This is a genomic window from Kribbella sp. CA-293567 (assembly GCF_027627575.1).
In the GTDB taxonomy this organism is placed as follows: Bacteria; Actinomycetota; Actinomycetes; order Propionibacteriales; family Kribbellaceae; genus Kribbella.
This window is the reverse complement of the sequence record NZ_CP114065.1, coordinates 3,650,886-3,766,228: the sequence shown is the minus strand read 5'-3', so window position 1 is coordinate 3,766,228 and position 115,343 is coordinate 3,650,886. Positions and strand designations below refer to the sequence as shown.

Below are 115,343 nucleotides of genomic sequence, written 5' to 3'. Positions count from 1 at the left end.
CGGAGATGCGGGCCCAGTCGTCCGGGTTGGTGGTGTTCGGCAGGTCCTCGTTCTCCTTGAACTCGTCCACGCAGGCCTGCAGCAGGTGCTGGACCCGCAGACCCTTCTGGCCGTCGTCGAGGAACGCCTTGATCGCCATCTTCTTGGCCCGGTCGACGATGTTCTGGATCATCGCGCCCGAGTTGAAGTCCTTGAAGTACAGGACCTCCTTGTCACCGTTGGCATAGGTGACCTCGAGGAAGCGGTTCTCGTCGGCCTCGGTGTACATCCGCTCGACCGTGCGCTGGATCATCCCGTTCACGCACTCCCGGCGGTCACCACCGAACTCGCTCACGTCGTCGGGGTGCAACGGCAGCGTCGTGGTCAGGTACTTCGAGAAGATGTCGCGGGCGGACTCGGCGTCCGGCCGCTCGATCTTGATCTTCACGTCCAGCCGGCCCGGCCGCAGGATCGCCGGGTCGATCATGTCCTCACGGTTCGAGGCACCGATGACGATCACGTTCTCCAGGCCCTCGACGCCGTCGATCTCGCTCAGCAACTGCGGGACGATGGTGTTCTCGACGTCGGAGGAGACCCCGGAGCCGCGGGTGCGGAACAGCGAGTCCATCTCGTCGAAGAACACGATCACCGGCATGCCCTCGGAAGCCTTCTCCCGGGCGCGCTGGAAGACCAGGCGGATGTGCCGCTCGGTCTCACCCACGTACTTGTTGAGCAGCTCCGGACCCTTGATGTTGAGGAAGAACGACTTCTGCCCCTCCACCCCGGTCCGCTCGGCGACCTTCTTGGCCAGCGAGTTCGCGACCGCCTTGGCGATCAGGGTCTTGCCACAGCCCGGCGGGCCGTAGAGCAGGACGCCCTTCGGCGGCTTCAGCTCGTGCTCGAGGAACAGGTCCTTGTGCAGGTACGGCATCTCGACCGCGTCCCGGATCTGCTCGATCTGGCCGGCCAGACCACCGATCTGGGTGTAGTCGATGTCCGGGACCTCTTCGAGCACCAGCTCCTCGACCTCGGACTTCGGGATCTTCTCGTAGACATAGCCGGAGCGCGGCTCCAGCAGCAGGGAGTCGCCGGCCCGCAGTGGCTGGTCGAGCAACGGTGAGGCGAGCCGGACGATACGTTCCTCGTCGGCCTGCGCGATCACCAGGGCCCGTTCGCCGTCGGCCAGCAGCTCCTTCAACATCACCACGTCGCCGACGACCTCGAAGTCGCAGGCCTCGACCACGTTCAGCGCCTCGTTCAGCATCAGCTCCTGGCCGAGCCGGAGCTCGTCCAGGTCGACTGACGGGCTCGCCGCGACCCGGAGCTTGCGGCCCCCGGTGAACACGTCCAGCGTGTCATCGTCGTTGCGGCCCAGGAAGGTACCGAAACCGGAGGGCGGTTGCGCCAGCCGGTCGACTTCCTCCTTCAGGGCGATGATCTTCTCTCGGGCCTCGCGCAGTGTGTCCGCCAGCCGTTCGTTCTGGGCGGTCACACTCGACAAGGACGCCTGGGTTTCGGACAGTCTGCTCTCGAGCGACCGGCTGTCCGCCGGGTGCTCCAACAACCTCCGCCGCAACGCTGCGACCTCGGCCTCCAGGTAACGGACCTGGTTACGCAGCTCTGCCGCGGTAGGACTCTCGTCTCCAGCCACGATCATCACCTCACCATGTGGGGCTCGACCCTATGGACCTTACCCAGAAAACCTCACCTAGCAAGCCGAATCCCATCACGTGTCGGTTGCGGATGGCTCCGTTGCCGGCGGCGTGTCCGCGGGTGGGTCGGACTTGCGAGGTCCGGAATAGTCGTCGCCGTACGCTCCAGGGGCCGGCCGGCGCTTCTTTCGGGGGGCCTGTACCCCGTGGGCCATCCGCCTAGCGGTCACCAGGAACGCGGTGTGACCCTGCATCCGGTGCCCCGGCCGGACGGCCAGTCCTTCGACGTGCCAGTCCCGCACCAGCGACTCCCAGGCCCGGGGCTCGGTGAACTCGCCGTGCGCGCGCAACGTCTCCACCACGCGGCTCAGCTGGGTCGTGGTGGCGACGTAGGCGCAGAACACGCCACCGGGCACCAGGGCACCCGCGGCGGCGTCGATGCACTCCCAGGGAGCCAGCATGTCGAGGATGATGCGGTCGACTTCCTCTTCGGCCAGCGACTCGACCAGGTCACCGACGTGCAGGGTCCAGGCCGGGTGCTCGGCACCGAAGAAGCCGGTCACGTTCTTGCGGGCCACCTCGGCGAAGTCCTCGCGGCGCTCGAACGAGATCACCTGGCCGTGGATCCCGACCGCCCGCAGCAACGCGGTGGTCAGCGCGCCCGAACCGGCGCCCGCCTCGACCACCTTCGCGCCCGGGAAGACGTCGGCCATCGTCACGATCTGGGCGGTGTCCTTCGGGTAGATCACCGCGGCACCGCGCGGCATCGACACCGAGTAGTCCGCCATCAGCGGCCGCAGCGCGAGGTATTCCACCCCGCCCTTGGACCGGACCACCACCGCGTCGGGCCCGTCGATCAGCTCGTCGTGCTCGATCCCGCCCTTGGTGGTGTGGAAGACCTTCCCGCGCTCCAGGAACACCGAGTGCCGGCGCCCCTTCGAGTCGGACAGGGTGACCCACTCACCGGCCTGCAGCGGCCCGTGGTGGACCCCGGAGAACGAGGCATCAGGAAAATCGCGAAGATCAGACATAAGGCGCTCACCCTACTTCCCCGCTCCGACAAATCCGGAACGGCGGGCGCAGCGTCAGCGGGAGCGGAAGGCCTGCTCGAGGTCGGCGGTCGCGAGCACGCCGTACACCCCACCGTCGGCGTCCAGCACCAGGTACTCCGACGACGGGTGCTTGCGGAGGGTGTCGAGGATCTCCTCGCCGGTGTCGTTGACGCCGATGATGTGGCCGGCGCTGATCCGGGTGGCCACCTCGCCGACCGTGGTCCAGGGCCGCTGGTTGGGCGCGACCGCGGTGACGGCCGACTCCGACACGAGGGCGTGCGGCTTGTCCTGGCCGTCGGTGACCACCACGGCGCCGGCCTGGGCGCCGGTCGCCAGCCGGATCGCTTCGGAGATCGGCGTACTGGCGTGGACGGCGATCGCGCGGCGGGCCAGCGTGCGCACGTGCAGGGCAGGCAGCTTGCGCCGCAGCCGGGCCTGCATGAGGGACGCGGTGGAGCCCATCCAGAGGAAGAAACCGACGGCCAGCGCGATGACGAAGTCGATGATGGTCGGCTGCCGGTCGAAGAGCTCCTGCAGGATCACCGGCGCTGCCAGGACGGCGATCGCGATCACCCGGCCGGCCCACGCGGCCGCGATGGTGCCGGTGTGCGGGTTGCCGGTCGCCTTCCACACCGCTGCCCGCAGCACCCAGCCACCGTCGAGCGGCAGGCCGGGCAGCAGGTTGGTGACGCCGACGATCAGGTTGGCCATCGCGAGGTTGAACAGCGCGACGTACGCGACGCCGTCGTCGGCCGCCCGCGACCCCAGGTAGGCCAGTCCGCCGACCAGCAGCGACGCCAGCGGGCCGACCACCGACACGGCGAACTCCTCGAAGGGCCGCTTCCGCTCCCCCTCGATGTGGGTGCCGGCCGCGAAGAACCCGAGGTTGATCTCGGTCACCGGGATCTTGAACCGCAACGCCACCAGCGCGTGCGCCAGCTCGTGCAGCAGGATCGACGCGGTGAACGCGACCACGAAGACGAACGACGCGACGTAGCGCCAGCTGCCCAGCTCCGGGAACTGCGCTCCGATGATGCTGGAGAACCCGAACGCCAGCAGCATCGCCACCGGCAGCCAGGTGAACCGCATCGTCAGCTTGATCCCGCGGACAGAACCGAGCACCCAGGTGCCGGGCGTCGGGCCGGCAGGCTGGGCAGGGCTGTGGGGATCACGCGAGTCGGACATCGGGGCAACGCTATCGGTCCGGTGGTGAGAGTGCGTCACACACCCACGGTGAGCCGAGCGGTGTAGCCGTCCTGGACCTCACCGCTGATGGCGGCCAGCTGGTGTACGGCGCCGTCGTCGCCGAACACGTTGTCCTTCTCCAGCGACGTGTTCGCCAGATTGCGGGTGCTCCCGTCGTACCCCGAAGTCGCGTAGACCGCGGCGCACGCCTCGGCCGGCAGAGCCAGTTGCGAGGTCGCGCTGATCTTCCCGGCCGCGGTGGCTTCGGACAACGAGGCGTAGACCTCGAAGTGGAGGTGCGGCCACCTCCCCTGGTACGCCGCGGGGAAGATCGTGGTGAAGGTGACCTTCCCGGTCGAGTCGGCAGCCTGTACGCCGCGGCAGTAGTTCTCGCCGCTGATCTCGCCGTCGTAGAGCGAGTAGCGCCCCTGCGCATCGCAGTGCCACAGGTAGACGGCGGCACCGGGCAGGGCGGTGTCCTTGGCCGCATCCAGTACGACGAGTTCGACCGTCAGCGGGACACCTTCCGCAACGCCTGTCGCCGACCCGAAGCTCTTGGTCAGATCCCTGCGCACGATGCCCGACTCGGTCAGCACGTTCGGCCCGTTGGACCCGTCGCCGGGGAACGGCCCGGCCGTCTCCTCGGGGATCTCGTCGACGCCGCCGCTCGACGGGGCCGGGGTGCTGCCCGTCGTACCGGCGGCACTCGGGGATGAGCTCGGGGTCGAGCCGCTGGACGTGTCCGGGTCGGCCGCACAGCCGGCCACTACGGCCAGCCCGGCGCCGGCGAACAGCCGCAGGACGTTGCGCCGGCGCAGTACGCCGAGGTCGTACTCGAGTCCTCTGTCGTGGTCGTGCATCTGGATCTCCTCGTCTCGCCGATGGGTCCAGAGTGCCGAGCCGGCCCGATGGTTCGCCGAAAGTCCGCTGGGAGTTGGCTGGGAAGGTCTACTGCTGGTTCGCTGCGTCAGCGGGTTCGCTGCCGGGCTGCCAGGCGAGCGGCGATCCAGAGCGGGAGCGCGGCGGCGATGCCGGTGAGCACCAGCAGGGTCACCGACAAGGTGCTCGCGTAGCCGAGTTCGCCGTACTCGAAGGCGCGGCGGTAGATGAGCAGCGGCGCGGTCAGGGTCGCGTTCACCGGACCACCGCCGGTCACGAGCAGAGCCGGGACGAAGGCGTTCTGTACGACGACCACCACGTCCCGCACGGCCAGCACGATCACGATCGGCGCCATCAGCGGCAGCGTCACCCGCGTCATCGCGAACCAGCCTGATCCGCCCTCCAGTTCGATCGCCTCGTGCAGCCGCGCGGGGATCGCGATGCGAGCGGCGAGGGCGACCGTGAACGCCTCGCCGACCTGGAAGGTCATCACCAGGACCAAGGCGAGGCGGGCGCCCCAGGGCGTGGTCAGGAACCCGGGATCGGGAACGCCGAGGGCGCCGAGCAGCGCGGGCAGCGGCCCGTACAGCGGGTTGAGGATCCACAACCAGAGCAGGGCCCACGCCGCGTCAGGGATGACCGACGGCAGGTAGACCGACGCCCGGCCGGCCGTCATCATGGCGCCGCGGCGCCGGGCCAGCAGGAGGGCGGCCCCGACCGCGAGCAGCAAGCGAAACGGTACGACGACCGCGGCGACGACCGCGCTGATTCCGACCGAGTCCCAGAACGCGCGGTCGTCCACCAGCCGGCTCACGTTGCCGAGCCCGGTGAACTCGGGCGCCCGGAAACCGAAGTAGTCGGTGAAAGCCAGTACGACGGCCAGCCCGAGGGGCGCGAGTACGAGAAGCAGCGACCCCACCAGGTACGGAACCGCGAGCGGTTGCCGCCACACGGCCGTCCCGGCCCGCCTCATCGCCGCAGACCGGTCACGGCGTCGAAGTGGTGCACGTCCTCAGGACGCCAGGCCACGGATACCTTCTCCCCGACCTTGGGAGCGTCATCCCAGGGCAAGCGGGCGAGCAACTCGCCAGTCGTCTGGATCCGGACCAGACAGTCCTCGCCGGCCGGCTCGACGGCGAGGACCGTGCCAACGCGCCCACTTTCGGTACTCCGGCAGACCCGGACCCGCTCGGGCCGGACGCCCACGATCACCCCGTCTTCAGCCGGCAGCAGGTTCATCGGCAGCGCGCCCAGGATGCGCGCCACCGCCGTCGTGGCCGGCCGCGCGTACAGCTCAGCGGGGCTGTCGCACTGGAGGACGCGGCCGCCGTCCATCACCGCGATCCGGTCTCCCATCGCCATCGCCTCGAGCTGATCGTGGGTGACGTGGACCATCGGCAACCCCAGCGACTGCTGCACCGCCCGGATCTCCCCTCGCATGCGCAGCCGCAGTTCGGCGTCGACGGAGGCCAGCGGCTCGTCGAGCAGACAGACGGCGGGCACGCGGATCATCACCCGTGCCAGCGCCACCCGTTGCCGCTCCCCTCCGCTGAGTTCGCCCGGCATCCGCTGCAACAGTTGATCGACATCCAGGCTCCGGGCCACCTCGGCCACCCGAGCCTCGACCTCGCGACGCTTGGCTCCCCGGGCCCGCTCCCCGATGCCGATGTTCGCCGCGACGCTGAGATGCGGGAACAGTGCGGCTTCCTGGAAGACCATCGCCACGTCCCGCCGCCCGGCCGGTACGCCGGTGATGTCCCGGCCACCGATGACGATGTGCCCCGAGTCCAGCGTCTCCAGGCCCGCGATCGCGCGCAGCAGTGTCGACTTCCCCGACCCCGACGGCCCGACGACGACCAGCAGCTCGCCGTCCGCCACCTCCAGGTCGACGCCGTCGAGAGCCACCACCCGTGCCCCACCGTGCGCCCGGTACTCCTTCCGCGCGGCCTCGACCCGCAGACTCATCGGCCCTTGAGCAGTGGGTCCGCCTGCTTCCGGATCTCGGTCAGCACCTGATCGAGCGGTACGCCGTCCTCGAACGCCCGCTGCAACTGGTTGCCGATGACATCCTCGACCTCGGGCCACGACGGGGTCACCGGCGTGTGCCTCAGGTGCGGGATGGCGTCGAGGAAGACCTGGGACGACGCCGGTGCGCGCGACGGGCTGAGGAACGCGGGCGAGCTCGCGACCGCCCGCAGTGACGGCACGGTCCGTCCACCGAGAGCCGTGATGGTCTGGCCCTGCTGACCGGTCGCGTAGGCGATGAACCTGGCGGCGGCCTCCTGGTGCTTCGAGCTGCTCGCGACGCAGTACGCGTCGCTGTGCAGCACCGAAGCGGGCTTACCCAGCACGGGCAGGCCCGCGACGTCGAAGTCGAGCCCGCGTTGCTCTCGCAGCGCCGGGACCTCGACCCGCGAGCTCAGGAACATCGCCACCTTGCCGGTCATGAACTGCTCGTCCAGATCCTGCGCGGCGAGCTGGGCCTTGTTCGGGGTCGCGCCGGTACCGATCAGGTCGACGACGGACTGGAGCGCGGCGCGGGCGGCGGGCTCGTGCAGCGTCGTCCGGGTCGGCTTCTCGTCGTCGTCGACGATCGCGCCGCCGTTGCTCCAGATGAACGGCGCCATCCGGGTGATCGACGGGTCGATGCCGACGCCCTTGGTCTTGGCGGTGGTCAGGGCGCGGGCGGTCGCCACGAAGTCCGCCCAGCTCCAGTCGGCCTTCGGCGGCGCGACACCGGCCTGCCGGAACAGCGCGCGGTTCCAGTACACGACCAGGGAAGAGATGTTCTGCGGCATGCACTGCAGCTCACCCCGGTAGCTGAAGGCGCTCAGGGGTTCCTCGTAGTACCCACCCCGATCGACCTTCTGCTGGTCGAGCAGGGCGCCCACCGAAGCGACCGCTCCGCGCTGCACGAAGGGCGCGTACTCGCGGTAGTTGATCAGGAACACGTCCGGGGCGTCACCCGACGCGAACGCGGTGGACAGCCGGGTCAGATGGTCCGAGCGGCCGACCGCGACCAGTTCGACCTTCCCGCCACTCGCCTGCTCGTACGCCGTAACGAGGCTGCGGTAGACCGCCGCCTCCTCCGGTTCGGCCCGGACCTGCAAGGTGATCGGCGCCGGCGTGGTGTTCGCCGGGGCGGCGTCGTCCTTGGCCGGGTCCCCGGCGCAAGCGCTCACCGCGAGCAGCGCCGGTACCACGAGGACGGCGATCGCTCTGCTGACTCTCATGTGCGCTCCACAGCTGAGAAGAAGGACCGTTGACCGATGCAGAAGGCAACCAGCGCGGGCGCGGTCACGATCACCGCCGCGGCGAGGTAGATCGGGTACAGGGCAGCCTCCATCTCGCTGAGGCTCCGCAGGCCCAGCGCCACCGGCCAGTTGGCCGGCGACGACACCAGGGTCAGCGGATCCATGAACGTGGACCAGTAGAACAGGCCGGACAGGGCCGCGACCGCCACCACCGCCGGGCGCGCGAGCGGAATCGCGATCTGCCGCCAGACGGCGTACGGGCTCAGTCCTTCCAGCGTGGCGGCTTCCAGCAGCGACCCGGGGATCCGCGAGTAGGCCAGCGCGAAGAGCAGCACATAGAAAGGGCTCGTGCCGGCGAGGGAGAGCAGTGCGACGGTGAGCGGTGTGTCGGCCAGTCCGACGCCCCGGAGCAGGACGACCCGCGGCACCCACAGCGCTGCGGCGGGCACCAGCAGCATGAACACGGAAAGGCCGATGAGCCCACGGCGTACCCGGCCACGAGCGGTGACGATCGCGAGGCCTGCCATGGACGTGACGATCACGGTGACCGGTACCGCGACCACCACCAGCAGCAGGGAGTTCAGCAGCAACCTCGCCAGCGGCATGAATCGCGACACGGCCGAGTAGTTCGTCCACTCGGCCGGGTCGGGCCAGAGGTCGAGTCCGTCGGGCGGCGGTTGGAGCGGGCGCTGGAGAGAACCCAGCACCATCACCACCAGCGGCGCGAGGAAGACCACGGACACCGCGACCACCCCGAGAGTCCGCCAGGTGGCGGGCCGTCGGGGTGGTCGGCGTGCGGTTCGCAGGGTCAGGCCTTCAGCGGCTCAGGAGGCGTCGGCGAGCGAGGTCGTCCAGATGCTCCGGCCGTACGTCGCGGCGTAGAGCGTCTGGCTGCCGGCCGGCAGGTCGATGTCGTTGATCGGGACCAGCGGCAGGTTCGCGCCGACCTTGACCCACGTCTTGCCCAGGTTGGTCGTCCGGAAGACGCCGACGTCGGTGGCGATGAACAGCCAGTTCTTCTTGGACGGATGCCGGATGACGTCGTTGATCGGCGCCTGCGGGATCTTCTTGCCGGTGATGTCGGCCCAGCTCCGGCCGCCGTTGGTGGTCATCACCAGGTGCGGGTAGTCGTCGCCGGAGCGCCAGCCCGAGAAGCTGGCCCAGGCGACGGCCGGGTTCTGCGGGTCGACGGTGATGCGGGTGACCCAGCGGCCGGGGAAGACCGGGCTCTGCAGCTTCGTCCAGGTCACCTGGTCGGGAGCGGCCATCGCGTTGCGGCTGACCCACATCAGACCGCTGTCGGTGCCGGCGTAGACCAGGTTCGGGTCGGCGTTCGTGGTACCGAGTGCCGTGATGGTGCCGAAGCCGGGAGCGCGGGGCTCGGTCCCCTCGGTGAGGTCCGGGCTGATCCGCTGCCAGGTCCGCTGGCCGGCGTCGGTGTTGATGCGGCTGACGTACTCGCTGCCGCCGAACAGGTGACGCGGGTCGGCGGCGAACTCCAGCGGCGCCACCCAGTTCTTGCGGGCGCCGGGAATCGTCATGCTGAAGCCCACGCCGTCGACGAAGCCCCGGCAGCCGCCGTTCTGCGAGCAGCCGTAGTACTTGCGGTCGTTCGTCGGGTCGATCCGGTTCATCATCCCGTCGCCGCCGACGAAGCCGAACCAGTCGCCGTTGACGGTGTTGTCGGCCGCCCAGGACTTCAGCGAGCCGTTGTCCTGGGAGCCGGCGTTGAGCCTGGTGGCGTCCTGGTGCGAGACGTCCATCGCGTAGAACTGCGTCACCGGCAGGTGCGGGGTCTTGGCCCACAGCCCGCGGGCGGCGCCGTTCTCGGTCGACCAGTAGAAGCCGCCGTCGTTGCCGAGGAACACCTTGCCGGCGGTGAAGGGATCCCACTCGACGCCGTGCTGGTCGGCGTGCGGCGTCTGGGAGGTGGTCCAGGTCAGGCCGCCGTCGCGGCTCTCGGCGAGGCTCACCCCGGCGACGAAGATGTGCAGCGGATCGACCGGATCGACGTACACGCGGCCGAACCACCAGGCGAACCCGCCGCTGATGGACTGCAGGGTGCCGCCGCTGGTCGGACCGACCGGCGTCCAGGTCGCGCCGGCGTCGGCGCTGGTGAAGAACCCGTTGAAGTTGCCACCGGCCGTGCTGGAGATCAGGTACGCGCGGTTCGGGTCGGAGTCACTGAAGTCGACGCCCATCCGGCCGACGTACGTCGCGGTGACCGGCTGCCCCTCGATGTCGGTGCTCTGCGGCAGCGGCGCCTGGTGGATGTTCGTCCAGGTGCGGCCGGCGTCCGTCGAGCGGTAGAGGTAGGAGTTCTTGCCGTAGATCCGCGACTTCTCGTCCCGGATCTTGTCCCAGGTGGTGGCGAGCATGATGTCGGGGTTCGCCTTGTTGATGCTGACGTCGATCGCGCCGGTGGCGGCGCTGCCGGGCACGATCACGCGCTCCCAGCTGAAGCCGCCGTCCTCGGTCATGAACAGGCCGCGGGTCGGCTCGGTGTCGTGCAGCGCGCCCATCACCGCGACGAAGACCCGGTCGTCGTCGCGCGGGTCGATGACGATCTGGCCGATCGTGTCACCGGTCCGCAGACCGACGTTGCTCCAGGTGCGTCCGTCGTCGCCCGACTTGTAGACGCCCTTGCCGTAGTACGCCGAACCGCCACCGTGGTCGGGTTCACCCGTACCGGCCCAGACGACACCACGGGAGTCGACCGCGACGGCGCCCATCGACTGCGGCAACTGGTCGTTCCAGGCGGTGGCGAAGGTCGCGCCGCCGTCCTTGGACCGCCACAGACCACCGGTGCCGGTGGCGATGTAGACAGCGTCCTTGGTCGTCGGGTCGGCCGCGATGTCGCGGATGCGGCCGCCGATGTTGCTCGGGCCGAGGCCCTTCCACACCTGGTCGGTGCCCGGCGACTTCATCGCCGTGGCGCTCATCTGCCGCGACTGGGTCAGCGCCGCGTCGACCGCGGCGTCCGGGATCGAGCCGTCGGGGTTGGCGCGCTGGGAGTACATCCACTCCTCGGCGCCCACCGGATTGGCCGTCGCGAGGGACTCCGCGGCGGGGGTCGGGCTGCGGCGGTCAGGGCCGGCGGCAGAGACGGCGCCCGCCCCCACCAAGGCGGTGACGGCCACCGCGGCAATCAGCGGAACGAAGGATTTCCTGCGCATGGCCACGCGTGCCTCCAGGATCACGAGGGCGCCTCACGCGCCACGATGCGCGGTCACCGTAACACCGGAAAATCCAAACTTCACTGGCTTGTGACACCTCAATACCGCGGCCGCCTTCTACAGTGGCGTCATGGTCGTCCGGGCGCTGATCGCATCGACGGCAGCCGCGTTGCTCGTCACGCTGACCGGGTGTTCGGACGGGGACCCGCAGAGCAACTGCGCGACCCCGCCTTCCGCTCCGGCGACCGAGGTCTCGCTGCTGCCGGCCAGACTGTCCTTCGCCGGGTTCGCCACCGTCACCCACGTCCAGAAAACCCAGGGCCACCTCACCGTCAGGGCCGTCACCGCGCTGCCGATCGACGAGGTGACCGTCCTGATCCAGGACGCGGTGACCGCCGCCGGCTACCGACCGGCCGGAATGGACAACGAGGGCTTCGAGGCAGAGGTCTTCTTCACCGCCGGCAAGTACGCCGCGGGGCAGGCCCTGGTCCGGCGAGCTGCCTGCGAGGGCCAATGGGACATCGACCTGGTTCTCATCGACCCCGGCTCTGTCCCTACGCCGAACTCGCCACCGGCTTCGGCCGGACGCTGAACTGTCGGCGCTCTCGCCTAGCCTTGACGTCATGAGTACCGCAGCCATGGCGCAGACGTCCGGGCACCCGATCGGAGCGCTGTCTCCGTCCCGGGCCGCGGACTTCATGAGCTGCCCGCTCAGGTACCGGTTCCGCGTGATCGACAAGCTGCCCGAGAAGCCCTCTTCCGCGGCGGTGCGCGGCACTGTCGTGCACGCGGTGCTGGAGCGTCTGTTCGACCTTCCGCGCGGTCAGCGGACGCTCGAGCACGCCACCGAGTTGCTGGAGCCGCAATGGCTGAAGCTGCTCGAGGCCGAGCCGGAAGTGGCGGAATTGTTCGCCGAGGACGCGGACGGCGCCGAGCTGGCCAAGTGGCTGCAGGAGGCTCACCAGCTGCTCGGCAAGTACTTCACCCTGGAGGACCCCAACCTGCTGGAGCCGGCCGAACGCGAGCTGTACGTCGAGACCGAGCTCGAGTCGGGCCTCACGCTGCGCGGTTACGTCGACCGCCTCGACGTCGCACCGACCGGGGAGATCCGGGTGGTCGACTACAAGACCGGCCGGTCGCCGTCGGAGTTCTTCGAGGCCAAGGCGCTGTTCCAGATGAAGTTCTACGCGCTCGTGCTGTGGCGGGTGCGCGGCGTCGTACCGGCGATGCTGCAGCTGGTCTATCTCGGCAACGGCGAGATCGTCCGCTACGTCCCCGACGAGGCCGACCTGCGCGCTTGTGAACGCAAAATCGGGGCGATCTGGCAGGCGATCAGCTACGCGCTGGAGTCCGGCGACTGGCGGCCGAGCAAGAGCCCGCTGTGCAACTGGTGCGACCACAAGGCCCTCTGCCCCTCCTGGGGCGGCACCCCACCGCCGCTGCCGGCCCGATCGGCCGAGGAAGTGACAGCCGGTTCGGCCGACGTCGATCTGGTCGGGGTGGACGGCTGAAACAGCCGCGCCGGCACCCCGGCGCGCCCCGTTAGCACCCGCCTGAGTTCGGGCTCACACCCGGTCGATGCCAGGAACAACCACCACTCTCGGATACGGTCCGCAGTATGAGTCATCCGCATCCCGACCTCGGCCAACCGCCCCGCCTGCCCCAGGACGCGCTCCGCGTGGTCGCTCTGGGCGGTCTCGGCGAGATCGGCCGCAACATGACCGTGTTCGAGCATCGCGGCCGGTTGCTGATCGTGGACTGCGGCGTGCTGTTCCCCGAGGAGCACCAGCCCGGCGTCGACGTGATCCTGCCCGACTTCGGCTGGATCCGCGACCGGCTGGACAAGATCGACGCGATCGTCCTCACCCACGGCCACGAAGACCACATCGGCGGCGTCCCCTACCTGCTGAAGGAGCGCGCCGACATTCCGGTGATCGGCTCCAAGCTGACCTTGGCGTTCATCACGTCCAAGCTGAAGGAACACCGGATCACCCCCAAGACGATCGAGGTCAAGGAGGGCGACCGGCGCAAGGTCGGCCCGTTCGAGACCGAGTTCTTCGCCGTCAACCACTCGATCCCCGACGGCCTGGCGGTGGCGATCCGGACCAAGGCCGGCATCGTCCTGCACACCGGCGACTTCAAGATGGACCAGTTCCCGCTGGACCGCCGGCTGACCGACCTGCGCGGCTTCGCGAAGCTCAGCGAAGAAGGCGTCGACCTGTTCATGACGGACTCGACCAACGCCGAGGTGCCGGGGTTCACCACCTCGGAGAAGGATCTCGGCCCGGCGATCGACACCGTCTTCCGGACCGCGCCCGGCCGGATCATCGTGTCCAGCTTCGCCAGCCACGTGCACCGGATCCAGCAGGTGCTGGACGCCGCGAAGCTCGGTGGCCGCAAGGTCGCCTTCGTCGGCCGCTCGATGGTGCGCAACATGGGCATCGCCGGCGACCTGGGCTACCTGAAGATCCCGAAGGGCCTGATCGTCGACCTGAAGGAGCTGGAGAAGCTCCCCGACCGCAAGGTCACCCTGATCTGTACCGGCTCGCAGGGTGAGCCGATGGCCGCGCTGGCGCGGATGGCGAACCGCGATCACATGATCCGGATCGGCGAGGGCGACACGGTGCTGATGGCCAGCTCGCTGATCCCGGGCAACGAGAACGCGATCTACGGCCTGATCAACGGCCTGATCCGCTGGGGCGCCAACGTCGTCCACAAGGGCAACGCCAAGGTGCACGTCTCCGGGCACGCGAGTGCCGGCGAGCTCGTCTACTGCTACAACCTGATCAAGCCCCGCAACGTGATGCCGGTGCACGGCGAGTACCGGCACCTGAAGGCGAACGCGGCGCTCGCGATCGCCACCGGCGTACCGGCCGACCGGGTGATCATCGCCGAGGACGGCGTGGTGGTCGACCTGGACAAGGGCCGCGCCAAGATCGTCGGCAAGGTCGAGGCCGGCTACGTGTACGTCGACGCGATGACGGTCGGCGGGGTGACCGAGGCCAATCTCAAGGACCGCCGCACGCTGGCCGAGGAGGGCGTCGTCACCGTCGTACTCCTCGTCGATGCGAACACCGGCCAACTCGCCGAGCCGCCGGACTTCCTGGCCCGCGGCTTCGTCCACGACGACACTACGTTCAAGGACGTCATCCCCGTCATCGAAGACACCCTCGCGAAGGCGGCCTCCGAGAGCATCGGCGACGCCCACGCGCTGGAGGAGCTGGTCGGCCGGGCCGTCGGCAACTGGACCTGGCGCCACTGGCGCCGCCGTCCGGTCGTCATCCCGGTCGTCATCGACGCCTGATCCCCCAACCTCCCCCAACCCAACCCAACCGCCCGCCTGGCCCGCCCGCTCCATCGCCCCGCTCACCCGATGGTGGGAGTATCCCCGGGTTTTGGGTGGTTTCCCCCGGTTAGAGCCGGGGGTAACCATCCGTGCGCGGGGGTATCCCTGGCGGCCGGGCGGCCCTGGGGGCGGATAGCGTTCTGGGTGTGACGGTGAGAGTTGTCGAGCAGAGTGTGGCCATCCGGACTGTCGGACTCGGCAAGAGCTACGGCGCCGGGGACACCCGGGTGGACGCGCTGGCCGAGGTGGACCTCGAGTTCGGCAAGGGCCGGTTCACCGCGATCATGGGGCCTTCCGGTTCCGGCAAGTCGACCCTGCTGCACTGTCTGGCCGGCCTCGACCGGCCGACGACAGGCCAGGTGATCCTGGGCGACGTCGAGCTGACCAAGCTCGACGAGAAGCGGCTCACCCACCTGCGGCGGGACCGGATCGGTTTCGTCTTCCAGGCGTTCAACCTGGTACCGACGCTCAGCGCCCTGGAGAACATCACCCTCCCCCTCGACCTGGCCAACCGCAAACCCGACGCCGAGTGGCTCGACAAGGTGATCGACGCCATCGGCCTGCGCGACCGGCTCAGCCACCGGCCCGCCGAACTGTCCGGCGGTCAGCAGCAGCGCGTCGCCTGTGCCCGTGCGCTCGTCTCCCGGCCGGAGGTGGTCTTCGCCGACGAGCCGACCGGCAACCTCGACTCGCGCTCGTCCGCCGACGTGCTCGGCTTCCTGCACCGCTCGGTCCGCGACTTCGGCCAGACCGTCGTGATGGTGACCCACGACCCGACCGCGGCGTCGTACGCCGACCGCGTGGTCTTCCTCGCCGACGGGAGGCTCAGGTCCGAGCTGCTCGACCCGACCGCCGAGTCGGTGCTCGACCGGATGAAGCAGCTCGACACCCCAGAGGCCGGCTGATGCTCAAGCTCGGCCTCCGGTCGGTGCTCGCGCACCGGCTCCGGTTCGTGCTGTGCACGGTCGCCGTGCTGCTCGGAGTCGCGTTCGTCGGCGGCGCGCTGATCTTCACCGACACCCTCTCGGCCGCCCTCAAGAAGAACTACGCCGGTGCCCCGGCCGACATCTCCGTCACCCCGGCCACCGCTCTGAAGAACGACCCGGGTGTCTCCAACGCCCGGCCGCTCACCCTGACGTCGGACCTCGCCAACCAAATCGCCAACCTGCCCGGCGTGGCCAGCTCCGAACCGCTGGTGCTTGTCCCCGGCGCCCAAATCCTCGGCTCCGACGGCCGGCCGACCGACGCGCTGGGTTTGCCCACCTACGCGGCCAGCTGGCCACGCGACCGGCGTACGGCGACGTTTCAGTTGATCGACGGCAAACCGCCTTGGGGCAAGGAGCAGCTCACCCTCGACCAGGCGACGGCCAAACGGGAGGGCTACCAGATCGGCGACCAGGTCAAGGTCGTCACCCCCGTCAGAGCAGTGACGGCGGTCCTCACCGGCGTCACCACGCCAAGCCTTTCGGGCGCGTCAGCAGGCGCTCCGCTGATCACGTTCGACTCGGCCTCCGCGCAGCTGCTCGTTCTCGGCCGGCCCGGCTGGACGTCGATCACCGTCGCGGTCGAGCCCGGTCAGGACGTTCAGGCCGTCACCCAGGCCATCGCCAAGATCGCCGGCAAGGACGTCAGTGTGCGGACCGCGGCCCAGGTCGCGGCCGACGGCGAGAACGCCATCGACAACAGCTTCGGCGGCTTCAGCGCGATCCTGATGCTGTTCGCCGGAATCGCCTTGTTCGTCGGCACGTTCCTGATCGTCAATACGTTCGCGATGCTGGTCGCCCAGCGCTCGCGCGAGCTGGCCATGCTGCGGGCGATCGGCGCGTCGCGCGGCCAGGTGACCAGCACGGTCCTGATCGAGGCACTTGTCATCGGCATCGCCGGCTCCACACTCGGCCTGCTCCTGGGCGCGGCGGTCGCCGGTGCCCTGCAGGCCTTCTACAAATCGCTCGACCTCGCCATCCCGACTTCCAGCCTGCAGATCAGCGTCCCGACGGTGGTCGCCTGCTACCTCGTCGGCGTCGGCGTCACCCTGTGCGCTGCCTATCCGGCCGCCCGGCGGGCCGGCAAGCTGCCGCCCGTCGCCGCGATGCGTGACGACGTCAGCATCCCTGAGCGCTCGCTGGTACTCCGCCTCGTTCTCGGCGCCTTCACGCTGCTCATGACCGGCCTGCTGGTCGCCATCGCGTTCACCCTGCAAGGCTTGCCGGCCGCGATCCTCGTCGGCCTGGCCGCCGCCATCGGCACGCTCGGCGTAGTGATGACCAGCCCCCTCATCACCCGGTACGCCGTCCGCGCGCTGATGTCGCCGTTCGGCCGCAAGGCGCCCGTCACCCTCGGCCGGCGCAACGCCGAGCGCAACCCCCGCCGTACCTCGGCCACCGCCTCCGCCCTGATGATCTCACTGGCCCTGGTCAGCGGGCTGGTCGTCATCGCCGCGTCCGCGAAGGCCTCGGTCGACCAGGCACTGGCCGACGCGATCGGTACCGCCGAACTCCTGGTCAGCGCCGACCAGCCGTTCAGCAGCCAGGTCGGTGACCAGGTCGCCAAGGTGCCGGGAGTGGCTGCCGTCCACCGGGTCCGGCAACTGCCCGGCGACATCGGCACCCGCCGAGTCACCGTGGCCGGAGTCGACGACGGCACGATCGCCGGACCGATCACCACCCGGTTCCTCTCCGGCTCGGCGGACGGCCTCCGGAACGGCGAAGCGGTCATCCCCCGCAACCTGGCCCAGCAGCTCGACCTGGTGACCGGGCAGCAGTTCGAGCTGACCACCAGCACCGGGAAGCAGCCGCTGCGGGTGAGCGGCATCATCGCGCCGAACCGTCAGCTCAACGCCGTGATCGTGTCGCAGCAGACCTTCACCCAGGTCGGCGGCGCCACCACCGACCGCACTCTGTACGTCGAAGTTGCCGACGGCACCGATTTCCGCACGGTCGGGCAGGCCGTCGCCGCTCAGCTGACCGACTACCCCGCCGTCCAGGTCCGGGACCAGCAGGCCTACGCGCAGAGCCAGCGGCAGCCGATCGACACCGTGCTCGCCGTGATCGCGATGCTGCTCACGCTGGCCGTGCTGATCGCCGTACTCGGCATCGTGAACACGCTGGCGCTCGGCGTGATCGAGCGCACCCGCGAGATCGGGCTGCTCCGCGCGATCGGGATGGACGGACCGCAGTTGCGCCGGATGCTGCAGGTCGAGGCGATCGCGATCGCCTTGCTGGGCGCGCTGCTGGGGCTGCTGATCGGGGTGCTGTTCGGCGCGGCGGTGCAGCGGGTGATGCGGGAGGACGGGCTCGGCGTACTCGACCTCCCGGTGCTTCAGTTGACGGTCGCCGTCGTGGTCGCCGCGGCGGTCGGCGTACTGGCTGCGGTTTGGCCGTCACGCCGTGCAGCGAAGCTCGACGTGCTGCGGGCGATCGGCAGTCAGTGACGACGTGCACGGCAGTGCGACGAAGGGCAGCCACGGCGGGCAATCGCAGGTAGCCTGCCGGTGTGCCGGGCAGCGTGCAGTCGATCGAGCGTGCCGCGGCCGTGCTGCGACTACTCGCAGCGGCACCGAACGGGCTCGGCGTCGCCGATCTCGGCAACGCGCTCGGCCTGGCCAAGACGACCGTGCACGGCATTCTGAAGACCCTGCACCAGGTCGGTTTCGTCGAGCAGGACCGCAGCGGAGCGCAGTACCGGCTCAGCGACGCGTTCGGCCGGCTCGGGGAAACCTATCTCGATCCCAACGAGCTGCGCAGCCGGGCGATCAACTGGGCCGACTCACTCGCGTCCCGCAGCGGCGAGGTGGTTCGCGTCGGACGCCTGGTGGAGGGCAAGGTGGTGGTCGTGCACCACGTCTTCCGTCCCGACGACTCCGACCAGAACCTCGACGTCGGTACGACGCTGCCGCCGCACGCGTGCGCGCTCGGCAAGGCCGTGCTGGCCTTCGACGCGTCCGGCGCGGCCCGGCCTCGCAAGCTCGATGCCTACACGACCAGGACCATTACGGAGCCCGCGAGGCTGGCGGAGGAGCTCGCCGCGGTCCGCGCGAAGGGCTGGGCCGGCGAGTTCGAGGAGCACACCGTCGAGCTCGCCGGGATCGCTGCCCCCATCCGCGGACTCGGCGGCCTGGTGGTCGGCGCGGTCGGCCTGACCGGCCGGATCGAACGGATCTGTGACAGCCGGTTGAGGCATCGCGCCGATCTGGTCACCATGGTCCGGGCGACCGCCGAAGCCATCGGCCGCGACCTCCGCGAGGATCGATGACGGGGCGGCTCTCCCTCCCGCGAAAGAGGGGCAGCTGATGGCAGAGCAGTACGTGGCCGCCGTCGACCAGGGCACCAACTCGACCCGGTGCATCCTGTTCGACCGGCGAGGGCGGCTGGTGTCGGTGGCCCAGCGCGAGCACAAGCAGTACTTCCCGCGGCCGGGCTGGGTCGAGCACGACGCGGCGGAGATCTGGCGCAACGTCACGCGGGTGGTGCCGGCCGCGGTCCGGCAGATCGGCGCGGCGCCGTCACAGATCGTTGCCATCGGCATCACCAACCAGCGGGAGACCAGCCTGCTGTGGGATCGCCGGACCGGCGAGCCGATCGGCCACGCCGTGGTCTGGCAGGACACCCGGACGGACCGCCTGATCACCGAACTCGCCGGGGACGAGGGGCCCGACCGGTTCGCGGACCTGTGCGGTCTGCCGCTGACGACCTACTTCTCCGCGCCGCGCCTGCGCTGGATGCTCGATCACACGCCGGGGCTGCGGGAGCGGGCGAACCGCGGCGAGGTGCTGTTCGGGACGATGGAGAGCTGGCTGATCTGGAAGTTCACCGGCGGTCCGGACGGTGGTCTGCACGTCACCGACGTCACCAATGCGAGCCGGACGATGCTGATGAACATCGAAACGCTCGAGTGGGATGACCAGTTGCTGGCCGCGTTCGACGTACCGCGCCGGGTGCTGCCGGAGATCCGCCCGTCGTCGGGGGTCTTCGGGACCGCGACCGAGGTGCTCCCCGGCGTACGGATCGGGGCCGCGCTGGGCGACCAGCAGGCCGCGCTGTTCGGGCAGACGTGCTTCAGCGCCGGTGAGGCCAAGTGCACCTACGGGACCGGATCGTTCCTGCTGCTGCACACCGGCAAGGAGATCGTCCGGTCGACGCACGGCATGCTGACCACGGTCGCGTACCAGATCGGCTCGGAGCCGGCGGCGTACGCGCTGGAAGGGTCGATGGCGGTCACCGGCTCGCTGGTGCAGTGGTTTCGCGACGGGCTCGGGCTGATCCACACCGCCGCCGAGATCGAGACACTCGCCCGGACCGTCGAGGACAACGGCGGTGCCTACATCGTGCCCGCGTTCTCCGGGCTGTTCGCGCCGCACTGGCGCAGCGAGGCGCGCGGCGTGATCGCGGGGCTGACGTCGTACATCACCAAGGGACATCTGGCCCGGGCCGTGCTGGAGGCGACCGGCTTCCAGACCCTCGAGGTGGTGGACGCGATGAACGCGGACTCCGGGATCGCGCTGAAGGCGCTCAAGGTCGACGGCGGAATGACGGCCAACAACCTGCTGATGCAGTTCCTCGCCGACCTGCTCGACGTGCCGGTGGTCCGGCCGATGGTGACCGAGACGGTCTCCCTCGGCGCCGCGTACGCCGCGGGCCTGGCGGTCGGCTACTGGCCCGACCTGGAGGGCTTGCGCAGCAACTGGCACCGCGCCGGCCAGTGGCTCCCCGACATGGACCCGGACCGCCGCGCCACGGAGTACGCGAACTGGCAAGCAGCCGTCCAACGGACCTTTGGCTGGATCCGTCCGGACCAGTAAGCAAGGGCCCGAAGACCTGGGATCGGGTCTTCGGGCCCTCGCGCGTGCGGAGTGTCAGGCCGGGGAGACGATGTCCGGGGCCTCGAGGCGCACCTTGTCGGCGGACTCGTCGTCGGGCTGGTCCTGGGAGTCGCGTTCGGACTGGACCCGGCGGGTGTAGAAGGAGACCTCGCGCTCGATCGTCTCCTCGTTCCAGCCGAGGATCGGTGCCATCAGCCGGGCGGCTGCCTCGGCTGCCTCGACGCCGCGGTCCCAGGCCTCGATCGAGATCCGGGTCCGCCGGGCCAGTACGTCGTCGAGGTGGCGGGCGCCCTCGCTGCGGGCGGCGTACACCACCTCGGCCTTCAGGTAGTCCTGCGTGCCCGGTAGTTGCTCACCCAGCGACGGGTCCTCCTCGACCAGCGCGAGCACCTCGTCGATCAGGGCGCCGTACCGGTTGAGCAGGTGCTCGATCCGGGCCACGTGCAGGCCGGAGCGCCGGGCGATCAGCTGCCGCTGGTTCCACATCGCGTGGTAGCCGTCGGCACCGACCAGCGGGGTGTTCTTGGTGACCGACTTCGGCACCCGGCCGTCGAGGGCGTTCGCGGCCGCGTCGATGGCGTCCTTGGCCATCACCCGGTACGTCGTGTACTTGCCGCCGGCAACGACTACCAGGCCCGGGGCGGAGTGCGCGACGACGTGCTCCCGGGAGAGCTTCGAAGTACTCTCCGACTCCCCCGCCAGCAGCGGCCGCAGACCGGCGTACACGCCCTCGACGTCCTCGCGGGTCAACGGCGTGACCAGCACGGAGTTGACGTGGTCGAGCAGGTACTCGATGTCCTTGCTGGTCGCGGCCGGGTGGGCCTTGTCCAGGTTCCAGTCGGTGTCGGTGGTGCCGATCAGCCAGTGCCGGCCCCACGGGATGACGAACAGCACGGACTTCTCGGTCCGCAGGATCATTCCGGTGCTGGACTGGATCCGGTCCTTGGGCACCACCAGGTGGATGCCCTTCGACGCGCGCACGTGGTACTGCCCGCGCTCACCGATCAGCGCCTGGGTGTCGTCGGTCCAGACACCGGTCGCGTTGACGACCTGCTTGGCCCGTACCTCGAACTCTCGCCCGCTCTCCAGATCCTTCGCCTGGACACCGGTCACCCGCTCGCCCTGGCGGAGGAAGCCGATCACCTTGACCCGGTTGGCGACGTGCGCGCCGTACGACGCCGCCGTCCGCGCCAGCTCCATCGTGTGCCGGGCGTCGTCCACCTGGGCGTCGTAGTACTGGAGTGCGCCGACCAGAGCCGACTTCTTGAGACTGGGGGCCAGCCGCATCGCTCCACGCCGGGTCAGGTGCTTGTGGATCGGCAGGCCGGCTCCGTTCCCCGAGCTGAGCGACATCGCGTCGTACAGCGCGACGCCGGCACCGGCGTAGAAGCGCTCCCACCACCGATGCTGCAGGGGGTAGAGGAACGGCACGGGCTTGACCAGGTGGGGTGCCAGGCGTTGCAGGAGCAAGCCGCGCTCCTGCAACGCCTCGTGCACGAGACGGAAGTCCAGCATCTCCAGGTAGCGCAGCCCGCCGTGCACCAACTTGCTCGACCGGCTCGAGGTGCCACTCGCGAAGTCGCGAGCCTCCAGCAGCCCGGTGGTCAGGCCACGGGTCGCGGCGTCGAGCGCCGAACCGGTGCCCACCACCCCGCCACCGATCACCAGGATGTCGAGTTCCCGGCCGTCCGCCATCGCCTCGATCGCGTCGGTCCTTGCCTGCGGTGACAGTGCCACTGCGCCCACTTCGGTTCCTTCCGTCGTTTCCCTCGTACTACTCAACGCCTACCGGGACCGGCTTAGTCCACGTCCACCCAGTCCAGGGTGCGGCTGACCGCCTTCTCCCAGCCCTTGTACCCATCGGCACGCTGCTGGTCGTTCCACTCCGGGTTCCAGCGCTTGTCCTCGTTCCAGTTCTGCACCAGTTCGTCGGTGTTGTTCCAGAACCCGACCGCCAGTCCCGCCGCGTACGCCGCGCCGAGCGCCGTCGTCTCCGCCACCACCGGCTTGCTCACCGGGACGCCGAGGATGTCGGCCTGCATCTGCATGCAGAGCTCGTTCGCGGTGACGCCACCGTCGACCTTGAGGACCTCGAGCTTCACCCCGGAGTCCTTCTCCATCGCGTCGGCGACGTCCTTGCTCTGGTAGCAGATCGCCTCCAGCGTCGCCCGGGCCAGGTGGGCGTTGGTGTTGAACCGCGACAGGCCGACGATCGCGCCCCGCGCGTCCGAGCGCCAGTACGGCGCGAACAGGCCGGAGAACGCCGGCACGAAGTACACACCGCCGTTGTCCGGGACCTGCCGGGCCAGGGTCTCGGTCTCGCTCGCGCCGGAGATGATGCCGAGCTGGTCGCGCAGCCACTGGACGGCCGATCCGGTGACGGCGATCGATCCCTCCAGCGCGTAGACGGGAGCCTCGTCGCCGAACTTGTAGGCCATCGTGCTGAGCAGTCCGGCCTTGGAGCGGACGAGTTCGGTGCCGGTGTTCAGCAACATGAAGTTGCCGGTGCCGTAGGTGTTCTTGGCCTCGCCCGGGTTGAAGCAGACCTGGCCGACGGTGGCCGCCTGCTGGTCACCGAGGTCACCCGTCAGCGGTACCACGCCGCCGAGCGGGCCGTTCGCCAGCGTCTCGCCGTACATGTTGGGGTCCGACGACGGCCGGATCTCCGGCAGCATCTGCCGGGGGATGTCGAAGAACGAGATCAGCTCGTCGTCCCAGTCGAGCGTCTCCAGGTTCATCAGCATCGTGCGGCTGGCGTTCGTCACGTCGGTGATGTGCACACCGCCCTCGGTGCCACCGGTGAGGTTCCACAGCAGCCAGGTGTCGGTGTTGCCGAACACGGCGTCACCGGCCTCGGCGGCCGCGCGGACGCCGTCGACGTTCTCCAGGATCCACTGCACCTTGCCGGCCGAGAAGTACGTCGCCGGCGGCAGTCCGGCCTTCTGCCGGATCACGTCGCCCTTGCCCTCGCGCTCCAGCGCCGACGCGATCCGGTCGGTGCGGGTGTCCTGCCAGACGATCGCGTTGTAGTACGGCCGGCCGGTACGGCGGTTCCAGACCACGGCCGTCTCGCGCTGGTTGGTGATGCCGAGCGCCACCAGGTCGCTGGCCTGGAGGTTGTTCGCGTTCAGCGCGGTCCGGATCACCGAGCTGGTGCGCTCCCAGATCTCCACCGGGTTGTGCTCGACCCAGCCGGCCTTCGGCAGGATCTGCTCGTGCTCCAGCTGGTGCTTGCCCACCTCGTTACCGGAGTGGTCGAAGATCATGAAGCGGGTACTCGTGGTGCCCTGGTCGACGGCACCTACGAAGTCAGCCATGGAATTTCCTCTCCTCACACAGCAGGTTCAGGGGGTGGCTCATGCCTTGGTCTCGGCCTCTGGGCTGGGCACGCGCCCCGGTTCCTCGTCCTCGTCCGCGATCGGCAGATTGCGGCCGATCAGCAGGTCGTACAGGAACGCGCCGACGAGCGCGCCGATGATCGGTCCGACGATCGGCACCCAGAAGTACAAATCCCCGAACTGATCCTTGAACGCTCCGCCGTAGCCGGTGAAGAACGACGCCAGCCGGGGGCCGAAGTCACGTGCCGGGTTGATCGCGTACCCCGCGTTGGTGCCCCAGGCCATGCCGATGCCGACCACCAGCAGGCCGACGATGAACGGCGCCAGGTTCGCCCCCGGCGAGGTGTTGCGCAGGTCGGTGATCGCCAGGATCACCATCATCAGGATCGCGGTACCGATGATCTGGTCCCGGAAGCCGCCCCACATCTCCACCCCGAGCTCGGTGCTGCCGTTGCCCGGCAGGGTGGAGAACACGCCCTGGCTCTTGATCGTCAGCCCGGGATCGAAATTGTTCAGTGCCTCGGTGTAGTTCCAGCGAACCACGAGCGCCGCCAGGAACGCTCCGAGGAACTGGGCCACCGCGTACGGCAGCACCTTCTTCCAGCTGAACCCGCGGAACGCCGCCAACGCGATCGTCACCGCCGGATTGAGATGCGCGCCGGTCATCCGGCCCGCCACGTAGATCCCCAGCGTCACACCGATACCCCACGCCCAGGCGATGGAGTCGTGATCTCCCAGCCCACCCCCGCCTGCGACCACCTGGGCGACGACGCCACAGCCGAACAGGATCAGGATGAACGTACCGGCGAGCTCGGCGGAGCACTCCCCCAGAAGGGTCTTCGCCTTGACCGCTTCCGTTTCAGTAGCTGTCTTAGCCATTCCGAAACTCCCTTCCACCCCGTGACGACCACGGAGAACTGGAATGTAGGAGCGTTAGCGAGGCGGCACAACGCCAGTCGTTCGACATTGTCGAACGAGACCACTCTGCCAGCTGGTTGCAATGCTCGGGGGTAGCGACCCACGCCTCGCCCCACCCGAACTCAAGTCGCAACTTGAGCGGCGCGCCCACCCGAGCCACTGGGGTGGTCAGGCGCGACTCCCATCCATCCCGCATCTCGTCGACCCACCCGTACTCAAGTCGCAGCTTGAGCGGCGCGCCCACCCCCGAAGTACAGACATGCACCCATCTTCTTTCTCACGAACGCTCATATAGCGTCCCTCCTCCCCAACGGCAGGCAGCCGTGAGCCGCTCTCCCAGCCGACCCGCTGCCCTAGACTCCCCACTCAGCCGGTAGCGCACGGAGGAGCCCATGACCGAGGAGTCGTTCGGATCAGTGTTGCGTCGCCTCCGCCTTGCCGCCGCGCTCACCCAAGAGCAACTGGCCGAGAGAGCCGAACTCAGCGTTCAGGCCATCAGCGCGCTGGAGAGAGGCGCCCGACGCAACCCCTATCGAGAGACGGTTCAGAACCTCGCGGATGCGTTGAATCTGACTTCAGAGGACCGAGACGTCTTCTCCGCACTCTCGAGCGCCAGCCGGTCCAAGACCGCCGGCCCCGGCTCAGTGGCGGCTCGCCAACTGCCGCTGTCTGCCCTCCACTTCGCTGGCCGGATTCAGGAGGTAGAAGCAGTCACAGACTTGCTGTCGGCGGAAGAGCCTCGCCAGGCACCTCGCATCATCACCATTCAAGGTATGGCCGGCGTCGGCAAGACCGCTCTGGCGATACGCACCGCCCGGCTGACCGAGGCGCACTACCCGGACGGCCAGTTCTACGTCCAATTGAACGGTTTCGGAGCCGGGCAACCGTTGCCGGTCGCCGATGCACTCGGGCATCTGCTCCGCGCGACAGGCCTGATGCCCAACGCGATTCCCACTTCGGTGGAACGTGCCTCTACCCTCCTACGATCCCGACTGGCGTCCAAACGCGCACTTCTCGTCTTGGACAACGCTTTCGGCCCAGAGCAGGTGATACCGCTCTTGCCGGGTGCAAGCAGCTGCGCGGTGCTGATCACAAGCCGTCAGAATATGACCACCCTTCCAGCGGATCGTCACGTCCGACTGACTCCGCTCGACGAAGCAGAAGCCGCAGACCTGGTGCAGTCCATAGTGGGCACCACCCGCGCGGCGGCGGAACCAGTTGCGATCGCCGAGCTGGTTGAACTCTGCGGTCGACTCCCTCTGGCACTCGCTGTCGCCGCGGCCCGCCTCGCTGCCCGTCCCACCTGGTCGGCTCAGCACTTGGTCGGGCGCTTGCAGGACGAAGCCGGCCGCCTGGACGAGTTGGCCAACGATCACCTGGGAGTACGCACGGCCCTCGCCGTCTCCATCAGCCAGTTGTCCCCCAATGGCTCACGACAGTTGCCTTCGCTGCCCGATGTATTCGCTCTTCTTGGGACTCTCACCGGTTCTGACTTTGGCCTCGACCTAGCCGCGCGGCTCTTGAACACCGCCCCGCATCTGGCCGAATCCGCACTTGAACAACTTGTCGATGTCAATCTCCTCGGGTCCCCGTCTCTGGGTCGCTATCAATTCCACGACCTGATCCACGCCTACGCGCGCGAAAAGGCCGAGGTCGACCTGACGGAACAACAAAGGCAGCAGGCACACGAGCGCATCCTCAGGTTGTACCGGGCCGTGGCGTGGCGAGGGCTGAAATGGCTCGATCCCGGCGCGCCAAGGCTTGCTTGGAATGAGGCTGATTGGCTCATGGACGGACCGGCACTGTCGTCGGCGCAAGAATCATTTCAGTGGCTGGATGCCGAACAGGCCAATCTCGCCGCGCTCCTTCGCCACCTTGCGTCCACGGAGGATCCCGATCAACTCATGGCCGGTCTGGTGCTCGGACTCTACGGCTATGCCACCGTGTACAGCCGGATCGGCGGCTGGGTCCCGATCGTCCGAGCGGCTGTGCGGGTGACCGAAGATCGACGATATCGAGCCGCGCTACTTCACGACTTCGGCATCGCCTGCGCCGACGACGGTCACCTGGACGAGGCCGTCGACGCATTCAGACTCAGTGCCGAGATGTTCCTCGCCGTGAGAGATATTCGCAGCGAGTCTCTCGCTGTCAACAACTATTCACGGTTGCTCGGCCGAATGGGCCGTCATAGTCAGGCGATTGACCTCGCGAACCGCAGCCTTTCGCTTTACCAACAAATATCTGACCAAAGGGGCACCGCACGGGCGCTCCTCAACTTGTCACAACTCCATGATCGCATGGGCGCTTTCACAGAGCACTTGATCTACGCGACCGAGGGGTTGGTCCGGTTCGAGCAGATTCAGTCGGACGCAGGCATTGCCAACGCCAATCACAATGTCGGTTCCGCGCTGGCAAACCTCGGCCGCTACGACTTGGCGATCACTTATCTGAGCGCGGGCATGGAGAGTTTCGACAGGCTCGGGCACCGTACCGGATGGGCAGATGCTGCCCGAGATCTAGCAAAGGCTCTGTCTGCGACTGGCACCGTCAGCGAGGCGCTCGTTCTGTTTCACCAAGCTCTCACCATTGCGATTGATCGGTCGGACGACCGCCGACGTGCATCCGTGCAGCACTCTCTCGGCGCGACCTATCTGAACGCCGGAGACCATGCACTGGCAGAGACGCATTTGAAAGCTGCCCATGACTACTACAAGCGCGACCAGCGGACAGTAGGAGTTGCTGAGGAGATTGAACGACTCCTCAGCAAGCTGAACGATTGACCGGCGAGCGCCAAGCGGTGCAATTCGCCGCCTACCTAGGTTCCCAGGGAATGGCAAGCAGCTTAGTCGCCCGGCTGCAACTGAAGCGGGGGCCGAACGTCTTGCAGATGTACTGGACCTTCCAGAGCCTACTTTGTCCGCACTGAATCCTCCCGTGATCTCTAGCCGGCTCTGTGGTCGTTGAAGGCTCTGATCAAACGCCGAAGCACGGCCGTGTCACCATCCACCGTCGCGTCCCCGGACTTGATGACGTCGTCGAGATCCTGACCCTCGAACACCAGCCTCTGAACCGTGCGTACTTCGGTTGTCAGGACAGCATCGGCGGCTGCTTCACCCCTGACCGCCTCGAGCGTGCCGTCGTTCACAACAAGGTGGAACGCATCGCCGGGCAGGTGAAGCTGGACGGAGCCGCGAAGGTCGCCTGCTGCGGTCGGGTCGAACGTCGTACGCAGTGCGACCACCAGGGCATCCGGGCTGAGTTCCGTGGCCGAGCCGGGCAGCGGCGGTAGGGGGCTGCCCCATTGTCCGAGCGCCAGCAGGACCGGTTCGAGGGCTCGTCCGTGGTCGGTGAGCGCGTAGACCAGACCGGCCCCCGGCGGGAGTGCGCGTCGCCGGGTGACCACGCCGGAGTCCTGCAGTTCACGGAGTCGCTGGGTCAGCACGTTCTGGCTGAGGCCGGGGAGTCCACGGTGCAGGTCGGCGAAGCGCTTGGGGCCGAACAGCAGTTCGCGGACCACCAGCAGCGCCCATCGCTCACCTACGAGGTCGAGAGCGCGAGCGATACCGCAGAGGTCACGATAGCTACGCATGCCGACAGCATACTTCCCTTCAAGGACTCTTTACTCCTAAAGTAGGAGTACCAAACCAAAGGGGATGATCATGCCGCACGTGACCTCAGCTGATGGCACGAAAATCGGATATGACCGCCTGAGTGAGGACGGGCCCGCGCTGGTGCTCGTTGGCGGCGGCCTCGACGACGGCACCGAGAATGTGCCGCTGGGTGAGTGGCTCGCCGACCGGTTCTCCGTGGTCAACTACCGGCGCCGGGGCCGTGGGGACAGTGGCGACACCGCGCCGTACGCGGTGGAACGCGAGATGGAGGATCTCGCGGCTGTCATCGAGGCTGCCGGAGGCCGGGCTCACGTGTTTGCTGCGTCGTCCGGTGGGGCGCTCGCGCTGGAGGCCGCCGCCGCAGGGATCCCTGTCGACAAGATCGCTGTTCACGAGGTGCCGTATCTGCTCGGCGACGACATGGTCGCGGGCTGGCAAGCGTACGTCGACGATCTCGCAGTGGCCTTGGACGCCGATGACCGCGACCAGGCGCTTCGGCTGTTCATGAAGCTGGCCGGTTCCTCGGAGGAAGACATCGCGGGCGCCGAAGCCGCTCCGGTCTGGCCGGCGCTGGTAGCGCTCGCACCGACGCTGCGGTATGACGCCGCCTGCCTCGGCGAAGGCCCACCACCCGCAAGCCGGCTGGCGAAGGTGACTCAGCCTGTGCTGCTGAGCACCGGCGCGACTGTGGATCCACACTCAGCCGGGCTGCCGGTCGACTTCTTCGGGGCCGCTGCCGACGCAGCCGCCGTCTGCTTGCCGGACGCCCAACGACTCACCATCGAGGTCGCCGGACACGTCGCAGATCCGCTGGTTCTGGGCCCACTCCTGGCGCGGTTCTATACGGGCTGAACGAGAGCCCGGGATCCAATGGATCCCGGGCTCTCGATGGAACGACGATCAGCTGGCGGTCGCCTGGCGCGGCGCTTCGCCGCCTTCCTGGTTCTCCGGGAAGTGGCAAGCAGCCTGGTGGCCCGGCGCCAACTGCAGCAGCGGGGGCTCGACCGTCTTGCAGATGTCCTGAGCTTTCCAGCACCGGGTGTGGAAGCGGCAGGCCGGCGGCGGGTTGATCGGGCTCGGGACGTCGCCCTGGAGGCGGATGCGCTCCTGCTTCCCGCGGCGCTTGGTGTCCGGGATCGGTACTGCGGACAGCAGCGCGAGGGTGTACGGGTGCATCGGCTTCTCGTACAGGCTGACCCGGTCGGCGATCTCGACGATCTTGCCCAGGTACATCACCGCCACCCGGTCCGAGACGTGCCGGACGACGGACAGGTCGTGCGCGATCATCACGTAGGTGAGGTCGAACTCCTCCTGCAGGTCCTCCAGCAGGTTGACCACCTGAGCCTGGATCGAGACGTCGAGCGCGGAGACCGGCTCGTCGGCGACGATCAGCTTGGGACGCAGGGCCAGGGTGCGGGCGATGCCGATCCGCTGCCGCTGGCCGCCCGAGAACTCGTGCGGGTAGCGGTTGTAGTGCTCCGGGCTCAGGCCCACCAGTTCGAGCAGTTCCTGGACGGCCTTCTTGGTGCCGCCCTCGGTCTTCACGTTCTGCAGCCGGAACGGCGCGCCGACGATCTTGCCGACCGTGTGCCGCGGGTTCAGCGAGCCGTACGGGTCCTGGAAGATCATCTGGATGTCTTTGCGCAGCGGGCGCATCTTGCCTTCGGACAGGTGACTGATGTCCCGGCCCTCGAAGACGATCTTCCCGTCGGTCGGCTCCAGCAGCCGGGTCAGCAGCCGGCCCGTGGTGGTCTTGCCGCAGCCCGACTCCCCCACCAGCGACAGGGTCTCGCCCTTGTTGACGGTGAAGTCCAGCCCGTCGACGGCCTGGACCGCGCCGGTCTGACGCTGCAGCAGGCCCTGCCGGATCGGGAAGTGCTTGGTCAGCTTCGTCACCGACAGGAGTTCGTCGCCGGTCGCCTGCGGTGGCGTCGCTGGTGCGGTCTCAGTGGTCACAGTTGCTCCGTCTGTCACAGCTTCGGCTCGATCTCGGTCTCCCAGATCTCCTGGCGTTGCGCCGTGGAGAGGTGGCAGGCCACCTTGTGTCCGGCGCCCACGTCCAGCAGCTCCGGCCGCTCGGTCTCACTCGCGCCACCGTTGAGGTGACCGTAGTTGCAGCGCGGGTTGAAGGCACAGCCGGTCGGGACGTTGATGAGGCTCGGCGGGGTGCCCTTGATCGGGATCAGTCGCTCGGTGCGTTCGCGGTCGATCCGCGGCATCGAGCCGAGCAGACCCCAGGTGTAGGGGTGCTGCGGCCGGTCGAAGATGTCCTCCGCGGTGCCGTACTCGATCGCGCGGCCGGCGTACATCACCTGGATGTCGTCGGCCAGCTCGGCGACCACGCCGAGGTCGTGGGTGATGATGATGACCGCGGAGTTGAACTCGCTCTGCAGGTCCCGGATCAGGTCCAGGATCTGCGCCTGCACGGTCACGTCGAGCGCCGTGGTCGGCTCGTCGGCGATCAGCAGGTCGGGGTCGCACGACAGCGCCATCGCGATCATCGCGCGCTGCCGCATCCCGCCGGAGAACTGGTGCGGGTAGGCGTCCACCCGCCGGTCCGGCTGCGGGATGCCGACCCGGTCGAGCATGTCGATCGCGTGCTTGCGGGCGACCTGCTTGGTCACCTGGTTGTGCACCCGGTAGGCCTCGATGATCTGGTGGCCGACCGTGTAGTACGGGTGCATCGCCGACAGCGGGTCCTGGAAGATCATCGCCATCCGCTTGCCGCGGAGCAGCCGGACCTCTTCGCGGGACGCGCTGATCAGATCCTGTCCGTCCAGGACGACCTGGCCGCTGATCTTGGCCGATCCACCCTTGTGCAGGCCCATGATCGACAGGCTGGTCACGCTCTTGCCCGAGCCCGACTCGCCCACGATGCCGAGCGTCTTGCCCCGGTCCAGGTCGAACGACAGGCCGTCGACGGACTTGACCAGCCCGTCGTCGGTCGGGAAGTGCACCCGCAGGTCGCGGACCGAGAGGAATGCGTTGTCGTTGGTCATTTGGCGCGCACCCTCGGGTCGACGACGGCGTACAGGAGGTCGACGATCAGGTTCGCGAGCACGATGAAGACGGCCGCTACCAGCGTCACGCCGAGGATCTTCGGCAGGTCGTTGGCGACGATGCCGTCGACCGCGTACTTGCCGAGCCCCGGCAGGGAGAAGGTCTTCTCGGTCAGTACGGCGCCGCCGAGCAGCAGGCCGACGTCCAGACCGAAAATGGTGAGGATCGGTGTCAGCGCGCCCCGCAGACCGTGCTGTACGACGACCGTCCGCTCCGGCAGGCCCTTGGCCCGGGCCGTCCGGATGAAGTCCTCGTTCATCGTCTCGAGCATCCCGGCCCGGGTGTGCCGGGCGTACTGCGCCGAGAACAGGAACGCGAGCGTGACCCAGGGCAGGATCAGCGCCTGTGCCCAGAGGAACGGATTGTCGGTGAAGGGGACGAAGGTCCCCCCGGGTTTCGTCCACCCGAGTTGGTAGCTGAAGAAGGCGAGCGAGACCAGTCCGGTGAAGAAGATCGGCAACGAGACACCGGCCAGGGCTATCGACATCGCGGCCCGGTCGAAGATCGACCCCCGTTTCAGTGCCGACAGCACCCCGACCGCGACGCCGGACACCAGCCACAGGATGGAGGCACCTGCGGCCAGGGAGAGCGTCACTGGTATCCGGTCGAGCAGCTCGGGCCACACCGGCTGCTTGGTGATGAAAGAGTATCCCAGGCAAGGTGCCGGGCACTTCTCGACTCCGGCGCCGTAGTCGTACTCGGCGCCGACAACAACCCCCTTGGCCCAGTTCCAGTACTGCACTGCGATCGGGTCGTACAACCCCAGCCGCTCTGCGGTCAGCTTGACCGTGTCCTCGGTGGCCGCCCGGCCGACGTAACGGGTCGCCAGCGTCTCGGGCGTCGCTCCGGCCCAGCGTGGCACCAGATAGAAGATCGAGAACGTGACGGCGCTCACGACGATGAGGAGGCCGACAGCCGCCACGACGCGCCTGATGATGTATGTGATCACAGTGCCCGGCACCAGTGCCCGGTCCGGGAGATCCTCCCGGACCGGGCACCTGCAGCCTTCACCTACCTAACTTGTGGACCTGACAGAGGGCAGTGCGGACTGCTTACTTCACACCCATGTTCAGGTAGTCGTACATGTTGAACGCGTCGCTGACGAAGATGTTGGTGAGATTCTTCGGCCGCAGCAGCAGGCTCTTCGCGTACACACCCGGGTAGATCACGGCCTCTTCCATCACCCGCTTGTCGATCGGGGTCCACAGCTTCTCGCGCTTGGCCGTGTCGGTCTCGGCGATCGCGGCGTCGAGCAGTTTGTCGACCTCGGGGATCCGGACGGAGGTGTTCGAGGAGCCGCCGGTCTCGCGGATCACGCGGCTGTCGACGATCTGGGACAGGAAGCCGAAGCCGTCGTTCCAGTCCGCGCCCCAGCCGTTGGTGGCCAGACCGATCTTGTTCGCCACGACGAACGGCGGGTTGCCCGCGTACTGCGAGAAGTAGTCACCCGCCGGGTAGCCCTTCAGCGTCAGATTGATCCCGACCCGCTTGAGAGCCTGCTGGAAGGCCTCTGCGGTCGCCTTCTCGCGCGGACGGTCCGACCGGTAGGCCATGTTCGTGGCGAAGCCGTTCGGCTGACCACACTTGGTCAGAGACTCCTTCGCCTTGTCGAGGTCGCCCTTGCTGTCGGCTCCGGCCGGGTACAGGTCGAACTTCTCGTACCCCGGAACCAGCGGCGGCATGATCGTCGTCGCCAGGTCGCCGCCGGAGAACGCGCCACCGTAGGCGGTCTGGTAGCTGGTCCGGTCCATCGCGTACTGGATGGCCTTACGGCAGTCGATGTTGTTCAGCGGCGGCACCGTCGAGTTGACCGAGGTGTACCAGAGCCGCGCGAGGGTCGGGTTGTCCGCCTGGGCCTTCAGGGCCGGGTCGGTCAGCACCTTGCTCAGCGAGGCCGGCTGCACACCGGTGCCCGCGACGTCGATGTCAAGGTCGCCGGAGATGACCCGGTTGTCGATGTCGTCGGCGTTGACCTTGAGCGCGACCTCGTAACGGTCCGGCAGCGCCTTGCGGTTCTGATCCGTCGCCTGGTCCCACTGCTCGTTGCGGACCAGCGTGTACTGCTTTCCCGGCGCCACGGTCTCGAACTTGTACGGGCCGCTCGAGACGATCTTGTCGCGGTACTTGGCGCCGGTGTCCTTGGCCTCCGGAACCGGCATCGTCTGGGTCAGCTGCGCCAGGTAGTCGAAGCCACCGAAGCCGTTCTTCAGGTGGAAGGCGATGGTGTAGTCGTCGGGCGTGGAGATCGCCGAATCGGTGTTCATCCCCTTCGACCGGTACGGGCCGTCGTAGCCCTTCGGCAGGTTCAGGAACGCCTCGAAGTACGCCGGTCCGTTGGCGAAGGTCTTCTTGTCGGTCGACCGCAGGACGGCGTACTTGACGTCCTTGGCCTTAATCTCGGTGCCGTCCTCGAACTTGACGCCCTTGCGGATCTTGTAGGTCCAGGTCTTGCCACCGTCGGTCGGCACCCCCAGCGCCTCGGCCAGGTCCGGGACCAGGACGTTGCCCTCCTTGCCCGGGGCCGGCTTGAACATCAGCAGCGAGCGACCGTACAGCCGGGCGAAGTTCCAGGCGTATCCGTAGTAGGTCTCCCCCGGGTCCGGGGTGTCCCAATCGTCCGAGTGGGCCAGCTTGACGGTGCCACCCTTCTTGTCAGAAGGGTTCAGCACGCCCGCCACCGCGCCGTTGAACTCGCTCTTGGCACCACCGGTGGCGTTGTCGTTACTCGTGTCGCTACCGCCACAGGCGGACAGCGTCAGAGCAACGACCGCCGACAACGCGGCTACCGTTCTCAGTCGTTTGATGCTCATCGTCGTGGTGCACCCCTTCTTGTCAGAACCACAGGTGGAGAAAGTCGAAGTCATCGCGACCGCGGGTCGAGCGCGTCGCGCAGCCCGTCGCCGAACAGGTTGAAGGCCAGGACGGTGACGAAGATGGCCAGGCCGGGCCACAACATGAAGTGCGGCATCGTGTAGAAGGTCACCGCGTCCGACAACATGCCGCCCCAGGTGGCCGTGGGGGCCCGGACACCGACGCCGAGGAAGGACAACGCCGCCTCGAACAGGATGTTCGTGGGAATCAGCAGCGTGGCGTAAACCAGGACCGGTGCCATCAGGTTCGGCAGCAGTTCGGTGAACAGGATGTACGGCCGGCGGGCGCCCAGGCTGCGGGCCGCGTCGACGAACTCGCGCTCGCGCAGCGAGATCGTCTGACCGCGGACGATCCGGCCGATGTAGGGCCAGTTGAAGAACCCGATGATGAAGATCAGCAGCATGATCCGCAGCGAGTCGCCCTGCAGCCCGAACGCGTCGTCGGGGATGACGCCGGCCAGCGCGATCGCGAAGACCAGCAGCGGGAAGGCCAGGAAGATGTCCATCAACCGGCTGATCAGCGCGTCGACCCAGCCGCCGAAGAAGCCCGCCACGATGCCCATCGTGGTACCGATGGCCACCGACAGCAGGGTGGCGAAGAAGGCGATCAGCAGCGAGATCCGCGATCCGTAGATCACCCGGCTCATGATGTCGCGGCCGTTCACCGGCTCCACCCCGAACGGGTGCTCCCAGCTCATCCCACCGAACTTGCCGATCGGGGCGAGGGTGCCGTTGACCGTGTCGATCTTGTCCTGGTTGAACTCGTTCGGCGGACTGCCGATCAGGCTGATGATCAGGTTCGCGAAGATCGCCATCAGGATCAGCAGCACGATGATCACGAAGCCGGCGATCGCGATCTTGTCCCGCTTGAGCCGCATCCAGGCGATCTGACCGAGTGAGCGTCCCTCGATCTTGCCCATACCTTTGAGGACGGCTTCAGGATCTGCCGTAGTCGCCCCGGGCTCGACCTCGAGTGGTGTCGTCACGCGATATGTTCCCCTGCCTTGATGGAGTGGCTCTTGGCTGCCGACTCAACCTGCCGTCATTACTCGCCGGAGTCAAACGGCGAAAGTGCTGCGTTGCCCGATCGTGATGCGTAGGAAATCGTCCCGTATCGTGGGACAACTCGCAGTACAGCATGCACCTACTCAGGGTCGCTGGCGACGCGCTGTCACTGGCACCGACGGGCCAGTGCGGTGCTGCCCGCGGAACTACTTCCGCAGCGGGGAGAAGTACAGGAACGACAGTGGGCTCAGCGCCTTGTCCACGTCCTCGACGCTCTTGCCGGCGACCACCGTGAACCGGCCCTGCCAGCTCGGAATCACCGGGGCGTCGGCGGCCAGCAGGACCTGCAGCTCGGTCAGTGACGCTTCGCGTTCGATCTGGTTCTGCTCGGCGATCTCCTGATCCATCAGCTTGTTCGCCGCCGAGCTGCGGTACCCGTTCTGGAACATCCCGCCGTCGCGCACGAACGGCTGCAGGTAGTCACCGCTGTCGAGGTAGTCGGGGAACAGCCCGGCCTGGTAGAGGTCGTACGCCCCGGCTCGCGCCTGCTGCAGGTACTTCGGCCAGTCCGCGCTGCGCAGTACCACCTTGAACAGCCCCGACGCCTCCAACTGGCGCTTCAACTCCAGTACTTCGGCCTTCGCGCCCGCGCCGTACTGGAACGGCGTCCAGCCCACGTTCAGCGTCACCGGCGTGGTGAACCCGGCCTCTCGCAGGATCGCCGCCGCGGCCGTCTTGTTCGGCTCCTTGTACTGCGTCCGGAACGCGTCGACCTGCCCCGCGAAGCCGGCCGGCACCACCGAGTAGAGCGGCGTCACGTGATCGCCGTGTGCCTTCTTCACCAGCGCCGGCCGATCGATCAGCTGCGCCACGGCCCGTCGTACGGCGGGATTGCGCGCCACCACCGACCGCATGTGGAAGCTGAAGAACCGGATCTCCGCCGAACCGGCGTCGACCACCTGCACCTCGCCGCCGGCCCGGAGCCGGTCCAGGGTGCCCGGCCCGAAGCCGTGGAAGCCGACATCGGCCTTGCCGCTGGTCAGCGCCTGCGTCAACGACGCCGCGTCGGTCAGGAAGCTGACCTCGATCGAGTCGTTCTGCGCGGCGCGCGAGCCGCGGTACTTCTTGAACTTGCCGAGCACCGCGGCCGAGCCGGGCTGGTACGACTTCAGTTCGTACGGCCCGCTGCCCATGGCCTTGTCGGCCAGCAACTTGGTGGCCGGGTAGAACTCCTCGTCGACGATCGAAGCCGCCGTCGTGGTCAGCAGGTAGGGCAACCGCGCGTCGGGCTTCTTCAGGGTGAAGACGGCGGTCAACTTGTCCGGCGTGGTCACGGAGGCCAGCGAAGCGAACAGTCCGGCCGGTCCACCGGGCGTCTTGAGCTTCAGCATCCGCTCGAAGCTGAACTTCACGTCCGACGAGGTCAGCTCGTGCCCGTTCGGGAAGGTCAGGTCGTCCTTCAGGCTGCAGGTGTACGTCGTGGGCGCGTCGTACTGGCAGTCGGCGGCTTCCGGCACCGGCGTGGGCTTGCCAGGGATGATCGTCAGCAGTGTCTGGTACAGGTTCGACTGCAAGGTGCGCGAGCCGATCTCGTACGGTCCGGCCGGGTCGAGCGAGCCGACGGCGTCGGTGGTCGCGACCTTGATGACCAGGTCCTTCGGCGTCGCTCCGCCCTCGTTCGGACGGTCCGGCCCGGACTTGCCGCAGGCCGCGAACGAACCCGCCAGCAGACCGACCGCCGCGAGCCACGCGGCGCGACGCTTCAGCACAGTCACCATCCCAACCCTCCCCCAGAACACCCCCGCAGGCACCTGAAGAAGGTATCGCCTCAGCGGAGCAGGTCGCGCAGCGCGTCCGGAGTGAGCGACTCCAGTGACTTCAGCACCAGCCTTCGTGGCGCCTCCGGGATCGGCACCCACTGCGGTACGGCGATGACGAACGCGCCCGCCGCCGTACCGGCCTGGGTGCCGCCCGGCGAGTCCTCGATCACCACGCAGTTCGCCGGGTCGACCTGCAGCTCGGCCGCGGCCTTCAGGTACGGCTCGGGGTGCGGTTTGCCGTTGCGCACCTCGTCGCCGGCCACGATCACGTCGAACAGATCCGGCGGCAGATGCGACAGCACCGCGTCGATCATCACCCGGTACGACGCCGAGACCAGCGCGCACGGGATCCCCGCCGCCTTCAGCCCGGTCAGCAACTCCAGCGCGCCAGGGCGCATCACGACGCCCTCCTTCAACGCGCGCACCACTTCGCCGTACATCCGCTCGGCCAGGGCATCGGGCTCGATCGCGCCGTCGGGCAGCCGTGCCATCCACACCTCGACCGCGTGCGACAGGTCGCTGCCGACCAGCGCCATACAGTCCTCGACCGTCCAGGTCCCGCCGAGTTCGGTGAGCAGCTCGATCTGCACCCGGGCCCACTCGGGCTCGGAGTCGACCAACGTGCCGTCCATGTCCCAGAGCACCGCTTGGAGGGTCATAGCAAGATCCTACGTACTCCGGCCGACACCCTTTCCGCCGGCCGTGAAACGACCGCCGCCGACCGGGCGTTGGACGTAGGCTGGGCAGTCCGGCAGTGCTCGTTCAACGGGCTCAACAGACGACTAGGACGGGGGGTGGCGAGTGGTAGATCTCGCGAACCTGAGGGATCCGGTCGTGATCGCCGCGTTCGAAGGCTGGAACGACGCGGCCGAAGCGGCCACCGGAGCGGTCGATCACCTGATCGAGGAGTGGGACGCCGAACTGGTCACCGCGATCGACCCGGAGGACTACTACGACTTCCAGGTGAAACGGCCCGAGGTCGAGTTCGACGACGAGGGGGTCCGGCGGCTGACCTGGCCGACCACCCGGATCTTCCTGGCGCGTCCCGACGACACCGGCCGCGACGTGCTGCTGATCCGCGGCATCGAGCCGAACATGCGCTGGCGCGGGTTCTGCCGCGAACTGCTCGAGGTGGTCGACGAGTCGAACGCGCAACTCGTCGTCGTCCTCGGCGCGCTGCTCGCCGACTCGCCGCACACCCGGCCCATCCCGGTCTCGGCGTCCTCCTCGGATCCGGAACTGACCGCCTCCTGGAGCCTGGAGCCGTCGAGCTACGAAGGCCCGACCGGCATCACCGGCGTCTTCGCCGACCTGTGCGGCGCCCTCGGCGTACCGGCGGTCTCGATCTGGTCGGCCATCCCGCACTACATCGCCGGTACGCCGTGCCCGAAGGCGTCGCTGGCCCTGCTCAGCAAGGTCGAGGCGCTGCTCGACCTGCCGATCCCGGAGGGCGAGCTGCCCGAGCTGGCCCGGGCCTGGCAGCGCGGCGCGGACGAGCTGAGCGAGGAGGACCCGGAGGTCGCGGAGTACGTCGCCTCGCTGGAGGAGCAGCGCGACACCACCGACCTGCCCGAGGCCAGCGGAGACGCGATCGCCGCCGAGTTCGAGCGGTACCTGCGCCGGCGCAACACCGATCGCCCTGAGTGACCGGCTGACCCAAAAAAAGCGTACCCAGGAGTAGCTTCTTCGGTGGAGGCGGCTTATCGTCGTCTCGACCGACGGGGAAACACGGGGAGCTGGTATGCGCAAGGTACGCGCGGACGAGCGCGGTGGCGGATCGATCGGCGCCCTTGCCGTGCTCCTGGTACTGGCCACCGTCGCGGTCGTCGGCTTCCTCGGCAACCGCAAGGACGCGGCGGCCGTGGTCGATCTGACCGTGCTGCCCGGCTCGTCGACGCACACCACGATCGCCGCCGCGCCGCTCGATCCCGAACCGTTCGGCGGAACCGACGGGCTCGTCGTCCATCCCCGCACTCAGACAGCTCTGTACTCCGCGCCCGACGCCGAACCGTTCGCCAAGATCGGGCCGACCCAGTTCGGGCCGACCTGGCTGCCGGTGGTCGGGCGGGCCGACGGCTGGGTGCAGGTGCTGTTGCCCTCGAAGCCGAACCGTTCCACCGGCTGGCTGCGGGACGACGGCCTGGACCGCGCCACCTCGCCGTACCTGATCCGCGTGCACACCGGGTCGCGGACGATCGAGCTGTTCGAGAACGGCAAGAGCCTCGGCAACTGGAAGGCCGGCGTCGGCGCGAAGGCGACACCGACCCCGTCCGGACGCACCTTTCTGCTCGGGTCGATCATCGACAGCAAGCGGTCGGCCTCGCCGATCGTGCTGCCGCTGGGTGCGCACAGTCCCACTCTGGACACGTTCGGTGGCGGTCCTGGTACCGTCGCGATCCATGGCTGGCCCCGCTCGGAGGTCTTCGGCGCGGCAATCAGCGCCGGCTGCGTCCGGGTGCCGAAGGTCGCCCTCGGCAAGCTTCAGAAGGTTCCGCTGGGGACCCTCGTCCTGATCGACGGCAAGTAGCCCATGCACCGCTCCGCAGAAAAGTGAGGACTCCGATGCGACGACAGCTGGTTCCGACCATCACGACGTTCGCGGCCGTGACCGGGGTCGTGGCGTTCACGCTGGTCGCCAGTGCGCCCGTGGGCAACGCGGCGGCCCGCGCCTCCTCGGCGTACGCGGTGAGTGCCGAAGGACAGGTGCCGGTCGCCAAAACGCCGTACACCGAATCGCTGGACGGCAAGCGGCACAGTTCGTCCGCGCTGGAGCTGCCGAAGAACCCGCTGCTGTCCGTGCGGGCCGGAACGGTGACGGCCGGCAATGACGCCGCCTCGGTGGAACTGTTCGACCTCGTCGTCGGGCCGGACATCCTCAACCAGGTGAAGCTGCCGCCGGACCTGAAGAAGAGCTGCGACACCCTGCCTCCGACCGGCGCCGACGACCTGCCGATCCCGAAGCTCCCGCTGCCCGAGCTCGGCATTCCCCTGCCTGACCTGAGCACGGTCGACCTACCGGTCAAGAACCTGCCGGACCTGTGCAAGCTGCTGCTCACCCCGCCGAGCTCGCTGCTCGGCATCGAGTCCGTCACCGTCTGGTGCACGGGAAACACCGGCGGCGTGGACATCGGCGCCCTGACCCTGCTGGGTCAGCGGATCGCAGTACCGACGGTCAAGCAAGGCGCCTCGATCCCAGCCGCTCCCCTGGCGACCATCACCGTCAACAACCAGACCAACCACTCCGACGGCGCCTTCACCATCACCGGCCTGACCATCAACCTGGGCGGCACCCAGGTGATCCGCCTGGCCTCCGCCACCTGCGCCAAGCCCGCCGCGAAGGCGACGCCCAAGCCGACCCAGCCAAGACCCACCTTCCCGGTCCAGGCCCCCAACGAAGCACCCGCCGCCCCGGTCCCCACCCCGGTGAAAACCCACCACCCCGTAACCGGCTAGTACTCCGCTACAGCGCAACCCCCAGCAACGCGTCGACCGCCTGCGCCACCAGCGCCGGCGCCGAGGTGTCGTCACCGTTGGTCTCGGCCCACTGATCGACAGCCGCCAGCGCGGCCACCGTGTCGAGGTCGTTGGTCAGCGCCGCACGCAGAGCGTCCACCGCGGCGGCACCGTCCGGGCCCGAGCCCCGGCCGACCGCGCCCCGCCACACGTCGAGCCGCTCCTGCGCATCGAGGAGATCGGACGCCGTCCAGAACCACTCCGTGCGGTAGTGATGCGCGAGCAGCGCCAGCCGGATCGCCATCGGATCGGTGCCGGCCTGCCGCTCCTTGGAGACCAGCACCAGATTGCCCTTGGACTTCGACATCTTCTCGCCGTCCAGCCCGACCATCGCCTGGTGCACGTAGGCCCGGGCGAACGGGTGCTCCCCGGTCGCGACCTGCGCGCCGCTGGCCGACATCTCGTGGTGCGGGAAGATCAGGTCGGTGCCACCACCCTGGACGTCGAACGTCATGCCGAGGTACTCCAGCGCGATCGCCGAGCACTCGACGTGCCAGCCCGGCCGGCCGCGGCCGAAGGGCGACTCCCAAGCCGGCTCGCCCGGCCGCTCGGCCCGCCACAGCAGGCTGTCCAGCGGGTCGCGCTTGCCCTCGCGATCGGGATCGCCGCCCCGCTCGGCGAACAGCGCCCGCATCGTCTCGCTGTCGTAGTTGGAGACCCCACCGAAGGCCGGGTCGGCCTTCACGGCGAAGTACAGATCGCCGTCCACGTCGTACACCGCGCCGGCCCGCTGCAGATCCCCGACCGCCTTCGCGACCAGATCGATCGACTCGACCACGCCGACGTAGTTCTGCGGCGGCATCACCCGCAACGCGGTCATGTCGTCGCGGAACAGTTGGATCTCCGACAGCGCCAGCTCGGTCCAGTCGACGCCGGTCGCGGCCGCGCGCTCGAGCAGCGGGTCGTCCACGTCGGTGATGTTCTGGGTGTAGTGCACGGCGTGCCCGGCATCGAGCCAGAGCCGGTTGATCAGGTCGAATGTGACATAGGTCGCAGCGTGGCCCATGTGGGTCGCGTCGTACGGCGTGATGCCGCAGACGTAGATCCGGGCCGGCCCGTCGCCTGCCGGGGTCACCTCGACCAGCCCCGCCGACGCTGTGTCGTAGAGGCGAAGACGCCGCGCCGGACCGGCTACCACCGGGATTTCTGGTTTCGTCCACGCCTGCATGAGATGGAGCCTATCCAGTCAGCGAATTCGCGCCACGACCTGGCTCACTCCCCGATCTCCCGCGCGGTTCCGGCCAGGATGCGCTAGTGCGGTGGCCAGACGCGGCCGACGTACTCCGCGAAGGTGGTCGCGGGCCGGCCGAGCAGCTTCTCCACCGTGTCGGTCGGCGTCGTGATGAGCCCCTCCCGCATCATCTCGAACATCCCGCCGAGCGCACCGGCCACCTCGGCCGGAAAGCCCTCGGCGAGCAACTCCGCCTCGTACTCCGCCGGTGTCAGCTCGACGTACTCGATCGGCCGTCCGAGCGCCGCGGAGATCATCCGGACCGCTTCGCCGAAGGTCAGCGACTCCGGCCCGCTCAACTCGTACACCTGGCCGAAGTGCCCGGCTTCGGTCAGCGCCAGCGCCGCGACCTCGGCGACGTCCTGGGTGTCGATGAACGGCTCCCCCGTCGCCCCGATCGGCAGCCCCAGCCGCCCGGCCAGCAACGGTTCGCGCCAGGTGTACTCGTCGAAGTTCTGGTTGAAGTTGTTCGACCGCAACACCGTCCAGCCGACACCTGAGGCGGCCACCGCTCGCTCCGCCGCCAGCATCTCGCCGCCGAACCGCCCCTCGGCCTGCTCGAGCTCACGCCCGGACAGCACGACGAACCGCTCCACCCCGGCCCGGACCGCCTGCGCCACGAACGCCTCGACCGGCTCCGGATCCTCCGGCGCCACCAGGTACACCGCCCGTACGCCGGCCAGCACCGCCGCCCACGTCTCCGGTTCGTTCCAGTCGAACCGCGCCTCCCCGGACCGCGACGCCGCCCGTACTTCGTTGCCATCGGCCCTCAACTGCGGGACCAGTCGGCGGCCCGTCTTCCCTGTCGCTGCCAGCACCAGAATCGTCATACCCATCACCCAACCGTCCTCGGGCCGCCCGGACCATGTGCGAGAACACCACGCACCTGTCCATTGGTCCCACCCCTTAGCTTGGGCCCATGGATCCCCTCGACGAGCTCCTGTACGCCGTCCGCGCGAACGGCGCCGTCCTCGGTACGCCGGCCCTGTCCGCCGGCTCGGCGCTGCGCTTCACCGACGCGCCGGCGCTCACCCTGTGCTCACCCCTGCGCGGCGAAGGCTGGCTGCTCGTCGACGGCGAGTCCGTGCACCTCGTACCTGGTCAGACCGCGGTCGTCCGTGGCCCCGAGCCCTTCGTCTTCACCACCGACCCGGGCCTGGCCATCGACCCGATCGATGTCCGCTGCGACGGGAGCATCGGAGCGGAAACGGCCGGCGGTACCGTGCTGCTGGCCGGTGCCTTCACCGTCCGGCAGGAGATGCCCAGACGCCTCCTGAACGCGCTCCCTCCGGTCCTGGTGATCGCCGAGGAGGAGGACTGCACGCCACTGCTCAACTACCTCGAAGCAAGTCTCGCCACCGGCAAGCTCGGGCGGCAGGTGAGCCTCGACCGGCTGGTCGACTGGCTGATGGTCTGCACCCTGCGCGAATGGTTCGACCGCAACTCACCCCGCTGGTACACGGCCCTCAGCGACAGCGTCGTCGGCCCGGTCCTCCAGGCGATGCACCGCTCCCCCGCCGACCCATGGACGCTCGCCTCCCTCGCTGAGGTCGCCAACGTCTCCCGGACCACCCTCGCCCGTCGCTTCACCGACCTCACCGGCGAAAGCCCCCTCGGCTACCTGACCGACCTGCGAATGACCCTCGCCGCAGACCTCCTGACCGAACCAGGCGCCTCGGTAACAGCCGTCGCCCGCCGCATCGGGTACGCCGACGCGTTCAGCTTCAGCGCCGCCTTCAAACGTGAACGGGGCATCAGCCCCAGCAACCTCAGCCAACCCGCCACCGTCTGACCGGCCCGCCCGTCGGCGCCCCGCGGGACCGCCACCTGGAAATTCGTCCGGCGACCGTCAGAATGCCGGCCACGGAATAGCCGGCCAGTCCTCACTCGGCAGCGGAAACGTGCCTGTCTTCAGCATCGTCGCGCACCGCTCGCGGGTCGCAGTCAACTCCACCGCGGTGATCAGCTCGTTCAGCTCCGCCCCCAGCTGGCCGGCCAGCCCGTCCGCGAGCCTTCGCACGTCCTCCAGCAGCTCCGCCGGCACCGGCGTACCGGCCCATCCCCAGAGCACCGTCCGCAACTTGTCGTCGGCGTTGAACGTCACCCCGTGATCCACCCCGAACACCCGCCCGTCGCCGGGATTCAGCACATGCCCACCCTTGCGATCGGCATTGTTGACCACGGCATCGAACACGGCCATCCGCTGCAGCGCGAGGTTGTCGGCATGGACCAGCGTCACCGGGTTGTGCCGGCCGTCGAGCGCGTCGAGCACCCCGACCCAGCCCTTCGGCACCCGTCCCTGCGGAACGATGTCGACCAGTTCGGTCTCGCCCGCCGGCAGTTCCACCTCGTCGATCCACAACTGCACCATGCCGAGGCCCAGCGGCCCGTCGCGCAGCAGCGTCGGCGGTACGACGTTCCAGCCGAGCGCCTCCGAGACGACGTACGCGCCGTACTCCCGCTGCGCCAAGGTTCCGTCCGGGAAGTCCCACAGCGGGCGCTCGCCCTCGACCGGTTTGTACACGACCGTCGCCGACTCACCGCCGAGGGTGACCGTGCCCTGGAAGGTTCCGTTGGACGCCGCCATCAGCCGGCCTAGCAGATCCAGCTCGCCGCGGGCGAGCAGGTCCGGATCGATCATTCGCGGACGTGCCTGCGGTAGCCGTTGGCCCGCGGGCAGATGTGCCCCTCCGGGTCGATCGGGCGGCCGCAGAACGGGCAGCTCGGCCGGCCGGAGGCGACCAGCGCGACCGCCCGCCGGGCGAACGCGCGAGCCTGCTCCTCGCTGATCCGGACGATGAAGACCTCGGCGTCCTCCGACTCCAGCGCCGCCGCGACCGGATCGGTCTCCTCCAGCTCGGCCTGTTCGGTGGCCACCACCGCGAAGACCTCGATCACCACCTTCTCGGCGTCGGCCTCCCAGGCCAGCGTCATGGTGCCGGCCCGGAACTCCTCCTCGATCGGCTGCTCCAGCGGATCGGTGTCCTCCAGCGTGGTCTGGCCGGCCGGCTCACGGTCGAACCGCCGCGCCACCTCGTCCAGCATCACGTCCAGCCGCTCCGCGAGCGCCATCACCTGTTCCTTCTCACAGGCCACCGAGGTCAGCCGGTTCCCCGTCCTGGCCTGCAGGAAAAAGGTCCGGGCACCGGGTTCACCGACGGTGCCGGCGACGAACCGGTCCGGATCGTCATACGAATGCACTACGCGCGCCATGCCTCGACCCTATTACCGTCCGCCTACTACCGCGTCGGAGGACTGGACCGCGGACTTCCTGGCGCGTCCTTTGGCCTTCGCGGGCGGCGGCAGAACGAGCGAGCTGAGGTCGCTGCCGGAGTCGTTCAGCCGGACCAGGAACGGCCGGGTCCGGGTGTAGGTGATGATGGTGGTGGAGGCGGTGTCGACGACGATCCGCTGGAAGCTGTCCAGGTGCTGGCCGAGCGCGTCCGAGACGATCGCCTTGATCACGTCGCCGTGCGAGACCGCCACCCAGACCGCATTCTCGCCGTGCGAAGCCGCGATCGCCGCGTCGTGCGCCCGGATCGCGTCCACCGCGCGCTGCTGCATGCCGCGCATCGACTCGCCGTTCGGGAACGTCACGCCGGACGGATGCGCCTGGACGACCGCCCAGAGCGGGTCCTTGGCCAGCGTCGCGATCTTCTGGCCGGTCCAGTCGCCGTACCCGCACTCGGTCAGCCGCCGGTCCGTTGCCGGACGCAACGTCGAGTGGTGTTTGGCGATCGCCGCAGCGGTCTGCTTGCAGCGGTCCAGCGGCGAGGTGATGATCGCGGCCAGCGGCAGCCCGGCCAGCCGCTCACCCACCGCTGTCGCCTGCTGTACGCCGGTGTCGTCGAGCTTCACCCCGGGCGTCCGGCCGGCCAGTACGCCGGATGTGTTGGCACTGCTGCGTCCGTGCCGGACCAGAATCACCGTGGGCATGCACCGCACGTTATCCGGTCGGGCAAACCGGCGGTGCCATGATGTCACCGTGATCGTGGATTGCGGGGTCTATTCCGAGGGCGAGCGGCACGACCTGCCCAAGGATCCCGAGACGGTGGCGCGGGCGATCGACGACGACGGCCAGGCGTTCGGCTGGGTCGGGCTGTACGAGCCGACCGAGGCGGAGCTGAGCCGGGTCCAGGAGCTGTTCGGCCTGCACCCGCTCGCGGTCGAGGACGCGCTGTCGCCGCACCAGCGGCCCAAGGTCGAGCGGTACGACGACTCCTTCGTGATGGTCCTCCGCACCCTCTGGTACGTCGACGCCGAGGACGCCGTCGAGACCGGCCAGGTCAGCATCTTCGTCGGCAAGCGGTACGTCGTCACCGTCCGGCACGGCGAAGGCGCCCCGCTGTCCACCGCCCGGCAGGAGCTGGAGGACCGCGCCTCGGTGCTCGGCCACGGTCCGGCCGCGGTGCTCTGGGCGATCTGCGACTCCGTCGTCGACGGCTACGAGGCGGTCGCGAGCTCGGTCGAGGTGGACGTCGACGAGGTGGAGAGCTCGGTCTTCTCGCCCGAACGCACCTCCGACGCGGCCCGGATCTACACCCTCAAGCGCGAGGTGCTGGAGATGCGCCGGGCGATCGGCCCGCTGCGGGAGCCGATCGAGGCGTTCGCGCACGGCGGCGTACCGGGGATCGGTCACGAGTCCGCGCCGTTCTTCCGCGACGTAGCCGACCATGTGATCCGCGTCTCCGACCAGACCGAGGCGCTCGACACCCTGCTCAGCTCGGCCCTGAACGCCCACCTGGCCCGCGTCTCGGTGCAGCAGAACGACGACATGCGCCGGATCTCCGCCTGGGTCGCCATCGCCGTCGCCCCGACGATGATCGCCGGCGTCTACGGGATGAACTTCGACAACATGCCCGAGCTGCACTGGCACTACGGCTACTTCGCCGTCCTCGCCCTGATGTTCGTCACCTGCGGCTCGATGTACGCCGGCTTCCGTAAGGCCGGCTGGCTCTGACCGGTCGAATACTCCGGCGCGCCTGGCCTTTCTCCGCTCCTCACGGAGCCGCGACGCAAGAGGCGCGACGTGGGCTGAGACCGAGCCAGTTGACCTGTAACGCCCCGCATCCTGGTGGACATGGGCCAGGTATGACCACTATCCCAAAACCGGCGCTGCGCGCGGTCCAGGGCGATGACGAGGAAAGGTTCCGCACACTCTTCGAGAGTCACGTGCGCGAACTGCTCGGCTACGCCCTGCGCCGCTGCGGATCGCCGGACGACGCGGCGGACGTCGTCGGCGACACCATGCTGGTCGCCTGGCGCCGGCTCGGCGAGGTCCCGTCCGACGGAACCGCCAAACTCTGGCTGTACGGCGTCGCCCGCCGGGTCCTCGCCAACCAGCGACGTGGCGGAGTACGCCGGGAGCGACTCGGCGAACGGCTGCGCCACGAACTCGTCCAGGTGGTCCCGGATCCCGCCGACGCGACCGAGTCCGGCACCGTACTGCGAGCCGCGATCGCGAAGCTCGGCGACGACGATCGGGAGCTGATCATGCTGACCACCTGGGAGGGGCTGGAGCCGAGCGAGGCGGCCCTGGTCCTCGGCGTACCGGCCCGGACCGTCCGGACCAGGCTGCACCGGGCCCGGGCCAGACTGCGGAAGTTGCTCGGAGACGCTTTCGAGGATCGCGGACATGAACGGGAAGACCAGCAAGCGCAATCAGTTCAGGAGGAGCGATGAACGACCAGGAGCTCGACCGCCTGATCGCGCAGGCGAACCCGTTCGGCGCCGACACCGTCCGGCAACTGCCGGTGGCCGGAGCCGAGTCCGACCTGTTGAAGGACATCATGACCGCATCCACGTCCGTAGCACCCACTGCTCCCACCCCGCTGCCGCAGCGGCCCAAGCGCCGGCGTGGCATCCTCGCCGCCGCGGCCGCTGCCGCGATCGTGGCCGGTATCGGCATCAGCGGGGCCCTCTTCCCCGACGGCAACCCGGCCGCGCCCCCGGCGGCGTACGCGGCCGAAGTGGTGGCGGTCGCCGAGGCCAATCCCCGGCTCCTGCTCGACAAGCCCGGCTGGAAGGTGATCGCGATCGGCCAGTTCACCAAGGAAGCCGGCGAGCTGCAGATCGGCAACGGCAACGAGTCGCTGACCGTGCACTGGCGTCCGGCCAAGGAATACGCCGGGTTCACGACGGGTCACAGCAAGGACACCACCGAGCAACCGATCGAGTTGCTCGGGCAGAGCGGCAAGCTGTTCGTCACCAAGGGCGTCAAGGTCGCCTACTCGAGCTATTCCACCGTCCTGCCGGTGCGGGGAGTGAACTTCCTGGACATCACCGCGGTCGGCGGCTCCGAGCAGGCCTACCGCAGTCTCCTGGCCGCGCTGAAGCCGGTCGACGTGAACACCTGGCTCGACGCCCTGCCCGCCTCGGCGATCCGCGCGACCGACACCGGGCGGGTGGTCGACGAGATGCTGGCCGACATCAAGGTTCCGGCCCGGTTCGACCCGGCACAACTGAAGAGGAGCGGGCTGTCGGACCGCAACGAACTCGGCGCGAAGGTGACCGGCGCGGTCAGCTGCTCCTGGATCAAGGAGTGGGAGAAGGCGAAGTCGGCTGGTGACACCGCCGGCGTACGGGACGCTGTGACCGCGATGCAGAGCAGCAGGTCGTGGAAGGTACTGCTCGAGATGAAGAACAGCCGCTGGCCGGACGACATCTGGGCGACCGCCGACACCATGGCGACCGGCAAGGCCCTGAGCCCCGAGATCCGCGCCGGCTACTGCAAGTAAAGTCCGGTACCGGGCTCGCCTCCACAGGCGAGCCCGGTACTGCGTCGTGCCGCGCTCAGGTCGCGGTGATTGTGCTGGTGGCCAGCAGGATCAGGATGACCACGCCGAGCAGCACGCGGTACAGCGCGAAGATCGAGGTGGAGTGCTTGGCGACGAAGCGGATCAGCCAGGCCACCGAGGCGTAGCCGACGATGAAGCTGACCACCGTGCCGACCAGGACCGGCGCCCAGCCGATGTCGCCGCTGAGGGCGTCCTTCAGCTGGAACACCGCGGCGCCGACCAGGGCCGGGATGCCGAGCAGGAACGCCATCTTGGTGGAGGCGACCCGGTCGAGGCCGCGGAACAGGCCGGCCGTGATGGTCGCGCCGGAGCGGGACACGCCGGGGATCAGCGCGAGGCACTGGATCAGGCCCATCACGATCGCGTCGATGAGGGTGATCCGGGTCAGCGGCCGGGCCTTGCTGCCCAGCTTCTCGGCCGCCACCATGAAGAACGACCAGACGATCAGCGAGCCCGCGACCCACCACATGCTGCGCAGCGGGCCGGAGATGATGTCCCTGGCCAGGAAGCCGACCAGGCAGATCGGCAGCGAGCCGACGATCACGAACCAGCCCATCCGGTGGTCGAACTCACCGCGGTGCTCGGGGTGGCGCAGGCCGCGGAACCAGGCCACGGCGTACCGGCTGATGTCCTTCCACATGTAGAGCACCACGGCCGCGATCGCGCCGAACTGGATCACCGCGGTGAACGCGGTGACCGCCGGGTCGTCGATCTTCTGGCCGAGCAGCTTGGAGGTGATGGTCAGGTGCCCCGTGCTGGACACGGGCAGGAATTCGGTCAGACCCTCGACGATGCCGAGGATGATGGCGTCCCAAATCGTCATCGGGGCTCAGTCACCGATCCCGGCGAGCTCGAGGGCCTCGGCGACCGTGCGCAGGGTCGCGATCCGCGCCTCCACGGTCGGCTCGAACGGGGTCAGGGCGACCGTCGTCGCCCCGGCCTCGGCGTACGCGGTGAGCTTGTCGGCCATCCGCTCCTTGCCGCCGAGCAGCGAGATCGAGTCGATGAAGCCCCGCGGGACGGCGGCCATCGCCTCCCGGTGCTTCTTGGCCAGGTACAGGTCCTGGATCTCCTTGGCCTCCTTCTCGTAGCCCATCCGGACCGCGAGAGCGTTGTAGAAGTTCTTCTCCCGGCTGCCCATCCCGCCGATGTAGAGGGCGGTGTAGCCGCGGATCGGGTCCGCGGCCGCCTCCAGGTCGTCCCCGGTCACGACCGGTACCGACGCCACCACGTCGAAACCGTCCAGGTCCGCCCCGGAGCCGAGCTCGGGCTGACGGGCCGCGCGGCCCGCCTTGATGTGGTTCAACTGCTCTCCCAGATACGAGGGGTCGTTGAGGATGCCGAGCCAGCCGTCGGCGATCTCGCCGGCCAGCTCGAGGTTCTTGGGTCCGACGGCGGCCAGGTAGACCGGCACGTGGTCGCGGACCGGGCGGATCGACAGCTTGAGCGGCTTGCCGGGTCCGTCGGGCAGCGGCAGGGTGAAGTGCTCCCCCTCGAACGCGACGGTCTCCCGGCGCATCGCCGAGTTCACGATGGCAACGTACTCGCGGGTGCGGGCCAGCGGCTTGCCGAAGCGGACGCCGTGCCACCCCTCGGACACCTGCGGGCCCGAGACGCCCAGCCCGAGCCGGAACCGGCCGTTGGAGAGCCGGTCCAGGGTGGCCGCGGTCATCGCGGTCATCGCCGGCGTCCGGGCCGGGATCTGGAACACCGCGGCGCCGACGTCGATGGTCGAGGTCTGCGCCGCGATCCAGGTGAGCAGCGTGGCGGCGTCCGAGCCGTACGCCTCCGCGGCCCAGGTGACCGAGAAACCGAGTGCCTCGGCCTCCTTCACCAGCCTCAGATGATCGAGGTGGTCGTCGCCACCGAAGACGAAGCCGATGTTGAGTCCGAGTCGCATGACAGGCGAGCCTAACGAGCCGTTCCCGCCGACCCGCAATAGGCTCGGTCCATGCAGCAACGCTATCTCGGTCACAGCGGTCTCACGGTGAGCAGACTCGGCCTGGGGACGATGTCCTGGGGCCGCGACACCGACGAGCACGAAGCACGTGAGCAACTCGCCGCTTTCGTGGCCGCCGGTGGCACCCTGGTCGACACCGCCGCGGCGTACGGCGACGGTGACAGTGAGCGGCTGATCGGGTCGCTGCTCGGCGACGTGGTCGACCGCGACGACCTGGTCATCGCCACCAAGGCCGGGTTCAGCGTGCGGCGTGGCGAGCGGATCACCGACACCTCCCGGGGCGCTCTGCTGCGCGACCTGGAGGGGTCGCTGCGCCGGCTCAATGTCGACTACATCGATCTGTGGCAGTTGCACACGTGGTCCGACGACGTACCGCTCGAGGAGACGCTGTCGGCGCTCGACCACGCGGTGAGCTCCGGCAAGGTCCGCTACGTCGGCGTCTCGAACTACGCCGGCTGGAAGTCGGCCCGGGCGGTCACCTGGCAGCAGGCGTGGCCGGGGCGCGCCGTACCGGTGTCGAACCAGGTGGAGTACTCGCTGCTCGCCCGCGACGCCGAGGCGGATGCCATCCGCGCGGCCGGCGGTCTCGGGATCGGCGTACTGGCCTGGTCGCCGCTCGGTCGCGGTGTACTGACCGGGAAGTACCGCACCGGTATCCCGGCGGACTCGCGCGCGGCGTCTCAGCATCTGTCCAGATTCGTCGACCCCTATCTCGACGGGCGAGGTTCGGGCATCGTGGAAGCGGTCGCCCGGGCCGCTGACGGGCTGGGCTGGACCCCGCTCGAGGTGGCGCTCACCTGGGTCAGGGACCGGCCCGGGGTGACCGCGGCGATCGTCGGGGCCCGGACGGCGATGCAACTGAAGTCGGTCCTGGGTGTGGAGGAACTCACTCTCCCGCCGGCCATCGTGGCGGCGCTGGAGGATGTTTCGTGAGGTAGGAATTGTTCCGGAGGATTCGGAGGTGCCGATGGCCGAATACGAGTTGCAGCAGTTCGAGGTGTCCAGAACCGAGACCCGCGGGGCGGTGCGCAGGCTGCTCACCGAGCACGCGGAGTACGGCGGCTGGGAGCTCGCCCGGCTCAGGCGCTACCCCGACGGCACCCGCCGGGTCTGGCTCCGCCGGCGCATCATCAAGGTCATGCGAACGCTCTGATCGAAGCGCCGGGCAGGTGCGCCTTCGGACGACCCCCTCATCCATGCGGCCGAACGACGGCACCATCTTGTCGGACCTGCTCCGCGGTAGCGCGGCGAGCGTTGTCCCGCACAGCCTGATTTCGGCGTACCAGGACGCCCAGCGCAACGACGGTGGTCAGGACTCCAGCGCCGACCAGAGTGTTCTCAGCGCCGGCTGCCGCGATCAGCGGGCCACCGATCAGCATTCCGGCGGAACTGCTCGCGTTGACGACCACCGACTGCCCTGACAGCAGCGCCCGCCGCTCGGGCCCCGCGGACGACCTGGTGATGAGCATGGAGATCGCAGCGATCCCGAGCGCCACTGTGAGACCGGCCAGGCACGCCAGCCCCGCGATGGCGACCGGAGTCGTCCAGAGGCCCATCCCGGTCCAGCAGAGGCCGAGCACGGCCCAGGAGAGCGCTGCGCAGGGCACCGGCGCGATGCGTTTGATCACTGCGAGGGTCAAGAAGGTGCCGACGACCGAGCCCACGCCGTACCCGGACATGCCGGCTGCCAGGTAGACACCGGGTTGTCCTCGCTCGGCACCGACGACCGAGAGACCGAGGGTGAAGGCGAACCAGGTCAGGCAGCCCGTCCCTCGGGCGATCCAGCCGTAGAGGACATCCGGCCGCCCCACCAAGCTGCCCCGGATCGACGGCATCGCCGAGTCCGGGTGCTGGGATCGCTCTCCCACCACGCCGACTGCGAGCAAGCCCGCGCCGAGGACCGTGGCTGCCTCGATCCACAACAGCGTGTTGGTCAGGCCGCCCGCGACCGCGAGTGCCCCGATCGGCGGACCCACGACCATGCCAAGACGCCTGAACCCGTCCTGCCAGGTCAGCAGCACCACAGCCTTGTCAGGTCCCCAGCGGTCACCGGTATCGGCCAAGAGAGCGCTCCTTCCGGCATTCGACAACGCGTCTCCGCACCCCAGCAGAAGGCCGCTGAGGATCAGCAATTCGACGTGCAGCTGCCCGAGCGCGGCCGCTGCTGGAACCATCGCCAACGCCACCGCCTGCACCGCCGCGACCATTGCCAGGCGACTGCCCGTGTCGACCCACTGCCGCGCCCGCCGAGCCCACCACGGCGACAGCAACACCGGTACGCCGGCAGCGCCACCCGCCAGCCCGGTCGCTGCCACTGATCCGGTCTCCTGGAGCACGACCAGAGGGAGCGCGATCTGGGCGATGCGGAATGCGAGATCCGCGAACCCACCGCCTGCCAACAGGAACACCGCATCCCGACGTGCCGTCACCCAACCGATCGTCGGCCATCCACGCCGCGACGGGTAGCCGTTGGCGGCTGGGCAGCAGTCATAGGCTGCCCCTATGGCTTCATCACCTTCGGTCGAGGACCTGCGACTGGTCCGGGCGATCAACCGCACCGGCTCGGTCGGCACGGCCGCGCGGGAACTGCGCGTCTCCCAGCCGTCCGCGTCCCAGCGACTCGCCCGCCTCGAACGGGCCTGCGGCACCCAACTCTTCCTCCGCGACACCCGCGGAGCCCGCGCCACTCCAGCCGGGCAGGAGCTCGCCCGCCGTGCCGAACACATCCTCGGCCACCTCGACGAGGTGTACGACGCCACCCGTGCCGCCGCTGCGGGGCAGCACCTGGCCGTCGGCACCTTCGCCAGCCTCGCACCGATCCTGTTCCCGGTACTGGACGCTGAACTGGCCGACCTCCCGCTGGAGCAGCACGTCGACCACGGCCGGCAACTCGCCACGATGGTTGCCGAGGGCACCATCGACGCCGCCTTCATCGCGATCGCCGACCAGATGGTGCTCCCCCGCGGTACTGTCGCCCGCCCGGTAGGACGCGACGAACTGGTCCTCTTCGTACCGCGTGGCGTGGCCCTACCCGGCACCGGCCGCCAGCCGCTCAGAGAGCGCGATCTCCCCTTCTCCACCTACGATCGCGGCGCCGACGAGATCCGCGCCCGCCTGATCGCCCTGGGCGCCCGGGCCCGCCGCGGCGTAACCCTCGCCACCACCGTCGCAATGGCCCGCCGCCGCTCCCAACTCGCCCTGATCCCCCGCAGCGCTCTCTCCCACGAACTGGCACCGGGCGAGCAGTTGGTACCGGCGCCATTTCGCTACCGCCTCACCTTGAGCATGGTCACTGCCGCCACGCCACCTGGACGACTGGTGGCGCTGCTCCCCCAGCTACGTGATGCCCTCCACCTCAAATCAGTACGACCTGAGAGGATCAGGCAATGATGTGAGACGACTGGTCTACCGTCACGCAGCGCGGATCGGTTGACTGCAACACATGACAACAGCACTGATTACCGGAGCCAGTTCAGGGATCGGCCGGAGCGCAGCAATCGAGCTGGCCCGCCGGGGCAGCGGCGTGATCCTGACCTACGACAAGAACAAGGACGGCGCCGACGAGACGATCGTGCAGATCGAGAAGCTCGGCGGCAAGGCCGTCGCGCTACCACTCTCGGTCGGTGACAGCAGCACTTTCCCCGGCTTCCGCAGTTCCGTGGCCGACGCCCTCCGAGCCAACTGGGAGGCCGAGTCGCTCGACTTCCTGGTCAACAACGCCGGCTTCGGTGGCGGCGCCGCCTTCCAGGACACCACCGAAGAGTTCTTCGACGAACTGATGCGCGTGCTGCTGAAGGGCCCGTACTTTCTCACCCAGACGCTGCTCCCGCTGATCGCCGACGGCGGGGCGATCGTCAACACCACCAGCCATTCCGCCCTCGACGTCGGCGTCGAGGCCGGCTTCTCGGCGTACGCGACGATGAAGGGCGGTGTCCTGGTCCTGACCCGCTACCTCGCCAAGGAGCTCGCACCGCGCGGCATCCGGGTCAACTCGGTCGCGCCCGGTCCGACTCGGACGCGGCTCGGCGGCGACGCCTTCGCGAAGTACCCGGAACTGATCGAACCGCTGGCGTCCCGCACCGCCCTCGGCCGGATCGGCGAGCCCGATGACATCGGCAGGATGATCGCCGTCCTGCTCTCCGGCGACAGCGCCTGGGTGACCGGCCAGAACCTCGAAGTCTCAGGTGGCTTCAAGCTCTGACCGGCCTGGGCGCTCAGGCGTCGGTGAAGAACCGGTCGAGGACCCGGGACCCGAACTCGAGCGACGCGGTCGGCACCCGCTCGTCGATCCCGTGGAACATCCCCATGAAGTCCAGATCCGGCGGCAGCTGCAGCGGCACGAACCCGAAACACCGGACCCCGAGCCGAGACCAGGACTTCGCATCCGTCCCGCCCGACATCAGCAGCGGCGCGGTACGGCTCTGCGGGTCCTCGGCCAGCAGCACCGCCTTCATCGTCTCGACCAGGCGCCCGTCGTAGCTGGTCTCCAGCGCGATGTCCTCGATCACCGTCTCCCGCGTCACCTTGTCGCCGAGCAACTCGTCGATGGTGGCGAAGAACTCCTCCTCGTACCCCGGCAGGAACCGCCCGTCGATGTGCGCCTCGGCGTCCCCCGGGATGACGTTGACCTTGTAGCCGGCGTTCAGCATCGTCGGGTTGGCCGTGTTGCGGATGGTTGCCCCGAACATCCGGCTGAAGCTGCCCAGCTTGGCCAGCGTCTCGGTCATGTCCTCGGGATCCAGTTCCGTACCGAGCACGTCCTCCAGCGTCGCCAGGAACTCCTTGACCGTCGGCGTCAACCGCAGCGGCCACTCGTGGTTCCCGATCCGGTTGACCGCCTCGACCAGATTGGTGACCGCGTTGTCGTGGTTGACCATCGACCCGTGCCCCGCCGTACCGCGAGCCTTCAGGCGCATCCAGTTGATGCCCTTCTCGGCCGTCTCGATCAGGTAGAGCCGCAGATCGTCCTTCATCGTCAGCGAGAACCCACCGACCTCACCGATCCCCTCGGTGCAGTCCGCGATCAGCTCCGGGTGGTTGTTGATCAGCCACTGCGCGCCGTACACGCCGCCGGCTTCCTCATCGGCGGTGAACACCAGCCGCACCGGCCGCCGCGGCTTCGCCCCGGCCCGCTGCCGCGCCCGCACCACCGACAACACCATCGCGTCGAAGTCCTTCATGTCGACCGCGCCACGCCCCCACACGCACCCGTCGAAGATCTCACCCCCGAACGGATCCACCTTCCAGTCCTTCGGATCGGCCGGCACCACATCCAGATGCCCGTGCACCAGCAACGGATCCGCGTCCGGATCCTCCCCCTCCCAGTGCGCCACCAACGACGCCCGCCCCGGCTCCGACTCGTAGATCGTCGACCCGATTCCCACCTCGTCCAGCTTCGCCGCAACGTACTCCGCCGCGTCCCGCTCCCCGTTGCTCTTCCCGTTCCCGTAGTTCGTGGTGTCGAACCGGATCAGCTCACTACACAGCTCCACCACCTCGGCATCAGGGCTGTACGACGACCGGTCATCCGGGCTCGAAAAAGTCATACCCCCACCCTGCCAGGGCCCGATGTGAAATTCACCCGCAGGGTTTGCTAAGGTTCACCAGTCGGCGCCGCACAACGCACCACAGTGCGGCAGACCACTCGTCCGGGTGGCGGAATGGCAGACGCGCTAGCTTGAGGTGCTAGTGTCCTTTACGGGACGTGGGGGTTCAAGTCCCCCCTCGGACACAGACAAAGCCGCAGACCAGAGGTCAGCGGCTTTTTGTTTGCCCCAGTTCCGGCGAGCCCCTCGACACACCGCCTACCCACCTCGTCACGGTTCAGCATCGCTTCCTGACGCAACTGCCCGAAGGCAGCCCCGGTAGAACGCTTCTCACCTCGGCTGCATCGCGCTGCTCTCGCCGGATCCCGTCGAGCATCCAGCGCGCTGGATGCTCGACCATCACCAGATCAGCCGCCACCAACCGATCTCTCAACTGCGCAAGGTGATCTGCGTGCCTGCTGCACCGTCATCGGCCTCAAGAAGTACATCCGTCGTGCCTCGTCGATGCTGCGGATCGAACAACTGCCCAATCCACCGACATGTTGCAGTTGAGACAAGATCCTCACGGAGATAAACCTGCGCCGGCTCCCGCGACCGCCGAACCTCGTGATGTAGCCCGCAGCAACATCTTCCAGATCGAGCAACTCCTCGACCTTCTGCCACCGCCCATGGACCGCGTACCCCATGTACCGCGGATTTTCCGGGGCCACCACCGCCGTATCGGCCTGGCCGGGGAGGGCACCCGGGTTGGGTGCCCTCCTTCGGTCAGGGTTTGGGGTCAGTTCACTGACTGGACTATGACATCTCCCTTTCCGATCAGAATGCTGGAGTCCGTGCGGACCTCGACTGCTCCCAGCAGGACTCGGCCCGCTCCGGGTGCAGTGTTGGCGGTCACGGTGGCTGGGACGGTCCATTGCGCGCCCGCGGCTCGGGAGGCGTTGGCGTCTGCGACGGCAACGGAGCCGTAGGCCGGGCTGCTGATCACGTCACGGTAGTCGTACGCCGTAGATCCCGCCGGTACCGCGAACGAGTCGACGAGCGCGATCCACGTTCCTGCCGCCGGGTTGTTCACCGTGACTGTTTCCTCCGCGCTGCCGCCCGCGCTCTGTGCTGCCAGGACACAGCTTCCGGACGTGCAGTTGTAGACGACCAGGTCGAGGTCCGCGGCCAGGTCGCTCGCATTGCCGATCGTGGCGCGCAGCGACGTCGTACCGGCCGGTACCTGGATCATGAACTGCTGTTGTGCTCCATCCGCGATCGTCGGCCTGGCGATCTTCGCGCTACCCAGCGCGGTTCCCACCGCCCGCCCGACGAACGGCCCGAACGAGTTCGTCGCCGTGTACGAGCGGTTCAGCGGCGTTCCCAGCGTGGCCGACGCGATGACATCCGGGTTCGGGGACACCGACGCGCCGAGCACCGTCGCCGTCAGGACGAAGGGAGTTTGGGTGCGGTCCGACGTACGCCGTGCCTCCACCGCGATCTCCCACACACCCGCCTGGGGGTTGGCCACCGTGCGGCTGGCCGGATCGCCCTGGCAAGTCCCACCCGGTACTGGCGGGTTGTAGCAGTAGAGGCTGTTGACGGTGCCCTCGCTGGCCGTGCCGTACGGGTGGAACCGCAGGAAACGCGCCTGGCCGTCACCGGGCGAGCCGTTCGGACCCGTCAGGTCGACCTTGAAGGCCGGCGCCCCGGCGGGGACGTGGAAGAAGTAGCTCTGGAACTGGTTGCGGTTGATCTTGCCGGTGATCGTCTTGGAGGCCGCTGCCTGCGTCAGGCTGTACGGCACGACGAATGTGTTCAGTGTCTGGAACTCGATACCGGGCGAGCTGGGATCGTCGAAGTTCAGGATCGCCGAGTGTGCTCCGGCGTTCGTGGGCTTGACGACGACCGGCAACGTGACGTCCGTGTTGAGCGGCAGCGTGACGTTGTCCGCCGCCTGGAACATGCTTCCCTGTCCCTTCCAGGACAGCTTGTAGTTGACCGGTCCGGCTGGGCCGGACGTGCGCCGCAAGGTGTACGTGCGGGTGTACTGGACGCCCTGCGTGACGCCCTCACGGTCGTTGATGCCCGTGCCCACACCAGGCGTGGCGAGGAAACTCGACAGCGCCGTGTTGACCGGAACCGAAGCGGTGATGGTGTCGGTTCGCGGACTCTTCCTCAGGTCGTCCCAGGCGGCGCTGACCCTGGCCAGACCGTTGCCCTGCTCGTAGGCGCCGTACTCCGGCATGAACCGTGCCGTCGACAGCAGCGCCTTGCGCAACTGGGCCGGCGTTACGGTGATCCCCCTGGCCTTCGCGGCGCTCAGCAGCAACGCACCGGCGCCCGCCATCTGCGGTGAGGCCATCGAGGTTCCGTTGAACATGCCCAGCCCCGGCGGCAGCACGTACGTTCCGGCCACCGGCTGACCGTTCTGCCAGGTCGGTACGGCCGAGACCGCGGCGCCCGCTGCGACGATCTGGGGCTTGAAGCCGCCGTCCTCGGCCGGACCACGGGAGGAGAACGCGTGCATGTTGTCGTACTGGCCGGTCCGCGACCCGTAGTTCGACATCCAGGTGTCCTTGTTGATGTACGAGCCCACGCTGACGACCTGGGTCGCCACGGACGGGTCGCCGACCGTGTTCATCCCGGGGCCGTTGTTGCCGGCAGAGATGAACATCTGGACGCCGTAGTCGTTGATCAGCCGGTTGTACAACACCGCGCGGGCGTTGTTGCCGTCGTTCAGCGCGGGCAGACCGCCGATCGACATGTTGATCACGTCGACGCGCGCGACGGTGACCGCGTAGATCATTCCTTCGAGCAGCGCGTGGTTGGTGCAGCCGGCGACGAACAGGCAGACCCGGACGGACACCAGCTTCGCGCCCGGCGCGGCGCCGTCGGCGCTCCCGCCGAAGATGTTGTTGCCCGCGGCGATGCCGGCGACGTTCGAACCGTGCGCACCGGAGACGATGCCGATGTTGACCGCATTGTCGGCCGGCTCGGTCTGTACGACGAACGGCACCGACTCGTTGACCGGAGTCGCCGGGTTGTCGGTGCCGAACACGCCCGTGTCGTACTTGACCTTGTAGTCGGTCATCGCCTGGTCGTCGGCGAAGGTGCCGTTCTGGTTCGTGTCCACCCAGACGGTGCTGGTGTCCTTGTTCCACGCGACCGGGAAGAGCCCGGACGACCCGGCCGGGTTGCCGTCGCGGTTGACGTCGTTCCCGAGCTCGCCGCCGAGCCGCGGGTCGCGCTCGTTGAACGTGGCGGTCCGGACGGGCTGGCCGGGCAGACCGACGGTCGCCCCGTCGACCGACTCGGTCATCGACAGCCAGGTCGGGTCGTTGTCGTTGTTGACGCCGCCGGTGAAGGCCGAGTCGGTGTAGGTGACCCAGTCGACGATCTTGCGCTCGCCGGTCGAGGTCGTGTTCAGCGCCGGGTGACTCAAGTCGATGCCACTGTCGAGAATGCCGATCGTGGTACCGCGGCCGTCCCAGGTCGGGTTGGTGTTGACGAACTGTGCCGCGCCCGTGTCCTGCGTCGGCAGGTACGGGTTGGCCCGCTCGGTCGACGCGTTCGGCGCCTGTTGCGGGATGGGATCCTCGCTGCCTTGCGGCCGTGGATCGTCGAGCTGGATCAGATCGTCGACGTCAGCCGTGGTCACGCCCGCGACGTTCGCGACGTCCTGCGCCTTGTCGATGCTGATCTTCACCCGCAGGTAACCCACCGAGTCGGTGCGCGCTTCAACGGTGCCGCCGAGCTTCTTGAGGCTCGCGGCAACCTGGTTGCTCTTCCCCCGGTCCGCCGCGACCAGCAGCGTGACCGTTTTCTGGCCTTTGGTCCGTGCCTTCTGCAACAGCACCTTGTCGCCGTAGCCAAGATCCTTGGGCTCCTTCGCCGCGACCGCGGCGGGCGTTGCCCCCAGCATCGAAGCGATCACCACCCCGGCGGCCAGCATGGCGCCGTACTTCCTAGTTCGAGACAGCATTGTCCGATTCCCCTCCCCTAGGCACATTCCGAAGCACGATCGCACCAGCAGCCGGGTTCCGCCAGGGAGGAAGTAATCTTCCAGTTCTTCTATCGATCCAGTCATTAAGTAACATCAGAACCACAGCAAGGCTGCGGAGGTGCTCGGCCATCGGACCCGCCGCGCGAACGATGGTTGCCTAGTTCGAGGATGCGGCCACGCGCTGACGCCTTCGCGGCAGCGTCGCCGAATGAACATCGCTGCGGAGCCTTGGTGGTACGGGCGGAGTACGGGCAGTGGCACGGCAGGGGCGGTCGCCAGAATCCACATCCCTGCAGGTCTGTCCGACCCCCTGAGGATGTCTTTTGATGCGTAAGTCAATCCTGGCCACCCTGACAGCGCTGGCCGTGGTCACCGTTCCCGGGATCCTGGCCCCGGCGACGGCCTCGGCCGCGCCAACCCCCATCACCGCGGCCAACCGCTTCACAGTGAACTCACCCGTCGTTGCCTTGCCGGGGAAAACTGTCGTGCTGTCCATGTGGTTGGGAAACTTGACAGCCACACCGGCGCCCGCCCGGGCACAGCTTTACGGCTACTGCTACACCAGTGCTCACACGAGAGCCGACTTCCAGGCGGCCGTCCAAGTCGTCACGGTCCCGGGCGACCCGGAGCGCGTCAAAGGCGTGGCCCCGCTGAGGTTGGTCCGCAGCGTCGTGACCATCCCGGCGACCTGCGTCCACGACTCGACCCGCGCCATCGATGGTGAGTTCCTCGGCGATTTCGGGTCGCCTGGTGTCAGCCCGATCGGAACGAAGTTCTCGCATTTCTGGATCGGGCTCCCGTTCACCAACGCGAACAAGATCCACAACCTGACCCTGAAGACCAAAGGCCGGCCGTCGCCCTACCAGGCGCACCACACCATGCCGCAGAAGTTCGAAGCGAAGTTCAAGGCCCGGGGCCTCAACATCCACGACCCCGTCTACCTCCGCTGGTGGTGCTCCAAGGTAGGCGTACCGACCAACCATTCGTCCAACGCCTATAAGTACAACAGGCTGTGGGACACGTTCTTCGCCGGCAAACCGAACGCCACGAAAGCTGAGATCCTCCAGTACCGCACCTCGATACAAGGCATGTTCACCTACAGCTGCTGACAGGACAACGCCATCCCACACGTGCTGCAGGCCAGATCGGCCACACAAGACATCTGGGTCTCGTCCAGATTCCCAGGCGAACCCGAACTGGGTCCATGGTTGATGCCTGACGGAGCCGACGTGTACGACCTCGTCGCCGATGGCGAGGTCGAACGGGTCGGCTTCATCCCCCGCTACGTTCACGGCAACCGCGGCCGGCGGGTGGGTGACCTCCTCTGGACCACCGGCAGCGGCGCCAAGATCGCCTCGCGCCGCTTCATCGACGTCCTCGAATCACTCGGCGCCACCGGCTACCGAATCTTCCCCGTGACGGTCGAGTACCGCGACGGCAGCCCCGTCGGTGACTTCGCAGGCCTCGCCGTCCTCGATTCAAACCCGTCCCACGACCTCTACTTCACCCACGGCGCACAGAACTTCGACTTCGCCGCCAGCGACCGTGTAGTTGCCGCACTCCGTAACGCCGACGTCACCGCCCTGTCGATCACCCCATTCGACCTTTCCTGAGGATGTCTCGATGCGTCAGCGGTCAGCTTCCAACACGGCAAAAGGCGTTATGCCGGCGGCAGAAGCCCTGTCGGATCATCGAGGTGAAGAGGCATTCTGAGACGATGGATCTGGGGTTCGGCGGCGAGGTTTCTGACCTGTATCACCGATACCGCCGCGGCTATCCGTCAGGGTTGATCGGCGGGTGCGTCGACGCGTTCTCGTTGACGGGCGACGATCTGGTGATCGATCTCGGGTGTGGCACGGGGCAACTGGCGACACCGATCGCCTCGCACGTTCGGGCCGTGATCGGGGTCGATCCCGAACCAGACATGCTGTCCCGCGCCCGCTCAGCCGCCCAGGACCAGGGCGTCACGAATGTGGCGTGGATGGTCGGCAGCGACTCCGACCTCCCACTGCTGCGATCGCTGTTGGCTGAACAGTCCATTGGTGCCGTGGCGATCGGGCAAGCACTGCACTGGATGGACCATGAGGCGCTGTTCGCCGCGGTCGGACCCCTCCTGCGTCCTGGCGGTGGTGTGATGGTGGTGTCCAACGGAATCCCGCTGTGGCTGCAGGACTCGGACTGGTCACGAGCGCTACGCGAATGGCTGTCCGACTGGCTGGGCGCGCGTCCAGTCGACAGCTGTGGTACCGACAAAGCAACACAACAGCGCTATAGCCAGAGCCTGACGGCCAATGGCTTCGAGGTCAGCAAGGTCGAGCTGGACTATGCCGACGAGCTGGACTTCGATCACCTACTCGGCGGGGTCTACAGCGCGGTACCGGTCGACCGCCTTCCCCCGCCCAGCGAGCGTCCACAGATCGCAGCGGAGCTCCGCGAAGTGCTCCATCCCTATCGGCCGTACATCGAGCAGGTCCCGGTGCGAGCCCTCCTGGGCACGAAGGCCGCGTGACCAACGAACCGGCCGAGGACGCTCTCCACACGGTCGAAGTACTGCCGCTGGCTTTTAAGGTAAGGGTTACCTAATATGACCCGAAGGCCCCAGCGTCGATGGAGCGCGGCCTGCTCACCGCGGAAGAAGACCGGAAAGGCCCGCTCTCAGCATGCCGAAGACCTTGCGCCGTCTCACGGTGCATCCCCTGACCCTGCCTGAGGTCGAGGTCGAGGTTGTTCGGGTGGTGGACCTGACAGTGAGTATGCGAAGGTCACGCTGGGTGGCGTACGGCTGCGCGAGTACACCTCGGCGAATGGCTTCCCCCCAGTCGGCCTTCGGCTCCCCCGGATTCGATAACGACATCCGTCCGGTGGCCCACTCCGGCACCCCGATGACCTCCAGATCCCCTGAAAGCAGAAGGAAAGAGCACACCATGACCACGACACCCCTGACGCGGCGCAGCGCAGCCCTGACCGCAGCGGTCCTGAGCATCGCGCTCGTCCTGACGGCCTGCGGCAGCGGCGACGACAACCCCGTCGGCGCGACCGGTGACAACGCACCCAAGACCCGCACCGTCACGGCCGGCAACGGGCCCATCGAGGTCCCCGCCGCCCCGCAGCGGGTCGTCACGATCGGCAACACGGATCTGCCGTTCATCGACATGGGTGGCCAGCCGGTGGGCGTCACCGGGGTGGCTGACTCCGAACTCGGCTTGTTGCCGGAGGAACAGCAGGCGAAGTTCAAGAAGGCCACGAGCCTCGGCGAAGAGGTGGACCTCGAGAAGGTCGCCAGTCTCAAGCCGGACCTCATCCTGGTCCAGATTCCCGACACCGAGTTCAAGAAGATCGAGAAGCAACTCGGGACGATCGCCCCGACGGTCTTCTGGGGGCTCGACACCGAGTGGAAGGCACTCGCCGAGGGACTCGCGGAGGCCGGCAACGTGAAGGACGAGCTCAGCCGGCAGAAGTCGGACTTCGAGGGCCACGTCGCCAAGATGAAGCAGACGTACGCGGACGTCATCAAGACCACCAAGTTCGTCAATCTCGACCGCTACGCCAACTCCGATGCCGGGACGTTCGTCGTCGCGGACATCGGGTGCGTCGAGATCGCCCAGGACGACGTCGGCCTGAACTTCCCCAAGGCGCCCGCCGGCGCCGACCCCCTGGCCTACGAGAACCTGCCTTTCGAGCAGCTGTCGAAACTGTCCAAGTACGACGTGATCACCTACCCCGCCAACGACAAGGGCCAGCCGACCGAGGTCTTCGCGCCGGTGGTCGAGACCAACACCTGGAAGGCTCTGCCGACCGTGAGCTCCGGTCACGCGCTCGGCATCTTCTGTCCCGGTAACAACTCCTACGGCTCCGTACTGCGCTACCTGGACTCGCTCGACAAGGCTCTGGCGACCCTCCCCGCCAAGAAGTGACAGCTCTCACTCTGCGACGACCCGCCGATCCGGGCACCGTGACGGTGCCCGGATCGCGGCGTCGTCTGATCGGCCTGGTCGTCGCGCTCACAGTGCTCCTGGCGTTGCTGGTGGCGAGCGTGCTGATCGGGTCGACGGCCATCTCGCCCGCTGTGGTGTGGGATGCCCTGTTCCATCCGGCGAACGACATCGATCAGTTCGCGATCCGGGACTTCCGGCTGCCGCGCACCGTCGTCGCGCTGGTCGTGGGTACGGCGCTGGGGGTCGGCGGGGCGTTGATCCAGGCGCTGACCCGCAATCCGCTGGCCGATCCGGGCATCCTCGGAGTGAACGCGGGCGCCTCCTTCGCGGTGACAGTCGCCGTGGGGCTGCTCGGAGTCCGCGACATCCAGAACTACATGTGGTTCGCGTTCGCCGGAGCGCTGATCGTCACCCTCATGGTGCTCGCCCTCGGGTCGACCCGACGCGGCCAGTCGCCGGTGATGATGGTTCTCGCCGGGGTCTGCGTCGGGGCGGTACTCGGTGGCGCTGGTTCAGCCCTCGAGTTGACCAATCCGGACGCCTTCGACGCGATGCGATCCTGGAACGCCGGCTCGGTCGTGAGCCGCCCGCTCGACCTGGTGTGGCCGATCCTGCCGTTCTTCGCGATCGCGCTCGTCCTGGCCATCGCGGTGTCAGGCCCGCTCAACGCCATGGCTCTCGGTGACGAGCTGGCCGTCGCCCAGGGCGTCCGGCTGGTCCGCACCCGGATCCTCGCGATCATCGCGCTGACCCTGCTCGCCGGTGGCGCCACCGCGATCGCCGGGCCGATCGGCTTCGTCGGGCTGATGGTCCCGCACGTCGCCCGCTGGATCGTCGGTCCGGACCAGCGCTGGATCTTCGCCTACAGCGTGCTGCTGGCTCCAAGTCTGCTGCTGGCCTCCGACATCCTGGGGCGGGTCGTGATGCGGCCCGGCGAGATCCCCGTCGGCATCGTCACCGCCTTCGTCGGCGCGCCCGTGCTGATCGCGCTGGTGCGGCAGAAGAAAGCAAGCGGCCTATGAGCACGCGCACTGCTCGCGATCCGCACACCAGTTCGTCCCGGATCGCCCGGTCCCCAGGGACGCGCCGCGTGGACTTCGGACGGCAGATGCTGGTACTGCGGCGGCGGGGGTTCGCAGTACGGCTCGAGTGGCGGTCGGTCATCATCTGCTCGGTCCTCGCGCTGGCGGTCGCCTGTATGGCGGTGCTCGCGCTGATGACCGGCTCGTTCCAGCTCGGTCCCGGACAGGTGGTCTCCGCGCTGACCGGCGGAACGACCGGGCTCGTCCACGACATCGTGGTCGAATGGCGGCTGCCTCGGGTTGCGGCGGCGCTGGTGTTCGGCGCAGCGCTAGGGGTGAGCGGGGCGGTTTTTCAGTCGACGCTGCGCAACCCGCTCGCCGACCCCGGCATCATCGGGTTCTCCCAGGGCTCCTACACCGGCGCGCTGATCGTGATCCTTCTCGTCAACGGCACCTACTGGCAGTTGGTCGGCGGAGCGCTGATCGGCGGAATCGCCACGGCCGTCGCCGTGTACCTGCTCGCCTACCGGCGCGGCGTCCAGGGGTTCCGCCTGATCATCGTCGGCATCGGCATCTCGGCGATGCTCGGCTCGATCAACACCTGGCTGATCCTCAAAGCCGACCTGGATCAGGCGATGGCCGCGGCCACCTGGGGTGCCGGGTCACTCAACGGCGTCTCCTGGACCCAGGTCGCCATCGGCGGCATCTGCATCGCCGTACTCCTGCTCCTGGCGGCGATGTCGAGCCGGCCGATGCGGCAGCTGGAGCTGGGCGACGATGCGGCCGCCGCCCAGGGAGTGCGGGTCTCGACGGCTCGTCTCGGGCTGATCGTGCTGGGGGTTGCGTTGACGGCGACGGTCACCGCCGCGTCGGGGCCGATCGCGTTCATCTCCCTGGTCGCGCCGCAGATCGGACGCCGGCTCACCCGCAGCGCGGGGATCACCCTCGCGCCCGCCGCCCTGGTCGGCGCGCTGCTCTGTCTGGCGGCGGACTACCTCGCCCAGCACGTCGCCCCAACCCCGTTGCCGGTCGGCATCGTCACCGTCATGCTCGGCGGTGGGTACCTCGGCTGGCTGCTGATCACCGAAGCCAGGAGACGCCTGTGACCACCCACATCAGCACCGACGGTCTGACGACAGCGGAGGATGCACCCAGCTCCGCTCGGCCTCCGAACAGCTCACGCCTCCAGGTGGAGGCGGCGACGATCGGCTACGACAAACGCGTCATCTCCCGAGAGCTGTCTGTGGCGATCCCCGACGAGTCGTTCACCGTGATCGTGGGTCCGAACGCGTGCGGCAAGTCCACCCTGCTCCGCGGCCTGTCCCGGCTGCTGAAACCGTCAGCCGGGCAGGTCGTTCTCGACGGCGCCGACATCAACTCCTTCAAGACCAAGGAGGTGGCCCGGCGGGTCGGACTGCTGCCGCAGACCTCCATCGCCCCCGACGGCATCACCGTGGGCGACCTGGTGGCCCGGGGCCGGTATCCCCATCAAGGATTCGCCCGGCAGTGGACCGAAGCCGACGAGCAGGCCGTACTGCGGGCGATGGACCAGACCGCGGTGACCGAGCTGTCCAGCCGCCTGGTGGACGAGTTGTCAGGTGGTCAGCGTCAGCGGGTGTGGGTGGCCATGGCACTCGCGCAGCACACCGACATCATGCTGCTCGACGAGCCGACCACCTTCCTCGACATCACCCATCAGATCGAGTTGATGGAACTGTTCACCGACCTGCACCACGTCGGCCACACCCTGGTGGCCGTGCTGCACGACCTGAACCAGGCCGCCCGCTACGGCACCCATCTGATCGCCATGAAGGCGGGCCGCGTCGTCGCCGAAGGCCCGCCCGCCGAGATCGTCACCGCCGACCTCGTGCACGAGGTCTTCGGACTGCGCTGCCTCGTCGTGCCCGATCCGGTCGCCGGCACCCCGTCCGTCGTGCCCTTGGGCCGTGAACGCCCAGCGGTGGCGCGCCCAACCGAACCGAAATGACTCGAGAGAAGTGGGTGTGCTTCCGTTGACGGCTTTTGAGCGTGTGGAGTTGACTGCGAGCCAGCGGGGCAACTGGGTAGCACGCAGCCTTGCTCCCGAGTCCTCGGTCTTCAGCGCAGGCCAGCTGATCTGGCTGAACGGCCCGATCGACCCGGCCGCGTTCGCATCCTCGGTGAGTACCGTGTTCACCGAAGCCGACGCGCTACGGGTCCGATTCGGCGACGACGACGGAGTTCCTTTCCAGTACGTCGACTCCGCGACCACACTCCGGACAGAAATCGTGGACGCGGGCGCGGACGACGATCGGATCCGGGCGATGGCCCGCGAACAGCTCACCGGAGCTGCGGCCATCACCGCAGAGCCGACGACGTCCTCGACCCTGGTCCGTCGCAGTGACGACACCTGGGCCTGGATCCTGGTCACCAACATCCTGCTGGTGGACGGCTACAGCATCTCCCTGTTCATCCGCCGCGTCGCGGAGGTCTACTCCGCAGCGCGGAAGAGTGATCCGGTCCCGGACCGCTGGTTCGGCAGCTTGAAGAACGTCACGGCGCATGACGACTCGCACGCCGAAGAAGGTGCCGCCTACTGGAGTGGCGTCCTCGGGATCGAGAGCGCCCGCCACGAGAGCAAAGAAGATCTCTCCGGAGTCTTCGTCTCCTCGAGCCGGCCAGTTGTCGTCCCGATCCCCGACGACACCTACTCGACGGTTCAGCAGTTCGCACGCACCGCACGGGTCTCCTGGACCGACTCCCTGATCGCAGTCTGGGGCGTCTACACCGCTCTGATCGACCGGCGTGACTACGTAGCAGTCCGCGTACCTCTGATGCTGCGCGACGACCGCGAATCACTCAAAACACCCAGCGCGATCTCAAGAGCAATCCCCGTGGTCACCGAGATCAGCCCGTACCAAATCTTCAGCAACATCCTCGAAGCCGTCGCGGACCAACTGAAAACCTCGCGACGCCACACCACCGCCGAAGACCACCAGATCGCCCGATCCTGGCCGGCCGGCCAAGCCTCGTACCTCACACTCCCGACCATCAACATCAGACTCTTCGAATCAACGCCGGACTTCGGCGACTTCATCTCGGTCCCCGAAACGATCAGCACCGGCCCGGTCGGATCACTCGACCTCGCCGTGTACCGCACCCCGGAAACCGGAATCCGGCTGGAGATCTCCGCAGGCTCCGACACCAGCGACCCGCTCCTGCACGCCCAGCAGTTCAGCGACTTCCTCAACGTTGTCCTTGACGGGTCTCCGGCCCGGACCCTGCACGAACTGAGCACCGGACTTACCCCCGCTCCGTCCTGGCCGCAAGGCGAGACGCTCGAGGTTCCCCGGGCGACTGTCGACGAGCTGGTACGCCGCCGGGTGGCGGCGACCCCGGACAGGGTCGCGATCGTCGCCGAGGACGGCATCGAACTGACCTTTGGCCAGTTCGATGCGCGGGTCAACGCTCTCGCCCACCTCCTCGTTGAGCAGGGCGTGCAGGTCGGGGACCGGGTCGCGGTCGCCATGACACGCTCGGTGGACCTGGTGGTGGCGCTGGCCGGAGTGATGCGGGCAGGTGCGGCCTACGTGCCGATCGATCCGAAATACCCCGCGGAACGCATCGAACACATCCTCGACGACGCCGCGCCCGGTGTGGTCCTGACAGATCAGCACACCGCGGAGACATCTGGTCACGTCCTCCGGATCGACGAACCCGAGGTACAGGATCGCCTGGCCACCGGTGGGAGGACGGCCCCGGTCCTGACGCGGCCGTTGAACGACCTCGACGCTGCCGTCGTGATCTTCACGTCCGGAACGACGGGTAACCCCAAGGGCGTCGCGCTCTCGCATCGCGCACTGGTGAATCGCCTTACCTGGGGTCAGCAAGTGCTGAACTACGGACCAGGCGATGGAGCGCTGTCGAAAAGCGGCATCGGCTTCGTCGACGCCATGACCGAACTGTTCGGACCCATGGTCGCCGGCACCCGAACCGTCGTCCTCCCCGCGGAAACCGCCCAGGACCCGGCCGCCCTGCTCGACACGATTGCCCGCCACCGCGTCACCCACCTGCTGACCGTGCCCAGCCTCGCCGACGTCCTCGTGCGGCAAGACGGCGCACCCACGGCGCTGGCCTCGGTCCGGTACTGGATCTCGTCCGGTGAAGCACTCACAGCGGGTACCGCGAACACGATGCGATCCGCTGCGCCACAAGCAGAACTGCACAACTTCTACGGCTCCACCGAAGTCACCGGCGATGCCACAGCGGCCGTCATCATCGATGCCACCCCCATCGGTGCTCCGGTGGCGAACGCGACGGCGCGCGTGCTCGACGCGTGGCTGCGTCCGGTACCGGCTGGAGCGGCGGGAGAGCTCTACCTCGGTGGCGTGCAACTCGCGGACGGTTACGTGAACCGCGCGGCCCTGACCGCCGACCGATTCGTTGCCGACCCGTTCAGCGACAACGGCGCCCGGTTGTACCGCACCGGCGACGTGGTCCGGTGGAACCCGCAAGGCCAGCTCGAATATCTCGGCCGCAGCGACGACCAGGTCAAGATCCGCGGACACAGGATCGAGCCGGCCGAAATCCGCGCGGTCCTCGAACAGCATCCGGCAGTATCAGGTGCAGCGATCGCCGCCCTGGATCACCCGGCCGGCGGAAAGTACCTCGCCGCGTACGTCACCACGACCGGCACCGCGGATCCGGCGCTGTTCGACGCGCTTCGCGAACACCTCGCGCAGGCGCTGCCGGACTACATGATGCCCACGACGTTCATGCGCCTGGAGCGATTCCCCGTCACCCCGAACGGGAAACTCGATCGCCACGCGCTGCCGCAACCAGACCTGGCCGCCAGTGCGGGCGACGGCCGGCTGCCCGAAACCGCCACCGAGAGCACCCTCGCCGCCATCTTCCGCGACGTACTGCGGCTCGACGACACCATCGATCTCGGCGTCGACAGCGACTTCTTCCGCCTCGGCGGACATTCATTGCTGGCAACACGAGTCGTCGCACGAGCCAACGCACGACTCGGTACCGCGCTGACACTGCGCGACGTCTTCGACCACCCCCGCATCAGCCAGCTCGCCCACCTAGCCGAAAACGCCACTGCAACCGCCGGGACACGCGTCGGCGAACTACCCCGCCCCGCCGTGCTCCCCGTCTCCTACGGACAGCAAGCGCTCTGGCTGATCGATCAGCTGGGTGGGCCGGGTGGACGGTACGTGGTGCCGGTGGTGCTGCGCCTGCAGGGCGAGCTGGACCCCGATGTGCTGATCACGGCGGTACGGGACGTGGTTTCTCGCCACGAGGCGCTGCGCACGCTGTTGGTGGAGAAGGACGGCACGCTCCGGCAGGTCGTCGTACCGGCCGAGGAAGCGGCCGACCGGCTCACTCTGCTCGTCGAGGAGGTGGATGAGGCCGGCGTGGAGGAGCGGGTCAGCGCGGTGGTGCAGGCCCGGTTCGGTCTCGCGGTCGATCTCCCGATCCGGGTCGCGCTGCTACGCACGGGCGACGACGACTGGGTGTTCGTTGTCGCGGTACATCACCACGCGGTGGACGAATGGTCGTTTCCGTCGCTGCTGGGCGACCTGTCGACCGCCTATCAGGCGCGGGCCGCGGGGCAGGAGCCGGGATGGCTGCCGTTGCGGGCCCAGTACGCCGACTACGCGATCTGGCAACGCAACGTCCTGGGTACGGCGTCGGATCCGGACTCGCTGCTCTCCAAGCATCTGGACTATTGGCGTGAGGTCCTCGCGGATGCGCCCGAAGAGTCCACGATCACTCCGGACCGGGCCCGGCCGTTGGCGCCGAGCCACCGCGGTGCGGAGCTACGGTTCACCGTCGATCCAGCCGTGGCGACCGGCCTGCGACAGGTTGCGGACGAGCAGGGCGTGTCCATGTACATGACTCTGCAGGCCGCGACCGCGTTGACCGTCTCGGCACTGGGCGCCGGTGCCGACGTGGTGATCGGTTCACCGGTCGGTGGACGCACCGAGGACGGCCTGGAAGACCAGGTCGGCTACTTCGTGAACACCCTGCCGATCCGCCATCGGTTCCAGCCCGGTGACTCGATCGCCGACGTTCTGCAGAACACCAAACGAACGGTACTCGGCGGGTTCGAGCACCAGGCCGCGCCCTTCGAAGAGGTCACCCGTGCGCTGGGCACCGAGCGCTCCGTGGGCCGCAACCCCCTCTTCCAGATCATGCTCACCCACCGCGTCATCGAAGGCCGCCGCGCGGGCGGCCTGCAGCTCGGGGGTGCCAAGACGACAGCGACTCCGGCGGCGGTCGGCGCGGTCAAGACCGACCTCGACCTCGACATCTTCGATTCGCTCAACGAGCTGAGCGGGAAACTCGCTTACGCGACCGACCTGTTCGACGACGCCACTGCTGACCGATTCGTTGCCGTCCTCAAGTCGGTGCTCGAGGCAATCGCTGCCGGTCCAGAGGCGCGGGTCGGTGATCTGAACCTGTTGCCTGCAGCGGAGTTGCAACAGCTCGAAACCTGGTCGCGCGGTGAGACGCCCGCCGTTCCCGGGGCGACTCTTGACGAGTTGCTACGCCGGCAGGTCGCCGCGACTCCGGACTTGGTCGCGCTCATCGCTGATGACGGCACTGAACTCACCTACAGCGCGACTGACGCGCGGGTCAACGCGCTCGCCCACCTTCTCGTTGCGGACGGAGTGAGGGTCGGGGACCGGGTCGCGGTCGCACTTCCGCGCTCGACCGAACTGGTGGTCGCTTTGGCGGCAGTGATCCGTGCCGGGGCGGCGTACGTGCCGATCGACCCCGACTATCCCGCCGAACGCGTCAAGCACATCCTGGCGGACGCCGAGCCACGTGCCGTGATCACCGACCGACAAACCGCCGACGACATTCGGCGTCATGTGCGCAGCGAAGACACCGTGCGCGTTCTTTGCATCGACGACGAATCCGTGCAGCACCACCTCGATGCCGGCGTGATCGACCCACCGCAGTACTCGCGTCCGTTGCTCCCGGCGGACGCCGCGTACGTGATCTTCACTTCCGGCACGACCGGGCGCCCCAAAGGCGTTCAGATCGACCACCAGGCAATAGTCAACCGACTCTGGTGGATGCGTGAGGTCTACCGCATCGGTACGCCGGACCGGGTGCTGTTGAAGACCCCGTTCACGTTCGACGTGTCGGTCTGGGAGTTCTTCCTGCCGCTGGTTACCGGCGCGGCGGTGGTCGTGGCGCAGGACGGCGGACACAAGGATCCCCAATATCTACTCGAAGTGATCGATCGTCGCGCGGTCACGGTCACTCACTTCGTGCCGTCGATGCTGCAGGCTTTCCTCACCTCGACCCCGGACCCGAAGTCGGTGGCTTCGGTACGACGGGTGTTCTGCTCTGGCGAGGCGTTGCCCGTGGTGGCCGCGTCCGGCGCCGTCGCGCTGTTCGAGAACGCGGAGGTGCACAACCTCTACGGGCCGACTGAAGCTGCCGTGGATGTCACCGCTCACCCGGTGGTTCAGGCCGAGCTCGTAGATGCGGCAGGCGTGCCGATCGGTGTTCCGGTGGCAAATACGACGACGCGTGTTCTTGATGCCTGGTTGCGTCCGGTGCCGGTCGGTGTGGCGGGTGAGCTTTATCTAGGTGGGGTGCAGCTCGCGGACGGGTATGTGGCTCGCGCGGGCCTGACCGCCGGACGCTTCGTAGCTGACCCGTTCAGCGAAGACGGCGCACGGCTGTATCGCACCGGCGATGTGGTGCAGTGGAACTCCCAAGGGCAGTTGGAGTACCTCGGCCGCAGCGACGACCAGGTGAAGATCCGCGGTCACCGGATCGAGCCCGCCGAAATCCAGGCCGTCCTCGAACAGCATCCAGAGGTATCGGGTGCGGCGATCGTCGCTGTGGAGCACCCGGCCGGCGGGCAGTACCTCGCCGCCTACGTCACCACAACCAGCACTGAGGACGCGGTGCTGTTCGACGCGCTCCGCGAGCATCTCGCGCAGTCGCTGCCGGACTACATGGTGCCGGCCACGTTCACGCGCCTGGACCGATTCCCCGTGACGGCGAACGGGAAACTGGATCGCCGCGCGTTGCCGCAACCGGACCTGGCAGCAGCCGCGGCCAACGGCCGGGCACCGGAAACCGGCACCGAGATCACCCTCGCCGGCATCTTCCGCGACGTGCTCCACCTCGCCGACGACACCGACCTGGGCGTCGACACCGACTTCTTCCGCATCGGTGGCGACAGCATTTCCGCGGCACGTCTCGTTGCCTACGCTCGTGAGCACCAGTTGCCGTTCAAGCTGTCCGAGGTGTTCGTGGGGCGCACTATCGGCGCCCTCGCCGCGCTGCTCGCACCGTCGATGCCCGACCCCATTTCGGCCGAGCCGGTTCTTGTTCCCACGTCTGCTGCCCTCGAACGCTTGCGCGAGGTGGACACCGCCCCCGATGAGTACGTCTTCACCGAGCTCGTCAGCCTGCCTGCGCAGTCGACGAGCGAATCGGTGGAATCGGCCTTCCGCTCGCTCGTCGCTGACACGGACGCGCTTCGCCTGTCGGTTGACGCGACCAGCCGACGGCTCTGGTTCACCTATCTCCTGCCCGCAGAGTCGGTCCAGCCCCAGATCGTGGAGACGAAAGGGACCGTTGACGCGATCAGGTCGGCCGCCGTTGAGCTCGTCGACCTCTCGGCCGGCCGCCCGGCGGCCTTCGCCTACACACACAACGCCGAACAGACGGTTGCAGTGCTCGCCGTCCACGCGGGAATTGTCGACCGGGCCTCGCTGCACCGGCTGGCGGAGGCACTTCAGCATTCGGTGTCCGGCGGAGCAGAAGTGTCCCGCCCACAAGCGCTCGTCCCTGCACTCGAAGCCATCGAGGCAGCCGGCGATGCGGTCGCAACGGACGGCCTGGATCGATGGAAGGGCCTGCTCGCCGGAGCGCAGACGATCGACGGACTCGCCTTTGCCGCCGGCACCGCCTCGGTCCTCCACTGGGACAGCTCCCCTGCTGACGACGTCGTCCGCAAGGCCATCCGCAACGCGCTCCAGGCAACGGGAATTGCACGACTGATCGGCGGCGTAGTCGACGAAGATGTCCCGCTGATTCCCGAGATCACCACGCTGCCTGCCGGTCCGTTCACCGCGGCCGCCACCGTCGCTCTCGACGAGACCGAGCCGACCAGAACCGCCGAGCTGGCTTTGCTGCGCTACCACAACAAGGCCGGTCGCAGAGCGTTGCGGCGGGTACCCACTCCCGCGGTGCTCCTCACGCGGACCTATGGGCCGGACAGCGGACCACCCACCCCCGAGGGCACCGAGCAGCTGTACCGCGCGGTGATCCGCTATCACCTCGCCCCGGACACGACGACGATCACTTTCCTCGGCTTCCCGGACCAGGCGGTCACTGAGCTGCGAGGAGCTCTGACAGGCGGAGGTCATTAGGTTAGGCAATGCTAAGGTTCTGTGGTTCTGACCCGCCCGATGAGGAGTTGCCGTGCCGCGTCGCGCCCGCCCCACCGTCGTACACACCATCGTCCTGCGGGAGCTGGAGGTGGCGCGGGTTGTCGATGTCACGCCCGGGATGCGCCGGGTGACTCTGACCGGCGATCAGCTGGGATCGTTCACCGGCAGCGACGGTACGACGTTCCCCGAATTCGCCAGCCACGGTTTCGACGACAGCGTCCGGTTGATCTTCCCGTACCCCGGCGAGAGCGAGCCGGTGCTCCCGGTTTACAAGGACGGAAAGTACAGGTGGCCGGCCGACCCGCCGGCGCTGTGGCGGGTCTACACGGTACGCCGCTACGACCCGCAGACCCGCGAGCTCGACATCGATTTCGTGAAACACGGCGTGGGTGTCGCTACGACGTGGGCGTACCGGGCGAAGCCCGGCGATCGCCTGCACGTCGGCGGACCGTCGGTCTCGGACGGGTGGCCTGAAGGTTACGACCGGTTCCTCGTTGCCGGTGACGACACGGCCGTCCCCGCGATCGACCGGCTGCTGAAGGAACTGCCCGGCGAAGCGCAGGCCGAGGTCTACATCGAGGTCGCTGAGGAGTCGCACCGGATCGATCTCCCAGCACGCCCCGGTGTCGAGGTGACCTGGATCGTGCGGCACGGACAGGCAGCGGGCACTGAGCCGTTGCTGCTGCGGGCAGTGCGCGAGGCCGGCCGGCGAGAGGGCTCGATCTTCGCCTGGCTCGCCGGGGAACAGGCCGTGGTCCGTGATCTGCGGCGGTATCTTGTCGAGGAGCGCGGTGTCGACAAGGCCGACATCGACTTCACCGGCTACTGGCGGCGCGCGGAGGTTGTCGCGTCGGACGCCGACCCCGCCATGCCGGACCTCGAGCGCAACGACGAGGCCTTCGAGAAGTTCCATCAGATGTCGGAGTTGCTGCCAACGCTGGCTGTTCGGGCGGCGGCGAACCTCGGGATCGCCGACTGCATCAGCCGCGGAGTGCGCACCGTACCCGCGCTCGCACGGCACACCGGAGCGAACGAACGCTCGCTGGCGAAGTTCCTGCGGTACCTGCAGGCGATCGAACTCCTGGAACTGGACGGCGACGAGTACAAGCTCAGTGAGACCGGCGAGTTCCTGACCGACGAGTCCGTCCTCGATCACCTGGTGTCGGGCGGGGTCGAGTTCCGGATGTCGCAGGCCTTCCACGGCCTCGAAGCGGCGGTCCGCGACGATCGTCCGGTGCTGGGGTCGGTGACCGGAACCGACTGGGACGGCCTCCGCGGCGATCTGACCTTCGAGCACAAGCGTCTGGAGAACAAGTCCCGGTTCGCGCGGGTGCTCGCCGATCCGCTCGCGAAGTCAGCCGTGCTCGACGGCGTCGGCGAGGTGGTCGTGCACGGACCTGGTGCAGGGGTCCACGCCGACTACCTCACGGCGGGCCATCCGGACGCGAGGGTGACCATCGTGGCGCTCCCCACCGCGGCGGACTGGTTCCGCAGGGACATTCCGATCAGCATCGCGGACGCGACCAGACGTGACCGGATCCGGATCGTCGAGCAGTCGGTGTTCGAGCAGACCGAACCGGCGGACGCCGTACTGATCATCGACACGCTCGGGCAGTACCGCGACGCGGAGGCGAGGCTCGTTCTTCAGCGGGCCGCCGCGAGCCTGAGCCCCGGTGGCCGGGTACTGCTGGTGGAGGACACCTTCGATCCCGGCGAGCTGGACGAACACGACGCAGAGCGCGACCTCCTGCAGCTGGCGCTGCACGGCTCCGGATATCGCACCAAGGACGAACTCGAGGCCGTCGTCGCCGATGCCGGACTGACCGTCATCGCGACGTCGCTGGTGGGCTGGGGCAACACGTTGCGAGTGCTGGCACCGTGAACTGAGGCGGTAGGCCCACGGCGCCGAGCACGTCTACCGCACGGTCAGGAAGCCACTTCTTCGCCGGCCTGGAGCTTCTCCAGGACCTCGATCCAGTGCCCCAGGCGCGAGTCCTCGGCCAGGGTGATGAAGTCGATCCCGGCCACTCCCGCGGTGCGCCACCGCTCCACCAGATCCATCAGCCGCACCGAATCCATCCCCTGGTCGCGGAGGCTCAACTCGTAGTCGATCGCCGCGGGCTCGAGGTACAACACGTCGGCGACGTCGGCGATCACTTGCTCAGTGCTCAGTCTCATCAGAACTCCTCGTCCATTGCTTGGCCAGCCTGTCTTCGATGGTTCCCGTCGCTGGGTCACACGGTGGCGATCAGCACTTCCTCGCCGCTGTAGGGCCGCAGGCCGTCGGTCCGGCCCGCGAAGTAGCGATCGGCCAGGCCGGCCGCGGAGACGTGTTCGGCGTCCGCGAAGCCTGCCTGCCGTGCCAGTTCGATCATCCGGCCGGGCGTGTAGAAGCCGATGAAAGGCGTGCCGGACCGCCGGGCACCCTCTCTGGAGGCGCGCCGAATCGGTACGTCCTCGGGCAGCAGATCCTCGAGCGGAAGGAAGAACGTGACGATCAGCGACGAGCCGGCCGGCAGGCTCGCCACCCGCTCGAGGGTCGCCGTCGTGGCCTGTTCGGTCAGGTACATGGTGACGCCCAGCCAGGACACCACCGCGGGACGCGCGGGATCGAATCCCGCTGCCTGCAGTCGATCCCACCAGTCGTCGTTCGCTTCGAAATCGACCGGAACCAGGCGCAACCACTCGGGGATGTCGTAGCCGAGTTCGATCAACCGGCTCCGCTTCCAGCCCTGCGTCTCCGGCTGGTCGATCTCGAAGACGGTCATGGTCGAGCCCGCGGCGGGATGACGCTGGGCGTAGGTGTCCAGGCCCGCACCCAGAATCACGTACTGATCCACGCCGCGGCTCGCGGCCTCCGCCACCAGGTCCTCGGTCAGCCGCGCCCGGCCGACGATCGTGGCTCGCTTTCCCCGCGAGTCACCGGGGACCATGTCTCCGCGCTCGCGCCAGCCGTCGCCGTCCTGCGCCAGCCGGGCACCCAGCACGTCCTCGAGGACATGCGGTGGCTCGTCCACCTGGGTGTGCAAGGCGCGCCACAGCGCGGTCCGTACCGCCGTGTTGTCCGGCGTGCCGACAACGTTTCCCGTCATGACCGAGTCCTTCCTCACTTGTTGTTCATGCTCCGTCCGGCCTCCCACGCGCTCCACAGCCCGCCGTACACGCCACCAGCGGCGACCAGCTCGTCATGTGTTCCGCTCTCGATGATCCGGCCGTGCTCCATGACGACGATCCGGTCACAGGTCGCGGCCTGGGAAAGGCGATGCGCGATCACCAACCCGGTCCGCCCACGCAGGACCGCATCGGCGGCGCGGTCCAGCAGCCCGGCATGGGTGGAGCCGGCCTCGGCGGTCGCCTCGTCCAGGATCGCCAGTTCAGGGTCCGCGAGCAGTAGCCGGACGAGGGCGAGCTGTTGAGCCTGTGCATCGGTGAGCGAATGTCCGCCGGTGCCGATCATCGTGTCGAGAGCGTCCGGCAGCAGGTCGAGCAGACCGGCTGCCCCGGTGGCGTCCAGCGCCGCGTGGATGTCGTCGTCGGTCGCACTGGGGGCGGCGAGCGTGAGATTGTCCCGCAGACTGCCGGCGAACACGTGCGTCTCTTGGGTGATCAACGTCGTACGGACGGGCTGGGTCACCGTCCCCGCGTCGGGTCGATGGATGCCGGCGATGACGGCGGCAAGCGTCGTCTTGCCGGCCCCGGAGGCGCCGACCACAGCGATGCGCTGACCACTGGGGATGTCGAGGGTGAGGTTGTCGAACAGACGAGGGCCGTCGCCGTAGCCGAAGGCGACGTCGTTCAGCCGCACGGCGATGTCCGCGTCCGCTGTCGCGGCCGGCTCGCCCGCTTCCTCCGGGATGGTGGTGACCCCGATCATCCGGCTCAGCGATGCCAGGGCCGACTGGAGGTCGTCGATGACGAACACCAGTTCGTTGAGCGGGCCGAGCAGGCGCAGGACGAGCAGCATCGCGGCGGTGGCGCCACCGACGGTGGACGCGTCCGCCTCGATCAAAACGAAACCGACGACGAGCACGGTGGCCAGGCTCAGACATTCGCCGAAGTTCAGCCGGATGCTGAGCATGACCTGCACGGCGCGCGCGCGGAGCGTCCACACCGCGACTCCCCAGGACGCGGCCATCACGCTGTGGTGCCGCTGCTCGGTCAGCCCGAGCCCGAGCACGGTGGCGTGGCCGCGCTGGGACTCGAGGATCTGCTGCGCCCGGGCGCTCATCGCCGCTCGTTCGGCGCCGTACACCCGCGGACCGATGCGGAGGTACCAGCGCATGACGAGTACGTAGACAGGCAGTACGACGGCGAACGCGGCGGCGTACGGCCACTCCAGCGCCGCGAGCCCGCCCAGCGACACGATGATGGTGAACGCGGTGACGGTGAGCGCGGGGATGACCGCGGGGGCGGCATCGGCGACGGCGGTGACGTCGTCGCTGGTCCGGGAGATCAGATCCCCGGTCCCGGCGCGCTCGACGAGATGCTGCGGGAGCGTCATGGCGCGGCCCACGAGCTGTTCGCGCAACGCGGCGAGGATGGTGTGGTAGACGCGAGTGGCAAGCACGATCGTCACCGCGGTACCGGCCGCGCCGAGAATTGCCGAGAGTGCCATGACCGCCGTGACCGTCAGTACGGTGCCGAGGTCAGCGGTACCTGCCTGCACTCGGTCGACGAGGAACCCGACGATCAGTGGCGGGATCACGTTGACGCCGGTGCTGACGATCCCGAGCGCTCCGACAGTGAGGAGCCGGAGCCTGTGCCCGCGGCTGAGTCGCCAGACCTCCCTGGCCGTCTCTCTGCCACCCGCGACCGGCAGTGCGTGCTCGGTTGCCAAAGATGTCCCGCTCACAGCGTTGTCCCTGCGGGCGCCAGTGCGTCCTCGAGCAGGTCGATGACGCGGTCGCAGCTGCCCAGCAAGGCGGGCGACGAAGTGATCAGCAGGGTGGAGCGGCCTGCGCGAACGTCGCGCAGGCGCTCCGCGATCGTGTGCTCGGTGACCGAGTCGACAGCCGTGGTCGGGTCGTGCAGCACGAGCACCGGCGCGTCGCTCGCCAGGGCGCGGGCGAGCGCAAGTCGCTGAAGCTGGCCGCCGGAGAGGCGGTTGCCGTCCTCGCCGACCGGGAGGTCGAGATCGGCAGCGAAATCGCCGCAGGCCGCGGCTCGCACCGCAGCTGCAACCAGCTCGGGTGTGGCCGCGGTGGCAGTGAGATTGTCGCGGATCGTCCCACTGAACAGCATGACCCGGTGCGGCGTGACTATGACCCGGGAGCGGTAGTCCTGCGCAGTCAGCTCCCCCGCAGCGATTCCGTTCAGCCGCACCGCCACCTCGCCGCCGCGCCCACGCGGATCCAGCACCGCCTCCGCGAGGCGGGCAGCGGTCAGGTCGTCGGCGCGCACACCCACGAGCTCGCCGGGCTCCACCCGGATCGTCGCGCTGGGCGTGGACACCTCCAGCACCGGTAGCTGCGGAATCTCCTGCCTGGTCGCGTCGACAGGCTCGGGCGCCACGCCGGCGTCGATCTTCAGGACATCGAGGACCCGCGCGGACGAGGCGCGGGATCCGGCGAGGTTGGGAATCGAATCGTTCGCGATCGACTGGATCTGCGGCAGCAGTGCCTGAGCGAGGCCGACGGCGGCGATCAGCTCGCCGATGCTCAGCTGCCCATCCACCGCGAACCAGCCCGCGAGCCCCATCACCGCGGCAACGAAGATGCCGGTGACGACGCCGGAGCCCATCAGAAATCTGCCCAGCAGTCCCGCGTTGCGCTTGGCGCCGACGAGCGTCTCCTGGCTGGCCTGCCGGTACCTTCTGGTCGCCTCGGTCTCGGCACGGATGCCCTTGACCACTCGATATCCGGCCACGACATCAGTGGCCAGTCCGACGGTGGAGGCCAGCAGTCCCTGGTACTCCCGGGTGTCCCGGGACACCCTCTCACTGAGCATGCCCATCGACCACACGGCCACCGGTGCTCCCACCAGCACCGCCAGCCCGAGCAGCCAATGCGTCGTCAGCAGTGAGACGGCGATGAATGCGATGGTCACGATTCTCGCGATCGGCATGATCACGAGCTGAACCCCGTTGGCCAGGCGGGCGACGTCGTTGGTCATCACCGAGACGACGCCTCCGTCCGGCGCGTGGGCGCCGCCGACCGGATGCAGTACGCCGATCGAGAGGGTGCTTCGGAGGCGGTGCTGCAGCAGCTGCACCGCATACGCGGTCAGTTGGGTGGCGAACTTCGCCGCCACCGTCAAGCCGACGTACAAGGACACCAGTGCGCCGATCCACAGCACCAACTGCCCCACGTCCCCGGTTGCCAGGGCTCGGTCGATCGCGACGCCCATCACCACCGGGACCGCTGCCTCGCCCACCTGCCAGACGGTCGCCGCCAGTGCCGCAGGAACGGTGATTCTCCGCGCCGACAGGATCACGTGCATCAGGAATCGTCCGGCGGTGGTCCCCGGGGCGGCCTCGAACGGCTGCACCTCGGGCGGCTCGGTGGGCGCCTGCCAGAACACAGGTGACCGACGGGTCGAACGTCCGCGGCCCCACCCGGTCGGGTCGGAGGCTCGGTGGGGTGGTGAGATGGGCGGCGGCACGTTGAAAGGTTAGCCTAACCTTCATTAAAGTTGCTCGACCGGGTCTCAAGAGAAGTGGGTGTACGCGTGGAGTTGACTGCGAGCCAGCGAGGTAACTGGGTGGCACGGAGCCTTGCTCCTGAGTCTTCGGTGTTCTGCGCGGGTCAGCTGATCTGGCTGGACGGCCTGATCGATCCCGCTTCGTTCGCCTCCTCGGTCAGTGCCGCCTTCTCCGAGACCGATGCGCTGCGGGTCCGTTTCGGCGACGAGGACGGCGTTCCCCTCCAGTACGTCGACACCGCGACCACCCTTCCGACCGAGATCCTGGACGCCGGTCACGGCGACGATCAGATCCGGGTCATCGCCCGCGAACGACTCACCGCAGCACCAGAACCGGCCACATCCTCGACCCTGGTCCGTCGCGAGGACGGTAGCTGGGCCTGGATTTTGGTGACCGACATCCTGCTCGTCGACGGCTACAGCATCTCGCTGTTCATCCGCCGCGTCGCCGAGATCCACTCGGCCACACAAGCCGGCGATCCGGTCCCGGACCGCTGGTTCGGCAGCCTGGAAGACGTCACGGCCCACGGCGACTCCGGCACCGAAGAAGATGCCACCTACTGGAGCAGCATCCTCGCGGTCGAAAGCGCCGGGCACGAAAGCGTGGAAGACCTTTCCGAGGTCTTCGTGTCCTCGAGCCGGCCAGTAGCGGTCCCGGTCCCCGACGACACCTATTCCAGGGTTCAGCAGTTCGCTCGCACCGCGCGGGTCTCCTGGACCGACTCCCTGATCGCAGTCTGGGGCGTCTACACCGCTCTGATCGACCGGCGTGACTACGTAGCAGTCCGCGTACCTCTGATGCTGCGCGACGACCGCGAATCACTCAAAACACCCAGCGCAATCTCAAGAGCAATCCCCGTGGTCACCCAGATCAGCCCGTACCAAACCTTCGGCAACATCCTCGAAGCCGTCGCGAACCAACTGAAAACCTCGCGACGCCACACCACCGCCGAAGACCACCAGATCGCCCGATCCTGGCCGGCCGGCCAAGCCTCCTACCTCACACTCCCGACCATCAACATCAGACTCTTCGAATCAGCGCCCCGCCTGGGGGACAGTGAAACGATCAGCACCGGCCCGGTCGGATCACTCGACCTCGCGATCTACCGCGACCCCGACTCCGGCATCCGGCTGGAAGTGTCCGCAGGTTCCGCCACCGGCGATCCGCTCCTCCACGCCGAACAGTTCAGCCGCTTCCTCGACGCCGTCCTCGACGGGTCCGGCGCCCAGACCTTGCACACGTTGAGTACAGGTCTCACATCGGCCGCCGACGGCCCGGATCCGGCGTGGGCACGGGGCACGGTGCTCGATGTCGCACCGGCGACGGTGAATGAGTTGGTACGCCGGCGGGTGGCGGCGAGTCCGGACGTGGTCGCGGTCGTCGCCGCGGACGGCGCCGAACTCACGTACGGCGAGTTCGATGCGCGGGTCAACGCGCTGGCCCATCTCCTGGTCGAGGACGGTGTGCGGGTCGGGGACCGGGTCGCGGTCGCCATGACCCGCTCGATCGACCTGGTGGTAGCACTGACCGCAGTACTGCGGGCCGGAGCAGCCTACGTACCCATCGACCCGGCGTACCCCGCCGAACGCATCGAACACATCCTCGGCGACGCCGCACCCCGTGTGGTGATCACAGACCAGCACCTGACCGAACTGCAGCCACGTCTGGCCACCGCTGAAAAGACGGCCCCGGTTCTGGCCCGGCCGTTGAACGACCTCGACGCTGCCGTCGTGATCTTCACGTCCGGGACGACAGGCACCCCGAAGGGCGTCGCTGTTTCGCATCGTGCACTGGTGAATCGCCTCGTGTGGGGCCAGCGAGTGCTGGACTACCAGCCGGACGATGTGGCGTTGTCGAAGAGCGGCGTCGGATTCGTCGATGCCGTGACCGAGTTGTTCGGGCCGTTGATCGCCGGCGCCCGGATCGTCGTGGTGCCCGCGGAGACCGCACAGGATCCGGCCGCCCTGCTGGCCACGGTCGCCCGGCACCGCGTCACACATCTGCTGACCGTGCCGAGCCTGGCCGACGTTCTGATCCGACACGATGACGCACCCGCGGCGTTGACCTCGGTACGGCACTGGATCTCGTCTGGCGAAGCACTCGGCCAGAGCACCACGGACGCCCTGCGAATCGCCGCACCACAAGCAGAACTCCACAACTTCTACGGCTCCACCGAAGTCACCGGCGACGGCACGACCGCCAAGAACACCTCGATCGGCGTCCCGGTCGCGAACACCACTGCGCATGTTCTTGATGCCTGGTTGCGTCCGGTGCCGGTCGGTGTCGCGGGAGAGCTCTATCTCGGTGGGGTGCAGCTTGCGGATGGGTATGCGGCTCGCGCGGGCCTGACTTCCAGCCGTTTCGTAGCTGACCCGTTCAGTGACGACGGCGCACGGCTCTATCGCACCGGCGACGTAGTGCAGTGGAACTCCCAAGGGCAGTTGGAGTACCTCGGCCGCAGCGACGACCAGGTGAAGATCCGCGGCTACCGGATCGAGCCCGCCGAAGTCCGCGCGGTCCTGGAGCAACACCCAGAGGTCACGGGTGCAGCCATCGCCACCTTCGACCACCCCGCCGGCGGGCAGTACCTCGCCGCCTATGTCACCACGAACAGCATCGAGGATCCGGCGCTGTTCGACACTCTCCGCGGGCACCTCGCACAGTCGCTGCCGGACTACATGGTCCCCGCCACGTTCACACGCCTGGACCGATTCCCGGTCACCCCCAACGGAAAACTGGACCGCCGCGCGTTGCCGCAACCAGATCTGACGTCAGGCGCAGCCGACAGCCGGGCACCGGAGACCGACACCGAGATCGCACTCGCTGCCATCTTCCGCGACGTGCTCCACCTCGCCGACGACACCGACCTCGGCGTCGACAGCGACTTCTTCCGCCTGGGTGGACACTCGCTGCTGGCCGCACGAGTGGTCGCACACGCCAACGCACTGCCTGGCATCGCGCTGACCCTTCGCGACGTCTTCGACCACCCCCGCATCAGTGAACTCGCCCGGATCGCCGACAACTCCACCGCTACCGTCGCAGCACCCGGATCACGAATCGGCGATCTACCACGCCCAGTCGCCGTACCGGTCTCCTACGGGCAACAAGCACTCTGGTTCACCGAGCAGATCGCGGGGCGTTCGATCTACCGGACCGAGATCGTGCTGCAGGCAGGCGCGCAGCTCGAGCTGGATGCTCTGACAACGGCGGTCCGCCGGGTAGTCGCTCGGCACGAGATCCTGCGCACGATCCTCGTGCCGGACGAGGAGACCTCATCACTGCGCCAGGTCGTCTGCGCCGAACCCGACGACGACACCAAGGTCCTTGAGGTCGAACACGTCGGTGCCGAGCCGCTCAACGACAAGATCGCTCAGGTCGCCGCCCTGCCACTCGACTTCACCTCCGAGTTCGGGCTGAAGTTCCATCTGCTGCGGCATGCCGACGGCGATGTGCTCATCGCGTACGGGCATCACCTCGTGACCGATGCGGACTCCTTCGGGGTTCTTGTTCACGAACTGAACAAGTTCTACCTCGAAGCGACTACCGGCAGTTCCACCGAGATCGCACCCCTGCCGCTCCAGTACGCCGACTTCGCGGTCTGGCAGCGCCACGTGCTGGGAGACCGGAAGGACCCGGAGTCCCGCTACCAGTCCGACCTGCGGTACTGGCAGGACACGCTGTCCGACCTCCCGACGGAAACCGTCCTCCCCCTCGACCAGCCACGGGACCGAACCGAAGAACGAACCATCCGGCCGGCAACCACCTCCCTCACCAGCGATGAGACAGCCACCGTCGACGAACTACTGGTCGAGCACAAGGCGACACCGCTACAAGCGTTGATCGCGGCCTTCTCCCTGGCCCTCTGGGACGAAGGGGCAGGCGACACCGTCCCCATCGGCACCCCAGCCAGTCTGCGCGACCAGCCCGAGTTGCAGGACCTGATCGGCTACTTCGTGAACACCGTCGTGGTGCGCGCCGACATCGACGCCGACGCCGGATTCGCGCAGACGCTGCTCCGTTGCCGCGATCGCCTGCTCGAAGCCGCCGACCACAAACTCGTTCCGTTCGAGCACGTCGTCGAGGCGGTGAACCCGCCGCGGCGGTTCGGAGTCAGTCCGCTGTTCCAGGTGATGGCCGCCTACGTGGATCGCGGTGGAAACTCGGGTGCGGTGCCGCCGCTCACCAACTACGCCTCGACCACCGCGGACGGCCCGCTGGCATCTCAGCCCGCGCTGTTCGATCTCGTGTCGAGTATCGAGAGGCTCGACAGCGGCGCCTTCGGGATGAATCTGAACGCGGCCCGCGAACTGTTCTCGGCGGAAACCACTGCACGACTGTTGCGGAACACCGCGCGCTTCCTGGCGCTCGGTTCGCGGCACCCGGAGCTCACGGTCAAGCAACTCGCCCAGATCGTTCATGCCGGCGACGGAGGCCGGCTCACAGCGATCAGCGACGTCCGTGACGTACGCCGCTTCCAGTTGCCGCTCGAGGATTTCGACATCAGCACGGCTCCGCTCTGGCGGGCGGCGATCGACCACGTCGATCACGCCCTTTCGGGAGCAGGTCTCGCGTTGCGATTGGCGGTTCCCGACAGCGGCGCCGGTGAACTGGTCGCCGAGACCGGCAATCCTGAGCTGCTGGACGCGGTCAGCGAGAAGCTCACCGACCTGGTCACCGCCTATCAGGCAAACATTCCGATGGTCGTCGCCGCGGCTCCTCGAGCCGCGGCTGAGTACAGTGACGACGAACTGACGGCTGTCCTCGACGATCCGTTCTGGGAGGACTGGGTCGATCAGCTCGCTGATGCGCCCGCCACCGTGCTGCGGCAGCGAGGCGACGCGGTAGCTTCCGCAGCGTCGAGTGTCACCGCCGGACGGGCAGCCTCCGCCGTGGACGACACTCCCGTGCGGTCCGTTGTGCTGACAGCCGTGACCAAGGCCTTGGCCGAGATCGCTGAAGGTGCTCTGCTGGTGGAGCTCCACGAGTCCGACGGTCCCCTGACGACACGTCGATTCCCCGTGCTGCTCGATGATGGAGACGTCGTCGGACTGAGCCCGGAGCGAGCCGCCGAGTACGCCGCGCTGGCCGGACACCCCCGGTTCAGCCGCTTCTTCGACGAGCTTCCGATTCCGCGGATCCGCGTAGGCGTGTTCCGTAGCCAAGCGAGGTTGGTCACCGAGCCCGCTGCGGGTGCCGGCGTACCGGAGGACGGAGTCGGCATCCACGTCCTCGTCGCGGGTCGTCATCCCGACGATTACGTCGTCCGCGTCTGGGTCGAGTCGGCACCCACTGTCGACGTCGACCCGAAGGCGCTGGCCGCCGCCATCTCCGAAGAGATCGGCGGAGCCGGAATCCCGGTCCCCCACCAGGAGCGCCGAGCTGCGTTCACCCTGCGCCGCGCGGACCGGGTCACCTTGACTCCCGCCGAAGAAGAGTCCCTTCGGGTCCGCTACGGGCACGACGTCCAGATCCTTCCGCTGGGCCCGTTGCAACGCGGATTGTTCTACCACCTCCTGCGGTCCCAGGAATCTGACGACCACAACACCTACGTCTCGCAGATCACCCGGCAGATCGCGGGAGATCTCGATCCGGGGCGGATGACGGCTGCCATCGCCGGCGCGATGGAGAGGTACCCCAACCTCCAGGCGGCGTTCGTCCCGCCCGGGGACGTACAGGTGGTCCCGTCCGGCGTCGAGGTCCCGGTGCGGGTGATCCGATCGGACGAGTGGGAACACCGCGGGATCGACGTGGAGCAGTTCCTGGCGGCCGAGCGAGGGGAGCCGTTCGACTTCGAGGTCCCGCCGCTGATCCGATTCACCTTGCTCGAACACGACCATCAGGCGTGGACGTTGGTGATGAGTTTCGAGCACATCCTGCTGGATGGCTGGTCCATCAACGCGCTCCTCGCCGAGATCCTCAGCATCTACGGTGACGACGGGTACGTCGACCGGGTGCGACCGGCCTCCTTCCGCTCCTACCTGGACTGGGTCGACGAACAGGATCCCGCTGCCGCCTATCGCGCCTGGGACGGCTACCTCGCGGAACTGCCCGGCCCGACGTTGCTGTGCCCGGACTTCGTCGACGTCGGTGACGCGCAGGGCGAGACCGGTGAACTTCACCTCGATCTCAGCCCGGCAGAAGCCATGCTGGTGTTCGACACCGCCCGAGCTGCCAAGGTCACGGTGGGGACCTTGCTGCAGACCGCGTGGGGCATCGCGCTCAGCCGGCTCACCGGCACCAACGACGTGGTCTTCGGCAACACGGTTTCCGGTCGGCCGCCGGCGTTGCCCGACGCCGACCGAATCATCGGCTTGATGTTCAACACCGTTCCGATGCGGGTGAACCTGCCCCCGTTCGAGACGAATCGGCAGCTGCTCGCCCGGGTCCAGTCCGAGCAGTTGCTCGTCATCGACCATCCGCAGGCCACTCTGACGCAGATCCAGACCAACGCGGGCATGCCTGTTCTGTTCGACACGCTGTTCGTGGTGCAGAACGTGCCACTCGGCAAGACTTCCGGGCAGGACACCGCCGGGCTGCAGGTCGTCGGCGCAAAGGTCGATGACGCGACGCACTACCCAGTGACGTTCGCGGTCGACCCGGAGGAACACGACGGAGCAGCCACCGTGCACGTGCGCCTGTCGTACCGCCGGGACGTTTTCGATGCCCCGGCCGCGGAGCTGCTGCTCGAACGCTACGTGCAGGTGCTCGTTTCGCTCACTCGCCGGCTTGATGAGCCCGTTGGTACGTTGTCCGCCCTGCTGGCGGACGAGACCGACCCGCACACGGGGATCGCCGCTGATCTTCACCGCGCTGTCGAACCGGTCACGGTCGGCGAACTGCTGGAACGGCAGGTGCGGCTGTCCGGATCGGAGACCGCGTTGGTCGCCGGAGATCGCGCGTTCACCTTCGCGGAGTTCTTCGCCGAAGTGAATCGCTACGCCCGCCTTCTCCTCGAAGAGGGAGTGGGCCCGGAGCATCGGGTCGCCCTGCTGTTGCCGCGGGACGAGCGCACCGTCATCGCGATGTTCGCGGTGTTCGCCATCGGAGCCGCCTACGTCCCGGTGGACAGTGAACTGCCGGACGAACGAATCGGCTACATGATCGAGATCGCCGAACCGACCGTCACTCTGGTGACCGACCGCGACGTGGATCGGCTCACCGGAGCCATCGGCGCGGTGGTCAACCTGGACTCCGCGCCGACGCTGGATCGCCTCGCGCGGAAGGCCACCGATCCGGTCACGGCAGCGGAACGAGGCGGGCTGATCTCGCTCGACAACCTCGCCTACATCATCTTCACCTCGGGAACCACCGGACGGCCCAAGGGCGTCGCCGTCGGCTACCGCGGTCTGACGAACATGTACTTCAACCACGTCGAGAAGATCTTCGACCGGGTGGTGGACCACCAGCGTGGGCGCCGGATGAAGATCGCGCACACGACGTCCTTCTCCTTCGACGCCTCCTGGGAGCAACTGTTCTGGCTGCTGAACGGGCACGAGGTGCACGTCATCGACGAGGAGATGCGCCGCGACCATCAGCGGCTGCTGGCGCACTACGACGAGGTGTGTATGGACGGGTTCGACGTGACGCCGTCGTACGGGCAGCTGCTGGTCGAAGAAGGGCTACTCGATCGGGACCGGCCGGCCGGCCGGTCCGTGTCCTCCGACGCGGCCGGTGTCGTCTTCGTCTCCCTCGGTGGCGAGGCCGTCCCCGACCGGCTGTGGCAACAGCTGCGCGGCGCACCCGGAGTCGAGTCGTACAACCTCTACGGACCGACCGAGTACACGATCAACGCCCTCGGTGCCGATCTGGCCGACAGCGCCACCTCGAGTGTCGGAACGCCGATCTTCAACACTCGGGCCTACATCCTCGACGAGAACCTGCAACCTGCCCTTCCCGGTGTCGCGGGCGAGCTGTACCTCGCCGGCGACGGCACCGCGCGCGGATACTGGGGCCGGTCCGCGCTGACCGCCGAACGTTTTGTCGCCTGCCCGTGGGAACCGGCGGAACGCATGTATCGCACCGGCGATCTCGCCCGCTGGAACGACGACGGGATGATCGACTACCTCGGTCGCGCCGACGAGCAGATCAAGATTCGCGGTTATCGCATCGAACCGGACGAGATCCGCGACGTGGTGCAGGAGTTCCCCGCGATCACGCGGGCCGAAGTGGTCGCCGTCGAGCACTCGACGGGCCTGCAGCTGGCGGCCTACTACAGCACGAACACGGACGCTGACGTCACTGAGCCGTTGCGGAGCCATCTGGCCAAGTACCTGCCTGACTACATGGTTCCGGCCGCCCTCGTCGTGGTGGATTCCTTCCCGCTCACTCCGACCGGGAAGCTGGATCGCCGAGCGTTGCCGCCCGCCGACGTAGCCGCAGCCGGAGTCGGCACCGGCCGCGCACTCGAGTCGGCTACGGAGCTGGCGTTGGCCGCGATCTTCCGTGAGGTGCTCGACCTCGACGAGGGCCTGGTCCTGGGTGCTGCCAGCGACTTCTTCCGGCTGGGCGGGCACTCGCTCGCGGCGATGCGGCTTGCCTCGAGAATGAACCGCACGTTCCCCGTCAACACAGCGATGCGGGACGTCATCACCGCTTCGACGATCGGGGAACTCGGTACGGTCGTCGACACGAAGCTGCAGCAGGATGCAGGTGCTGCTGCCGGGATCTCCGCGATCGCGAACCGATTCGTGCAGTCCCTCAACGGCCGCAACCTGTTCTGCGCGCACCCGAAGTTCGGCGGCTCCTCCATGTACTCGGAGTTGTCGCGATACCTCCCGCACGGTGTCGGGCTGGTCGGGATCGACGATCCGGCGATCGTCGGCCTGGACCTCGAGTTCGATGATCTGGAAGAGCTCTCATCGGCTTATGCCGATGTCGTGCAGGGGCTGCAGCCGGCCGGACCGTACGAACTGCTGGGTTGGTCGTACGGCGCGCACATCATGTTCGCCGTGGCGCGCCAGCTCCTTTCCCGAGGGGAGCGGGTCGAGACCCTGGTGATCGTGGATGCCATGCCTGCCGGTGCGGAGAACTCGACGGAGCGTCTCGAACGCCCGGGTTCTGCCGAGTCGATGCGGGACGAGATGCGGAAGGCGTTCGGCGAGGAGGCGTTCACCGAGTTGCTTGCCGACAGCAAGCAGTTGCAGGCGGTCGAGACGGCCGGACTTCGTTGTGATGTCATGACGTCTGCTCCGACCCGGGGCAGTCTCGACGTCGAGACGCTGGTGATCGCGTCCTCCGCGACTCATGAGCCCCGCGTGGCGGAGCTGGGTCGTGAGGATGCGCTGGGTTGGGAGGGCTACCTGACCAACTACTCCTTCTTCGTCGCTGAAGACGAAGACCACCAGTCCATCGTCGAGCCCGCTTCCGGTCTCCCGAAATGGGGCCCGCGACTGGCGAAGGTGCTGGTCAGATGATGGCGGCGGCGTCCTGCAGGCTGTCGAACAGGGCGGCGCGGCGCATGTAGGCGCGAGCGGTGTCGAGATTCTCCGCGGTACGGCGCAGTTCGTCGAAGTTGCGACGCCGTACCGCGGGATCGCGCTCCTCCAGCAGCCGCTTGTTGGCGATCGTCTGGGCCTGCACATAGTTGACCGCGGCATGGCGGCGCTGGCGGCTGTACAGGTCGAGCAGGTCGTCGCCGGCCTCCCCGGCGATCACCTTCGCGAGCTTCTCCGTCAGGTTGACGGCGTCATGGATGCCGCCGTTCATCCCCATCCCGCCGATCGGGTTGTTGACGTGCGCGCTGTCGCCGGCGAGCAGGATGCGCCCCTGCCGGAAGGTCGCGGCCACGCGCTGATTGACTCCGTAGACGTTGCGGTACTCGACGTCGTACGGGCCGGCCTTGGGGAAGAACTTCTGGAGCCGCTGCTCGACGCGCGCCGGCGACAGCGCGGTGGCGTCGTCCTCGTCGTGGCCGATCGGCAGGATCACCCGCCAGAGCCCCTCGGGCGCTTCCCCGGGCACCTTGAACACGTTGGCCCACTCGTCGGGGTCGGAGAAGTAGTTGCGTAGCGACAGATCCGGCTTGACGGTCAGGAAGTCGAAGCTGGTCGCGATCTTGATGAACCGCTCCGGATAGGTGAATCCCTCGAACTCGATGCCGGCGAGCTTGCGCACCGTCGATCGGCCACCGTCGCAGCCGACGACATAGGCCGCCGGAAGGCGTTCCGTGCCCGCGGGTGAGGTGTACTCCACCTCGATCCCGCCGGCGGTCTCGGTCAGACCGGTCAGCGTGTGGGAGAACCGCACGTCGAAGTCGGGGTCTCCCCCGTACTCCGCCGCGATGGCAGCCGTCAGCTTGTACTGCTCGTACTGCAGTACGTACGGGAACCGGATCTCGTGCTCCAGCCGGCCGAGATCGAACTCCGCCACGACCTCTCCGGTCGGCCGGTCGTGGAAGCGATAGGTGCTCGAGAGCAGGCTGTGCGCCCGGATCTTCTCGGTCACGCCCAGGTCGTCGAGCATCTCCAGGGTGCTCGGATGGATGGTCGCCGCGCGCTGGTCCCGCACCGGCGCCGGCTCCGTCTCGAAGACGGTCACCGGAACACCCCGCCGATTCAGTGCCAGCGCGCAGATCATTCCGACGGGGCCCGCGCCCGCGATGACGACCCGTGTGGTCTCGGTCGACATGCGCCTAGCTCAGCTCGCGCTGCAGACGCTTGCTGACCTTGCCGACCGCGGTGTACGGGAACTCGTCGACGACTTCCACGACATCGGGCAGTTTGAACGTGGCCAGGCCCTTGTCCCGCAGGAACTGGCGCAGCTTGCCCAAGGTGAGCTCGGCCGCACTCTCCGGCGACCGGGGAATCAGGTAGGCCTTGACCCGTTCGCCGAGCACCTCGTCGTCGACGCCGACGACGGAGACGTTGTGGACGCCGGCATGAGTGAGCAGCGCGTTCTCCAGCTCCTCCGGCGCGATCTTCTCGCCGCCGCGGTTGATCTGATCCTTCGACCGGCCCACGACCCTGATGAATCCGCGCTCGTCTCGCTCGACGATGTCACCGGTGCGATAGAAGCCGTCGCTGGTGAACGCCAGCGCGTTCTGCTCGGGGTTGCGGTAGTAGCCGCGAATCACCGACGGTCCGCGCGTCAGCAAGTGACCAGGCGCACCCGGTGGCACCTCGTTGCCCTCGTCGTCGATGACCTGGATCTCGTCGGCCGCCGAGGCCGGCCGGCCCTGGTACCGCACGCTGGTGGCCCGATCGACGTCGGCAGGATTGCTGACGACGAGGCCCTCCCCCATCCCGAAGCTCTGCGACAGTTGCACGCCGAACTCCGGCTCGACCCGCGCCGCCACCGCTTCGACCAGCTTCGCGCCGCCGCACATCAGCACCTTCAGGCTGGACAGCTGATAGGACTTCCGCAGCGAGGAGTTCAGCCAGGCCAGCAGGATCGGGGGGACCAGCGAGACGCGGGTCACCCCGTGCTTCTCGATCAGCGGGAACGCCGTGTCGGGGCTGCCGTTCGGTGCGATCACGATGGTGGCGCCCACGCTGAACGCACCGAGGAAGCCAGGCGAACGCGTCGACATACTGTGGCAGATCGGGATCACCAGCAGATGCACGGTGCGCTCGGTGATGCCGCGTTCCCCGACGCTTCTCCGCAGGGCGTAGCCGTACGTCTGATGCGTGTGCGGCATCAGCTTCGGAACGCCCGTCGTACCGCCCGACATCTGCAGCAGGGCGACGTCCTGCGGGCTGCACCGGCGAGCGTGCTCGAGCGATCCCTTCGACTGCAACGCCTCGTACTCGGCGCCACCGCCGTCCCGTTCGAGTACGACGGTGTGCTCCAGCTGCGGCCAGCGTTCTTTCAGGTCTGCTGCCATCGCCGAGAGGTCGGTGCCGCTGTCCGAGGCGACCGTGATGTAGGCCCGCGCCTCGGCGATCTCGATGAAGTGCTCGATCTCAGAACGACGGTGCGCGATCGGGGCGACGACCGGGACCGCCCCGATCTCCCACAAGGCGAAGACGAAGGCGATGTACTCGTAAATGTTGGGCAGATGGACCACCACCCGGTCGCCGCGGTTCAGCCCCAGGTCCTGCAGGCCTGCCGCGAGGCGCAGGACCTCGTCCGTAAGCTGCCCATAGCTCAGCTCGGCCTTGCGGTCGATGACGGCGAGCTTGCCGGGAAAGCGCTCCGCGGTGGCGAACAGCAACTCCGGCAGCGTCTGATCGCGCCAGTGCCCCTCGGCGAGGTATCTGGCTGCCGTCTCCGGCGGAAACGGAACGACCCCGTCGAGGGCCAGCGGTTCGATGCTCATGGGTTTCCCTTCGAGGAGCTGCCTACCAGCCCGTAAAGGGTAGGCTACCCTAACATTTCCCACGATCAGTGGGGCCGGATCCGATCCTTCAGGGGGCGCGCGCAGTGTCGGTCGATCACGTCCGAACCGGGATCGCGGCGCTGCTACCGGCAGACGTCGAGGTCGACGAGCGGACCGGCGACGTACCCCTCGACACGCTGATGCCGCAGGAGTACGCGGCGATCGCGCACGCCGTACCGGCGCGACGCGCGGAGTTCGCGACGGTCCGGTACTGCGCACGGCGGGCGTTGTCCCGGCTCGGACATCCGGCCGTGCCGATCCTGGCGGGGAAGAACCGCGAACCCGTCTGGCCCGACGGAGTGGTGGGCAGCCTCACGCATTGCGACGGATATCGCGCCGCGGCGGTCACGAACTCGCCGGACATCGCCTCGGTCGGCATCGACGCCGAGGTCCACCAGCCGCTTCCTGAGGGAGTCGCCAAGGCCGTCACCGTGACCGGCGAGGTGCAGATGCTGACCCGGCTCGCGGTCATGTACCCCGCGGTTCACTGGGGGCGGGTGTTGTTCAGCGCCAAGGAAAGCATCTACAAGACCTGGTTCCCGCTGACACACGCGTGGTTGGACTTCACCGACTGCGAGCTCGTCATCGACCCTGAGCACGGGACCTTCACCGGACATCTGCTGGTCCCCGGACCGCGCATCGGCGGTACGGTCATCGACCGGTTCGACGGACGATGGTCAGCCACGGGCCGCCAGGTGCTGACGGCGGCTTACCAGCCGAGCAGACCGGTCTCCGCACCCTAGGACTGCCCGGCCAGGAAGTCGATGATCACCTGGTTGACCGTCTCCGGCTGCTCGAGGTAGCCGAAGTGGCCTGCGTCGGGGATCTCGACGTACTGCGCACCCGGCACGGCATCGGCGACCTCCCGGCCCAGGAAGGGCGGAATCCTCCGGTCGTCCGCGAAGCCGATGGCGAGCAGTGGCGTCGTGATCGCGCCGTACGCCGCGAGCCGGTTCTCGAGCTGGGCGGACACCTCGCGTTGACCGCGCTCACCGGGACCCATCGGGCCCGCCGAGAAGGCGAGTACGGCGAGCCAGTGGCGTGCATTGGCGGGATCGCGCAACGTCGCCGGAGAGAGGTACAAGATCGCGTCGAGGGCCGCCCTGTACTCAGCCGGTAGCTCCACGGACGAATCGAACAGCTCTCGTTCGCCGGCACTCAGGCGCCGGTTCACCTCGTCGAGGCGTCCGTGCGCCGCCATGGCCACTGCTCGCCGCACCAGCTCTGGACGACTCAGCGCCAACTCCTGTACGACGCGTGCACCCAATGACGTTCCGACCACATGCGCGGGTCCACCGAGATGCTCGATCAGTTGCGCGACGTCGTCGACCAGGTCGTCGATCGTCATCCGGGGAAAGGCGTCGCCGGCCGGCCGCGGCGCCGGACTGATCCCGCGGGCGTCGAAGGTCGCCACCCGGTATCCGGCGCCGACCAGCGCCGGGACCTGGTGCAAGGTCCAGACGTTGCCCTTGGCACCGGTACCCATGACGAGTACGACGAGGTCGCCGTCACCGACCACGTCGTACGTCAGCTCCACGCCGCCGACTGCCAGAACCGGCATCAGCACTCCGTCACGGGCACCGCGTCGTTGCTTCGGCTCAGCCCAGGCTCAGGACGGCATCGAGACCGACCGTCACTCCGGTGAGCTTCGGGACGGCGCGGAGTGCCGTGAGCACTCCGGGCATCAGGGACTCGCGGTTCACAGAGTCGTAGCGCAGCCTCAGGATCTCGCCGTCGACTCCGAACATCACCTCTTGCGACGACATGAACCCACGGACCCGGACCGCGTGGACGTTGACTCCCTCGATCTGCCCGCCACGTACGCCGTGCGGGTCGAGGTAGGTGGCATCGGGCGAGGGGGCGCACCCCGCTTCGGCTCGCGCGCGGCCGATCAGTTCGGCGGTGTGCTGCGCCGTTCCCGAGGGCGCGTCCACCTTGCCGGGGTGATGCATCTCGATGATCTCGACGGACTCGAAGTACGGGGCGGCCTGGGCGGCGAACTTGGCCATCAGCACCGCACTGACCGAGAAGTTCGGAACGACGAACACGCTGACGTCGGCATGGTCGGCCAACGCTGCGCGGATCTGCTCCACGGACTGCTCGTCGAAACCGGAGGTCCCCACCACGACATGGAGCCCCTGCTTGATGCACCACTGGACCTGCTCGTGGGCGACGTCCGGCGGCGAGAACACGAGCACGACCTCGGCGTTGCCGTCGACGATGTCCTGTACGTCGTCGTCGATGTCGACCTCGGCAACCACGGTGAGATCGGAGCTGGCCTCAATCGCGTGGACCGACGCCACACCCATGCGCCCGCGGGCCCCCACAACAGCAATTCGAGTCATCTTGGATAGCCTTCCTAACTTGTTGCCTGGCCACAGCGTCCTGGATCGCAGGCAGCTGTGAGTGCGGCGGAGGTGGACGCCAGGTTCTGCGGAGTTCGATCGCGGTGCCGACGGCTCACACCAGGCGAGCGGAGAGCTGGTCGTCCGCCCCTGGCACCGGCTCGGCGAGGTCGTTGCCCAAGGCAATGATGCGGTTGGAGCCGTCGACGTGGACGACCTTGGGCTGGTAGCCGACGAGTTCGGAGTCCTCGGCCAGCAGGAACGACATGATGATCACCAGGTCGCCGGGGTGGATGAGATGTGCCGCCGCGCCGTTGATGCAGATGTCGCCACCGCCGGCCGGCCCGTTGATGATGTAGGTCTCCAGCCGGGCCCCGTTGGTGATGTCGACGACCTGCACCTTCTCCCCTTCGGTCAGGCCCGCGGCCCGCGCGAGGTCGACATCGAGGGTCAGCGAACCGACGTAGTGCAGGTCGGCCTGGGTGACAGTGGCGCGGTGGATTTTTCCGCCCAGGACTTCGCGAAGCATGTCCGGCTCCTTGTGAGTTGTGCAGCGTGGATGCTGCGGAATCAGTGGGTGACAGGGGTCTCGTGCTGGGAGATGTGGTCGCGCAACGACTTCGGCCGGATGTCGGTCCAGTGCTCGTCGATCCAGTCGAGGACCTCCTGGCGCGTCCTGCCGCCGGGTTCGCCGTACGCGATGCTCCAGCCGGCGGGGACCGGCTTGAACGTCGGCCACAGCGAGTGCTGCTCCTCGCCGTTGATCAGCGCGTAGAAGGAACCGTTGTCGTCGTCGAACGGGTTCTGGGCCATCAGTGCTGCTCCTCGTCGTTCCTGTCGGGGCTCGGTCCGGACCGGCGGCCGGCCCCTGGCGTCACCAGGCGCGGACGAACGGCGATCCCTCGTCGAGCGCTGACGATAACACCAATAACTTAGGTAAGGCTAACTTCAGTTGGCGGCTCAGGCGAGCGCGCCCGCACGTCGCCCGATCACCATGCCCGCGGTGAGACCGGCACCTGTCGGGTAGTTCCCGCTGAAGAGCCCCCCGAGCGTCTCACCGCACGCGAAGAGCCCAGGGATGGGCTGATCCGACCGGTCCAGCACCCGGCCGTCGACGTCACCGCGGAGGCCACCGAAGGTGAAGCTGATCCCGCACGTCACTGGATAGGCGGAGTACGGCGGCACCTCGACCGCCGATGCCCAGTTGCTCTTGACCGGCTGCACCGCCGCGGTCCGGCCGTCCTTGATCGTCGGATCGAGCGGCCGGCTGGTGTCGATCGACGAGTTGAACTCCCGAACCGTCCGCACGAACCCGTCGCCGTCGACATCCATGGCCGCGGCGAGCTCTTCGAGGCTGTCGGCGACCACCGGGACGATTCCGGGCATCTCGTACTCGTACGCCGCGAGCATCGAGCGTGAGGTCGCGTCGAAGACCTGGAACGCCACCGAACCCGGTTGTTCGAGGATCACCTTGCCGTACTTCGCGTACGTGTAGTTGCGGAAGTCCGCGCCTTCGTCGAGGAACCGTTGCCCCCGGCGGTTGACCACGATGCCCAGCGGATAGCCATACCGGCTGAGCCGGTTCGTCAAGGCACGATTGCTCTCGTTCTCGGGGAACGACGCGTCCCACGGAACGCTGTGGCAGGTCGACCAGTCCCCGCCACGATCCGCGCCGATCTCCAGCGCCGCCTGGATCAGGTCACCGGTGTTGTACGGCGTGCCGCGCACCTTCGCGTGCTGCCAGCCGTCGCCCAGATAGAGCTGACGCCATTGCGCGTTCGCCTGGAAACCACCACTGGCGATCACCACCGACTCCGCCGGAATCTCCTGGTCACCGATCCGGACGCCGACGACCGAACCACCGTCGGTCATCAGCCCGGTCACCGCGCTGTCGTAGCGCACCTCGACTCCGAGCCGTGCGGCGATCTGCTCGTGGACCGACATCAGCCCGGGACCGCCGTCGACGTTGCGCACGTGCGATCCACCCCAGAACGCCAACGTCCCGTCGGGGAGCTCGTGGGCCTGCCGCTCGTACATCAACTGGAATCGCAGTCCCAAGCCGTGCAGCCAGCGGACCGCGTCACGCGAGCCTTCGACGACAGCCTCAGCCAGTTCCTTGTCGCCCCGCCCGCCGGTGACCCGCTCCAGATCGGCCAGGAACTCCGTCGCCGAGTACGGCGGGACCTCCGTGCGCGGGTACCGCTCATCCGGCTCGAGGACCTCGAGCAGGTCGCCGAGCCCGTCGTGCACCATCCGGGTCGACCCCAGGGTGTAGTAACTGTTTCCGCCGGCATGTTCTCGCGGCGCCTTCTCCAGCAGCACGACCCGCCGCCCCCGTTCGGCCGCCGCATGAGCCGCGCAGTAGCCGGCGTTCCCTCCGCCCACTACGACAACCTCCGGATCGCGCATGTCCATCTCCCCACCGGCCGGCATCCACTGTAGTCAGGCAGCCCTTAGCTTAGCCTTACCTAAATATCGCATGCTGTGTTCCTGACCACAGCCCTGTCCAGCAGATCTAGAGGTCCCTGGCCCAGAACGGCTTCGGGCTCAGCGGAGGCTGCGGAGCTGCCTGACCGCAGCTGCGCAGCGAGTGGCTGACACGGCGGCGGCACTACGTGGCCGCTGACGTGGGCTGGGATGGGGATTTGACCGTGCCCTAGGGGCACGGTCTGGAGTGGGCTCGTGGACGAACGAGAGAGAGGACCGAAGATGCGTTGTCGACGAGTCGCTCGTGCAGGTCTGGCGTTGGTGGTCACGGCTGGTCTTGGTGGGACGTTGATCATCGCCCGGCCGGCGATCGCTGAAGAGGCCAGGACTCCCCTTGCCGCTGCCAAGCCGGTGGAGTTGGCCTGGGGGAAGTGTCCGACCGGTGTGGCGGCCGGGACTCCGCAGTTGCAGTGCACGAAGGTGCCGGTGCCGCTGGACTACTCCGAGCCCGACGGCCAAAAGATCGAGATCGCGGTCTCCCGCCTGGCCAGCGCGAAACCGGCCGAACGGCGAGGTGTTCTGCTGCTCAACCCGGGCGGCCCGGGCGGAGCAGGTTTGGCACAGCCCGCTGAACTGGTCGCGCTGGGACTACCGACGACCGTCTCCGCGGCGTACGACCTGATCGGCATGGATCCGCGCGGCGTTGGCCACTCGTCACCCGTGAGCTGCGGTTTCCGGTCCGATGACGAGTACGCCGCCAACATCCCGCCGTACGCCGAGAACTCGGCCGCCGTCGCCAGGCAGGCAAAGATCGCCGAGCGGGTGGCTTCTCAATGCGCCGCCAACGACAAGCACAGGTTGCTACCGCATTTGTCGACGGCCAACACGGCCCGCGACATGGACCGGATCCGGATCGCGCTCGGCGAGCAGAAGATCAGCTACTTCGGAGTTTCCTACGGTTCGGCACTGGGCTCGGCCTACGCCTCGATGTTCCGCGACCGGACCGACCGGATCGTGCTGGACAGCAACCCCGGTACCACCTCCCTGGACCGGGCCGCCGTGCGGCGATTCGGGCCGGGCCTGGAACAGCGGTTCCCGGACTTCGCGAAGTTCGCGGCCGAACGCCACGCCGGCTACGGCCTCGGCCGGACCCCGGCCGAGGTGCGAAGGAACTTCTTCGCCCTTGCCGAGCGGCTGAATCGCAAGCCCGTGAACGGAATCGACGGCGCGACCTTCCGGCTCTACCTGTTCGCCGGGTCGTACGGCGATTCGAGGTTCCCGCTGATGGCCCAGATCTGGCAGTCGCTGGCCGGCTCCGACGACGCCGGCGTACGGCGCCTGCGGACGGACAGCTGGATTCCAGATGCACCGGCCCTGCCTGGGTTGAGCGCCGGCCCAGCCACCGAAAGCGCGGCCCCGTCGCCGAACGACAATGCCTTCTCCGCGTTCCTTGCGGTCACCTGCAACGACACGGCGTGGCCCACGGACGTTGCGACGTACCAGCGAGATGTCACCAAGGATCGCCGGCGCTTCCCGATGTTCGGTGCCGCCGGCGCGAACATCAGTCCCTGTGCCTATTGGCCGCGGCCGGCCGAACCGCCCGTGCGGATCACGAAGGACGGACCGGCCAACGTCCTGATCCTGCAGAACCTGCGTGACCCCGCCACCCCGCATCTCGGCGGCGTGCTGCTGCGCAAGGCTTTCGGGCACCGGGCCCGGCTGGTGAGCGTCGACGGGGGCGAACACGGCGTCTACATGTACGACGACAACCCGTGCGCGCTCAACGTCACCACCACCTACCTGGTCGACGGGACCTTGCCGAGGCGGGACACGTTCTGCTCGGCATCGACGCGGTCGGGGCTGAACCTCGATGCGGCAGCCCAACGGACGCGAGCCGCCGTACTCGATCGACTGCTTCGCTGAGCCAGTAGCGTCGAAGGCAACCGACGTACGGGAGGGATGAGCCGTGGCGTGGAGTACGCGTCAGGTGGCGGAGCTGGCCGGGACGACCGTGAAGGCTGTGCGGCACTACCACAAGGTCGGCCTGCTCGATAGGCCCGAGCGCGACACGAACGGGTACAAGCGCTACGGCGTCCCTCACCTGGTACGACTACTGCGGATCCGGCGCCTCTCCGAGCTCGGAGTGTCGCTGGCGCAGATCGCGGCACTGGGCGACGCCGACGAACATCCGGAAGAGGCGTTGCGCGTACTGGATGCGGAACTCGCCGCCGCGGCCGACCGAATCCAGCGCGTCCGGGCCGAACTGGCCCTGATCCTGCGCCAGAGCCTGCCGACCGACCTACCGGCCGATCTGGCAGCGACCGCCGGCAACTTCTCCGAGGCCGATCGTCAGCTGATGGTGGTGTACAGCCGGGTGGCCGGCCCGTCCGGCCTCGCGGCCTATCGACGAATGCTGGCCGAGTACCGATGTGCACCCGCCGATGCCGAATTCGCTCAGTTGCCTGCCGACGCCGACGAGAACACCCGCCGCGACCTCGCGCGGCGGCTGCTCCCCCACGCCATCGACGCACTCGCCAAGCATCCCGACGTACTCAGCACCCAGCAGCAGGCGCCCGGGCAAACCGGGCACCTGGCTCACACCCTCGCCAGCGCCATGACCGAGATCTACAACGCGGCACAGGTGGACGTGCTCGCCCGGATCGGGAAGGAACTTCGCCGGCGAGACAAGGGATAGCCGGTCAGTTCGAGGTTCGCCTGAGACGCCGTCGTCGAGGAATCACACCGAGCACTCCTTGCTTTTACGACAGTTCGTCGTAATGTTTACGACAGGTCGTCGCTTACCGGAGCGCGGCGCAACGAACTGAGGAGCTCTCCCATGACCGCTACCGACCTTGCGGAGATCATTCAGCTGCATGGCATGTACGCCGACATCGCGGATCAGAAGGAGTTCAGCCGGCTGCCCGGCCTGGTCTACACCGACCCGCTCACGCTCGACTTCTCGGCTGTCGCCGGCATTCCCCCGATGGAGACCCCGCTCGGCGCGTACGTCGAGGTCCTCCGGGGAGCGTTCGCGCCGTTCATGGCAACCCACCATGTGATCACGGGCCATGTCATCAAGCTCGATGGCGACCGGGCGACGATTCACGCTCATGTCCGTGCCGAGCACTGGGTTCCGGACGAGACTGCCGACGGCGGGCCCAATCGCTGGCTGGTCGTCGGCTTCTACGACAACGAGGCGGTCCGTACAGCCGACGGCTGGCGTCTCAGCCGCGTGCGGCTCACGCCGACCTATCAGGAGAACGCGCATCTAGCGGGCGCATCGCTGCCTTCCGACGAGGCAAGGTAGCAGCGAACGCCGACGTTGATCGACGTGATCGAGGTGGCGGGCCGCTCGGCGGTCCGGCGGCTCTGAGCACAGGGAAGAACCACACGAGAAGGAGGCGGCCGTGCCGCGGATCCGGGGAACCAGCATCGAGGAGCACCACGAGCTGGTGTGGGCCGAGCTCGCCGAGGCTGTGCAGCAACTGCTGCTCGAACACGACTACGACTCGATCAACATGGGCCAGATCGCGGCCCGGGCCGGGCTTGCGCGCAACACGCTGTACAACTACTCGCGCGACAAGAGTGCCTTGGTTCTGGCGCTGACCCAGCGCGCCTGTCAGCCCTTGGTCGAGCGGGTGGCCGCAATCGCCGCCCGGTCCTCCGACGACGCCGCGGAACGCCTGCGTCAGCTCATCGACGCCGTCCTGGAAGCGTTCACGGACCGGACTCTGCAGCTGGTCTTCCGGCAGACCTCCGGCCCGGTCGCCGAGGTGCCGAAAGGGCCGGACAGCCCTTTCTCCGCGATCGTGGTCGAAGTGGAGAACGTGGTGCGCGATGGCATAGCGCGCGGAGAGTTCCGCGACGTCGAGGACGTGGATCTCGCGGTAGAACTGCTGTCCGGAGTCATGCGGGCCGGCGCCGAACGGATCGGCCGGGATTCGACCACCTTCACAGCCACCGTCCGCGCAGCGCAGGAGATCATCCTCACGTCCCTGACCCGCCGAACGGATCAGGAGCTCGGCTGACTCCCTTAGCGAACGCGCCCACCCAGGGGGCTCCGACTCGGAGCCCCCCGCGAGGTACGAGTCACCGCAGAGCAAGCGCGGACACCGGGCACCCAGGGGTGACCCCCGTGGGTCGACCAGTGTGTTCCACGGGCGCGGACAGCACGAGACGTTGCCATGCTGATTTTCGTCCAGGGAGCTGGGTTCGGTGTCAGGCACCGGATTCCGACTGCGAAAGGCAGCGCGTGCTATGACCACGCTCGAACAGCAAGACAGCCGTGCCATCCGGCCGTTCACCGTGCGTTTCCGTGCCGAGGCGCTCGACGACCTGCGCCGCCGCTTGAGGGCGACGCGCTGGCCGACGCCGGAGCTCGTACGCGATCGCGAGCAGGGGGTGCAGCTGGCCACGATGCGAGCACTGGGCCGGTACTGGGCGAAGGACTACGACGTACGGCGAGTGCAGTCCCGGCTGAACGCGCTGCCTCAGTTCACCACCGAGATCGACGGCGTGGACATCCACTTCGTCCACGTCAGGTCCAAGCACCCGGACGCGCTGCCGCTGGTCATGACACACGGCTGGCCGGGATCGATCATCGAGATGATCGACTCCATCGGCCCGCTGACCGACCCGACCGCGCACGGCGGCACCGCCGCGGACGCCTTCCACCTCGTACTGCCGTCGCTGCCCGGATACGGCTTCTCGGCCGAGCCGACCGAGCTCGGCTGGGACCTTGTCCGCACCGCCCAGGCCTGGGCGGAGCTGATGCGCCGGCTCGGCTACGACCGCTACGTGGCACAGGGCGGTGACGTCGGCGCCGGTGTGACCGACGCGCTCGGACGGCTGGGCCCGCAGGGGCTGGCCGGCATCCACACCAACCTGCTGGTGACGGCCCTCAACGACCCCGCCTCGCTGCCGAACGACACCGAGGAGGAACGCGCCGCGCTCGCCGCGATCAAGGTCTTCCAGACCAGCGGAAACGGTTACTTCGTGGAGATGGCCACCCGGCCGGAGACGATCGGGTACGCGCTGCTGGACTCGCCGTCCGCGCTCGCCGCCTGGATGATCGACCACGACACCGACGCCTATGACAAGATCGCCGGCGCATTCGTCGACGACAAGCCCACGGGCAACCTCACCAGGGACCACATCCTCGACAACGTGACCGCCTACTGGCTGACCGGCACCGGAGCATCCTCGGCGAGGTCGTACTGGGAGGCGTACGGACCGGACGCGTCTGCCGCGGGACGTCCACCGCTTCCGGACCCACGCGTTCCGGTCGGGTTCAGCACCTTCCCCGGCGAGATCTGGCGGACACCGCGCAGCTGGGCCGAGCAGGCCTACCCCACGCTCAACTATTTCGGGGTCGCGGCACGCGGCGGTCACTTCGCTGCCTGGGAAGAGCCGGAACTGTTCGCGGCGCAGGTGCGAGCCGCATTCCGTCCACTGCGATAACCGCACGCGCCGAACCCGGCAGGCGGTCATCCAAGTATTCGAACCTTGAGGTGGAGAACCATGACTTCGTCCGTATCCCAACCCACTCGACGGCATCTGTTGCAGGGCGGCCTCGCCGCCGGCCTCACCGTCGCCACGCACGGTGCTCTCGGCCAGGCGCCGGCGAGCGCGGCAGCGGCCACCGGCCCGAACGCGATTCGCCCGTTCCGGGTCTCGATTCGGCATGGACAGGTAGCCGAGATGCGCCGCCGGATCGCCGCCACCCGCTGGCCGACTCGCGAGCTCGTCACCGACCGCTCGCAAGGCGTCCAACTGGCACCCGCCCGGGCCCTCGCCCGGCACTGGGCCACCAAGTACGACTGGCAGCGATTCGAGGCGAAGCTCAACGCGCTGCCGCAGTACAAGACCGAGATCGACGGCGTCGACGTGCACTTCATCCACGTACGCTCACCGCACCGCAACGCACTGCCGCTGATCATGACTCACGGCTGGCCCGGCTCGATCGTCGAACTGCTCGAGACGGTCGGCCCCCTCACCAATCCGACCGCGTACGGCGGCACTGCGGCGGATGCTTTCCACCTCGTGCTGCCGTCGATCCCCGGCTATGGCTTCTCCGGCAAACCGGACGAACTCGGCTGGGACACCGCCCGGACGGCACGCGCCTGGGCCGAACTCATGCGCCGCCTCGGCTACACCCGCTACGTCGCCCAAGGCGGCGACGTCGGCGCCGCCGTCACCGACAACCTCGGCCGCCTGGCCCCCGCTGGGCTACTCGGCATCCATCTGAACCTGCTGGTCCCGGCGTTGGCCGGCACCAGCAATCTGCCGAAGAACACCGACGAGGAGAAGGCCGCGCTCGCCGCACTGCAGGTCTTCTCGACGAGCGGCAAGGGCTACCTGGTGGAACAGTCGACGCGTCCGCAGACGATCGGCTACGCACTGCTGGACTCCCCCGTCGCCCTGGCGGCCTGGATGCTCGACCACGACACCGACAGCTACCTCAAGATCTCCCGCGCCTTCGCCGGCGGCCCGCCGGCGGGCAACCTCACCCGCGAGCACATCCTCGACAACATCTCGCTCTACTGGCTGACCGGCACCGGCGAGTCGGCCGCCCGCGTGTACTGGGAGCGAACCCAGACCGCCGCCGCGGGAGAGCCTCCTGCCCCGGTGACCGTCCCAGTCGCGTTCAGCGCATTCCCGGGCGAGATCTTCCAGGCACCGCGCAGCTGGGCGCAGGCCAGCTATCCGACCCTCAACTACTACGGCAAACCCGAGCAAGGCGGACACTTCGCCGCCTGGGAGGAGCCCGACCTGTTCACTCAAGAACTCCGTGCCGCCTTCCGATCCTCTCGCTGACCCCGGCGGTTCGTCAGGTGGTCCGTCGGTGCTGCGCGCAGATGGCGGCGATCCAGCTCCAGCCGAGGACGACCGCCACTCCGAAAACAGTGATCGTGACCGGCTTGCCGGCGCCTGCCATCAGTCCGGCGAAAGCGCCGAAGAAGAGCACGCCGGTCACCGTGGAGTAGCGGGCCCAGCCGGTCTGCCCGGTACTGCGGTAGTACGCCGCCATCACCAGGCAAGCGGCGATCAGCCCGGTGAACCCGATGGTTCCGGCGACGAAGTGCCCCATCCCGCGGGCGCTGATCTCGGCGTGGTCACCGGGGGTGCCGACGGGGAATCCGGCGCCCGGGTCGGCCGGAAAGATCGCGGCCAGCAACAGACCGACGCCGTACGCGCCGAGCAGCCGTGGCGCCCACCGGCTCCCGCGGCCGGACATCGATCGGTGCAGCCCCACGGCAGCGGCGACCGTGAGGAGAGCGGCGAGCACGAAGTTGACCGACTGGATCCACCCCGGGCCACCGTTGGCGAGCAGGCTGGCCGGGTGGCGGGTGATGTCGAACCCTTCCCGCGTCGCGGCCTGTCCGAGCCAGACAGCCGTGTAGAGCGGCCCGGCCACCAGGCCGGCAGTGAGCAAGGTACGGGTGGTGGTGCGAGGCGTCGTACGGACAACTGGGGCTTGGGTGGTGGTCATGATCCGGGTCCTTCCGAGACAGGGGTTCTGCTCTTACACCTCTGCGTCGATCAACTCATCCAGAAATCGACACCTCTGCGGCGAGAAAGCTCCGTGACACACAGGGACCAGGTGACGCGGGACGGTTCGCCATGGATTGGTCCGCGGGTACCGAGCGACTGTCCGAAGACCGCAACGCTAGGGAGGAAAAGATGTCCGCGTACGAGCAAGGTTCTCCAGCCCCCGGCATGCCGCAGGGGCAGCCGCCTGTCGGACCCGCCGGTGTCGGCCCGGGTCCTGTCGGCCCGGGCGGTCCAGTCCACCGGAGTGGCGCTTCGGAGACCAAAGCGTCGTTCAAGACCACAGAACTGATCGCCTACGTGGCAGCAGTTCTCGGCGTGCTGATCGCAGCGGCCGTCGTCGGCGACGACAACGACGGCCGCGACGCCTTCGACGCCGAGCGGGCCTGGCTGTACGTCACCCTCCTGACCATCGGCTACCTGGTCAGCCGCGGACTGGCCAAATCGGGCAGCCGCCACTCGGACTACTAGAATTCGCAAGGTTGCTTGTCTTGGGCGCATGCCCGGGATGTAGTGGGGTTACGAAACAGACCGTCAGCGCTCATCGGCGCCGCAGGCCCGGCCGGTCCAGGTTCTCGTAGGTGGCCAGCACGACCTGTAGCCGGTCGAGGCGGAAGCGGCCGGGTTGCTGGTCGTACACCCGCCGGCCCGCGTCGGACCAGAACAGCTCCGGCGGCACGGTATTCGTCCCAGGGGAAAGGAACTTGAGCACCTCCCGAACCGCGGCGACGGCGTACCGCGCTGCCTCGTCGGCGGCGGCCGGATCATCGCTGGGCACTGCCGACATCAGCCGATCAGCCAGGTCCAGCCACTGTCCGGGGTCCAGCAACTGCGAGGGTTCGGGGCCGCCGAAGTTCGGGGTGCCGCCGGCGTGCTCGCGGTCCGGAAGCCCGAACAGGTGCTCTCGGCCTGTCCCGCACTTGCCGCAGGTGCCGTCGTACGCCGTGACCAGTCGCCCACCGACCTGCGCGAGGCCGTGCTGCCACTCGGCCTGTACGGAACCGCATTCGGCACACGGCAGCAGGTCGAGGTACGCCAAGGCTTCGTCCCGGGTCCGGGCGATCGGCAGCACCGTCACCCTAGGCATGCCGGCTTCTCGTCGTCATCGCACTCCTCGTCATCGTCTTCAGGCGCCGTCGCCAGGTTCGCGGTCAACAGCCGGTCCCATGGATCGACCGGAGGGCGCACCGCAGGCACGACCGTTGCAGGCGCCGGATTGCCATCGGCTGCCAGGAGTTGCAGATAGTCGGCTTCGAACATCGTCAAGTACGCCGTACCGCGCGGCGCCTGTTCGAGCCGAAGCACCTCGGTCGGGCGAAGCTCGCCGCTGCGCCGCACGATCTCCCGGATCAGCTTCACGTCGTACTCGACCTCGACCTGAACCGTCACGACCGATCCCTGCTCGAACCGGCTCCGCTCCCGCCGTACGCCCCGGCCGTCCGTGGTCCGGTCGGCGAGCTGGTCGCCCGCGGTCAGTCCACCCCCGAGCCCGCTGTCCGCGTCCGCGGCCGTCGCGCCGCCGTCCACCGGTGCCAGGCGGCCCGAGTTCACGGTGTGCGTCACGGTGTGCTGGCTCCGGTTCACCTCACCGATCTCCACGGCGTCGACCGGTCCGCTGATCAGTCGCGCGCCCACCACGTTCGCGGCGACCCGGACCTTGACCGAGCCCGACGCATACCCCGGCAACGACAGTTCGAGTACGTCGAAGCCGTCGTCGCGCGCCATCCGGCTGAACGACGCGTTCATCGCGGCCGTGGCAAGGATTTCCTGCAGCGCCGACCGGTGTGCCTCGATCCCGGCCCGGCCGAGCAGATCCGGCTCTGCCAGCCGCCGCGCGATCGCCACCGGCAACTCGTTGCCTTCAGCACCTTCCACGAAGAACGCGTCCGGAAGGCCGCGGGGGTCCACTGCGGTGGCCGGTCGTGCCGAGCTGTGCTCCGGCGGTGCGGAAGGTCCGTCCAGCGGGAGTTCCGGAAGCATCCGCGCGGGAATCAGTTGCACGATCTCGCCGGTCAGCCGCACCGGACGCACCGGTACGAGCGGCGACTCCGATCGGGTCATCGCCTGGCCGATCCGCGTCCGCGGTGGTATCGCGGTCGGCTCCGGAGTGACCTCGAGCGTGTACGTGACGCCGCGACGAACCCGGTGCAACCCGTCGAAACTCGCGATCCGTTCGAGCCGGGTGGTCTGCTCCCCGATCGACACCGTGGTGGAGTCGGTCCGGTCGGTGCTCGCACTGCCCGTTCTGCCTTCCTCCAAGCCGCCGCTGAGACCCGCACCGAGTGACTGACCGGTGGTCGAGCTGTTCGAGCGATCGTCGTACAGGTAGCGCTGCACGATGCTGATCACGTTCCTGACCACACCGAGCGAGGTCGCCGGTCCGGTGAACTCCGCCTGGATCGTCAAGGTGACCCGTTGCGCACCGAACTGACCAGGCTTCCCGATCGCGTACGTTCGCTGGAAACCCTTCGGACCACGCATGTCCTCGAACCGGCCCCACCAGCGCTTTCCGGCGAGGTCGGCGAACAACGCCCGAGCCAGCATCGGATCGCTGTCGGGAGCAGCGCCCAACTGCTCGGTCATCACCTCGAGGACCCGGCCGAACATGGTGGTCTCCTGACCGTTCTCCGTCACCATCGCCTGCTCGATCAGACTCGAGCCGAAGTTGTTCCGGTAGTGCTCCGGGAGCTGAATCGTCCGAGTCCGGTCCGACTGCTCGGCCTGTTGCAGCAAAGAGTCCAGCCGCGCCTCCTTCGTTCCCGGCGTCGGCCTGCCCCGCTGCAGCTTCGCCAGCACGGCCCGAGGCGTGTGGAAGACGGACAGCGCCGGCACGGGCTCGTTCGCGGCCCGCGCGCCGGCCAGGGTGGCGCGGTACTGCCGGATCAGCCCCAGCGCGAGCCGGCTGTTCAGCTCCAGGCTGCCGTTCAGATACCGCTCGACGGCATCCGCGACCTGGGTCAGGGGCAGGCTCAGCTCACCGTCGACGTGAAACTGCAGCACGTCTCGCTCCGCGACCTGGAACACCACCGTCGACGGAACCTTCAGCGGCTTCCCGTCAGCGGTCGTGGTCACGGCCAGCTCGGCGGTTCCGGCGAACAGGTAGTGCCGGCCGACCTCGATCGTCAGCCGCTCGACGCCGGTGATGGTCTGCCCGGTGCGCGAGGTGGAACTGCTGTTCCCGTACTCCGCCGACGCCGTCCCGCTCCGGCTTTCCGCGGTGGCCCCGAGGGTGAGCGCGGCCGAGGCGCCGGTGCTCTGCCCGACGGACAGCCCATGGCTGCTCAACGCGAGGTTGATGTCACCCACCACGGCATCGGTCGTTCCCAGCAGCACCACATCGACGATCTTTCCGCTGATCGACAGACCGGATCGGGTCGAGACCGGTCCCGCGCCTCGCACCACCGCGTCGCTCCGGTACGACGTCCGCGCCCACTCCGGATGCGCCAGCAGGTGCCGCGGGTCCAGGAGCGCGGCCAGGTGATGACGAGCCGCCGGCTCCCGAGTGATCGACTCGTCGACCAGCCGGGGAAGTTCATGCGTGTCCAGCGCGACCAGCGTGGTCCGGTCGAGGACCTGGTCGCTGAGCGGACCGGCGGACACCTGGCCGCGGGCCGGATCGGCGGAAGGCAGCAGATCCGTGTCGACCAGGATGCGCGCCGAAGTCCCTGGAGCGCCGTTGTGCAGCACGACGTCCTGGACACCGAGCTCGGTCACCTCGATCCGGTGCGGCACCTCGAACGCCGCGACCGCCGACCTGCTTTCGATCAGCGTCACCTGGTTGACCGTTCCGCCGGTGAACCAGCCCATCGTCCGCCCGAGCGCCTGCCGACCGTACGAGACACCCGACCTGATGATCCCGCCGCCCGAACCGTCCTGGCTGAGCCCGAGTGGTGACGCGTTCCAGGGCAGGGACTTGGACCAGCCGGTCGACCTGCCGACGGAGTCGGAGCCGATGTTCAGCGTCACCATCGCCTCGTCGTCGGTCACCCGCACCGCCGACACCGGTCCCGGCCGGATGCCGATCCGCAGACTGATCGTTTCGGTTCCCAGACCGGTCCTCGGCCTCGTCAGGGTCACCACGATGCCTTGCTGGACGGCGATGTCGTACCCCGCCTCCAGCCGGTTGACCGACAGCTGTGTTCGCAGCTCGGTCAGATTCAGCAACTGCGCGTGCCGCTCCAGCGGGTCGGCTGTCAACTGGCCGAGATTCGGATCCCCTTGCGCATCGAGCGGCGGCAGGAACCCGCGCTCTGCCAACGGGCCGACCAGGTCAGCCAGCGCCTGCTCACCGCCGGTCACCCGCTGAGCCAAGCCAGGGCCCGTGGTCCGGACGCGGCCGGTGACATCAGTCAGCCAACTCGCCAACTCCACTCTCCGGCCCGGAACCTGGACGCCGGCGCGAGGGTCGCCGCGCAGTACCGGCCGGCCGTCTTCCAGCACACGGTTTCCGCCCGGGTCGTGCACGAACGCGCTCTCGGCGACCGGCAGCCCGTGACGGTAGGCATCGTTGGTCTGCAACCGGGCCAGCCCAACCGTCTCGCCGGTCACCGAGCCCTGTGGCACACCGTTCAGAACCACAGTCACTTCGTGGTCGAACACCAGCCGATAGCCCTGCGTCGTACCGGTGTAGCGCTGCACGCCGACATGGATGCCGACTCCCCCGGCGCTCAGCGATTCCGACCGGCTGACCGACCGCCCGCCACTCGCCGACGGGCCGAGGTCGACAGAGCTGTCGCCGAGGTCGGTCAACGCCTGGCCGCCGTACCCGACAGTCGCGTTGAACGAAGTGCTGGCGGAGAAGTTCTGCTGGCCGCCGGCGTTGCTGAAGCCGACGCGGACGCGCTCCTGCCAGTGCGCCGTACTCGGTTGTCCGACCAGTTCGGTCAGTTCGTACCGCGCAACGGTCTTGATCTGAACGTGCCCCACCGGCCGCCCGTTGGCCTGCAGCGGTCGCAGGATCGAACGCTCGGTGCTCTCGGGGAGCCGCGACGGCAGATCGTGATTGATCGCCGAGTGGATCTGCTCGCGCAGCAGCGAAGCTTCGTCACCGAACTTGGCCAGTTGGTCCCGGAATCTGAGAAACGCCTTGTCAGTAAGCCGTTGCAGGCCGTCGAGGGAGGTGAGCGTGTGATTCGGCAACCGCCCCGAAGGAGGTGTGCCATTGGTGAAGGTCTGCGTGGGCGCCGGCACCGTGTAGGCGTGGGAGGCCCATGCGTACAACCTGGAGACGTCCTTCCCTCGGCCGCTGTCGACCTGGAGGTCGGCCAGGAGCTGGTCCGGTTCGCCAGGCTTCCGGGCCTGCAGCTGCCAGCTCGCGTGGGCGGCGTACAGCAGCGACTCACCGCGATTGTCCTCGACCGCGCCGTCCTGACCGTACTGCGCACCGGTCGACGACACCGAACGTCCCCGGCCGGAAACCTGCTCACCCCTGACCGTGAGCAGTTCCCCGACGGCGTTCAGCCACGAACCCTCACCGAACAGCCGGGTCAGGGAGTTCAGCGCGAAGCTGCCGCCGGCGCCGATCCTGCCGTTCTGGGTGATCTCGTGCTTGCGTGACGGCTGAGGCAAGAGGCCGAGCATGGTCTCGGAGGCCCGGATCGACGGGTCCAGTATCTCTACCAGCTCGGACACGGTCAGCCGGAGCCGAAGCTCGATCGGGCGGGCGTGCCCGACCCGCAGGCTCGCACCGTCGGCCGTGATCAGTTGCCCGAACTCCGCATTCAGCCTGTGCTGCAGGGCGCCTGACGTGAAGCGATGATCGACACCGTTGGCCGCGAGCACCGCGTTCACCCGGTTCGTCAGCGCGGACAGATGCGGCAACCAGCCGGTCGGCAGCAGACTGGACAACGCGATCAGGGACGGAGCCACCGCGGCCAGCCTCTGTTCGTACGCCGTCAGCTCCGTCACCAGCCCGGACGCGATCGTCGCGCGTTGGCGCGGCGTGATGGAACGCGCGTCGGTCAGCAGTGCTTCGTAGCCCTGGGCAACTTTTTCGAGCTGACCCAGCGCCGACTGGTAGCCGGCCGCGACCTGCTCGTGCCACACCTGTACCTCGGCCTGCTTGGCGGCATCCTTCATCGCCTGGCGGGCACGGGCGAACCGGCCGGAGTCCGCCATAGCCAGAGCGTCGGCCGCGATCTGCTCGCTTTGCCGCGCGGACTCCGCTGCCTCGATCGCTTTGTTTCGTTTGGAATCGACCCGCTTGCGTAGCTCGTCGGCCTGCCGCCGCAGTTCTCGAAGATGGTCAGCGACGTCGGAGACGAACCCCTCGACGGGATCTTGCAACGGCGATTGGGTGGGTGGAGCGTCCCAGGGCAGGATCGGCGGCTGCTGACCACGTGCCTCGATCGCCGTGGCCAAGAGTTCCAAGTCGTTCGCCAGCGCTTGCGCCGACTGGGCGGCTCCGGTCCGGCCGGCCCGCACTGCGGCGTCCGCGGCTGCCCATTGCCCGGCCAGCAGCCGGAACTCGTTGAACTGTGCGGCGACACAGGCGTCTTCGGTGTGAGTCGACGGCCTGCGCAGCAGTTGCCGTAAGCGACTGCGTGGCGCCGCCAGCTCCTGCAAGGTATGGCTGATCTCGTGCACCCACGCTCGCGTGAACTGATCGCTGGCCAGGCCGGGAGCCAGTCGTACGAGATGCGGATCTTCTACAGTGCCGGCGCGAACCTTCGTCGCAGCCACCCGTCGGGGCGAGACCGGACCGAAGCTGACCTTGAAGTGCTGCGCGCCGTGCCGGTCGGTCTGGACGACGATGATGCCGTCGCTGACCTGGTCGATCTGACCGGTGATCAGACCGCCGAAGTCCGCCTCTACCGCCGCCCGCGCAGCCTGGACCGCCTCCCGCACGGCCTCGTCGGGCGAAGCAGGGTGGGTGCTGGCAACTCGACCGTTGGCAGTGAAGCGGGTGCCAGGGATCTCCGGAGCATGAACTGTCGGGCCGTGCCCGTCAGGTCCCGGTCTCGGCGGTGCAGTGCTCGGACTGGCGGGTGGTGCCGTGTTCGGTCCGGACTGACCGGTTGCTTCGGGAGTCTCCGGTGCAGCGGATGTCGGTCCGTCATCGCTCGCGATTGGCGATTCCGGCGTCTCTGCCAGACGAGCTGCCTGGCGGGCGATCTGCTCCGCAGTACGGCGTACCGCGGCGAGGTTGAGGGGGTTGCCCTCGCCCGGCGCGGCCGAGGCGGCCACCCGGGGACCGACTCCCAGCGCAGCGAGCAGCTCCACCAGCCGTTGCCGCGCGGCAGTCCTGGCGAGCTGCGGATCGTTGCTCTCTACAAGCACCCGGCGAGCCTCAGCCTGAACTTCCGCCATCGCGGCACGGCCGAGTACGACGTCCTGCCCACTGGCCGAAGTTGCTCGGAATCCACCACCCTGCAAGGGAATCGCTCCCGGCAGGACTGAAGCCACGCTGTCGCTGACCGCCTGCTGAACGGCCTCCTCCTCAACGGCAGTTGGCGCCGTACCGGTCTGCGCAAGAGCCGGCGTCACGGTCTGCTCAGCAGCCTCCCGAGCCGAGAGCTGCGAAGGCTCCGCAGCACGATGCCGTCCACCGGGCAAGTCCGCGCGATTTTCGAGACGCGAGCGATCGACTTGGTTCTCAACCCGATGCCGTCCGCCCACTTCGTCCAACTGGTGTCGACCGGTCGACTCTGTGGCGTGGTGCCGGCCGGGAGGACTGTCGAAGCCGAGGCTGGCGACCAACTCGGAGGCGGTACTTGGGCCGTACACCTCAGTGGCGTGCGACCCAGTCAGCTCGGTGTCGGTGACTAGAACAGTGAACCGATACGGTTCGGTCGCCGGACCCGGTCTCGGCACCCGCTCGATCGCGACCTCGACCCGGTACCCCCGCTCGACCAGCGCCGCCAATCCGCGCTCCACCGTACTGAGCCCGACTCGATCGACCGTGGCGTCCGCCGGAAACAGACTCCGCGCACCGTTGACCGCACGATGGTTCCATTCCAGCACTCCCTCACCGAACGACTCCGGTCGGTGATGCCGTCCACCCCCGGCGCCTTTGTCCGGCCCGACCGGCGGAACGGTCAGCACCGGAACAGTGACCTGCCCACCGACCTGGTCGAGACCAGGCAAGACACTCAAGGCCGGAAGCACCAACCCACCACGTACTCCGGCCGCCTGCCACAACCGTGCCGCCTCGTCGAGCACCTGCTCCAATTGACTCTGAACCAGCGCACGAGACTCGTCCGTACCGTGCACAGCGTGATGGTCGACAGCCCTGGCGGCCTGCGCAAGCTGCTCCAGAGCAACCAACCGCTCGACCAGCAGCGGCTTACCGGCAGGCTCGGCCACCAGTCTGCGCAAGGCTTGCTCGACACCGAGGCGAGCTTGGTCCGTCAGTCCGGTAACCCGGCGGCCCACCAGTGGATCAACAGCCCCGAGATCCGGGAACGTCTTTCGTACTCCGTTACTGTCGGCAATCGATTCGTACAGGCCGATCGCGAACCGCAACTTCGCGCGAGCCTCGGTCAACAGCTCACCACGAACCCCCAGAGCCGCCAGCCGGTCGACGTTCGCAGCCAGCCGATCGACCCGCTGCAGCGCCTCGACCCGCTCGGCCCGCGCATCGAGGTTGTAGTCGCTCTCCGGCCGCCCAGGAGGCACGTTGCCCAGTTCCGCCCGCCGGAGGGCAGCTCGAACGTGATCGGTGTACCTCGGATCGGTGGCGACCGGAGCCTCGGCGGACGTTTGCTGCCCGGCCCGATCATCGACCTGCCGTCCCCTGGCCAGCAGTTGCTCGGCCAGATAGCGGACCATTATCTGCTCCTGCAGGAGGACGTCCCGCTTCACGGCCTGCCAGCCCATGAACGGTTCGAGGCCGGCCTGCAGTTCGATCTCCGTACGACGGAACGTGTACCGCGCGATCGGCGTACCGAGCATGGCTCCGGCCGCGCCGGCCACCGTCAGCACGACCCCGAGATCGGGCAGGTCGAACACCAGATCAAGTGCGGCAGCGCTGACCGCGCCGCCGAGCGCGGCGGCTGCCACCTGGATGACGTACGCCTTCCACGGCGCTTGGCCTGAAGGGCGCGGACCGGCCGGCGCCGCTGCTGGTACGGGAAGTCCTCGGTCGGCAGCCCGAGCGGCTAGGTCCGGTTGGGCGCCGGTCAACGCCTCCAACTGAGCTGCCAGCTCCCTGAGCTGCCGTAGTCGAGGCTCGATCGCCTCGGCCAGCGCTGCTGTCTGACGGGCCTCCTGCTCCGTCCGCGCCCATCGTTTGCGGGCGTCGGTGGCTGCTTCGTCCCGGTTGATCAGATACTTGTCACCGATGGCGCCTGCCACCGATCCGAACAGACCGGGCCCAACCGCGTTGAGCAACCCCTCGAGCTGCGCGTTGACGAGCCGAGCCAGCTCTGTCGGGTCCACATCGACTGCCTGCTCACCTCCCACGAACACCCTGCGCGCCGCGGCCGAGACATTGTCGATGAGCTGCACTGCCAGAGTGACCTTGAACGGTGGCGCGCCCGGAACCGTTGGGTTCACCGGAGCCACACCGGTCGGTGGCTGTGCAACTGCCTGGGCGGCGGCCGTCAGCTCGCTGGACCGGACGTCGAGGAGCGCCATGGTCCGCTCGAGGCGCGTCCGCAGCTCGGCGAGTTCGGTGACCAGCTGGTTGGAGAACAACGCCGGATCCGACAGCCGGATCCGCTCGGTGGCGTCCACCCGGCGCAGCCGGAACTCGAG

At 68.1% G+C, this 115,343-nt stretch carries 82 protein-coding genes and 1 tRNA gene (2 of these 83 cut by a window edge); 39 read left to right on the top strand and 44 right to left on the bottom strand.

What is annotated here, in order from left to right; all coding sequences use genetic code 11:
- The 9 genes from arc to OX958_RS17230 all read right to left on the bottom strand — a co-directional run.
- Positions 1-1,636: the 5' portion of a proteasome ATPase gene (gene arc, locus OX958_RS17270; RefSeq protein ID WP_270138902.1), read on the bottom strand. It extends 110 nt beyond the left edge of the window; 1,636 of the gene's 1,746 nt are visible here — the first part of the coding sequence; its start codon is at positions 1,634-1,636; the stop codon falls past the left edge of the window.
- 69 nt (positions 1,637-1,705) lie between these two features.
- Positions 1,706-2,662 carry a tRNA (adenine-N1)-methyltransferase gene (locus OX958_RS17265; RefSeq protein WP_270138900.1) on the bottom strand — a complete coding sequence of 319 codons (957 nt, stop codon included), beginning with the start codon at positions 2,660-2,662 and terminating at the stop codon, positions 1,706-1,708.
- Between the two features lie 54 nt (positions 2,663-2,716).
- On the bottom strand, positions 2,717-3,868 hold the full coding sequence (locus OX958_RS17260) for a site-2 protease family protein (protein ID WP_270138898.1): 1,152 nt from the start codon (positions 3,866-3,868) through the stop codon (positions 2,717-2,719).
- A gap of 35 nt (positions 3,869-3,903) precedes the next feature.
- Positions 3,904-4,728: an intradiol ring-cleavage dioxygenase gene (locus tag OX958_RS17255; protein WP_270138896.1), complete on the bottom strand. Its 825-nt coding sequence runs from the start codon at positions 4,726-4,728 to the stop codon at positions 3,904-3,906.
- 107 nt (positions 4,729-4,835) lie between these two features.
- Positions 4,836-5,720, bottom strand: coding sequence for a carbohydrate ABC transporter permease (locus OX958_RS17250; RefSeq protein WP_270138894.1), 885 nt, complete (start codon positions 5,718-5,720; stop codon positions 4,836-4,838).
- Positions 5,717-6,712, bottom strand: a complete 996-nt coding sequence (locus OX958_RS17245; protein WP_270138892.1) for an ABC transporter ATP-binding protein — start codon at positions 6,710-6,712, stop codon at positions 5,717-5,719. The genes OX958_RS17250 and OX958_RS17245 overlap by 4 nt, the downstream gene beginning before the upstream one ends.
- The gene (locus OX958_RS17240; protein WP_270138890.1) at positions 6,709-7,980 is read right to left on the bottom strand and encodes an ABC transporter substrate-binding protein; all 1,272 of its coding nucleotides are present in this window, start codon (positions 7,978-7,980) and stop codon (positions 6,709-6,711) included. Before OX958_RS17240 ends, OX958_RS17245 begins: the two co-directional genes overlap by 4 nt.
- Positions 7,977-8,744, bottom strand: coding sequence for a carbohydrate ABC transporter permease (locus tag OX958_RS17235; protein ID WP_270138888.1), 768 nt, complete (start codon positions 8,742-8,744; stop codon positions 7,977-7,979). The genes OX958_RS17240 and OX958_RS17235 overlap by 4 nt, the downstream gene beginning before the upstream one ends.
- Before the next feature lie 81 nt (positions 8,745-8,825).
- Positions 8,826-11,177 carry a WD40/YVTN/BNR-like repeat-containing protein gene (locus tag OX958_RS17230; RefSeq protein WP_270138886.1) on the bottom strand — a complete coding sequence of 784 codons (2,352 nt, stop codon included), beginning with the start codon at positions 11,175-11,177 and terminating at the stop codon, positions 8,826-8,828.
- A gap of 130 nt (positions 11,178-11,307) precedes the next feature.
- Here OX958_RS17230 and OX958_RS17225 point away from each other — a divergent pair, with 130 nt between their 5' ends.
- From OX958_RS17225 to glpK (OX958_RS17195), 7 genes are all read left to right on the top strand, one after another.
- Positions 11,308-11,769: a hypothetical protein gene (locus OX958_RS17225; protein ID WP_270138884.1), complete on the top strand. Its 462-nt coding sequence runs from the start codon at positions 11,308-11,310 to the stop codon at positions 11,767-11,769.
- Positions 11,770-11,800: 31 nt separating this feature from the next.
- Positions 11,801-12,688, top strand: coding sequence for a RecB family exonuclease (locus tag OX958_RS17220; protein WP_270138882.1), 888 nt, complete (start codon positions 11,801-11,803; stop codon positions 12,686-12,688).
- A 107-nt stretch (positions 12,689-12,795) separates the two neighbouring features.
- Entirely contained in the window at positions 12,796-14,481 is a 1,686-nt protein-coding gene (locus OX958_RS17215) for a ribonuclease J (protein ID WP_270138881.1), read from the top strand.
- A gap of 188 nt (positions 14,482-14,669) precedes the next feature.
- Complete coding sequence (locus OX958_RS17210) at positions 14,670-15,428, top strand: ABC transporter ATP-binding protein (protein ID WP_270138879.1); 759 nt, start codon at positions 14,670-14,672, stop codon at positions 15,426-15,428.
- Positions 15,428-17,953, top strand: coding sequence for an ABC transporter permease (locus OX958_RS17205; protein WP_270138877.1), 2,526 nt, complete (start codon positions 15,428-15,430; stop codon positions 17,951-17,953). Before OX958_RS17210 ends, OX958_RS17205 begins: the two co-directional genes overlap by 1 nt.
- A gap of 62 nt (positions 17,954-18,015) precedes the next feature.
- Positions 18,016-18,774: an IclR family transcriptional regulator gene (locus OX958_RS17200; protein WP_270138876.1), complete on the top strand. Its 759-nt coding sequence runs from the start codon at positions 18,016-18,018 to the stop codon at positions 18,772-18,774.
- 37 nt (positions 18,775-18,811) lie between these two features.
- Positions 18,812-20,320, top strand: coding sequence for a glycerol kinase GlpK (gene glpK, locus OX958_RS17195; RefSeq protein ID WP_270138874.1), 1,509 nt, complete (start codon positions 18,812-18,814; stop codon positions 20,318-20,320).
- A 54-nt stretch (positions 20,321-20,374) separates the two neighbouring features.
- On the opposite strand, the gene OX958_RS17190 is transcribed toward glpK (OX958_RS17195), so the two are convergent.
- The 3 genes from OX958_RS17190 to OX958_RS17180 are packed head-to-tail and all read right to left on the bottom strand — an operon-like array spanning position 20,375 to position 24,558.
- Positions 20,375-22,087: a glycerol-3-phosphate dehydrogenase/oxidase gene (locus OX958_RS17190; RefSeq protein WP_270138872.1), complete on the bottom strand. Its 1,713-nt coding sequence runs from the start codon at positions 22,085-22,087 to the stop codon at positions 20,375-20,377.
- A gap of 53 nt (positions 22,088-22,140) precedes the next feature.
- A complete protein-coding gene (gene glpK / locus OX958_RS17185) occupies positions 22,141-23,658 on the bottom strand; it encodes a glycerol kinase GlpK (protein WP_270138870.1) in 1,518 nt (505 codons plus the stop codon).
- Positions 23,659-23,697: 39 nt separating this feature from the next.
- Positions 23,698-24,558, bottom strand: a complete 861-nt coding sequence (locus tag OX958_RS17180) for an MIP/aquaporin family protein (RefSeq protein ID WP_270138869.1) — start codon at positions 24,556-24,558, stop codon at positions 23,698-23,700.
- A 431-nt stretch (positions 24,559-24,989) separates the two neighbouring features.
- On the opposite strand from OX958_RS17180, the gene OX958_RS17175 reads away from it, so the two are divergent.
- Positions 24,990-27,377, top strand: a complete 2,388-nt coding sequence (locus OX958_RS17175) for a helix-turn-helix domain-containing protein (RefSeq protein WP_270138868.1) — start codon at positions 24,990-24,992, stop codon at positions 27,375-27,377.
- A gap of 161 nt (positions 27,378-27,538) precedes the next feature.
- Here OX958_RS17175 and OX958_RS17170 read toward each other — a convergent pair whose 3' ends face one another.
- On the bottom strand, positions 27,539-28,186 hold the full coding sequence (locus OX958_RS17170; RefSeq protein ID WP_270138867.1) for a winged helix-turn-helix transcriptional regulator: 648 nt from the start codon (positions 28,184-28,186) through the stop codon (positions 27,539-27,541).
- Positions 28,187-28,256: 70 nt separating this feature from the next.
- On the opposite strand from OX958_RS17170, the gene OX958_RS17165 reads away from it, so the two are divergent.
- Positions 28,257-29,060, top strand: coding sequence for an alpha/beta fold hydrolase (locus OX958_RS17165; protein WP_270138866.1), 804 nt, complete (start codon positions 28,257-28,259; stop codon positions 29,058-29,060).
- 48 nt (positions 29,061-29,108) lie between these two features.
- On the opposite strand, the gene OX958_RS17160 is transcribed toward OX958_RS17165, so the two are convergent.
- From OX958_RS17160 to OX958_RS17130, 7 genes are all read right to left on the bottom strand, one after another.
- Positions 29,109-30,164, bottom strand: a complete 1,056-nt coding sequence (locus OX958_RS17160; RefSeq protein WP_270138865.1) for an ABC transporter ATP-binding protein — start codon at positions 30,162-30,164, stop codon at positions 29,109-29,111.
- A gap of 14 nt (positions 30,165-30,178) precedes the next feature.
- Positions 30,179-31,207 carry an ABC transporter ATP-binding protein gene (locus OX958_RS17155; RefSeq protein WP_270138864.1) on the bottom strand — a complete coding sequence of 343 codons (1,029 nt, stop codon included), beginning with the start codon at positions 31,205-31,207 and terminating at the stop codon, positions 30,179-30,181.
- Positions 31,204-32,217, bottom strand: coding sequence for an ABC transporter permease (locus tag OX958_RS17150; RefSeq protein WP_270138862.1), 1,014 nt, complete (start codon positions 32,215-32,217; stop codon positions 31,204-31,206). Before OX958_RS17150 ends, OX958_RS17155 begins: the two co-directional genes overlap by 4 nt.
- Positions 32,218-32,320: 103 nt before the next feature.
- Positions 32,321-34,078 (bottom strand): ABC transporter substrate-binding protein, encoded by a 1,758-nt coding sequence (locus OX958_RS17145; RefSeq protein ID WP_270138860.1) that lies wholly within the window; start codon positions 34,076-34,078, stop codon positions 32,321-32,323.
- A gap of 50 nt (positions 34,079-34,128) precedes the next feature.
- On the bottom strand, positions 34,129-35,124 hold the full coding sequence (locus OX958_RS17140) for an ABC transporter permease (protein ID WP_270138858.1): 996 nt from the start codon (positions 35,122-35,124) through the stop codon (positions 34,129-34,131).
- Positions 35,125-35,349: 225 nt separating this feature from the next.
- On the bottom strand, positions 35,350-36,921 hold the full coding sequence (locus OX958_RS17135) for an ABC transporter substrate-binding protein (RefSeq protein WP_270138856.1): 1,572 nt from the start codon (positions 36,919-36,921) through the stop codon (positions 35,350-35,352).
- A gap of 50 nt (positions 36,922-36,971) precedes the next feature.
- Complete coding sequence (locus tag OX958_RS17130) at positions 36,972-37,622, bottom strand: HAD family hydrolase (RefSeq protein ID WP_270138855.1); 651 nt, start codon at positions 37,620-37,622, stop codon at positions 36,972-36,974.
- A 142-nt stretch (positions 37,623-37,764) separates the two neighbouring features.
- Between OX958_RS17130 and OX958_RS17125 the strand changes: the two genes are divergently transcribed.
- The 3 genes from OX958_RS17125 (at position 37,765) to OX958_RS17115 (ending at position 40,416) form a co-directional block, all read left to right on the top strand.
- Entirely contained in the window at positions 37,765-38,610 is an 846-nt protein-coding gene (locus OX958_RS17125; RefSeq protein WP_270138854.1) for a PAC2 family protein, read from the top strand.
- Between the two features lie 94 nt (positions 38,611-38,704).
- Positions 38,705-39,490 (top strand): L,D-transpeptidase, encoded by a 786-nt coding sequence (locus OX958_RS17120; protein ID WP_270138852.1) that lies wholly within the window; start codon positions 38,705-38,707, stop codon positions 39,488-39,490.
- Between the two features lie 35 nt (positions 39,491-39,525).
- Positions 39,526-40,416 (top strand): hypothetical protein, encoded by an 891-nt coding sequence (locus OX958_RS17115; protein WP_270138851.1) that lies wholly within the window; start codon positions 39,526-39,528, stop codon positions 40,414-40,416.
- Between the two features lie 7 nt (positions 40,417-40,423).
- On the opposite strand, the gene mshC is transcribed toward OX958_RS17115, so the two are convergent.
- A complete protein-coding gene (gene mshC / locus OX958_RS17110; RefSeq protein ID WP_270138850.1) occupies positions 40,424-41,644 on the bottom strand; it encodes a cysteine--1-D-myo-inosityl 2-amino-2-deoxy-alpha-D-glucopyranoside ligase in 1,221 nt (406 codons plus the stop codon).
- An 83-nt stretch (positions 41,645-41,727) separates the two neighbouring features.
- The gene (locus tag OX958_RS17105; protein WP_270138849.1) at positions 41,728-42,537 is read right to left on the bottom strand and encodes an NmrA family NAD(P)-binding protein; all 810 of its coding nucleotides are present in this window, start codon (positions 42,535-42,537) and stop codon (positions 41,728-41,730) included.
- Between the two features lie 89 nt (positions 42,538-42,626).
- Between OX958_RS17105 and OX958_RS17100 the strand changes: the two genes are divergently transcribed.
- Positions 42,627-43,499, top strand: a complete 873-nt coding sequence (locus OX958_RS17100) for an AraC family transcriptional regulator (protein ID WP_270138848.1) — start codon at positions 42,627-42,629, stop codon at positions 43,497-43,499.
- A gap of 57 nt (positions 43,500-43,556) precedes the next feature.
- On the opposite strand, the gene OX958_RS17095 is transcribed toward OX958_RS17100, so the two are convergent.
- From OX958_RS17095 to OX958_RS17085, 3 genes are read right to left on the bottom strand one after another with little or no spacing between them, the layout of a single operon-like run.
- On the bottom strand, positions 43,557-44,348 hold the full coding sequence (locus OX958_RS17095) for an SCO1664 family protein (RefSeq protein WP_270138847.1): 792 nt from the start codon (positions 44,346-44,348) through the stop codon (positions 43,557-43,559).
- Positions 44,345-44,920, bottom strand: a complete 576-nt coding sequence (locus OX958_RS17090; protein ID WP_270138846.1) for a DUF3090 domain-containing protein — start codon at positions 44,918-44,920, stop codon at positions 44,345-44,347. Before OX958_RS17090 ends, OX958_RS17095 begins: the two co-directional genes overlap by 4 nt.
- Before the next feature lie 12 nt (positions 44,921-44,932).
- Positions 44,933-45,643 (bottom strand): MSMEG_4193 family putative phosphomutase, encoded by a 711-nt coding sequence (locus OX958_RS17085; protein ID WP_270138844.1) that lies wholly within the window; start codon positions 45,641-45,643, stop codon positions 44,933-44,935.
- Positions 45,644-45,692: 49 nt separating this feature from the next.
- Here OX958_RS17085 and corA point away from each other — a divergent pair, with 49 nt between their 5' ends.
- The 3 genes from corA (at position 45,693) to OX958_RS17070 (ending at position 48,444) form a co-directional block, all read left to right on the top strand.
- Positions 45,693-46,667, top strand: a complete 975-nt coding sequence (corA, locus tag OX958_RS17080) for a magnesium/cobalt transporter CorA (protein ID WP_270138842.1) — start codon at positions 45,693-45,695, stop codon at positions 46,665-46,667.
- A 131-nt stretch (positions 46,668-46,798) separates the two neighbouring features.
- Complete coding sequence (locus OX958_RS17075) at positions 46,799-47,389, top strand: RNA polymerase sigma factor (protein ID WP_270138840.1); 591 nt, start codon at positions 46,799-46,801, stop codon at positions 47,387-47,389.
- Entirely contained in the window at positions 47,386-48,444 is a 1,059-nt protein-coding gene (locus tag OX958_RS17070; protein ID WP_270138839.1) for a hypothetical protein, read from the top strand. The genes OX958_RS17075 and OX958_RS17070 overlap by 4 nt, the downstream gene beginning before the upstream one ends.
- 55 nt (positions 48,445-48,499) lie before the next feature.
- Here the strand turns inward: OX958_RS17070 and OX958_RS17065 are convergent, their stop codons facing one another.
- Together OX958_RS17065 and OX958_RS17060 are read right to left on the bottom strand one after the other, a co-directional pair.
- Positions 48,500-49,327, bottom strand: a complete 828-nt coding sequence (locus tag OX958_RS17065) for an undecaprenyl-diphosphate phosphatase (RefSeq protein ID WP_270138837.1) — start codon at positions 49,325-49,327, stop codon at positions 48,500-48,502.
- 6 nt (positions 49,328-49,333) lie between these two features.
- Positions 49,334-50,404 (bottom strand): LLM class F420-dependent oxidoreductase, encoded by a 1,071-nt coding sequence (locus OX958_RS17060; protein WP_270138835.1) that lies wholly within the window; start codon positions 50,402-50,404, stop codon positions 49,334-49,336.
- Between the two features lie 51 nt (positions 50,405-50,455).
- Between OX958_RS17060 and OX958_RS17055 the strand changes: the two genes are divergently transcribed.
- Both OX958_RS17055 and OX958_RS17050 read left to right on the top strand, forming a co-directional pair.
- Positions 50,456-51,397, top strand: coding sequence for an aldo/keto reductase (locus OX958_RS17055; RefSeq protein WP_270138833.1), 942 nt, complete (start codon positions 50,456-50,458; stop codon positions 51,395-51,397).
- A 34-nt stretch (positions 51,398-51,431) separates the two neighbouring features.
- On the top strand, positions 51,432-51,617 hold the full coding sequence (locus tag OX958_RS17050; protein WP_185445878.1) for a DUF5703 family protein: 186 nt from the start codon (positions 51,432-51,434) through the stop codon (positions 51,615-51,617).
- A 37-nt stretch (positions 51,618-51,654) separates the two neighbouring features.
- On the opposite strand, the gene OX958_RS17045 is transcribed toward OX958_RS17050, so the two are convergent.
- Positions 51,655-52,893 carry an MFS transporter gene (locus OX958_RS17045; RefSeq protein ID WP_270138831.1) on the bottom strand — a complete coding sequence of 413 codons (1,239 nt, stop codon included), beginning with the start codon at positions 52,891-52,893 and terminating at the stop codon, positions 51,655-51,657.
- Positions 52,894-52,966: 73 nt separating this feature from the next.
- Here OX958_RS17045 and OX958_RS17040 point away from each other — a divergent pair, with 73 nt between their 5' ends.
- Positions 52,967-53,854 carry a LysR family transcriptional regulator gene (locus OX958_RS17040; protein ID WP_270138829.1) on the top strand — a complete coding sequence of 296 codons (888 nt, stop codon included), beginning with the start codon at positions 52,967-52,969 and terminating at the stop codon, positions 53,852-53,854.
- Between the two features lie 52 nt (positions 53,855-53,906).
- On the top strand, positions 53,907-54,665 hold the full coding sequence (locus tag OX958_RS17035) for an SDR family NAD(P)-dependent oxidoreductase (RefSeq protein WP_270138827.1): 759 nt from the start codon (positions 53,907-53,909) through the stop codon (positions 54,663-54,665).
- 13 nt (positions 54,666-54,678) lie between these two features.
- On the opposite strand, the gene OX958_RS17030 is transcribed toward OX958_RS17035, so the two are convergent.
- A complete protein-coding gene (locus OX958_RS17030; RefSeq protein ID WP_270138825.1) occupies positions 54,679-56,010 on the bottom strand; it encodes a M20/M25/M40 family metallo-hydrolase in 1,332 nt (443 codons plus the stop codon).
- A 100-nt stretch (positions 56,011-56,110) separates the two neighbouring features.
- On the opposite strand from OX958_RS17030, the gene OX958_RS17025 reads away from it, so the two are divergent.
- Positions 56,111-56,195, top strand: a tRNA-Leu gene (locus tag OX958_RS17025).
- A 593-nt stretch (positions 56,196-56,788) separates the two neighbouring features.
- On the opposite strand, the gene OX958_RS17020 is transcribed toward OX958_RS17025, so the two are convergent.
- Entirely contained in the window at positions 56,789-59,974 is a 3,186-nt protein-coding gene (locus OX958_RS17020; RefSeq protein ID WP_270138823.1) for a S8 family serine peptidase, read from the bottom strand.
- 386 nt (positions 59,975-60,360) lie between these two features.
- Here OX958_RS17020 and OX958_RS17015 point away from each other — a divergent pair, with 386 nt between their 5' ends.
- From OX958_RS17015 to OX958_RS16975, 9 genes are all read left to right on the top strand, one after another.
- Entirely contained in the window at positions 60,361-61,104 is a 744-nt protein-coding gene (locus tag OX958_RS17015; protein WP_270138821.1) for a hypothetical protein, read from the top strand.
- A 102-nt stretch (positions 61,105-61,206) separates the two neighbouring features.
- Entirely contained in the window at positions 61,207-61,608 is a 402-nt protein-coding gene (locus OX958_RS17010; RefSeq protein WP_270138819.1) for a hypothetical protein, read from the top strand.
- A gap of 104 nt (positions 61,609-61,712) precedes the next feature.
- Entirely contained in the window at positions 61,713-62,504 is a 792-nt protein-coding gene (locus OX958_RS17005) for a class I SAM-dependent methyltransferase (protein ID WP_270138817.1), read from the top strand.
- 415 nt (positions 62,505-62,919) lie between these two features.
- Positions 62,920-63,909 carry an ABC transporter substrate-binding protein gene (locus OX958_RS17000; protein WP_270138815.1) on the top strand — a complete coding sequence of 330 codons (990 nt, stop codon included), beginning with the start codon at positions 62,920-62,922 and terminating at the stop codon, positions 63,907-63,909.
- Positions 63,906-64,952 carry a FecCD family ABC transporter permease gene (locus OX958_RS16995; protein WP_270138813.1) on the top strand — a complete coding sequence of 349 codons (1,047 nt, stop codon included), beginning with the start codon at positions 63,906-63,908 and terminating at the stop codon, positions 64,950-64,952. Before OX958_RS17000 ends, OX958_RS16995 begins: the two co-directional genes overlap by 4 nt.
- 68 nt (positions 64,953-65,020) lie before the next feature.
- Complete coding sequence (locus OX958_RS16990; protein WP_270138812.1) at positions 65,021-66,058, top strand: FecCD family ABC transporter permease; 1,038 nt, start codon at positions 65,021-65,023, stop codon at positions 66,056-66,058.
- Positions 66,055-66,939 carry an ABC transporter ATP-binding protein gene (locus OX958_RS16985; protein ID WP_442913281.1) on the top strand — a complete coding sequence of 295 codons (885 nt, stop codon included), beginning with the start codon at positions 66,055-66,057 and terminating at the stop codon, positions 66,937-66,939. Before OX958_RS16990 ends, OX958_RS16985 begins: the two co-directional genes overlap by 4 nt.
- A 49-nt stretch (positions 66,940-66,988) precedes the next feature.
- Positions 66,989-74,347 (top strand): non-ribosomal peptide synthetase, encoded by a 7,359-nt coding sequence (locus OX958_RS16980; RefSeq protein WP_270138810.1) that lies wholly within the window; start codon positions 66,989-66,991, stop codon positions 74,345-74,347.
- Between the two features lie 52 nt (positions 74,348-74,399).
- Entirely contained in the window at positions 74,400-76,250 is a 1,851-nt protein-coding gene (locus OX958_RS16975) for a siderophore-interacting protein (RefSeq protein WP_270138808.1), read from the top strand.
- A gap of 44 nt (positions 76,251-76,294) precedes the next feature.
- Here the strand turns inward: OX958_RS16975 and OX958_RS16970 are convergent, their stop codons facing one another.
- The 4 genes from OX958_RS16970 to OX958_RS16955 are packed head-to-tail and all read right to left on the bottom strand — an operon-like array spanning position 76,295 to position 80,968.
- Positions 76,295-76,546 carry a phosphopantetheine-binding protein gene (locus OX958_RS16970; protein ID WP_270138806.1) on the bottom strand — a complete coding sequence of 84 codons (252 nt, stop codon included), beginning with the start codon at positions 76,544-76,546 and terminating at the stop codon, positions 76,295-76,297.
- Between the two features lie 56 nt (positions 76,547-76,602).
- Positions 76,603-77,460, bottom strand: a complete 858-nt coding sequence (locus OX958_RS16965; protein WP_270138804.1) for a class I SAM-dependent methyltransferase — start codon at positions 77,458-77,460, stop codon at positions 76,603-76,605.
- A gap of 14 nt (positions 77,461-77,474) precedes the next feature.
- On the bottom strand, positions 77,475-79,220 hold the full coding sequence (locus OX958_RS16960) for an ABC transporter ATP-binding protein (RefSeq protein ID WP_270138802.1): 1,746 nt from the start codon (positions 79,218-79,220) through the stop codon (positions 77,475-77,477).
- Positions 79,217-80,968 (bottom strand): ABC transporter ATP-binding protein, encoded by a 1,752-nt coding sequence (locus OX958_RS16955; RefSeq protein ID WP_270138800.1) that lies wholly within the window; start codon positions 80,966-80,968, stop codon positions 79,217-79,219. The genes OX958_RS16960 and OX958_RS16955 overlap by 4 nt, the downstream gene beginning before the upstream one ends.
- Before the next feature lie 99 nt (positions 80,969-81,067).
- Between OX958_RS16955 and OX958_RS16950 the strand changes: the two genes are divergently transcribed.
- Positions 81,068-90,421 (top strand): non-ribosomal peptide synthetase, encoded by a 9,354-nt coding sequence (locus OX958_RS16950; protein WP_270138798.1) that lies wholly within the window; start codon positions 81,068-81,070, stop codon positions 90,419-90,421.
- On the opposite strand, the gene OX958_RS16945 is transcribed toward OX958_RS16950, so the two are convergent.
- Both OX958_RS16945 and OX958_RS16940 read right to left on the bottom strand, forming a co-directional pair.
- Complete coding sequence (locus OX958_RS16945; protein WP_270139075.1) at positions 90,414-91,583, bottom strand: FAD-dependent oxidoreductase; 1,170 nt, start codon at positions 91,581-91,583, stop codon at positions 90,414-90,416. The two genes, OX958_RS16950 and OX958_RS16945, sit on opposite strands and share 8 nt — an antisense overlap.
- A gap of 55 nt (positions 91,584-91,638) precedes the next feature.
- The gene (locus OX958_RS16940; RefSeq protein WP_270138796.1) at positions 91,639-93,264 is read right to left on the bottom strand and encodes a (2,3-dihydroxybenzoyl)adenylate synthase; all 1,626 of its coding nucleotides are present in this window, start codon (positions 93,262-93,264) and stop codon (positions 91,639-91,641) included.
- A gap of 104 nt (positions 93,265-93,368) precedes the next feature.
- Between OX958_RS16940 and OX958_RS16935 the strand changes: the two genes are divergently transcribed.
- Positions 93,369-94,067 (top strand): 4'-phosphopantetheinyl transferase family protein, encoded by a 699-nt coding sequence (locus tag OX958_RS16935; RefSeq protein ID WP_270138794.1) that lies wholly within the window; start codon positions 93,369-93,371, stop codon positions 94,065-94,067.
- Here the strand turns inward: OX958_RS16935 and OX958_RS16930 are convergent.
- The 5 genes from OX958_RS16930 to tcuA all read right to left on the bottom strand — a co-directional run bounded on the left by OX958_RS16930 (position 94,064) and on the right by tcuA (position 98,078).
- Positions 94,064-94,885, bottom strand: coding sequence for an alpha/beta fold hydrolase (locus tag OX958_RS16930; protein WP_270138792.1), 822 nt, complete (start codon positions 94,883-94,885; stop codon positions 94,064-94,066). The genes OX958_RS16935 and OX958_RS16930 overlap by 4 nt on opposite strands.
- Positions 94,886-94,922: 37 nt before the next feature.
- Positions 94,923-95,669 carry a 4-hydroxy-tetrahydrodipicolinate reductase gene (gene dapB, locus OX958_RS16925; RefSeq protein WP_270138790.1) on the bottom strand — a complete coding sequence of 249 codons (747 nt, stop codon included), beginning with the start codon at positions 95,667-95,669 and terminating at the stop codon, positions 94,923-94,925.
- 115 nt (positions 95,670-95,784) lie between these two features.
- A complete protein-coding gene (gene panD / locus OX958_RS16920) occupies positions 95,785-96,198 on the bottom strand; it encodes an aspartate 1-decarboxylase (RefSeq protein WP_270138789.1) in 414 nt (137 codons plus the stop codon).
- 41 nt (positions 96,199-96,239) lie between these two features.
- Positions 96,240-96,482, bottom strand: coding sequence for an MbtH family protein (locus OX958_RS16915; protein WP_270138787.1), 243 nt, complete (start codon positions 96,480-96,482; stop codon positions 96,240-96,242).
- 147 nt (positions 96,483-96,629) lie between these two features.
- Positions 96,630-98,078, bottom strand: coding sequence for an FAD-dependent tricarballylate dehydrogenase TcuA (gene tcuA, locus OX958_RS16910; RefSeq protein WP_270138785.1), 1,449 nt, complete (start codon positions 98,076-98,078; stop codon positions 96,630-96,632).
- A 300-nt stretch (positions 98,079-98,378) separates the two neighbouring features.
- Here tcuA and OX958_RS16905 point away from each other — a divergent pair, with 300 nt between their 5' ends.
- From OX958_RS16905 to OX958_RS16880, 6 genes are all read left to right on the top strand, one after another.
- Positions 98,379-100,019, top strand: coding sequence for an alpha/beta hydrolase (locus tag OX958_RS16905; protein ID WP_270138783.1), 1,641 nt, complete (start codon positions 98,379-98,381; stop codon positions 100,017-100,019).
- Between the two features lie 43 nt (positions 100,020-100,062).
- Positions 100,063-100,791: a MerR family transcriptional regulator gene (locus tag OX958_RS16900; RefSeq protein ID WP_270138781.1), complete on the top strand. Its 729-nt coding sequence runs from the start codon at positions 100,063-100,065 to the stop codon at positions 100,789-100,791.
- Positions 100,792-100,932: 141 nt separating this feature from the next.
- Positions 100,933-101,403, top strand: a complete 471-nt coding sequence (locus OX958_RS16895; RefSeq protein ID WP_270138779.1) for a nuclear transport factor 2 family protein — start codon at positions 100,933-100,935, stop codon at positions 101,401-101,403.
- A gap of 100 nt (positions 101,404-101,503) precedes the next feature.
- The gene (locus OX958_RS16890) at positions 101,504-102,124 is read left to right on the top strand and encodes a TetR/AcrR family transcriptional regulator (protein ID WP_270138777.1); all 621 of its coding nucleotides are present in this window, start codon (positions 101,504-101,506) and stop codon (positions 102,122-102,124) included.
- 229 nt (positions 102,125-102,353) lie between these two features.
- Positions 102,354-103,556 carry an epoxide hydrolase family protein gene (locus OX958_RS16885; RefSeq protein WP_270138775.1) on the top strand — a complete coding sequence of 401 codons (1,203 nt, stop codon included), beginning with the start codon at positions 102,354-102,356 and terminating at the stop codon, positions 103,554-103,556.
- Between the two features lie 60 nt (positions 103,557-103,616).
- Entirely contained in the window at positions 103,617-104,912 is a 1,296-nt protein-coding gene (locus OX958_RS16880) for an epoxide hydrolase family protein (protein ID WP_270138774.1), read from the top strand.
- Positions 104,913-104,925: 13 nt separating this feature from the next.
- Here the strand turns inward: OX958_RS16880 and OX958_RS16875 are convergent, their stop codons facing one another.
- Positions 104,926-105,588, bottom strand: coding sequence for a DUF998 domain-containing protein (locus tag OX958_RS16875; protein WP_270138772.1), 663 nt, complete (start codon positions 105,586-105,588; stop codon positions 104,926-104,928).
- 191 nt (positions 105,589-105,779) lie between these two features.
- On the opposite strand from OX958_RS16875, the gene OX958_RS16870 reads away from it, so the two are divergent.
- Positions 105,780-106,118 carry a hypothetical protein gene (locus tag OX958_RS16870; RefSeq protein ID WP_270138770.1) on the top strand — a complete coding sequence of 113 codons (339 nt, stop codon included), beginning with the start codon at positions 105,780-105,782 and terminating at the stop codon, positions 106,116-106,118.
- A gap of 70 nt (positions 106,119-106,188) precedes the next feature.
- Here OX958_RS16870 and OX958_RS16865 read toward each other — a convergent pair whose 3' ends face one another.
- Positions 106,189-106,734, bottom strand: coding sequence for a hypothetical protein (locus tag OX958_RS16865; RefSeq protein WP_270138768.1), 546 nt, complete (start codon positions 106,732-106,734; stop codon positions 106,189-106,191).
- On the bottom strand, positions 106,722-115,343 hold the 3' portion of the coding sequence (locus OX958_RS16860) for a DNA/RNA non-specific endonuclease (RefSeq protein WP_270138766.1). The gene runs 2,061 nt beyond the window's last position; the window shows 8,622 of its 10,683 coding nt (coding positions 2,062-10,683); its start codon lies beyond the right edge, outside the window; it ends in the stop codon at positions 106,722-106,724. Before OX958_RS16860 ends, OX958_RS16865 begins: the two co-directional genes overlap by 13 nt.

Coding starts and splice junctions, on each gene's coding strand:
- OX958_RS17220 (WP_270138882.1), top strand. CDS start 11,801: ATGAGTACCGCAGCCATGGCGCAGACGTCCGGGCACCCGATCGGAGCG.
- OX958_RS16970 (WP_270138806.1), bottom strand. CDS start 76,546: ATGAGACTGAGCACTGAGCAAGTGATCGCCGACGTCGCCGACGTGTTG.
- OX958_RS16875 (WP_270138772.1), bottom strand. CDS start 105,588: ATGACCACCACCCAAGCCCCAGTTGTCCGTACGACGCCTCGCACCACC.
- OX958_RS17095 (WP_270138847.1), bottom strand. CDS start 44,348: ATGATCGATCCGGACCTGCTCGCCCGCGGCGAGCTGGATCTGCTAGGC.
- OX958_RS17040 (WP_270138829.1), top strand. CDS start 52,967: ATGGCTTCATCACCTTCGGTCGAGGACCTGCGACTGGTCCGGGCGATC.
- OX958_RS17175 (WP_270138868.1), top strand. CDS start 24,990: ATGACCGAGGAGTCGTTCGGATCAGTGTTGCGTCGCCTCCGCCTTGCC.
- panD (WP_270138789.1), bottom strand. CDS start 96,198: ATGCTTCGCGAAGTCCTGGGCGGAAAAATCCACCGCGCCACTGTCACC.
- glpK (WP_270138874.1), top strand. CDS start 18,812: ATGGCAGAGCAGTACGTGGCCGCCGTCGACCAGGGCACCAACTCGACC.
- tcuA (WP_270138785.1), bottom strand. CDS start 98,078: ATGCGCGATCCGGAGGTTGTCGTAGTGGGCGGAGGGAACGCCGGCTAC.
- OX958_RS17250 (WP_270138894.1), bottom strand. CDS start 5,720: ATGAGGCGGGCCGGGACGGCCGTGTGGCGGCAACCGCTCGCGGTTCCG.
- OX958_RS17075 (WP_270138840.1), top strand. CDS start 46,799: ATGACCACTATCCCAAAACCGGCGCTGCGCGCGGTCCAGGGCGATGAC.
- mshC (WP_270138850.1), bottom strand. CDS start 41,644: ATGCAGGCGTGGACGAAACCAGAAATCCCGGTGGTAGCCGGTCCGGCG.
- OX958_RS17240 (WP_270138890.1), bottom strand. CDS start 7,980: ATGAGAGTCAGCAGAGCGATCGCCGTCCTCGTGGTACCGGCGCTGCTC.
- OX958_RS17165 (WP_270138866.1), top strand. CDS start 28,257: ATGCCGCACGTGACCTCAGCTGATGGCACGAAAATCGGATATGACCGC.
- OX958_RS17090 (WP_270138846.1), bottom strand. CDS start 44,920: ATGGCGCGCGTAGTGCATTCGTATGACGATCCGGACCGGTTCGTCGCC.
- OX958_RS17060 (WP_270138835.1), bottom strand. CDS start 50,404: ATGCGACTCGGACTCAACATCGGCTTCGTCTTCGGTGGCGACGACCAC.
- OX958_RS16880 (WP_270138774.1), top strand. CDS start 103,617: ATGACTTCGTCCGTATCCCAACCCACTCGACGGCATCTGTTGCAGGGC.
- OX958_RS16895 (WP_270138779.1), top strand. CDS start 100,933: ATGACCGCTACCGACCTTGCGGAGATCATTCAGCTGCATGGCATGTAC.
- OX958_RS17100 (WP_270138848.1), top strand. CDS start 42,627: ATGGATCCCCTCGACGAGCTCCTGTACGCCGTCCGCGCGAACGGCGCC.
- OX958_RS17035 (WP_270138827.1), top strand. CDS start 53,907: ATGACAACAGCACTGATTACCGGAGCCAGTTCAGGGATCGGCCGGAGC.
- OX958_RS17065 (WP_270138837.1), bottom strand. CDS start 49,327: ATGACGATTTGGGACGCCATCATCCTCGGCATCGTCGAGGGTCTGACC.
- OX958_RS17225 (WP_270138884.1), top strand. CDS start 11,308: ATGGTCGTCCGGGCGCTGATCGCATCGACGGCAGCCGCGTTGCTCGTC.
- OX958_RS17260 (WP_270138898.1), bottom strand. CDS start 3,868: ATGTCCGACTCGCGTGATCCCCACAGCCCTGCCCAGCCTGCCGGCCCG.
- OX958_RS17020 (WP_270138823.1), bottom strand. CDS start 59,974: ATGCTGTCTCGAACTAGGAAGTACGGCGCCATGCTGGCCGCCGGGGTG.
- OX958_RS16915 (WP_270138787.1), bottom strand. CDS start 96,482: ATGGCCCAGAACCCGTTCGACGACGACAACGGTTCCTTCTACGCGCTG.
- OX958_RS17230 (WP_270138886.1), bottom strand. CDS start 11,177: ATGCGCAGGAAATCCTTCGTTCCGCTGATTGCCGCGGTGGCCGTCACC.
- OX958_RS17120 (WP_270138852.1), top strand. CDS start 38,705: ATGCGCAAGGTACGCGCGGACGAGCGCGGTGGCGGATCGATCGGCGCC.
- OX958_RS17255 (WP_270138896.1), bottom strand. CDS start 4,728: ATGCACGACCACGACAGAGGACTCGAGTACGACCTCGGCGTACTGCGC.
- OX958_RS16965 (WP_270138804.1), bottom strand. CDS start 77,460: ATGACGGGAAACGTTGTCGGCACGCCGGACAACACGGCGGTACGGACC.
- OX958_RS16865 (WP_270138768.1), bottom strand. CDS start 106,734: ATGCCTAGGGTGACGGTGCTGCCGATCGCCCGGACCCGGGACGAAGCC.
- OX958_RS16940 (WP_270138796.1), bottom strand. CDS start 93,264: ATGAGCATCGAACCGCTGGCCCTCGACGGGGTCGTTCCGTTTCCGCCG.
- OX958_RS16870 (WP_270138770.1), top strand. CDS start 105,780: ATGTCCGCGTACGAGCAAGGTTCTCCAGCCCCCGGCATGCCGCAGGGG.
- glpK (WP_270138870.1), bottom strand. CDS start 23,658: ATGGCTGACTTCGTAGGTGCCGTCGACCAGGGCACCACGAGTACCCGC.
- OX958_RS16885 (WP_270138775.1), top strand. CDS start 102,354: ATGACCACGCTCGAACAGCAAGACAGCCGTGCCATCCGGCCGTTCACC.
- OX958_RS17170 (WP_270138867.1), bottom strand. CDS start 28,186: ATGCGTAGCTATCGTGACCTCTGCGGTATCGCTCGCGCTCTCGACCTC.
- dapB (WP_270138790.1), bottom strand. CDS start 95,669: ATGACTCGAATTGCTGTTGTGGGGGCCCGCGGGCGCATGGGTGTGGCG.
- OX958_RS17005 (WP_270138817.1), top strand. CDS start 61,713: ATGGATCTGGGGTTCGGCGGCGAGGTTTCTGACCTGTATCACCGATAC.
- OX958_RS17000 (WP_270138815.1), top strand. CDS start 62,920: ATGACCACGACACCCCTGACGCGGCGCAGCGCAGCCCTGACCGCAGCG.
- OX958_RS17115 (WP_270138851.1), top strand. CDS start 39,526: ATGCGACGACAGCTGGTTCCGACCATCACGACGTTCGCGGCCGTGACC.
- OX958_RS17135 (WP_270138856.1), bottom strand. CDS start 36,921: ATGGTGACTGTGCTGAAGCGTCGCGCCGCGTGGCTCGCGGCGGTCGGT.
- OX958_RS17070 (WP_270138839.1), top strand. CDS start 47,386: ATGAACGACCAGGAGCTCGACCGCCTGATCGCGCAGGCGAACCCGTTC.
- OX958_RS17130 (WP_270138855.1), bottom strand. CDS start 37,622: ATGACCCTCCAAGCGGTGCTCTGGGACATGGACGGCACGTTGGTCGAC.
- OX958_RS17085 (WP_270138844.1), bottom strand. CDS start 45,643: ATGCCCACGGTGATTCTGGTCCGGCACGGACGCAGCAGTGCCAACACA.
- OX958_RS16930 (WP_270138792.1), bottom strand. CDS start 94,885: ATGCCGGTTCTGGCAGTCGGCGGCGTGGAGCTGACGTACGACGTGGTC.
- OX958_RS17010 (WP_270138819.1), top strand. CDS start 61,207: ATGCCTGACGGAGCCGACGTGTACGACCTCGTCGCCGATGGCGAGGTC.
- OX958_RS17180 (WP_270138869.1), bottom strand. CDS start 24,558: ATGGCTAAGACAGCTACTGAAACGGAAGCGGTCAAGGCGAAGACCCTT.
- OX958_RS17215 (WP_270138881.1), top strand. CDS start 12,796: ATGAGTCATCCGCATCCCGACCTCGGCCAACCGCCCCGCCTGCCCCAG.
- OX958_RS17145 (WP_270138860.1), bottom strand. CDS start 34,078: ATGAGCATCAAACGACTGAGAACGGTAGCCGCGTTGTCGGCGGTCGTT.
- OX958_RS16945 (WP_270139075.1), bottom strand. CDS start 91,583: ATGATCTGCGCGCTGGCACTGAATCGGCGGGGTGTTCCGGTGACCGTC.
- OX958_RS17265 (WP_270138900.1), bottom strand. CDS start 2,662: ATGTCTGATCTTCGCGATTTTCCTGATGCCTCGTTCTCCGGGGTCCAC.
- OX958_RS17050 (WP_185445878.1), top strand. CDS start 51,432: ATGGCCGAATACGAGTTGCAGCAGTTCGAGGTGTCCAGAACCGAGACC.
- OX958_RS17155 (WP_270138864.1), bottom strand. CDS start 31,207: ATGACCAACGACAACGCATTCCTCTCGGTCCGCGACCTGCGGGTGCAC.
- OX958_RS17055 (WP_270138833.1), top strand. CDS start 50,456: ATGCAGCAACGCTATCTCGGTCACAGCGGTCTCACGGTGAGCAGACTC.
- OX958_RS17030 (WP_270138825.1), bottom strand. CDS start 56,010: ATGACTTTTTCGAGCCCGGATGACCGGTCGTCGTACAGCCCTGATGCC.
- OX958_RS16905 (WP_270138783.1), top strand. CDS start 98,379: ATGCGTTGTCGACGAGTCGCTCGTGCAGGTCTGGCGTTGGTGGTCACG.
- OX958_RS17205 (WP_270138877.1), top strand. CDS start 15,428: ATGCTCAAGCTCGGCCTCCGGTCGGTGCTCGCGCACCGGCTCCGGTTC.
- OX958_RS17105 (WP_270138849.1), bottom strand. CDS start 42,537: ATGACGATTCTGGTGCTGGCAGCGACAGGGAAGACGGGCCGCCGACTG.
- OX958_RS17245 (WP_270138892.1), bottom strand. CDS start 6,712: ATGAGTCTGCGGGTCGAGGCCGCGCGGAAGGAGTACCGGGCGCACGGT.